Raw genomic sequence first — 113,696 nt, 5'->3', positions numbered from 1 at the left:
TAAGCGAATTCTCCTTCTCTGCTTCGGGCTGGCGTCAATCCTGTAATTGCTTGTACTTTTAAAAGAAATTATAATAGAAGAACTGTACTCGCGAAAGGAAGAACGAGAGATGCCGCCAAGATCGAAACGACATGCCAAGAAGAAGACAAGCAAGTCCAAAAAACCGCTTCTCTGGACGCTTCTGGTCCTCCTCCTGCTGGTTCTCGGCTTCGCCGCCTACTACTTCGGCTCTCTCTACAAGGGCCTGGACAATCTGCAGAAGAATAAGGACGAGTCCCCCTTCGCCGGCGTGGTTCAGCCGTCGGGAACACCGGTCCCTACCCCGCCCAAATGGGAAGGCAGCGAACCGGTCAACATTCTGCTTATGGGCGTGGATGCGCGCGGCATCAAGAAAGGCGAGGTTCCGCGTTCCGACACCATGCTGGTCGCTTCGCTCGATCCCGTGAAGAAGAAGATTCATCTCTTCTCGATCATGCGGGACACGTACACCTCGATCCCGGGCTACAAGAACAACAAGATCAACAGCGCGATTACCCACGGACCGGATACGGCGGTCCAGGCCGTCAGTGATCTGCTCGGCATTCCGATCCAATACTGGGTCTACACGGATTTCCAGGGCTTCATCAAGCTGGTCGATGCCGTCGGCGGCGTGGATTATTATGTCGAGAAGGACATGGTCTATAAGACCATTGCCGATGCCGAGTACAACATCGACTTGAAGGAAGGCTACCAGCACCTTGACGGAGCCAAGGCGCTGCAGTACGTCCGCTTCCGCCACGATGCCACTTCCGACTTCACGCGGACGGAACGCCAGCGCGCCTTCCTCGGCGCCGTCGCCGACAGACTCAAGAGCACGACGTCGCTGCTGAAGCTGCCGTCCATTCTGAATCAGCTGGTGCCTTACGTGGATACCAACCTTTCGGTATCGGATATGTGGAAGCTCGCCAGCGTCGGCTATGACAGCTCGATTGCCGGCAGTGCGCAGATCCCGCCGAACAACCTGCTTGTCGAAGAATCGATGGGCTCCCTGGGCGATGTGCTCAGCATCCGCAGCGACGACAAGCTGAGAGCATATGTTCAGGATGTGCTGAATGCGCCGGACCCTTCGCCGTCCCCGGCAGCCACGGCTTCTCCGGCGGCTTCCGCCGCCTCCGGGCAATAGTCCCGCAGCCTGCTGCGGCTGCTTCCCTTCCAGCGGCCAGGCCGTGTCCGAAACGTTATACGCATACGCGGCAACCACGCCAGCGGGCGGAAGGCGCATCAGCGCCCTCCGCCCGCTGCGCGCTTAAGCTCGTTCTTCCCTGATTACCGGCCGCCCCCATGCGGCTTCACCCCAGAAAGGATGACCCGAATGAATCGTTCCAACTCCGAGCAATTGTACGAGGAAGCTCTCCGGCATATCGTTGGAGGCGTCAACAGTCCGTCCCGTTCCTTCAAGGCCGTCGGCGGAGGCGCTCCCGTCTTCATGAAGCGCGCCTCCGGCGCGTATTTCTTCGACGAGGACGGCAACCGCTATATTGATTACCTGTGCGCCTTCGGCCCGATTATTACCGGACATGCGCATCCGCATATTACCCGGGCGATCACCGAGGCCGCCGAGAACGGCGTCCTGTACGGCGTGCCCACCGCGCTTGAGGTGAAGCTGGCCAAAATGCTCAAGGACGCCATTCCGTCCCTCGACAAGGTCCGCTTCGTCAATTCCGGCACCGAAGCCGTCATGACGACGATCCGCGTGGCCCGCGCCTATACGGGCCGCACCAAGATCATCAAGTTCGCCGGCTGCTACCACGGCCATTCCGACCTTGTGCTCGTCGCCGCCGGTTCGGGCCCTTCCACGCTCGGCATTCCGGACAGCGCCGGCATCCCGGGCAGCATTGCCCAGGAGATCATCACCGTTCCGTTCAACGATCCGGACGGCCTGAAGGCGGCCCTGGAACGCTGGGGCGACGACGTCGCAGCGGTCATGGTCGAACCGATCGTCGGCAACTTCGGTATGGTAATGCCGCAGCCGGGATTCCTGGAAGTCCTCTGCAAGATGGCGCACGACAACGGCTCGCTTGTCATCTACGACGAAGTCATTACGAACTTCCGCTTCCACTACGGCGGCGCGCAGAACTTCGCCGGTCTTGCGAACCACGACGCGATTATGCCGGACCTTACGGCCATGGGCAAAATCTTCGGCGGCGGCCTGCCTATCGGCGCCTACGGCGGCCGCAAGGCGATCATGGACCAGGTCGCGCCGCTCGGCCCCGCCTATCAGGCCGGCACGATGGCCGGCAACCCGGCGTCCATCTCCGCCGGCATCGCCTGCCTGGAAGTGCTCCAGGCCGAAGGCGTCTACGAGGAAATGGACCGGCTGGCCGCCAAGCTCGCGTCCGGCCTGAAGGAATCGGCCGACCGCTGCGGCATTCCGCTGACCATCAACCGGATTCGCGGCTCGTTCTCGACGCATTTCTGCGATCACCCGGTCACCAACTATGAGGAAGCCCAAGACACGGACGGCGAAGCGTTCGCCCGCTTCTTCCGGCTTATGCTCGACCGGGGCATCTACCTGGCCCCTTCCAAGTACGAAGCCTGGTTCCTGACCACGGCCCACACCGAGGCCGACATCGACGAGACGCTGGAAGCTGCGGAAGCCTCGCTGAAAGCGATGGCCTAAGCAGGGCAGGTTCCGGCAGTCCCGGCGCTGTAACCCGCAGGCGCGGGTCATAAGCGCTGACGCCGCGCTGCAAGAAACCAAAAGCCGCAGACCCGATGAACGGGACTGCGGCTTTCTTTTGGCGCATCCGTGAAGGCTTCACGTGCCGGGGGGCCGGCGCTTACTCTCCGTCCCGCTCCCACACGCTGCGAATCGGCACATCCTGCGGCAGCTTGAACGGGTTGCCCGCCGGAATGCGGTCGTAGAACATGATTCCATCGAGATGGTCCATTTCATGCTGGACAACGATGGCGGTATAGCCCTTGAAGCGCAGCTGCACTTCCCGGTTCGAGACCGCGTCGAAGCCCTTCAGCTTCACCGACTCGTAGCGGGGAACGAAACCGTCCACCGGCCGGTCCACCGACAGGCAGCCCTCGCCTTCGGGCAGGTAGACCATCGCCACCGAATGGCTGATGATCTTCGGGTTGGCCAGCGCCAGTTCAATCTGCTCTCCCCGCTCATTCGTCGTGTACATGGCGAACATGCGCTTGGCAAGGCCGATCTGATTCGCCGACAGCCCCACGCCGGAACGCAGCTTGTAGGCCGCAGCCATCTCCTCGTCCTGGCTGTTCTTCAGAAATTGCAGCATGCACAGCAGCTCGCCGCGCTCCTCTTCTCCAAGCGGAAGCGGCACCGGTCTGGCCTTCTCCCGCAGCACGGGATGGCCCTCGCGCACGATATCATCCATCGTCAATATATAATCCGGAGTAAATCGAATTTCAGACACTGCCTGTTCTCCACCTTTGTACGGAGTTGTTCCTGCCATTGTATTTACGGATTTATAAAAGCGGTACGCAAATGGGCGCTGTACTGCACGTCAAAGCCGAGGCCGGAGGCCAGCGCCGCCAGCGGCAGATACGTTTTGTCGGTCTTGCCGACTTTCTGGAGGAACGCCGGCGTCGCAAGCGCTACGGGCTGGCCGTTCACCTTCATCGTCTTGGAACCGATCGTGATCACAATGGTCCGCGAACCGTTGACAATCGTGGCGCTCGCAGTGCGGTTGTCCCATTTGCCCTGCACGCCCATCGCCTTCAGCACATCCGCCAGCGCCAGGAAGTTCTGGCCGCTCTTGAGGATCGGCTTGTTCGGCGTATTCAGCTCCGTGCTGTTGACCACAATCGTCATCGGCGGCTGCTGGCCTGCAGGCAGCGGAACCGTCAGCGCGGCGGGCACCCGGTACTGGCTCCAGATCGCTTCGGCGAAGGTCTGGGCGATCCGTTCATACCCGTCCTGGGTCGGATGAATATCGCCGTCCTTGAGAAAATGGGTCAGCGACCCCTCGGCGCCCCGGAACCGCTCCGATACCGGGATCAGCACGACTTTGCCTCCGTCCGTGCTTGCCGCTGCGGCGATCTCCTTCGCCGCGGCGGTGAACTGGTCGGCCGCCGCATTCAGCTTCTGGTAGACAGGGCCGGCAATGGACGGCACCGGCTGATACTGGTCGGCCAGAAGGATAACCGCCGACGGATTCACGCTGCGAATATTGGCGAGCGATGCCGTCAGATTCTCCTTATAGCCGGCCAGCCGCTGAGCGAAGCCGGTCTGGAATTCCGGGTCCGGCAGCTTCTGGACGTTCTTGAACAGGTCCATGACGTCATTCCCGCCGATCGTAATGACAATCAGGTCGGCGGCGGCAAGATCGGTTCTGGCCTGCGGCACGCCGGATGCGAAAGCGGCGATCCGGGGATCGGCAAGACCGGCCTGAATCTCCTCCGGCTTGACCGCCGTTCCGGCCCGGACCGCAGCGGTGTAATGCTTCAGTCCGGCCGACGTCAGCCCGAGAATGCCTTCATTGACCAGCGTCGCCCGCTCGCCCCGGTACCAGGCCTGCTCCAGCAGCCGGTCCGCATAGCCGTAGGCCTGACCGGCCTCGGTCATGCCGGGCTCATAGCCCGCTGTAATGGAATCGCCCAACGCGACGAGATGGAACTCGCGCGGCGCTACCGCTGCGGCAGCGGCGGCTGATCCGCTCCCCGCCAGCCATTGCGAGGCCAGCAGCAGACCGCCGGCCAGAGCCGCTCCGGTTATTCTCCAGAACTTGTTCAAATAGATTCCTCCCCTCGGTAGTGCCCTTATTCTATCATTAATCGCCAGGGGAGTTATAGAGTCCCGGGAAGCGTCAGACCCGCATTGCATGAAAAAAAGCGGGGGCTTGCCCCCGCTTCTTCCTTCTTGGCCTGCCGCCAAGCGCCGGCGTCAGCCCTCCGTCCGCTTCGGCCCGGAGTCCTGCGCCCCGTCAGCGTCCGGCTCCGATTCGGCTGTCTTCCGGACCGCCGCTTCGCCGGATGCCGGTCCGCCGGGAGGCTTGGCGCTCCCGGTATCCGCCCCGCTGCCGGCTTCGGCTGCCCGGGCCTGCGCCCGCTCCATGTACTTGTCGTACCGGTTATCCAGCTCGGTGCCGAACTGCCGGAAACGGACGGTCTCCTCCACAATGGGATCGAATGTCGTCTGGATGCGAACCTCGTAGCGCGGAGACAGCCGGCGAAGCTGTTCTTCGGTCTCGTCGCTCTGTTCCACCAGTTCTCCGGCTTCCAGAAGCTCCATCAGACGGCGTTCCAGTTCGGCGTCTTCTCCGCCGGTCTCTACCGCTTCTTCGCTTCGGCTGTTCTTCCGTTCTTCATTCTCTGCCATGCCGAATTCCCGCTCCCTTCGCGCTTCTTCCACCGGCCGGTCGCCGGGCTGCTTCTTCCCTCTGCTTACTCTCCGGCAGCCCCGGCTTCCCGCAGCGTGGTCAGCAGCTCGTCATGAATCAGGCCGTTCGTTGCCGCAATGTTCCGGCTGCCAATCGTATAGGGCGCGCCCGAAATTTCCGTCACGGTGCCGCCCGATTCCGTCACCATCAGCACCCCGGCGGCGCAGTCCCAGGGACTGAGGCCGAATTCGCAGTAGCCGCTGACGCGGCCCGCCGCAACATAGGCGAGATGCAGCGCCGCCGATCCGGCGGCCCGGACGCTGCGCACCTTCGGCAGCAGCGCCTGAAGACCGGCCAGATTGGCAGGCTGGGCATGCACGCGGTCCGGCGGGAACCCTACGGCAAGCAGGCTGTCGTCCAGCTTCCGCTCCGCCGAGACACGGGTCTTGATGCCGTGGCGGTAGGCGCCCTTGCCCTTCTCGGCGACGAACATTTCGTCGCGGATCGGGTCATAGATGATGCCGACCGACAATTCGCCTTTGATGTACAGCGCAATGGAGACACAGTAGAACGGGAAGCCGTGGACGAAGTTCACGGTGCCGTCCACCGGATCGACCACCCACAAATACTCGTTCTTCTCCGCCTCGCGCCGAGCAAAATCCGCGAGCGGCGTTCCCGGTTCCACACTCTCTTCTCCCAGGAAGGCATGATGGGGATAATGCGTCATCACGAGCCGGCGCACCATTTGCTCGACGCCCTTGTCCACTTCAGTGACCAGATCCTGGGCGGACGCCTTCGTTCCGACCTCCTTGATCTGCCCCTGTCTGCTCTTGATGAATTCTCCGGCCTTGGCGGCCGCGTTGATGGCGACTGCCGTGTAGCCCTTCCCCGTCACGATGTAAGGCTCGCGCTCCTGGCCGCCTGGATTGGTCGCATTCATGACTTCACTTCGCTTTCTGGATCGTGTTCAATCACCCGATAATATGGTATCCGCCGTCTACATAAATCGTCTCTCCCGTGATGCCCCGGGCCAGATGGCTCATCAGGAACATCGCGGTGTCGCCCACCTCGGCGACGTCCGTGCCCCGCCGCAGCGGCGCCTTCTCCTCCACAATGCGCAGAATCGAATTGAAATCGCTGATGCCCTTGGCCGCCAGCGTCCGGATCGGACCCGCCGAAATGGCATTGACGCGGATATTGTCCGGTCCCAGGTCGCTTGCCAGATAGCGGACAGAGGCTTCCAGCGCCGCCTTCGCCACGCCCATGACATTATAGTTGCGCATTACACGCTGCGCGCCCATGTAAGTCATGGTCAGAATCGAACCGCCTTCGGTCATGAGCGGATGCAGCCGCTGCGCGACCGCCACCAGGGAATAGGCGCTGATATCATGCGCCAGCGCAAAGCCGGAACGGGATGTGTCCGCAAAACGGCCCTCCAGATCCTCTCCCTTGGCAAAAGCAATGCTGTGCACAATGCCGTGCAGCACGCCGAATTCTTCCTTCAGCGCCGCCGCCAGCGTGTCGATGTCTTCGTCTGCCGTCACGTTGCACGGCAGGATGAGGGAACCCGGCAGCGTCTCGGCCAGCTTGCGCACACGCCCTTCCACCCGTTCGCTCTCGTATGTAAAAGCCAGACGCGCGCCCTGTTCGGACAGGCTCTTGGCAATCGCCCAGGCGATGCTTCGGTCGTTGGCCACGCCCATTACGACAATATTCTTCCCTGCGAGCAATTCTCCCATGATTCCAGATTCCCCTTATATTTAGAATTGGAGACCGCCGGCTCTAAGCGGATGCCCGGCCTCCCGCTGCCTTCACCGTACCTTATTTCGTCCGGCAGATCAAGTGAGGGACGGATTCCCTAGGACTCGATGACAACCGAGGCTCCATCCCGCACGGAGACGCCGCTGCCGGGAATTGCGGCAATCGCCTTCAGTTCCTCCATCAGCCCGAACAGGGCGCCGTCCTTGGCCTTCGCTTCGATCATGACATCGACGGCCGGCGTGTCCGCTGCGATCCGCTTGAGGAACGACAAGAGCGGCGCGGGCTCCACCCCGTCGGCATGGCTGCGCAGATCGGACGGTCCGCGCGGACTGGAGACGTGGATCTTCGGCGGCAGCGTCCCTCCTTCCGGCACATCGGCAAGCGCCAGCGGAGTCTGCCAGGTCCGCAGAATGGCGGGCCACAGCTCCCAGGGGCGCTCGCCGTCATTGTTGACCCACTGGTGATGAATATCCAGTACCATCGGAACGCCCAGATCCAGACAGACCGCCAGCGTCTCGGGAGCATTGAAGGTCTTGTCGTCGTTCTCCAGCGTGATCCGCTTCTGCAGCCGCTCCGGAAGCTCGCGGAAATGCCGTGCGAACCGGTCCGAAGCTGTGGGCTTGTCCCCATAGGCTCCGCCGATATGAATATTGTTCTTCGCGGTGGCGGGCAGATTCATCGCTTCCAGCATGTCCACATGATGCTCCAGGTCGCGCACCGATGCCGCCAGCACTTCCGGTCTGGGCGTGCTCAGAACCGTAAAATGATCGGGGTGAAACGATACCCGAATCCCTTTGTCCGTCGCGTACGCGCCGACCTCGGCAAAGTCGGCGGCCAGAGCCGTCATGGGGTCCCAGTCGGCGAGATCGGGATGCGTCGCCAGCGGCACCAGCTTGGACGTCATCCGGTAGACCCGGATGTCCGAGCCGGCGTTATGCTTCAGTAGCCGCAGCGTGTTGTGCAGATTGCCGCGGGCAATGCTCTCCAGCCGGCGGATGGCCGCTTCGCGGTCGTCCAGCTTGCGGAAGGAAGCCATCGTCATCGTCTTGGACGGCGAACAGTCGGGGATCACCGTGGACATTGCGACATAACCGAAGCGGACAATCATTTGCCTGCCCGTTCCCCGAAGAACATCTCGTAAGCGAGGGCGGTCTGCACCCGGGACTCTTCCTCATTCAACTTCCGGACGAGCTCCATCTCGACCGCTGTAATTTCATGGCCCTGGAAGTTGATTTCGGCGATGGACGCCGAAATCTTCACAATGGCGACAGCCGTGTTGTCCGGCGTGTAGGCGATGACCTTCTGACCGGTCGGATAGACGCGGAAGCCCTGCTTGACCATCTTGGTGCGCCCGTACTCCAGCAGCTCGTACAGCTCCTGCTCGTTCTTGAACTTGCATACCGAATTGAACTCCGTCTGAAATCCCATAGTCCCATCTCCCTCAAGGCCAGCGGCCTGATTGTATCCCTCTTCCGCCGGCGGGGAGGTTACCCCGCCCGGCCGGAACGCGGGCCCGTACGCCCAGTATAGGTTAACCGCCGCCGCGGCATACCCGCTGCCCGTCCCTGCGCTCCGCCTCCTTGGACGAAGCCTCCGGACAAGACGCGAATGCGCGCGCTAGACCGTGTCGTTGTCGTATTTGAGATTCTGCCGGTCCGAGAACCGCTCCAGCGCCAGCTCGATCATCCGGTCGAGCAGCGCCTGATACGATACGCCCGTCTCGCGCCACAGCAGCGGATACATGCTGAACGGCGTAAAGCCCGGCATCGTGTTGACTTCATTGATCAGAATCGCGCCGTCGCTTCGGCGGACGAAGAAGTCGGCCCGCGTAATGCCGCTTCCCTCAATCGCGCGGAAAGCCTTCACGGCCGCTTCGCGCAGCCGGTCCGCCGTCTCGGGATCGACGGGAGCCGGAATGAGCATCTGCGATTTGCCGTCGATGTATTTGGCCGCATAATCGTAGTAGTCGCCCGAAGAGACAATCTCGCCGGGAACGGACGCTTCCGGATCATCGTTGCCGAGCACACTGACTTCAAGCTCGCGGGCATCGACGAACTCCTCGATGATGACCTTGGTATCATAGCGCAGCGCCGTCTCCACCGCCTGAATCAGGCCTTCCTTGTCGGAAGCCTTGGAAATGCCGACGCTGGAGCCGAGATTGGCCGGCTTGACGAACATCGGATAGCCGAGCCGGTCCTCCAGATCGAAGATGAGATCATGGCTCTTGCGCTTCCAGACGCCTGCGGTGAAGTAGCAGTATTTGCACTGATCCAGACCCTCTTCGTCGAACAGCTTCTTCATAACCACCTTATCCATGCCTGCAGCCGAAGCCAGCACGCCGGCCCCCACGTAAGGGATATTCGCCATTTCAAAAAGTCCCTGTATCGTCCCGTCTTCGCCGAACGTTCCGTGAAGCATCGGGAACATAACGTCGATTTGCCGGTCTCCTGCGGCAAGTCCCGCGAATACGGCGTTGAGCGCCTTGCCCATATCCGGCTCCACGCTCTCCAGCTTCATCTGTTCGGGCGCACGAAGAGGCGAATCCAGACGCTCTCCGATCTTCCATACCCCCTGCTTGGAAATATAGAAGGGAATAATGGCATATTTCTCGTAGTCAAAGGCGTTCATGACGGCAAAAGCGGTCTGCAGCGAAACTTCATGCTCGCCCGAGCGCCCCCCGTACACCAGACCGACGGTAATTTTGGCGTTGTTCATTCCTGTACCTCTCTCTTATAAATAATCTGCAATATGAAAAAAACGGTACGTTGTTCGCTCGGTCCAGGCATACGAATCGCGATAGTCCCAGTAGCGGTGCCGGCTCGGCACCGTGTGCGCGTTGACAAGCGGCATGCCGCCCGCGTCGAACGCGGCGACGACGGTGCTGTGCTGATAGCGTCCATCCCCGTCCCAGTCGTACAGGATGCAGTCGCCGAGCTGCAGCTCTTCCGGCCGGGCCACTTCTTCAGCCCGAAGACCCTGGGTCCGCTCTCCTTCCAGATATTTGCGAAGGCTGTTGGACACCGCCCAGCTGTAGCTCCACCACTCCTGTCCGCCGATCCGTCCTTTATACCACCAGCCCGTTTCTCTTTTACCAGTATAGAGGAAAGGAGCACCCCCTGCAAAGAGGCACTGGGAGACGTAATTGGTGCAATCCACCTGGAAAAATTCGTACTCCGGGTTGCCCCCGTTCCACCACCGGTCGGCATAGGCGGCCGCCTCCTCCCGCCGGTACCGGACCGCCCGCACGGAGTCCGGACCGGTTACCTGCCGGCCCAGCAGCGGCCTCGGGAGCCGGGAGGCCCCCGCGTCGTCCGCCGCAAGCCCCCCGCCCGCCAAGACCGGCTCGGGAAGGCGAAACGGAAGGCGCTCCGGCACCGGGCGCTTCACGGTACGAAGACGCCAGCCGGCTCCGGCCGGCTCGAAGATCAGTGTTTCGCGCTCCAGCCGGTCTTCGCGGTGGGTCGCGCCTCCTTTTTCATAATAAAATGCGCTGTGCAGCTCTACCTCGGCCGTCACCGAGCCTGCCGCTTCGGCAGCGTGCAGCACCTTGACTCCCGTCTCGCCGCGCCGGGGCGTGATTCCCCGCTCCCGGTACCACTCCGCCAGCGCTGCCGCCCGCTCCGCTTCCAGCGCCGAGAGCTGCGGAGACAGAAGACCGGCGTCCGGACCGCGGCCTTCGCTCTCCCCGGCCTGATGCCCGCCGCCGTAGACGAGCGGCTCCACCCTTCTCCGGTTGCATCCGTCTACATATAAATAAAGCGCCTGTTTCCACCGGTTCTGTTCCATCGTTCCTGCACCCCTCCCAAGTCGCCGCATCTGGCGCATAAGCTTCCGCTTCTCATTTATATGAAGGGAAGATGCCGGCTATACGCTGGAAGCCATCCGGTTGAGCGGACAATTCGGCTGAAATGGACGGAAAAAGCCTTTACTCCCCCTGATGTAACCGTTATACTAAAAGTATAGAAATTTATGAAATGTTGTTTCACCAGATGAAACAAGGAGGCGCATTCATGCCAAGCAAGGATCAGTTTCAAATTGCCCGTTCGCTCGAAGCGGGCGGCAAGACGTATCGCTACTTCGACCTGAACGCTCTGGAAGAGCAGAACCCCGGCCGCATTTCCTCCCTCCCTTTCTCGATTAAAGTGCTGCTCGAAGCCGCCGTCCGTCAATTCGACGGCCATGCCATTACGGAAGAGCATGTGAAGCAGCTCGTCGGCTGGAGCGGAGATATCGACCGCAACAAGGAAATTCCGTTCATTCCCGCACGTATCGTGCTTCAGGACTTCACCGGCGTACCGGTCGTGGTCGATCTCGCAGCCATGCGGGATACCGTCAAGAAAGCCGGCGGCGATCCCAAGCAGATCAATCCGCTGGTGCCGGTTGACCTTGTTATCGACCATTCGGTTATGGTCGATGCTTTTGGCACGCCTGAAGCGCTGGAATATAACATGAACGTCGAGTTCGAACGCAACGAGGAGCGCTACCGCTTCCTGCGCTGGGCGCAGACGGCCTTCAACAACTTCCGGGCCGTTCCGCCCGCAACCGGGATTGTCCATCAGGTCAATCTGGAATACCTGGCCTCCGTCGCCGCAACCAAGACCGCAGACGGCGAGACGCTCGTCTTCCCCGACTCGCTGGTGGGTACGGACTCGCACACGACCATGATCAACGGTCTCGGCGTTGTCGGCTGGGGCGTCGGCGGCATCGAGGCGGAAGCCGGCATGCTGGGACAGCCGCTGTACTTCGTTACGCCGGACGTCGTCGGCTTCAAGCTGACCGGAAGTCTGGTGGAAGGCGCTACGGCGACCGACCTCGCGCTGACCGTTACCCAAATGCTGCGCAAGAAGGGCGTTGTCGGCAAATTCGTCGAATTCTTCGGCCCCGGACTCGCGAACATCAGCCTGGCCGACCGGGCGACGGTTGCCAACATGGCGCCGGAGTACGGCGCGACCATCGGCTTCTTCCCCGTCGACGACGAGACACTGTTCTATCTGCGCAGCACTGGCCGTCCGGAAGAGCTGGTTCAGCTGGTGGAAGCTTACTACAAAGCCCAGGGCATGTTCCGCACCGCAGACACGCCGGACCCGGTATTCAGCGACATCATTGAGCTTGACCTTGCTTCCGTCGTACCGAGCCTTGCGGGACCGAAGCGTCCGCAGGACCGGATCGAGCTGACCCATATGAAGGAGAACTGGGAAGGCATCATCCGCACGCCGGTGGACAAGGGCGGCTACGGTCTCAGCGACGAGAAGATTGCCCAGGGCGTTGAACTGTCCCATCCGGACGGCAGCAAGAGCGTGCTGAAGACCGGCTCGGTCGTCATTGCGGCGATCACGAGCTGTACGAACACTTCCAATCCGAGCGTGATGCTCGGAGCCGGCCTGCTCGCGAAGAAGGCCGTGGAACGCGGCCTGACGAAGCCGGGCTACGTCAAGAGCAGTCTGACGCCGGGCTCGCTGGTCGTCACCGAGTACCTGGAGAAGGCCGGCCTGCTCGATTCGCTGGAGAAGCTCGGCTTCCACGTTGCCGGCTACGGCTGCGCCACCTGCATCGGCAACTCCGGCCCGCTGCCGGACGAAGTCGCCCAGGCCATTGCCGACAACGATATGACAGTGGCCGCCGTCATCTCCGGCAACCGGAACTTTGAAGGCCGCGTGCACGCCCAGGTCAAGGCCAACTACCTCGGCTCTCCGCCGCTCGTCGTCGCCTATGCCCTGGCAGGAACGGTCGATATCGACCTGGAGACCGAACCGCTTGGCGTAGATCCGCAGGGCGAACCGGTATATCTGCGGGATATCTGGCCGACCTCGGCCGAGATCCGCGAAGCGATCTCCCTCTCGGTCAGCCCCGAGATGTTCCGCCGCAAGTACGAGAATGTCTTCACCGCCAACAAGCGCTGGAATTCCATTCCCGTTCCCGAAGGCGAGCTGTACGAGTGGGATGAGAACTCGACCTATATCCAGAACCCGCCGTTCTTCGAGAATCTGGCGGACGGCCTGAACGACATCGCCGATATTTCCGGCTCCCGGGCTCTGGCCATGCTCGGCGACTCCGTAACGACCGACCATATCTCGCCTGCGGGCAATATTTCGCTGTCGAGTCCGGCCGGACTGTACCTTCAGGAGCACGGCGTTGAACGCAAGGACTTCAACTCCTACGGCTCCCGCCGCGGCAACCATGAAGTGATGATGCGCGGTACCTTCGCCAATATCCGAATCCGCAACGCGGTGGCTCCGGGAACGGAAGGCGGCGTTACCACCTTCCTGCCGACGGATGAAGTGATGTCCATCTATGACGCCTCGATGCGCTACCAGGCTGCCGGCCAGAATCTGGTCGTCATTGCCGGCAAGGAATACGGCACCGGCAGCTCCCGCGACTGGGCGGCCAAGGGCACGCTGCTGCTCGGCGTGAAGGCCGTCATCGCCGAGAGCTTCGAGCGGATTCACCGCAGCAACCTGGTCGGCATGGGCGTCCTGCCGCTGCAATTCCAGGAAGGACACGGCTGGGGCAGCCTCGGCCTGACCGGCCGCGAGACGTTCGACATCAGCGGTCTGAGCAACGACGTGCAGCCGGGCCAGGAGCTGACCGTCACCGTAACCCGCGAAGACGGCACGCAGTTCGACTTCCCGGTCATTGCGCGGCTCGACAGCATGGTGGACATTGACTACTATCACAACGGCGGCATTCTCCAGACGGTGCTGCGCCAAATGCTGAGCGATGCTTCGCCTGCGGCTACGGCAGCGGAGTAATCCCGGATCTTCCTTTTATTTTGAATTCCATACATCCTCTATAAAAATAGAAGCAGCGCCGGAAGCTCGCTAGATGCGATCCTTCCGGCGCTGCTTCTTTGCATGCCGCTCACGGCACCATCAGACCCATCTCGTCCGCCGCTTCCTTCAGCACCGCCGCGTAATTCGCCAGCGTCTCCCGCGACAGACGGCTGACGGGGCCCGACAGCGACAGAGCCGCCGCGACCGCGCCCGAGCGGCCGACGATCGGCACTGCTACCGCTGCCGCCCCCGGTTCCCGCTCCTCGAAGCTAACGGCGAAGCCGAGCCGCCGGACCTCCTCCAGCTGGCGGATATAGCCGGGCTTGTCGACGAAGGCCGGCCAGTCGGCAGCTTCCAGAAGCTGCTGCTGCACCTCCGGCGGCGCATAGGCAGCCAGGACCTTGCTCGAAGCGCCGACCGACAGCGGCAGCCGGGCCCCGATCTGCGCGACCCGGCGGATCGCCTGGTGGCTCTGAACGGCCTGGATGCGCACCCGCTCCAGACCGTCTCGCAGGTACAGGCTGACCGTCTCGCCGAGCCGGTCGCGCAGGCTCTCCATCTGCGGCAGCAGCAGGGCCGCCGGCTCGCCGGTAACCGGCAATCGGGTCGACAGCTCCCAGATGCGGATGCCGAGCCGGTATTTGTCCGTGGCCGCATCGCGGGTCAGGAAGCCCTTCTCCTCCAGCGTCGCCAGCAGGCGGTGCACGGTGCTCTTGTGCAGGCTGATGGCGGCCGCAATTTCGGTCAGGCTCAGCTCCGTGCTTCGCGTGAAGCAGAGCAGAATATCAAGAGCGCGCTCCACGGCGCGCACGGTTGATTTGCGTTCATCATCCATTGTATAGCTCCCCTTCAAGTGTTTCATCATGTGAAACCCGGTTACATATCTATGTACTCCCCTTATCTTAACAAAAGACCGCCAAAAGTCCAGTTTACAGTTCCATTACAAAACCATCGGATTCATTGACTTATCGCCGCCGGCACTCTACGATTAATTTACAAAGTTAAATATTTAATCCATAAGTCATACACAGTCTTAAACGTATTCCATTCCAGGAGGGGACCCCACATGGATCTAGTCACTCGTCAGCCCGGCACGCCGGTCTCCCCCCGATCCAAGCGCACACCGTCCGAGACGCAGCCCAAGCTGTCGCTGCGGATGATCCGATTCCGCCATATCGTCTGGGCGCTGCTGCTCTCGATCTTCTTCTTCTTCGCCTTCTGTTTTATCTCGCTGCACGGCTACATCGCCTGGGTGCTGTCCAACCCGACCGTCGCGCCGCTGTTCTCCAATCCGATGTTGGCCAAGGGCCTGGAATACGAGGACGTCACGTTCCCGGCAATAGACGGCAGCCGCAATGTGCAGGGCTGGTATATTCCGGCTGAAGGATCGACCAAGACCATCGTGTTCAGCCACGGCTACGGGGCGAACCGCGAGGAATCGTGGGTGCCGATGTATGATCTGGCCCACTATGCGCACAAGCTGAATTTCAATGTCGTCATGTTCGATTACGGCTTTGCTTCCCAGACCAACAAGGACATCGCCACCGGTGGCAAGAAAGAATCGCAGCAGCTTCTGGGCGCCGTCCAGCTGGCCAAACAGCGCGGTGCGCAGGAGATCGTCGTCTGGGGCTTCTCGATGGGAGCGGGCACGGCGCTGCAGGCCGGACTGCGCACCGGCGATATCGATGCCATGATTCTCGACAGCACGTTCCTGCTGGAGCCGGACACCCTCTACCACAATATTAAGCAAAATATCGATCTCCCCCGGCATCCGTCCCTGGAGATAATGGAAATGCTCTTCCCCGTTCTTAACGGAACCGGGCTGGACCAGATTCCTTACCGGAAGGTGAAGTCGGAGGACTACCCTTTCCCGATTCTCTTCCTGCACGGAACCAGTGACGTCAAGGCTCCCTACGCCATCGCCGAGGAGCTGGCCGCTGGCCAGACCAACCCGTACTCCGGCTCCTGGATCGTCAAAGGCAGCCATCATGAGCTGCTGTTCCGCGAGCATCCGCGCGAATATTTGCGCCGGGTCTCGGCCTTCCTGGGCAATGTTCCGCTGGCGAAGGAATATGCGGCTGCCCAGTCTAAGGCGAAGGCTGCCGCGGACGACTCTGCCGGCCGATAAAGCGGAGGCAGCCTGCCCGGCATCATCGTTCAATCCCGGTCGTCGCGGTGGACTCTTCTTCCATTTAACAGCAAAGCGCCAGTCCCAGGATTAGCCTGGGGCTGGCGTTTTGCGGTTAAGGCCCGCCGCATCTTTCTTCGGAGAGCGGGCGAGCGGGACTCCGGTGAACAATCAAGCAGGTATGACTCCCCGATGCGACTCATAGGCTGTAGGAGAGATCAATGACGGGAGGTCGGACGGAATGTTGTATGTGTATGGATCTGTACCGCTGATGCGCACACTGGAGGAAATCATATTCTGGAAGAGACGGGAGAAGGAGCACGCAGAGCTTCTTATACGCCATATCCCGGCGCTCGAGCCCCCTTATGTCAATCTGTTGGGCGAATGGGCCCGCGTCTTCGAGGCGACCGAAGGAGCGGCCCGCAGCCTGCTGGAAGAAGTGTCGGCTTCGGGCCGCTCCGCCCGCGACGGAGCAGACCGGACGGGGACGCTGCTCTCGACAGCCCGGGCGCAGTCGCAGGCGTTCATCCGCCAGCTCGGAGCGCTGGCCGAACAGAGCGCGGCGGTCCAAGCGCTCCCGGCCGGCCAGGAACTGCTTCGGCAGCCGGTCGGCGAGTCGGAGAATTATCTCGCCGCCCTTCCCCAGGACGAACCGGTTCGCGAGAAGACGGAGAAGTCTGTATCGATCGGAGGCCACACGCTCCCTCCGCTGCCTTATGCCTACAATGCGCTGGAGCCTCATATCGACGAGAAGACGATGCGGATTCACCATGACATCCACCACCAAGCGTATGTCGACGGTCTGAACAAGGCCGAGAAGAAGCTCGCCAATGCGCGCCGGAGCGGCGATTTCGAGCTGGTGAAGCACTGGGAGCGGGAGCTTGCATTCAACGGAGCCGGTCATTATCTGCATACGATCTTCTGGGATGAAATGTCGCCGAAGGGCGGCGGGCAGCCGACCGGACCGCTTCTGCAGGCGATCGAGCGCGATTTCGGCAGCTACGACGCCTTCAAGAAGCAGTTCAGCCAGGCGGCCGAGAAAGTGGAAGGGAGCGGCTGGGCGATTCTCGTCTGGAGCCCGCGCAGCCGGCGGCTGGAGATCCTGACCGCAGAGAAGCACCAGAACCTCTCACAATGGGATGCAGTGCCGCTGCTGGCGCTGGATGTCTGGGAGCATGCCTATTATCTCAAGCACCAGAACAAGCGCGCCGATTACATCAAGGACTGGTGGAATGTGGTGAACTGGCCCTATGTATCGGAGCGGTTCGAGGCTGCCAGCCGGTTGAAATGGCAGCCGTTCTAGCCGTTCTGGCCCAGAAGAGTCTCACAGCCCGCTTCCGGCTAGGGAGCGGGCTGTAAGACCGGGCAAAGGGCCTGCAAGCTCCCCGCCCGGATAGAGAGTAATGACTAATGGGTCATTTTAGAGCCGCCGGAAGGTTCGGCCGAATGATCCGGTCAGGGCTGTCTTCCATCCAGCTCGACGGTCTCGTTCAGATGCGTGTCTTTGGAGGAGCCGGTGATTTTGCGGACCAGAGAGATTGCGCTCTTCACCATACTTCCGGTATCCCAGTACTCCGCAGCGGCTGCGTGGACCTTAATCAGCACCACGTTGGGATCGTCATAGGAAGTCTCCAGCATTTTCTCGTATACCGGGTTCCAGAATTCCTTCTTCTTCGCGGCATCCTCCACAATCTCGGCGGTTCCGCGAACGGAGACATAAGACTTGCCGGCATACACAACATTCACATTGCGGTTGCCGAGAATCTCCTGATATTTGCTGGTATCCTTCTTCGTCAGGAACCAGATGTCGCCGTCGAACTCGACCTCCTGGGTCTTCATGGGACGCGAGACCGGGCCTTTGTCGCTGATCGTGGTCAGCATGGCGGTGTCCATTCCTTTAATCAGTTCCTTCACTTTGTCGATGGCTTCTGCATTCCAATCATTCGGTTGATTCATCGTAGCGTCACCTCTTGTTTAGGATGGATTGCATACAATTAATCTTACCCTTTAATCTTACCCTTCCTCTGCTCTCCTTAACCCGAGAAGGGCCTCCAGGCGGCCGGATTGATACAAAAAATCTTTCAATAAAATAGAATTTATTCATTTTACTTATTATGGCACTGCGCTGTATCATCGTCTTAAAGCATTTATTCAACCGGAAAGAAGATGATGATTCGCCATGACGGCGCAGCCCGAATTTTACCGTGACCAGTTCCCTTATTCGACTCCTCCCCGCATTGTATGGGATGGCACGACCGTTCCCACCGCCCTGCCGGAAGATATCTTCATTACCGATACTACCTTCCGCGACGGCCAGCAGGCCCGGCCGCCCTATACCGTCAAGCAGATTGCCGATCTGTTCGATTTCCTGCACCGCTTATCCGGCCCCCGGGGGATTATCCGCCAGTCCGAGTTCTTCCTTTATAGTCAAAAAGACCGCGATGCGGTCCGCGCCTGCATGGAGAAAGGCTATGAATTCCCCGAGATTACGGCCTGGATCCGGGCCGTCAAGCAGGATTTCGCGCTCGTCAAGGAGATGGGCATCAAGGAGACCGGCATTCTGACCTCGATCTCCGACTACCACATCTTCCTGAAGCTCGGTCTGACGCGCGAGGAAGCGATGAACCAGTACCTGGGCATCGTGGAAGCCGCGCTGGAAGCCGGAATCCGTCCCCGCTGCCACTTGGAAGACGTCACCCGGGCCGATGTTCCCGGCATGGTTATTCCTTTTGTCCAGAAGCTGATGGAGCTCTCCCGCCAGAGCGGCATTCCGGTCAAGGTCCGGCTCTGCGATACGATGGGACTCGGCGTCTCCTATCCCGGCGCCGCGCTGCCCCGCAGCGTGCCGGCGCTGATTCACACGCTGCGCAGCGAGACCGGGATCGACTCGTCCATGCTGGAGTGGCACGGACACAATGACTTCTACAAAGTGCTGACGAATGCAGCCTCCGCCTGGCTCTACGGCGCCGGGGGCGTTAACGGTACGCTGCTCGGCTTCGGGGAGCGGACGGGAAATACGCCGATTGAAGCGATGCTGATCGAGTATATGGGCATGACCGGCGATACGGATGTGGACCTGACGGTGATTACGGAGATGGCCGAATACTTTGGCCGGGAGCTTCAATACGAGGTGCCTCCAATGACGCCGTTCGTCGGGAAGCAGTTCAACGTCACCGCAGCCGGGATTCACGCCGACGGGCTGGTGAAGAACGAGGAAATCTACAATATCTTTGATACCGGCAAGCTGCTGAACCGTCCGCTCGGCGTGCAGGTCACCGACAAAGCCGGCGCAGCCGGGGTCGCTTTCTGGGTCAATGCTCATCTGCCGATTCCCGGCGGAGAGACGATCGACAAACGGCATCCCGGCATCCAGAAGATGACCGCCTGGGTGGCGGAGCAGTACAGCGACGGGCGGACCACCAGTCTGTCGGATGCGGAACTGATGGAGGCGGCCCGGGAGTTTCTTCCCGAGTATACGAAGATGCTGACGGTCTAACAGCCGGCGCAAGCGCCGGATCGCCGCCGATATGGAGTGCTTTGGGGTCAGCCCTTCGCTCCCCGGCTCCCGATACGCCAAGAGGCGGCCAGATACGGGTCAATCCCGTACCTGGCCGCCTCTTCTGTTATAACCGTATCGGTGCTATTCCTTGATAAGTGCCAGAAATTCTGCTCTGGCCGCCGGATCGGCGCGGAACAATCCCCGTGCCGCCGTCGTAACCGTCTTGCTTCCCGGCTTCTTCACGCCGCGGGCGCACATGCACAGATGCTCGCCTTCCACGACTACCATAACGCCTTGGGCTTCCAGCACCTCTTCCATAATGTCGGCGATCTGGGAGGTAATGCGCTCCTGCACCTGCAGGCGGCGCGTGACCGCTTCGACCAGCCGGGCGAGCTTGCTGAGACCGGCGATCCGGCCGTTCGGAATATAGCCGATATGCACCTTGCCGAAGAACGGCGCCATATGGTGCTCGCACTGGCTGTAATATACAATATCCTTGACAATAACCAGTTCTTCATGGCTCTCGTCGAACGTTACGCCGAGCGTCTCCCTGGGGTGCGCCGCGTATCCGCCAAATATCTCTTCATACATCCGGGCCACCCGGGCCGGCGTATCCAGCAGCCCTTCACGGCCGGGGTCCTCGCCGATCAGCTCCAGAATCTCGCGGATATGGCCCTCGATCAATTCCCGGTTCTCCGCAACTTTAACGTTGCGGCAATCCTTGACGCCTCTCATGCGGCTGCTCCCTTCCGACGGCTCTTGCCGTTCAAACGGCTGCCTGCTTCCGCTCTCTTATTCTGGTTATTTCTTGCGCTTGGGCGCCCGGTTCGCCGGAGCCTGTCCGCGTGCGGGCGGATTCTGGTTCTTCAGCATCTGCTGAGCGCGCTGCATTTGTTTGCCGTTCAGATTGTAGCCCATCTGCTTCGCCACCTTCTGCAGCATGTCCGGATCGTTCTGCATCCGTGTCATCTGCTTGCGCAGATAGAACACGCCTATGAAAAAGCCGCCGAGCAGCCCAACGATCAAGGTGATAATAGGAAGCGCAATATTCATCGTGTACAAGCCCACCCCGTTCTGTATATTGGCGCGCCTCAAGCGCGCGATTCTATCATAGCATTTCACTCTGGGGACAGCAATTGGAAAATCAGCGGCTGTCCAGCCGCTCCAGACCGCGGCTGATATAGGCCAGCACCTCGGCCACGCTCTCGCGTCCGAGGGCTTTCTCCAAAGCTTCGCGGGCCTCTTCCCCGCCGATTCTCGACAGCGACCAGGCGGCCGCAGCCCGCAGCTCCGGCCGGGGATCGTCCGCCAGCACCCCGGCCAGCTTCGGCGCCGCGCCGGCTTCCTTGAAGTTGCCGAGCGCGATCACCGCATTCCGCTGAATCGGCTTCCTGCCTCTCCAGGCAGCTGCGCTGCTGCCGAACTTCTCCTTGAATTCCTTGTTGCTGAGATCCAGGATCGGCAGCAGCAGCGGCTTGGCCTGTTCGGGGTCCGGCTGAAGCTCCGGCCGGTGATCCCAATCCTTGCCCCGGTTGTAGGGGCATACAATCTGGCAGGTGTCGCAGCCGTACAGCCGATTGCCGATTTTGGCCATATATTCATCGCTTAAGTAGCCTTTGGTCTGGGTCAGGTAGGACACGCAGGCCTGGGCGTTGAGTTCTCCGGAGCCGACCAGGGCTCCCGTCGGACAGGCGTCGATGCATTTGGTGCAGTCGCCGCAGCCCATTTCAACCGGCTTGTCGGGAGGGAACGGGATATCCGTCACCAGCTCGCCGAGATAGATCCAGGAGCCCCACTCCGGCGAAATAATCGAACAATTCTTGCCGCTGAAGCCGATCCCGGCCCGCTCTGCCACCGCCCGGTCCACCAGCACGCCGGTATCGACCATGCTCTCCATGACGGCCTCCGGCACCCGCTCCCGGATGAACGCCTCCAGCTTCTCCAGTGCCTCTCTCAGCACCAGATGATAGTCCCGCCCCCAGGCGGAGCGGGCCAGAATGCCCCGGCGCGCGCCGGACTCCGACTTCGGCGGGTTCTTCATCTTGGACGGGTAGGCCACCGCGACCGCCAGAATCGAGCGCGGCGTTCCGGCCGCAAGCGCCGGAGTCGTCCGTTTGTCCAGATCCGGCTCCTCGAACCCGGATTCATGGCCCCGGTCCCGGTGCTGCTGCAGCCGTTCTTTGAGATATAGAAAAGGGTCCGCCGCGGCGAACCCGATACTGTCAATGCCAAGCGCCGGCGCGGCCGCTGTCAGCTCGGCTTTCAGTTGTTCCCAGCGACGGGAAGCGGATACTTCCGCTGCCGGGTTCATGGGGTTCATTGAGTAAGCCTCCTCTAGTTATTACCTTCTTCTTGCCCACGGGCGCTACAGCCCGCGGAACTTGGACAGCGGCCACCAGATCAGCGAGGCCCGTCCGACAATCCGCTCTTCGTCCACTTCGCCGAAGAACCGGCTGTCCCGGCTTGCCCCGGACCGGCGGTTGTCGCCCATCACGAAGTAATGATCCGGGCTGACCGTGACCGCCGCAAAATCGGCATCGCCGATCGGCACGTCGGTATAGGACTCCGGCACCGGTCTCCCGTTGACGTACAATTCGTGCTCCCGCACCTCCACCGTGTCGCCGGGAATGCCGATCACCCGCTTGACGAGATATTCCTTGGCCTGCGGTCCGTCTTCGGGATCATGAAGCACGACAATCTCGCCCCTTCCCGGGGGCGTGAAGAGCAGGCCGATCTTATTAATGAACAGCCGTTCGCCCTCGAGCAGCGTCGGCTGCATCGACTGGCCTTCCACGACGGATAGGTTGAAGACATACAGGTTCAGCAGGGTAACCGCCGCCACCGCGACTGCTGCGGCAATGATAATATCCCGGAGAGCGCCCTTCCAGCCGCTTCTTCGCCGCAGCCGGCGGCGCCGGGTGTGCATGTCGGTACGGTTGGGGAACTGGGGCGCAGCGCCTTCGCGTTCAGGTTCGTTCATGGCTGATCCTTCCGACGGTCCGTTAGCCGTCTTCCAATAGAAAAGCATATCCCTAACCGGCCTCAAGGCCCGGGGGATATGCCTAGTATAAAGGAACCGGCACATCCGGTTCAATTCCATTTGCTTCTATAAGTACGGTCACTTGTCCGGCTTGGAACCGGATACAACGCTGTCAACCCACAATGCTTAAATGGCGCACCGAGCGGAATGCCTTGTTCTCTCCGTAGCCCATCGCTTCGTAGAGCGGCAGTACAGGATCGTTATGCTCGTCCACCGCCACATAGATCCCGCCGACCTTGCGGGCCTGGAAGCGGCTCTCCATTGCCTGTACAAGACTGCGGCCGATTCCTCTGCGGCGATAGTCGGGATGTACGGCAATCCGGAAATAGCAGCCTTGGTTCTTCTCGATCGTGCCGATCAGCGCGCCGACAATGGCGCCGTCTTCTTCGGCTACGACAATCAAGTCGGAGTCCCACGACAGTTGCCGGGAAAAAGGCTCCATCGTGTTCTCGAAACATTCTTCAGACAGGGCTGTCTGCAGCAGCTCTATTACCGAGCTGCAATCGCTTAACTGAATGGATCGAACCTGCATTCTTCAAAATCTCCCTTTTCTTTGGCATGGATTGAAGGAGTTCCCTTGATAGGCGGGTGGAAACATCAAATTTCGAGGAATACCTGCTTCTAGTAGTATTAAAACATACTTTTCTCGCGATATCATTACATTTCTCCCGAAAGCGCTTTATATAAAGCGTTTTCATCGAGATTTATGTAAATTCATTGAATTTCAGTCCTGCGAATTTTTGAAATTTCCCGATCTGTGTAAAGCAGTGTCAGCCTTGTGTTCCCGGACCGAACAGCTGTCTCCTCCCCGGAGGCAAAGGCTCCTTACTAAACAAACGTTTGTGTTTGTTTAGTGTTGCATTCTTCCAGCGAATGCGGTTTAATGGTCATATCAATTCCAATACCACTCAGGAGGGATTTTTCCATGGCATTTGAATTACCGGCACTTCCTTACGCTAACGACGCACTCGAACCCCACATTGATGCTCAAACGATGGAAATCCACCACGACCGCCACCACAACACCTATGTTACGAACCTGAACGCTGCATTGGAAAAGGCTCCGGAACTCGCAGGCAAGGGCCTGGAAGAACTGCTCGCCGACATCAACTCCGTACCGGAAGCGATCCGCACGGCTGTCCGCAACAACGGCGGCGGCCATGCCAACCACTCGCTGTTCTGGGAGACAATCGGCCCTAACGGCGGCGGCGCTCCGACCGGCGCGCTGGCTGAAGCCATCGACAAGGAACTGGGCGGTTTCTATAAGTTCAAGGAAGATTTCGCGGCTGCGGCCACTACCCGCTTCGGCAGCGGCTGGGCCTGGCTGACCGTTAAGGACGGCAAGCTGGCCGTTACCAGCACCCCGAACCAGGACAGCCCGATCATGGACGGCGCGACTCCGCTCCTCGGCCTGGACGTATGGGAGCATGCTTACTACCTGAAATACCAGAACAAGCGCCCGGATTACATCAAGGCGTTCTGGAACGTTGTGAACTGGGAAGCCGTGGGCAAGCGCTACGACAGCGCAAAGTAATTCTGCCCCGCCTATAGCCTGAACAGCAAGAAGCCCCGGACCGGAAGGTTCGGGGCTTCTTGCTGTGCGCCGCCTGCCGGACAAGTGGCCGTCAGGTCTACTGATGGTTCTGCTGTTGGTTCTGCTGTTGGTTCTGCTGCTGGTTCTGCTGCTGGTTCTGCTGATGGTTCTGCTGTTGGTCCTGCTGCTGCCTATTCTTCCTGTTCCGGTTCCTGTCCTCGCGTCTCCCCCTGCTCGCGCTGATCGAAGTAGGCGTTCAGCAGCTTCAGGAACACGTTCGGAAAAGCGTAGCCGGCCATCTCTTCCCGGCCGATCCAGCGGTGCGGGCCGGAATCCCCGGACGAGCCGGGCCCGGCCTCGAACGGCAGCACCGGCTCCGGCGCTTCGCCTGCCGGAGCCTCCCCCGGGGCGGCTGCGCCCGCCGCCCCGTAAGGCACCCTGGCTTCCGCAGCCATCGGCAGCGGAAGCTCTTCCTCCCTGCAGAGGTATACCTGCAGGGTCCATTGCAGATGGCTGAACGTGTGCTCGGCAGCCGTCCAGTGCTTCCCGGGCCGGGCTGCGATCCCGGCCCCCGCCAGGGACCGGCGCAGCCGGTCCCGCACGGCTTCTTCCGGCGGCGCCGCCGGAAGGCCGCTCCTGCGCGTCCCCGCTCTGCCCCGGGGACGGTCGCCGGGGGCGCCGCTCTCCTCCGGCGCCGGCCAGTGCGGCAGCTCCCACATGCGGGCCAGCAGGCCCTGGGCCGGACGCTGCCGGATCAGTACCTTGCCCGCGTGCGCGCCGCGGCCTTCCACCAGCGCCGCAAGCCGCGTCTCGGGGCGCGGCGGCTTCGCCTTGCTCTTGACGGGCAGCTCGTTCTCCCGGCCCGCCAGCCGCCCCGCGCAGCGTTCCATCACGGGGCAGACGAGGCAGCGCGGCGATTTCGGCGTGCAGGTCATGGCCCCGTGCTCCATCAGCGCCTGGTTAAACTCCCGCGCTTCCCCTTCGGGGATCAGCTCCCGGGCCAGTCCTTCCATCAGAATGCGTGTCTTCGGCTTGGCGACGTCGTCGTCAATCAGGAAGAAGCGCGACAGCACCCGCATGACATTGCCGTCCACCGCCGGTTCCGGCCGCCCGAACGCGATGCTCAGAATTGCGCCCGCCGTATACGGTCCGACGCCCTTCAGGCCGGCCACTGCTTCCACATCGTTTGGAATCACGCCGCCGTAGCGCTCCTTCACATCCTTCGCAGCCTGCTGGAGATTGCGCGCCCGGGAGTAGTAGCCGAGGCCCTCCCAACATTTCAGCACGTCCTCCTCCGGCGCATCCGCCAGCACAGTCACATCGGGGAAGCGTTCGACGAACCGCAGGAAATACGGAATGACCGTATCCACCCGCGTCTGCTGCAGCATGATTTCCGATACCCAGATCCGGTACGGGTCGCGGGTCCGCCGCCAGGGCAGATCGCGTTTATGCGCCAAATACCAGTCCAGCAGTCCCGCACTGAAGAATTCCCGGTCTTCGCGGGGCCAGCGTTCTTCCAGTTTCGTATCAGTCACCGCGCTTCACCTCCACCACGCAAAAGGCCGAAGCCATCTGCCGCTCATGCGTAATCGTCAGATGAACGGCGCACCGGCCGGGCTCCAGGCCAAGCCGGGTCCACGCCGCCTCGCTCAGCTCTGCCGCCGGACGGCCGCCTTCGGCCGGCACAATCGCCATGTCGCCGAAGCCGAGCGTTGCGCCGATGCCGCAGCCGAATGCCTTGGCGATGGCTTCCTTCGCCGCGAACCGGCCGGCGGCGAATTCCTGCTCGCGCCCGGGCCGCGCCCGCATGGCTTCCCGTTCCCGGACGGTCAGAATCCGGTCCAGGAACCGCTCCGCGCTTTTGCCGGCCAGCAGCCGCCCTACCCGTTCGATCTCGACCAGATCATGTCCGATTCCGAATATCATGTCCTTCGCTCCTTAGTAGTTTTGCAGCTCCGTTTCTGCTATCTTAATAGAGGAAGAGTTCCTCTCAACAAATTTCTTTATTCTATATAATAATCCGGCAGGTGTCCAGACGCCGGTTATCCCATCAGACAAGGAGCGCACTGTTATGAAGAACGTTCAGCACTTTGAGATTCCGGCCGGAGACGACGCCGTTCTCCGCTGTTCGCGTTTTTCCCCGGCCGCAAGAGCCAAAGCGCTTATCGTCATCGCCCACGGCTACAAAGGCTTCAAAGACTGGGGCATGTTCCCCTATGCCGCCGAGACGCTCAGCCGGGACTATGAAGTTGTTACCTTCAATTTTTCCCACGGCGGAATCGGCGAGGATCTGATGAATTTCACCGAGCTGGAGAAGTTCGCCCGCAATACCTACGACCGGGAGAGCCGGGACTTGCAGGTGCTGCTGGCCTATCTCAGCCAGCATCCCAAGCTCGGCGGACTGCCGCTGTTCCTGATCGGCCACAGCCGGGGAGCGGGCGACTGCCTGCTCTATGCCCTGGATCATCCGGGCGAAGCCGCCGGGGTCATCTGCTGGAACGGCGTGACCGACCTCGATCTGTTCACCGAAGAGCAGAAGCAGGGGATGCGCGAGAACGGCCGGGCCTTCGTGCTGAACGGACGGACCGGCCAGCAGATGCCGCTGGATGCCGTGATTCTGGAAGATCTCGAGCGGCAGCGTGACCGCTACCAGCTGATCTTCCGCTTGGCCGGAGCCGACTTCCCCGTCGTGCTGATTCAAGGCACCGGGGACGGAGAACATCTGATCCGGGGATCGCAGCGGCTTGTCGATGTCCGGCCGGATATCGAATGGGTACGGATTCCGGGAGGCAACCATACTTTCGGCACCGTCCATCCTTTTGCCGGAACGACGCCGCAGCTCGAAGCCGCCCTTGCGGCCACCCGGGCCTTCGTGGAACGGGTGCTGGCGGGTTAATCCCCGTCCGCAGCTGTTCCTTGAATGAATCTTCGCAGCCCGGAACGCAGCGATCCCGCACGCCCACGAAAGGGGCGGCGGGATCGCTGCGTTCTAATCAGATTATTGGCAGTACCGGCTGAAAATCTCCTTCAGCTCATCCGCGATCTCGGCGGCGGAGCGGTCTTCCACGCCATGACGCTCGATGAAATGCACCAGCTCTCCGTCTTTCATCAGGGCGATGGACGGCGAGGACGGCGGGTACGGAGCGAAGTATTCGCGCGCCTTGGCCGTAGCTTCTCTCTCCTGTCCGGCGAACACCGTGAACAGATGGTCCGGCTTGACTCCGCTCTCTCTGAGGGCTTCGGCGACCCCGGGACGGCATTGTCCGGCAGCGCAGCCGCAGACGGAATTGACGACAACAAGAGCGGTTCCCTTGGCGTTAGGCAGCGCGGCCTCCACGTCCTCCGGCGTCAGCAGCTCCTGGAACCCGATGCTGGTCAGGTCATCGCGCATCGGCTGGATGGAGTCTCTCATATGTTGGTGAAAAAACATCGACATGTCGGTCACTCTCCTTAGTAATGAACTAACTTTATTATACATTCCAACTCTCTGAAAGCAAGAGAACAGCCGGCGGACCCCTCCAGGCTGGCTTCGGTCCTTGTCTAATGCTATGATGGGGCCAGCTACAACTTGGAAGAAGGAGCTACTCTCATGAACGCTTACGATGTCATCGTGATCGGCGGCGGGCCTTCGGGCCTGATGGCCTCCGTGGCGGCGGCGGAGCGCGGCGCTTCGGTGCTGCTGCTCGACAAGGGCAACAAACTGGGCCGCAAGCTGGGCATATCCGGCGGCGGCCGCTGCAATGTGACCAACGCCAAGGAACCGGACGAGCTGATCGCCCATATTCCGGGGAACGGGCGCTTTCTGTACAGCGCGTTCCAGCATTTTGACAACCGCGATATCATCGCTTTCTTCGAGGGTCTCGGCATCGCCTTGAAAGAAGAAGATAACGGCCGGATGTTCCCGGTCTCGGACAAAGCCGCAAGCGTCGTCTCGGCGCTGATCGGACGGGTGCGCGAACTGGGCGTCGAGATTCGCACCGGACAGGCCGTCCGGGAAATCCGCTACGGGAAGGAAGAAGTAAGCGGCGTTGCGCTGGCCTCGGGAGAGACCCTTGACGCGAAATCGGTCATCGTGGCCACCGGCGGCAAATCGGTTCCCCAGACGGGTTCTACCGGCGACGGGTATCCTTGGGCGATGGCTGCCGGGCATACCGTAACCGAGCTGTATCCCACCGAGGTGCCGATTGTCTCGCGCGAGGACTGGATTCAGTCCGGCGAGCTGCAGGGCCTGTCCCTCCGGGATGTCACCTTGTCCGTCTGGGGGCCCAAGGGCCGGAAGGCCGCGGCTGCAGGCGATCCCGAAGCCGACCCGTTCCTCTCCCTCAAAAAAATAATCGCCCACCGGGGCGATATGATCTTCACTCATTTCGGCCTGTCGGGGCCGATTGCGCTGCGGTGCAGCCAGTTCCTCCGCCAGGTCCAGCAGAAGACGGGCCAGAAGGCCGTTCTGCTCTCCATTGACCTGTTCCCGGATCTGAATATGTCCGGGACCGAGGACTTACTCACGGACAAGCTTGGCGCTGAGCCCAAACGCGCGCTGCGCAATGTGCTGAAAGGGCTGCTTCCCGAGCGGCTCGTTCCGCTCGTGCTGCGCAGCGCCGGGCTGGACGGCGACCTTCTCGCCGGCAGCCTGTCCCGGGCCGCCCAGTCCGCGCTGGCCGGGATGCTGAAGCGCCTGCCCGTAACGGCTCACGGCACGCGTTCGCTGTCCGAGGCTTTTGTCACCGGCGGCGGCGTCCACCTCAAAGAAATTGAGCCCGGCACCATGCAGTCGAAGCTCATGCCCGGCCTGTTCTTCTGCGGCGAGGTGCTCGACATCCACGGCTATACCGGAGGCTACAACATCACCGCCGCCTTCTCGACCGGCTACACGGCGGGTAAGCACGCCGCCGAGCGGGCAGGGCATTATTCGGCGCAGTAGGTTACTGATTTAGGTGATGAGACGCTATCCCAAAAAGGCGAGTGCCCGTTCACGGGCACCCGCCTTTCTTTTACCGCTCCAGCCTCATCCCCGCGAACATCCCGGCCAGCACCCAGCTCAGTCCGAATCCCGCCGGGAGAAAGAACACTATTCCCCACCAGCCGTACAGTTGAACAGCCGCCAGCAGCGAAGTGAGCGCGCTGTAAGGCAGCGACAGCAGGAGAACGGCTCTCGTCCCCGCCACCGCCCTCTGTTCCTTGGAGAAGGGAAGCAGCGCGGCGAACTCCTCGCCCATCAGGGACTTCCAGAACGACACCAGCCAGAAGGACAGCATGGCCAGCAGCACCCCGATCACCAGCCATTTGAAGCCGTACGGCACAATAAAGATGGCGGCAAGCGATACCCCGAGGAACTGAAGGTACAGCTTCAGATGGCCGGTATGCCGGACCAGCGCCTTGATTCCGGCCTCCGTCAGCCGTTTCTCGGCCGGGGCGGTGGCCAGCAGCGTCTGCGACTTGCGGAAGATCCAAGGCCGGTACCGCGTCGGCCGGGGCTTGTCGATGACGCCGCTCAGCAGAAAAGCCGCAATCCGCATCCGCTGCTTGAAATCCTCCCGGACATCGCCGGTGAAGCTGCCGCGCAGGGAGAGGCGGGTGCGGAGCGCCAGCGCCGCGCCGGCCAGATACACCGCCGCAGCCAGCCACAGCAGAGCCGGCGTCTGCATCCAGGCGGAGACTGCCCGGACGTACAGGCCTGCGGGCACGCCGGCAGCCGGAATGAGCCACAGCCAGCGGCGCCACCCCTGCCGCTGCACCAGCACCAGATGGCGAAGCAGCTTGACGCACCAGCCGCAGGCCACGGTCAGCGCTGCCAGCGCCAAGGCCGACGCCCAGGAGACGGCATAGCCGCGGATCAGAAAGGGCAGCATGACGCCCAAGACCGCCAGCAGCTTGAGCGCGGTGAGCAGCAGGCTGTAGGCCGTACCGCCCAGCATCAGCGTCCGTACCCAGCGCTGCTGCTGGCGGAGAAACAGCAGATCCCCTTCATGCAGCAGGAGCAGCAGGCCGCCCGAGACGATCCCGAGCGCCAGGATGCCCGGAAGCAGCGCCAAGGGCAGGTTCAGCGACCAGCCGGGCAGCGGCTCCTGCCAGTAGCCGTAGTAATAGCGGCCGCCCAGCAGCAGGCCGGGAATAATCAGATAGAGCATCACCGTCCAGTCGGCGACGGTGCGGATCATTCCGAGCTGCTCGCGGATATGCCCGGTCAGCCTTCTGCGAAGCAGCCGGCCGGGCGAACCGGTGCGATAGCCGTTCCGGCGGCGGGCCGGGACGGGTTCTTTTGGAACAGTCACAGCGGGACCCCTCATGTCAGCGCATCAAAACAATCGAACAGCGAAGCCTCCGGCAGCCCCGCCGCTGCCCGGATCTTCTCCAGCGTGCCGGAAGCCGCCACTTCGCCGGCAGAGACCAGCACGAAGCTATCGCAGATTTTCTCGGCCGTATCGAGCACATGGGTGGACATCAGGACGCCCGCTCCCCGCTCCCGCTCTGATTTCAGCAGATTCAGGAAGTCCTTCGTCGCTCTCGGGTCCAGCCCGATAAACGGCTCGTCCACCACATACACGTCCGGCCGGACCAGAAATCCGAGCATCAGCATCATCTTCTGCTTCATCCCCTTGGAGAACCCTGCCGGCAAGTCATGCCGGACATGCTCCATGCCGAACCGGACCAGCAGCTCTTCCGCTGTGGTGGCGAATGTCCCGTAGTCCAGTCCGTATGCCGCCGCTGCCAGATCCAGATGCTCCCACAGGGTAAGCTCTTCGTAGAATACGGGCTGTTCCGGCACATAGGCGTAGGTTGCCTTCCCGCCTTCGCCGCTTTCGCCGCTTCCTCCGAAAGACACTTCCGCCTTGGCATGCTTCAAAAGCCCGAGCAGCGTCTTGATGGTCGTGCTCTTGCCCGCTCCGTTCGGACCGATCAGCCCGAGCAGCTCGCCGCGCCGGACCTGAAAGCCAATGTCGCGGATGCGCACATCTCCGGCTTCGTAACCGGCTTCCTCAATATGAACGCGGAGCACCGTCTCCGGTTCTGTTCCCAGGGCCTCCGGCGTCTCTTCCGTCCGCTTCTCCTCCACACCGTCCACTCTCCGTTTCCTTTGTCTCTGACGAACTCTATCATAACACTTCCAGTCTATGGATACAGCCTTCCTTTAGAGACGCTGCAGGTCCTGATACAAAACCGAAACGGACGGACCATTATCCGTCTAGAGTACCGCCGTCTCCGGCAGAGCCGCCGCAGCTTCGCTCGACCGTATATCCCGGCGCTCAATGGCTGTGCGGAGCAGCAGCATGCCGCAGCCCAGAAGCACGAGCAGCGACCCTGACAGCAGGTAGGCCGAGAGCGGCCCCGCAGCGGTGACCAGCGCTCCCCCGGCGACCGGGCCGAGAATGACCGCAGCGCTGGTCAGCGATCCCACGGTCCCGAAGACGCGTCCGCTGTACGTCTCCGGCGTCCGCTGCTGAAGCAGGGTCTGGAACGGGATGAAGATCATCCCCGCTCCGGCCCCCGCCACCAGGAACGCCGAGAAGAGGACGGCGTACAAGCCGTACCCGTTCAGCCCCGAGCCGGTAATGACTCCGGCTGCGGCAAAGACGGCGCCCATCGTTACCGCTCCGGCGCTCATGAGCAACAGCGGCCGGCCAGCGCCCAGCTTGCCCGCCGCCAAGACGTAGAGCAGGGTACCGATTCCGCTTGCTCCGATGCACCACCCCAGCACGCCTTCGTTCATGTCCGGTATGGTCCGCAGCAGAGTGACGGCTTGGGAGTCAGCGACTTGAAGCACGAGCAGCGCGGTCACCAGCAGCAGCAGACCGCCCATCAGCATCGGCATGCCGGAGATGAACGCGATTCCAGCCGAGAGATCCTTGCGGAAGGAGGCAAGCCCCTGAGCCCCGGCCGCCTCCCGGCTGCGCCGGAACTCGGCGGGGAGGCGAAGCAGCAGCAGCGCGGACATCAGAAATGCGGCGGCGTCAATCCCGTAGCAGACCGAGATTCCGAACATGCCGACCAGCACGCCGCCGAGGGCCGGACCGGCGATCTTCGTAATCTGCTCGATGGAAGCGCTGACGGAGACCGCCTGCTCCATTTGCCCGGAAGGCACCAACTCCTTGAGCTTGCCGCTCTTGGCAGGGCTGAACAGTACATCCATCAATCCCTTGGCAATCAGCAGCGCATACACCTGCCAGAGCGTTCCGGCGAACAGGAACAGGGCGACCAGTCCGGCCCGGACGAGGTCGGAGCCGATCATCAGGCGCTTGCGGTTCATCCGATCCGCCAGCACGCCGGCAATCGGCCCTCCCAGAAGCGAGGGTACTGCCATGCACAGCGACATTACGGTAATCTCCCACGGGGTGGCCTGCCACTTCATGCCCACCATGGCGAGCAGCGCCAGCACGTACAGCCATTCGCCCACATTGGATACAAGCTGCGCCGCCATCAGCGTCAGAAAGGGACGGTTGCGGCGCAGGCCGCCTTGCCCGTCTTGAGGGGAATCGGTGAGGGTATTCATTATTCGGATTCATCTCCTGTCTCGGGTTAAATGAAGCGTTTGTCTTCATGCTAGCACGGCAGCAAGAGCCGCTCCTCCATCCCGGGCCGGAAATCCCCGCGGTCCCGCAGCCTGATTTTGCCCCCGGTTCACAGGCGGAACCCGTCCTTAAATAATTTTGATTTTTAATAATTAAAACTGCGCTCATTGTGACAAATCACATGTTTTTCTCTCTTTCTTTCACGTAAGGTAGGAGTAGATAAAGGTTCTGGTCGTCGTACCCGGACCCCACACGAACGCATGCAGATATTTCAATGGAAAAGGGTGAATGAAAGATGCTTCAATCCTACGAGCGCGACACGCAGCTTACGCTTCATTTGTACCGGGTATTCGCCAAATCGTTCAAGAGCATCAACGAACACGCCGTTACAGGCAGCAAGATTGAAGGGTTCAACCCGACGGCCTTCGCCGTAATGGAAGTTCTGTACTATAAAGGACCGCAGCCGATCCAGCAGATCGGCGCCAAGCTGCTGCTGCAGAGCGGCAACGTTACGTACGTCATCGACAAGCTGGAAGAACGGGGCTATCTGCAGCGCAAGGCCTGCGCCAGCGACCGCCGCGTGATCTTCGCCGAGCTTACCGCCGAGGGCGAGCGACTGATGAACGACATGTATCCGAAGTATACGGAGCGGCTCCACCTGGCGTTCAGCGGACTGAATGACGAGGAGAAGGTCCAGATGATCGGATTGCTCAAGAAGATGGGACTGCAAGCCGAGAAGCTGTCTCCCCTGCCGCGCAAGTAACCCAAGAAGCACATCCCCGATGGCTTGAATCCGCAACAAGGAGGACCCGGCAATTGCCGGGTCCTCCTTGTTGCATCTGCACCGTACCGAACCGTCCGTCTCAGCTTCTCCGCTCTGCGGATGCGCTCTCCCACTCCCGGCGCAGCAGGGCATACAGTTCTACATCCCGCAGGCCCCGGCGGGTCAGCCGGTATTCCCGCAGCAAGCCTTCCTTCCGGAAGCCCAGGCGGTTGAAGAGACGCTCGGAGCGTTCATTGCCGCGCAGACATTGCGCCTCGATCCGGTTCAGCCGCAGCTTCCGGAAGCCAAATTCAAGCACCAGGCGCAGCGCCTCGGTCATATAGCCATGTCCCCAAAAGCCGGGGTGCAGCTCGCAGCCGATCTCTCCCCGGCGCGCACCGGAGTCCTGCCAGGCATTGAAGCCGGCGCTGCCGATCACTCTTCCGCTGTCCCGAAGCGTCAGGCTCCAGCGCAGACCGTCTCCCTCCCGCTCCATGTCCAGCAGCAGCCAAATCAGCGCTTCGGCGGATCCGGCACCGCTCAGCTCGGGCATGCCCAGCCAATCGGAGGCTTCCTCCGCCGTCCAGACCGCCAACAGCGCTTCGGCATCCAGCGTGGACAGCGGCCGCAGCACGATTCGCGGGCCCTCAAGCCCCGGAGCCGTTCCTGTAAGGATGTCCATCCGTCCCCCTCCTTCTTCTGGTTGTAGTATAGCATGTTCCAGATGCCGGCAAGCACGCACAAAAAAACGCCCGCTCACGCGCGGACGCCTTCATTGCATGCCTGCCAGGGGTCAAGGAATGCGTAACGGTCTGGAATCAGGCGATTCAGCCGGTAGCGCCGGCCGTCTTGATCGGCTTCAGCACTTCCTGGCACAGAAGCTCCAGCTTCGGCTGAATGCTGCGGAACTCCTCAATGCCTCTTCCCGTCAAGCTGTACTCTTCTCCGTGGAAGGTCAGATAATTATCCTGGGTTAGCCGTTCCAATTCCTGCTTCACTTCGCGTTCTCCAATCCGATATCCGAACTGTTCCAGTTGAGTCTGCATATCCGATATCGTCAGCTTGCGTTCGTGGGCGATATACAGCATATGGATTCCTATGAACAAATTTTGCACATCGGCGCGCATAGCTCCTCCTCCCGGCCTAAGCCTTGTGTGATGGGTCAGCTATTATTTACCCGTCGCCGTCTTCGCGGAAACACAGGGCTTCCGGCCCGGGACCTGCGGTGCTGCCTCTGAAAGCCGCACGGCGCATGGGGTTCAGTGCTTGACGTACCGCTCTGCCCTGTACTATGTTGGTTAATAAGACTTACTTACAGAAAGGTGATGCTCCATGTTTCAGGCCATGCCCTATGACGGCACCCGCAGCGAGCGTTTCGAGGCCGTTCTTGCCCAGCTCGGCTCGCTGATTCAAGATGAACCGAATGCCGTCGCCAATCTGGCCAACGCATCCGCTCTGCTCAAAGCTTCCCTGCCCGATACGAACTGGGCCGGATTCTACTTATACGACGGGACGGAGCTCGTCCTGGGTCCGTTCCAGGGGCTTCCGGCCTGCATCCGGATTCCGCTCGGCCGCGGAGTCTGCGGCACCGCAGCGGCTGAGCGCCGGACGCTGGTCGTCGGCGACGTGCACGCTTTTCCCGGCCATATCGCCTGCGATGCCGCCTCCAACAGCGAGATCGTTGTGCCGCTCGTCCAGGAAGACCGCCTGCTCGGGGTACTCGACATCGACAGCCCGATCAAGCACCGGTTCGACGATGACGAGCGCCGGTTCCTGGAGCGTTTTGCCGCCATCGTAGCCGCCGTCCTGTAAGCCGCCGAAGCGTCCGAAGGATCGCCTCCCGGTCTGCGCAGAGAAACCGCGAACAGCCCCCTCACTTGCCGCAAGGCGGGAGAGGGGGCTGTTCGGCGTACTTGGCGTTCCGGCTGAAGTCCGGCTGAAGTCGGACATCTGTCATGTCAGGCTGCCTCGGCTCCTCCGCAGCGAACACCGTCTGCTCTATAGCTCTACCGGCCGGATATTCCAAATCTCCGAAGCGTAGCGGCTGATGGTACTGTCGCTTGAGAATTTGCCGGAGTGGGCAATGTTAATAATGGATTTCTTGAGCCATTCGGGACGGTTGCGATAAGCCCGGTCAATCTCCACATGGGTCTCGACATACGAGGCAAAATCCTTGAGGACAAAGAATTCGTCGTTGTTGTCCAGCAGCGAGTGGAAGATTTGACCGAAATCCTGCCCGTCACAGCAGAACGCGCCGGGGTTCATGAGCTGGTCCAGCACTTCCTTGACCCGCCCGTCGCCGTTGTAGATATCCCTGGCGTAATAGCCGCCGTGCTGATAATAATCCAGCACCTGCTCTGCGCTCAGGCCGAACAGGAACATGTTCTCATTGCCCAGCATTTCGTGCATCTCGACATTCGCGCCGTCCATCGTGCCGATGGTCAGCGCGCCGTTCATCATGAATTTCATGTTGCCCGTGCCCGACGCTTCCTTGCTCGCCGTCGAGATCTGCTCGCTGACATCGGCCGCCGGAATGATCTTCTCGGCCAGCGATACCGAATAGTTCTCCAGGAAGAAGATCTGAAGCTTGCCGTTGACGTCCTTGTCATTGTTGACCGTATGGGCAACCGTATTGATGAGCTTGATGATCCGTTTTGCCAGATGGTAGCTTGGCGCAGCCTTGGCCCCGAAGATGAACGTTCTTGGCACTATGTCCATCGACGGTGCAGCCTTGATCTGATTATAGAGATGCATGATATGCAGAATGTTCAGAAGCTGGCGCTTGTACGCGTGCAGCCGCTTCACCTGGACATCGAAGATGGAATCGGGATTGACCTTGACACCGTGCCGGCTCTCAATATACTGCGCAAGCCGGAGCTTGTTGGCGCGCTTGACCTCGCCGATCCGCTCCTGGAAGGAGGCATCCTCGCAGTACTTGATCAGCCCGATCAGCTCCTGCGGATGCGTCTTCCAGCGGGTTCCGATCGTATCGTCGATCAGATCCTTCAGCTGCGGATTGGCGTGCAGCAGCCAGCGCCGGTGCGTAATGCCGTTCGTCTTGTTATTGAACCGGTCGGGAAACATCTCGTCGAAGAGCCGCATTTCCCGTCTCCGCAGAATTTCGGTATGGAGCGCCGCAACGCCGTTGACGCTGTGGCTGCCGACGATGGCCAGGTTGGCCATGCGCACCTGATCGCCGTAGATGATCGCCATACCCGCAAGACGCCCCTCGTCGCCGGGATAGCGCCGCAGCAGTTCAGCGCAGTAGCGGGCATTGATCTCCTCGATGATCTGGAACACGCGCGGCAGCAGCTCGCGCACCATCGGCACCGGCCACTTCTCCAGCGCTTCGCTCAAGATTGTATGATTCGTGTAGGAGACCATCCGGGTCACGAGGTCCCAGGCTTGATCCCAGCCCATCTTCTTCTCGTCCATCAGAAGGCGCATCAGCTCGGGAATGACGAGCGTCGGGTGGGTGTCGTTGATATGAAGCGCCACCTTGTCCGGCAGCGCGGTATACGGCAGTCCGAGCTTGTCGAACGTGCGCAGAATGCTCTGCAAGCCTGCGCTGCACATGAAATACTGCTGCTTCAGCCGGAGCAGCTTGCCTTCATAGCGGGAATCGTCCGGATAGAGAAACTCGGAGATGGACTCGACGGAACGCTTGTACTCCAGAAATTTGTGATAATCGCTTCCCGCCCGCATCCCGAACGCCTTGGACGGCTGCATGACCGACTCCGCGCTCCAGTTGCGCAGCGTGTTGACGTGCCGCTCGTCGGCGCCGATGATCGGGATGTCGTACGGTACCGCCCGGACCGTCTCGTAATCCTTATGCTCGAATACAAGCTCGCCGCTGCTGTCGACATCGGTATCCACGCGGCCCCAGAACTTCACGTCCACGCTCTTGTCCTCGCGGCGCACTTCCCATACATTGCCCTTCTGCAGCCAGTAGTCCGGAAGCTCCACCTGGTAGCCGTCCACGATCTTCTGCTCGAAAAGTCCGTATTTGTAGCGGATGCCGCATCCGTGTCCGGCATAGCCCAGCGAGGCCAGCGAGTCCATGAAGCAGGCCGCCAGACGCCCGAGGCCGCCGTTCCCGAGCCCCGGATCTGGTTCTTCCTCCTCGATGTCGTCCAGGCGGAAGCCCAGCTCTTCCAGCCCGCCGGCGACGACTTCCAGATCGCCCATGTTGAGCAGATTGTTGCCGAGCAGCCGGCCGATCAGAAATTCCATGGAGAAATAATACACCTGCTTCTCCTGGCCCTGCCGATAGCGGCGGTTCGTCTCGGCCCAGTTCCGGCCGGCCTGCTCCCGGACCATATTGCCCAGAATGTTGAAGACATCGGCGCCGGAAGCCTCTTCGAGCGGCTTGCCCAGCTGATCGACAATTTTGTCGGTAAATGCGGCTTTGAAACGTTCTTTATCGGTAAATAGCAAAAGAGTTCCTCCTGACGTTCGCTAATTATGGCGCAGGACGGCGAGAAAGGGCTACATTTTGCTGCTCTTGGCAATGACGAACGGGCGGCGGCTGTCTCCGACCAGAACCCGTTCCCGGCTGAGCTGCACGTCCTTATCCATAATCACATTCTCGATGACGGCACCTTCTTCGATGACGCATTTCTGCATGATGACGGAGTTGGTCACCCGCGCCCCCTTGCGGATCTGCACGCCCCGGAAGATCACGCTGTTCTCCACCTTGCCCCCGATAATACAGCCGTTGGCGACCAGCGAATTGCTGACCTCGGCGTTCTCCAGGTAACGGGTGGGAGCCTCATATTTGATCTTGGTCTGCACGGGATTGTTCCCGAACAGCTCCATGAAATTCTCCTGACGCAGCAGTTCCATGCTGTTCTTGTAATAGCTCTCCAGCGAGTTGATTACGGCATGGTAGCCTTTGTATTCATAGGCGGCAATCTTCAGGCTGTTCTGATTCTTCTGGATGGCGTCCCGGAAGAAGAAGCTCTCGCCGTGGGCGATGCAGTGTTCCACCATTTCCAGGAACCGGTCCTTCTCCATGATGAACATATCGAGATATACGTTATGATGGCCTTTCTCCTGATGAATGCCGGTTACGAAGCTGTCTTCGTCCACCTCCAGCCGCTGGCACAGCTCATGCTCGGGCTGAAGCTCCTCGATCTTCTTGTAGACAAGCGTGACGTCCGCGCCCTGCTTGAGATGATAGTTGTACAGCTCGCGCAGGTCGATCGTGCTGATATGCTGGCTTCCGGAATGCACAAGGTACTTGGCGGAAGCGCGTTTGAAGAAGTCGAGATTGTTGTGAAAATGCTGGAGGTCGCCGCGCGAGGTATCGGTCGGGTCATTCCAGTCGGGCGGCAGGATGAACAGCCCGCCGTGCTTGCGGTTCATATCCCAGGATTTGCCGTCGCCTAAATGGTCCATCAGCGAGCGGTACTTCCGCCGGACGAACAGGCCCACGCTCTCCAGATCGGCGCGCATCATATTGGAGAGAACAAAATCAATCAGCCGGTACCGGCTGGCAAAGGGCACGGCCGCGCCGCAGCGGAAGTAGGTAAGTTCGTTCAGATTATCGAGTTCGTGATCCAGATTGATAACGCCCAGAAGCTGCTTCATGGCTTGCACCGTCCTTGTATTTTATTTAGAGCGTGTTGGTGATCTTGGCTGGAGAGGCCTTGCGCTTCTTGTTGCGGTTGTCGATCAGAAGAATCTCATTCTCATTCTCCCGTTCTACGCCGATTTCCATGCCGTCTTCGAGAATGGTATTCTCGCTGATAATCGCCTTGTGAATCTTCACGCCGCGGCCGATCTTCACCTTCGGCATAATGACGGAATCCTTGATCTCGCTGCCTTCTCCGACTTCTACTCCGTAGAAGAGCACAGAATGCTCGACATCGCCGCGGACGATGCAGCCCTCGTTGATGATCGAACCGCACACCTTCGCGCCGGGAGCCACATACTGGGCCGGCTGGTTCGGATTGCGCGTATAGATGCGCCAGGACGGATCGTTCAGATTGAGGGGCGGATTGTCGCTGAGCAGATCCATATTGGCCTCCCAGAGACTGTTGACTGTACCCACATCCCGCCAGTATCCTTCGAACGGATAGGCATACAGCGTCTTGCCCTTGGAGAGCAGCGCCGGGATGATGTCTTTCCCGAAGTCATGCGAGGATTCCGGATTCTCGCCGTCTTCCAGCAGCGCCCGCCGCAGCACCTCCCATTTGAATATATAGACGCCCATCGAGGCGAGCGTGCTCTTCGGCTTCGCCGGCTTCTCCTCGAATTCATAAATCTTCAGGTTCTCCTCGGTATTGAGGATGCCGAAGCGCGTCGCTTCTTCCATCGAGACATCAATCACCGAGATTGTGCAGTCGGAATTCCGTTCTTTATGATATTGAAGCATGGCATTGTAATCCATCTTGTAAATATGGTCCCCAGAGAGGATAAGGACATGCTCGGGATCATACTGGTCCACGAACTTCAGGTTCCGGTAGATGGCGTCCGCCGTTCCCCGGTACCAGCTGCTTCCGTCCTCGCGTTCATGCGGGGGAAGCACATAGACGCCTCCGTGGTTATGATTGAGATCCCAATCCGAGCCGACCCCGATATAGGAGTGCAGCACCAGCGGCTCGTACTGCGTCAGGACTCCGACGGTGTCGATACCCGAATTCGTGCAGTTGCTCAGCGGGAAGTCGATAATCCGGTAAGTCCCTCCGAAATACACGGCCGGCTTCGCGAGCGATTTGGTCAGACCCTTCAGCCTTTTTCCCTGGCCTCCGGCCAGCAGCATGGCAACCATTTCTTTTTTCTTCATGGAAGAGCCTCCTTGAGCTTGGGGTGGATAACGCTTCTTCGATTGCTGGGAGAACGAGTGCGACTCAAGTAATGGATATGTAGCAGGAACCGGTGGTGCGGGCAAAGCCGGAAAGCTGTAAAAGGAACCGGTAAAGAAACTAGGAAAAAGGGATTCAAAACGGGGAGCGGAAGCGGAACTCCGCTGAGCTATACGCCCTATTTTAAAGTGTGAGACGGCATACCGTCAAAACCCTTTTCTTCTATTTCATACAAAGGCTTTACCGGACCCGGTTCATTTAATCTGCAACCGTTTCCTCCTTGCCGATTCATTAATCATTAACCAATATCGGCCGGGCTGATTGAAGGATCGGCGTGGACAAGCCGCGTATTCTTCAGCAAATTTTCAATCTTCTGTGGCATAATGGCAGTAACCATGCTGGGAGGGATACCGATGAATACCGCACAGGGCGTGCGGCTGCTGCTGGTGGACGACGAGCCGCATATTCTCCAGTTTCTGGAGCTGGGCCTGTTAAATGAAGGCTTTGAAGTCCGGACGGCCCAGGACGGGACAGCTGCGCTGGAGATTGCCGCCGAGTTCAAGCCGCATGTCGCCATACTGGATGTGATGATGCCGGGAATGAACGGCTTCGAAGTCTGCCGCTATCTGCGGTCAGGGGAAGAGGAGATTGCCGTTATCATGCTGACGGCCAAGGATGAAGTGGACGACCGGGTGAAGGGCCTGTCTATCGGAGCGGATGACTATATGGTCAAGCCGTTCAGCTTCGACGAGCTGCTGGCCCGGATTCAGGCCAGGCTCCGCAACCAGTTCCCGGCGCTGCTCGGCGAAGTTCGCTGCGGCCCCTTCCGCATTGACAACCGCCGCCGGGAAATCCGGTACCGGGACGAAGCGCTGGAACTGTCGCCCACCGAGTACGAGCTGCTCCAGTACATGCTCCTTAACCACGGGCTGGTGCTGAGCAAGCCGATGATTCTCGACAAAGTCTGGGGCTATGACTTCGGCGGCGAAGAGAACATTGTGGAAGTCTATATCCGCTCTCTGCGGGAGAAGCTCGGCGACAAGGAGCACCGCCTGATCCGGACGCTGCGGGGAGCGGGCTACCGGGTGGACCTCCCATGAGCGCTCACGGCCGCTTCCGTCCGCTTCGCCTGCGCGGGCCGCGTTCGCTGCGCAGCCAGCTCCTGGCCGCCTCGCTGCTGATTCTATCGGGGCTGCTGCTGCTGATCGGCGTGCTTCAGTATGTCATTATGCGCAATTTCATCTACAGCAACCGGGCCGAGACCATGCAGACCCAGATTCGTTCCATTCCGCGCGAGGTAATCTTCAATCTCGCCCGGGACGACGCGGACGGGACCCTGCCCGGCGAATCCCCGGAAGGGCAGCCGTCCGCTCAACCGCCCCCTCCGTTTCAGAGCGAGGCCGGAGACAGCGGGAGAGTCTGGAACGGATCTCGCCGCCCTCTGCTGCTGGACGCCCAGACGACCATTGCGATCTACACGCCGGACGGAACCTTCACCGATCTTCAGCGCGCCACGCTGGCGGAGTCGGAAGCCCCGCGTCTGAGCGACGCCGAATACCGGAAGCTTCTGGACGATGCCGATTCGCGGCATCCAAACAGGTACCGGATCATAAGCTCCGGCGGCGGCAGCGAACAGCTCGCGGTATTCCAGCGCTTCGGACGCTCGGACGGGCCGGAGGCCCTGCTGCAGATGAGCGTCGATACCGGGCCGCTGCGCAAAGTAATTCTCACCCAGCTGCTGATCTTCGTTGGCCTGTCAGCGGCGGCGCTGCTGGCGGGCCTATTCCTCTATGTGCCCGCCCTCAGGCGGACGCTGGTGCCGCTCTCCACCATGCGGACCACCGCGCAGCGCATTGACGCCGGCAACCTGGATCTCCGCTTTCCTTCCCGCCAGGGCCAGGAGGAGATCGACCAGCTCTCCCACTCCTTCAATGGCATGCTGGAACGGCTGGAAGGCTCCTTCCGCAGCGAGCGCGAGGCCAAGGAGCGGATGCGCCGGTTCGCGGCCGACGCCTCCCACGAACTGCGGACGCCGCTGACCTCGATTCACGGGTTCCTGGAGGTGCTTCTGCGGGGAGCGGCGGACAACAAGGAACAGTTGGACAAAGCGCTGCGCAGCATGCACGGCGAGTCCAGGCGGATCAACAAGCTTGTCGAGGACCTGCTGCTGCTCGCCCGGATGGACGGGGAGCCGGGCCTGCGGACCCGGGAGCTGGAGCTGGGCGGGGTCCTCGCCGAGATGGAGCCCCAGCTTCGGATGCTGGCGGACGGCCGCCGGGTCGATTTTGCCCTGGAAGAAGATCTGTGGGGCCGCTATGATCCCGACAAGATCAAGCAGGTTGTGCTGAATCTGTTCCAGAACGCAGTTCAGCACACCGATCCGGCCGGGGGCTGCATCCGGGTAGCCCTGAAGCCCGAAGGCTCCTGGGCCGTGTTGACCGTTCAGGACAACGGCCCCGGCATCCTGCCGGAGCATCTTCCTTATGTGTTCGACCGCTTCTACCGCAGCGACGCCTCGCGCGCCCGCAAGTACGGCGGCTCCGGCCTCGGCCTCTCGATCACGAAGTCGATCACCGAGGCGCACGGCGGAGAGATCACGGCCGACAGCCCGCCGGGGCAAGGCGCCCGGTTCCGCGTGCTGCTGCCCCGGACGGAGGCTCCGAATTGAAATGAAGGAGCGGATTTCATAGAATAGAGGGAAGCTTGCGGCTGAAGAGCCGGATCAGAATCGTTCAACGGAAGCATAATCGATCAGAGGAGGAATCATCATGTACGAAATCGCGGTAATCGGGGCGGGACCGGCCGGGGCCAGCGCGGCGCTTTTTGCAGCCAAGGCAGGCAAGGCGACCCTGCTGATCGACAACGACAAAGGCATGACCCGGCGCGGCTGGTATGAGAACTACTACGGCATCCCGGCCGTCGGCGGACCGGAGCTCGTCGAGACCGGGCATCAGCAGGCCGTGAAGTTCGGCGCGAAGCTTGCAGCCGACAAGGCGACAGACATCGTCCGGGGCGAAGACGGCTTCCGGATTGCGACCGAGAGCGGTCAGACTTACGAAGCCCGGCACATCATTCTGGCAACCGGCGCGCTGACCGACCTGGCTGCCCAGGCGGGCGTCGAGACCCGGGACGGCACAGAGCCGCGCATTAAGACCGTGGTTGCCGTCCGGCCCGACGGACGGACGAATATCGACGGCATCTGGGCCGCCGGTACGGTGGCCGGCGTCAGCGTGCACGCCATCATCACCGCCGGGGACGGAGCCCGGGTGGCGGTCAACGTCATCAGCGAGCTGAACGGCGCGCGGTACGTCGATCATGACGCGATGAAATCCTAAGACCGGATATCGCATCCGGCCAGCCGGTCCCTGAACAACTCAAATCAGGCTTCCCCGTCAATAACGGCGGAAGCCTGATTTGAGTTATCCTGTCATCCTGCCTGCCTATGAGCGCGCTGTTCGCGGGTATCCCCTAACGGACCGCACCCAACGCTCCGGCAATCGACCACAGACTCGATACCATCAACAGCCACAGCGTCACTTTTTTGAAAGCCTTCTCGTCCAGACGCCGAACGGCTGCGGTGCCGATCCAGACGCTGATCAGCAGCGCAGGCGTCAATTGAAGGAGCAGTCTCAGCAGCCTGGCGTCCATAAGCCCCTCTCTGCCAAAAGCTGCAATGGTTATAATGTTCAACATACAGGCGTAGGCGGTAAGATTCGCCCGGAAGGCATCCTTATCCATCCCCTGTCCGCTCAGGAACAGCGCCACCGGCGGTCCGCTCATGGACAGGCTCCCGTTCAGCAGCCCGCTGACCAGACCGACCGGAACAAAGGCTAACCGTTCGTTGCGGACCTTAAAGCTCCTTCCATTCAACAGCAGAAGCGTGTACCCCAGTATGAGCAGACCGGCAGTTCCTTTCAGCGCGGACGCCGGCACCGCTGTCAGCAGATAGGCCCCCAGGGGAGCCGCCGCCAGACTTGCGGCCAGCAGCGCCCAAATGCGGCCCAGCCTCACTTTCTTGTACGCTTGCGCCAGTATAACAAGATTGGTCAGCAGGCTGAGGATAACTACAAGTGGCACCGCCTGCGTCACCGGCAGCCATAGGCTGAGGAGCGGCATGGATACCAGTGAGAAGCCAAAGCTGGTCAATCCCTGAATGAACCCGGCCGCTGCCACGACTGCCATCACCTCGAATACCATCCACAATTTCATGAGTCCGGCTTCCCTGCCCTTACTTCGTCAATCCGTACAGCGCCTGCGCCGCCTCGGCCCGGCTGAGCGGAGCCGTTGCGGCGAAGAGACCTCCGCTGCGACCCTGCACCAGTCCGAGCGCAGCCGCCGTCCGCACCGATTCCGCCGCCCAAGAGGCGACGCGGTCCATATCGGCAAAAACCGGAGGCGCCGTCTTCACCTCTGACGGTCCGCGGCTGTAGGCATAGGCCTTCGTCAGCATGACGGCCATCTCCTGGCGGGTCAGGGTGCCCGACGGGTCGAAGACCCGCTCGCTGCGGCCCGAGACGATGCCGGCCGCTGCGGCTGCGGCCACTTCGCCTTCATACCAGGCTCCCGCCGGAACGTCGGCGAAGGACGCATTCCCGGCGGCGGGCATCAGGCGAAGCAGCCGGGAGAGCATCGCGGCGAATTCGGCCCGCGTCACGCTGCGGGCCGGTTCGAACGCCGCGCCGGTTCCGCCGGCGATGCCCTTGGCGGCCAGCGACCGGACAGCGCCGTACGCCCAGTGCGAACGGGGCATATCCGGGAAGGTCCGCTCCACGCGCAGCACCGCATAGGTGCTGAAGTGGCGGATGGAAGCGGAGATTACCTCTCCGCTGCGGCTGCCTCCGGCATATTCCCGAGCGCCGTCTTCCGCGATGTAATAAATGCCGGTGATATCTTGGTCGGACGCGGAAGATGCGGCCGCCCGAAGCGTCAGGGTCAGCGGCTCGGCGAACTCGCGCACCGGCTCCGCCGTTCCGTTCTTCTCCACCGCCAGGGAGAAGGCATAGGCTTCACCGGCGGAGGATACGGCGAGGCCGCCGCCGTCCGCCGTTCGGCCGCTGCCGCTGCGGGCCAGGAGCGCCGCCGTACTTGCGGCGCTCACCGGCTCGGCCTTCAGGACGAGCGCGCCTTCCGCTGCTGCGGCCCGGGCGCCCAGCGACTTCATCAGGCCGGCGGGAATCTCCAGCGCGAACGCCCCGCCGCTCCCTCCGGTCAGGCGGAGCGTCTGACCGCCGATCGCCGCCAGCGTTCCTGCCGGAAGGCACAGCGTCTCTGCGCCGGGCGGCAGAGCCAGCGTTACCCGGCCGCCGGCCGATGCCGCAGCCGCCTGCGCCGGCGTAACCGTGACCGGCTGCGCCGCTTGCCCGCCCGCCGCCGCGCCGCTGCCCGCGCCTGCGGCAGGACCTGCGCTGCCGGTCCCTGTGCCGGCGCCTGTATCCGTTCCGCCGCCGGACGCCGCAACCGCCGCCTCGGCGCCGAGCAACGTCTTCGGCGCAGCGCTCTCAAGCCTGCTGTTCACCAGCTTGACGCCGGATAGCGACAGTTCGCTCTTCCCGGCGGAGACCGCCCGGAAGACTACCGTCAGCAGCTTCCGGCTTCCGGACATCCCCGGCGTCTCGGAGCCGATCTGCGTGTAGGCGAAGGCCGCCTTGCCGCCTGAGACGGAAGCCGGCACGCCCATTCCGCCTGCGAGTCCGTAAGCTGCGGAGACATACTCCAGCTTCGCCGGATCATAATTCAGCGTCATTTCAAACGCGTACAGATCCGCCAGACCGTCGCCTGTCACAGTCACGGTCACCTCGCCGCCGACTGCGGCCGGCGCCGCAGATAAGGAGACGGACGTCTCTGTCTCGGCGGCCGCCCGAACGGCTGCGGCGTCCCGCTCCAGGGCTTGCGCCCCCGGAGCGCCGCTCCCTGCCGATCCGCCCCCTGTCTCTCCGGCGGCAGCCGCCCTTCCGGTACCCGCCCCGCCCGGAACCAGCAGCAGGGCCGCCAGCAGCAGCAGGCCGCAGCGTCCGGATCTTCTTGCGTCTCTTCCCGTTCTGTTCATCTCGCCCGTCTCCTTCCCAACCGGCAGCGGAAAGCCCGCGCAGACGAGCTGCGGGGACTTTCGGCTTCTTACCGGTTTCGCTTCCATCTATCGCTTCCATCCGTCGCTTCCAGCCGTTACTTCCAGCCATTACTTTAATCCGTCGCTTCAACCCGCCGCTCCCCTCAGAACTTGCCGGGAATCTTCCGGGCCGTTGCGGCCAGATCCATAATGTCGATCTTGCCGTTCTTGTCGGCGTCATACGGTTTGAACCGGTACCAATCCGCTCCGCTCTCCGTCTTCCCGTAGGCGGCGGAGACATTCGCCAGATCGCGGATCGTAACCGCCGCTCCGAGCGTCTCCAGCGTGTACGCCGAGCTCAGGTACGTCTCTACGGCATGGTTCAGCTTCGCCTGTGCGGCGTCCGCCTTGGCCTGACCGGCCGTCACATCTGCGCGGACCGCCTTGGCCGCCGCAATGGCGTCCTTCAGCGCATTCCGCGACTCCGTGGCATATCCGCCCAGATAAGCGCCGGCCGAAGTGGCTGCATACTTGGCTTCGGCATCCGCAATCGCCGCGTCCAGCGCCGTCATGTCGGCCGCCGCCGAGATTGTCACCGAGGCCGAGGAACCGGTCACCGAAATCAGGGGGCCCCCGTCCGAGACCGCGATATTGGCCGCCTCTACAACAGCGGAGCCGCTTGCCGCTCCGGCCTTGGCCTTGAACGTCAGCTTCAGCAGCGACGCTTCATTCGAGACGGTTCCGCCTTCGGCTGCCAGCACCAGATAAGCCGCGTTCCCTTCGTCGCTGACCGTCTGACGGACCACCTTAAGGCCCTCTGCCAGGGAAGCCGCATCCACGAACTCCAGCTTCTGCGGGTCGTAGCGCAGCGTCATTTCTTCCGTACGGAACGGGTTCTCCAGACCGCCAATTCCAAAGGTCAGGTCAAAAGACGAACCCGGACTTACCGTCATGCCGCCTCCCGTCAGGGTTCCGGCCGGCTGGCTCATGCGCACCAGCTCGAAGTCGTCGATCCACCCCCAGGTGCCTCCCGGACCCGCCATGTCGATGCCGATGGTGGCCTGCCCGTTCGTCACGGCAATGTTCCCGACCGTGTAGGGCTTCCAGACATTCCAGCCTGTATTGACGGCATCCGTATAGAGCGGGTCTCCCCCGTATCCGTCGGCGAACAGGCGCAGCTTCGTTTCACCGCCGCCCCCCGAGATCCAGGCCTTCAGCGTATAAATGCCATTCTCCAGTCCGGTGACCGTCTGCGACAGCTTATAGGCATAATCCGACCCGTACCAGTAATTGAAGCCGTTCGCTCCCGCATGGACGTTGGCCGTGTCGTTCTTGACACTGCCCGCCTGGTCTCCGGTCAGCGTCCAGTTATCCATCCAGCTCTCGAAGCCGGGGTTGCGGACCATATTCGCATTGGCAAGCACCTTGACCGTTACCGATGCCTTCTCGGCCAACCCCTCGACGCTGCCTTCCAGCGTGAACTCCCCGGCTGCATCCAGCTTGCCGGACGGAACGGCATCCCAGACGACCGGCGCCGGCGTAATCGATCCGTCGTTGTAGAGCACGCTGGCCGTTGCCGGCAAGTCCGGCTCCTGGCCCTTGACCGTCGTCACGCCTTCGGACGCATAGACCTTGATCGGGGCCTTGGCCAGACTGCCCGGCTCGTACTTGAACGCATCCAGCGAAGACAACGCGTTCCCGTCAAAATCAAACATCGCCTGATTCTCCCAGCCGTTGACGTCGCCTTCCTTCCAGCCGACGCCCGACAGCCAGGCCGGTTCCCAGTAGAATACGCCCAGCCCCTTGCCTTCGTCCACATGGGCAACCGTGTTCAGCACCGTCTCGGTCACCAGCTTCTGATTCGCGGGCGAAGCCGGGAAGCCCGCCTTCTCGGTATCCGCGAGCTTGGCAATATTGCCGCCCTCAACCGGGTCCGCATCCTCCAGCGTGAACGGATAGGCCGTCTCGGCCACCACAATTTCCTTGCCGTACCGGGCCACCATATCGTTCATGTTCGTCTTCAATTCCTGGAAGGTGCCGTGCCAGTACGGATAGTAGGACATGCCGATGACGTCGTAATCCAAATTGCGGCTCTTGGCCTGGTCAAAGAAGCTGCGGAATTTGGCATTATTCCCGCCCTCGGCCAGATGCAGCATAATCTTCACCGAGCCGCCGGACGGCGTCGTATCGCGTACCGCACGGATGCCCTCGGAGAGCAGCGCCGCCAGATTATCGAAGCTGCTTACTGCGCCGTCCGGCAGCAGCATGCCGCTGTTGATTTCGTTGCCGACCTGAACCATATCGGGATAAGCGCCGGCATCTTTCAAGTCGGTCAGCACCTCTGCCGTATACTCATACACCGCCTGCTTCAGCTCATTGAAGCCGAGATCCTTCCAGGCCGCCGGCTTCTCCTGCTTGCCGGGATCGGCCCAGAAGTCCGAATAGTGGAAGTCCACCAGCAGCTTCATGCCCGCCGCCTTGACGCGGGGCGCGATTTCCAGCAGCTTGGCCGCATCGTTGAAGCCGCCCGATTCCGTAGGCTGATTCCACACCCGCAGCCGGACATAATTGACGCCGTGGTCCTTCAGAATGGCCAGCAGATCCTTCTCCTGTCCATCCTCATAGTAGTGCATTCCCTTGGCTTCGATCGCTTGCAGAGTGGAAATATCCACCCCTTTAATAAAGGTATCCGGGTCCGACAGCCCCGAGGCGGCCTCCGCCTGCCTCGCCGCTCCCGGCATCCACAGTGTAAGCGTTAACATAATAATCATAGCCGCAGTCCATCCGCGACGAACAGCTCTTCTCATCCTTCCAATCCCCCTCCCATGATTTCTCTCTCATTGTAGGCGACCGCCGACCCCTTCCAACAGCGAGAGAGGCAACGAATCCTAGTACGCGATCAACGATCTTTGCTTTTTTAAGAGCTTTTACTTTAAGAGCCGTCCTGTGTCCGCGCACCAAAAGAACCGCGGCGCCAACCGCCGCGGTTCCCTTCCTTCCTGCATCCGCCTCCTTGGAACGGGTTAATGCGCCGCCCGCTTCAGAATGCGGACGCCGTAAGCCGGCAGCTCCAGCGGTCCGGTTACCGCTTCGCCCGTCTCGGCGTCGGTATACGCGGCGCCGTCCAGCTCCACCGTCTCCGCCTGGCCGGAGAAGCCGAGCACGAAGACATAATCGTGCTCTTCGTCGCTGCGGAGCTGGGCGGTTACGCCCGCCGGCAGCGGGGCGTTCAGCGCCCGGCGCACGCCGGCCTCTTCCACGAGGCGGCCGTAGAACGCCTCATAGAAGGCATCGTCCTTGACGCGTCCGCCGAGATAATACGCCTTGCCGGCACCGCGGCCGTTCACGGTCAGCACCGGCCGCCCGGCGTAGAAGTCGTCGCCGTATACAGCCAGCGTCTCGGCGCCTTCCGTATGAATCAGCTCGCACAGCTCATGGATCGGATGCTCGCCGCCGAAGCCGAGCCGCTCTGCGTTCTCTACCACGAGCCGGTTGAGCTGGCCGTCATGCAGCCCGTCGATCTCCTCGGCCCAGATGCCGAGCGTCTCCCGCAGCGGTCCCGGGTATCCGCCCAGATAGCAGAGGTCGGTCTCGTTGACTACGCCGGTCCAATAGGTCGAGACCAGCGTGCCGCCGTTCCGGACGAACGCGTCGATCTTGGCTCCCGTCTCCTCGCGGAGCAGGTAGGCCATCGGCAGAAGCAGCAGCTTGTAGCCCGAGAAGTCATCGTCCGACCCGACGATGTCGGTCGGAACGCCAAGCTCCCACAGCGCCTTGTAGTGCTGCATGACCGTCTCTTCGTAATGCAGTCCGCCGTTGCGCGGACCCTGGGCGTCGTTCACCGCCCAGCGGTTGTCCCAGTCGGCGAGAATGGCGGCTTCCGCCGGCACATTCGTGCCGAGCAGCTCTGTCAGACCGGCCAGCGTCTTGCCCAGCTCGGCCACGTCCCGGAAGACGCGGGTGTTCTCATGGCCGGCGTGATCCACGACCGCGCCGTGGAACTTCTCGCTTGCCCCGCGGCTTTTGCGCCACTGGAAATACTGGACGGTGTCCGATCCGTGCGCCACGGCCTGGAGCGAGGACAGCTTGTGCATGCCCGGCTTCTTCAGCTTGCTCACCGGCTGCCAGTTCGTCAGGCTCGGCGTGCTCTCCATCAGCATGAACGGCTTGTGCTTCAGCGTGCGGAACAGGTCATGATTGAACGCGAACCAGGCCGCAATCTTGGCCTCGGAGTCCGCTTCATGCCAAGTCGGATACGCATCCCAGGAGATGACATCGACGACTTTGGCAAAATCCCGGTAGTCAATGCCGTAGAACCAGTCCATGAAGTTGGCCGTGCAGGGCAGATCGGCGTTGATCCGGCGCAGCGGCTGAATCTCATGCAGGTAGAAGTCAATGGTCTGGTCGGAGACGAACCGGCGCCAGTCGAGATTGTGGCCGTGCACCATATTCTCCCCGTGCGGAGCCGGAGACTCCACCTGGGACCAGGAGGTGTACGTGTGGGCCCAGAACGAGGTCCACCACGCCATGTTCAGGTTCTCCAGCGTGCCGTATTTGCGCTTCAGCCATTCGCGGAAAGCGTCCTGGCAGTAGTCGCAGTGGCATTCGCCGCCGTACTCATTGGACACATGCCAGCCGAGCACGGCCGGATGCTGTGAGTAGCGCTCCGCCAGCTTCGTGTTCATGATCGTGACTTTCTCCCGGTAGACCGGCGAGGTGTAGCAGTGGTTGTGGCGCATGCCGTGGAGATTGCGCACCCGGTTCTTCTCCACGCGCAGCACTTCCGGGTATTTCTCGGACATCCAGGCCGGACGAGCGCCGCTCGGGGTCGCCAGCCAGGCGTAGATGCCGTTCTCCGCGAAGGTATCCAGCACCCGGTCCAGCCATTCAAAGGTGAACGTGCCTTCCTCCGGTTCCAGCGCCGTCCAGGCAAAGATTCCGATCGCCATCGTATTGCAGCCGGCCAGCTTCATCAGCCGGATGTCTTCCTCCAGCACTTTCGGGTCATGCTGCCACTGGTCGGGGTTATAGTCGGCGCCGTGCATGAACACGGGCAGCTTGGGACTGATCGGCGGAAATTTGGTCGTCATCGAGGTTCTCTCCTTCTCATGGGTCCGTAATGGGGTTCGGCGTGCGGCTTGCCCGCTTATGATAAAAGGGAGACAGCCGTCTCCCCCTTATCCGGTAGATGGTACCGGTCTATTCCGGTTCTGTTCGTTAGCCTTGTCAGGCCTTGTCTTACTTGGACTGATTCGCGAGGAAGGCGTCGATCTGGCTCTGCAGTTCGGTCTGCACCTTCTCGATGCCCGCGGCTTTGAGCTGCTTCACCAGATCCGCCTGGCCGTCCTTGAGGTTGCCGATCAGGCCGTATTCCAGCGGAATCGCGTAGCGCAGCATCACATTGCCGATATTGGCGACTTCCGTCTTCACCTTGCTGTCGTCGAAGACAAAAGTCTCGAGCGGGAAGTGATAGACCTTCTCCTGCCATTTCGCCAGCATGTCGTTGGCTTCCTGCGGATAGGCTTCATCCTGCCGGTTCAGCGGGGAGTTCCAGCCCCAGCTGGAGAAGCCGCTGAAGTTGTAGTTGGCATTGCTCGGACCGGCCTTCAGCTTGTCGTCGCCGATGGCTTCATAGTGCTTGCCGTTGATGCCGTACATAGTCAGATCATGAATTTCCTTGTCGTTCTGAAGCAGGTCAATCAGCATCAGCGAACGTTCGGCGTTCTTGGAAGTCGCGTGAATCGCCATGCCGTTCTGCGTCGAGATGGCGCCGATCTTCTTGCTGTCCGGCGTCAAGTCGGCTATCGCCATTTCCACATCCGGCAGATCGCGGCGGGTCTCCTGAATATTGGAGGCCAGGGTACCCAGGTTCTGCGCATAGGAACCGACCTTGCCGGCTTTCATATCCTGCCAGACATCGTTCTTGTTGCTGACAATATTCTTCGACCAGGCGCCGCTGTCGGCCAGGTCTTTATAGTACGTCAGCAGACTGGCGAATTCCGGCGTATCGTACACATTGAATACCTTGGCGGAAGCGTCGTCCAGCTTGTACGCCAGCGGGAAGTTGTAGTCCACCAGGTTCCAGTCGTTCTTCTGCTCCAGCAGGATCTGATCCAGCTCATGCCATTTCCAGCCGTCGGCCGGCTTGGCGCCGAATGCGTTCATGCCCTTCTCGTTCTGGGCGATGGCTTTCAGATAAGCCGCATACGTCTCGGGGCTGGTCACCGGCTCCAGATTGTATTTCTTGCGCAGATCTTCGCGGATCAGCACCGCCTTGTCAGTCACTTCCTGGTTGTTGTTCGGCACCATGTACAGCTTGCCGCCCACCTTGGCCTGGTTCCAGGAGACCGAAGGCATCGCTTTCCAGGTCTGCGGCGCGTATTTCTGCAGCATATCGTCGGTCAGCTCCATGAAGCCGCCCTTCAGCGCCTGGTCGTTGTAGAACGCCCAGTTGGCGGTGTATACCACATCGAAATCTTCATTGGCCGCGAATTTCAGCGGATACTTCTGCTGCCAGTCGGCCCAGTCCAGGAATTCGGCGTCCACGGTCGCATTGATCTTGGTCTTGAGCAGCTCGTTGAGCTTGCCGAAGACTTCGTCGTAATCCGCCGGCTTGCCGCCGACCAGCACCATCTTCAGCTTGACTTCCTTGGAGGTATCGACCGCTCCGGCGGCCGCCGAAGCGCCGGCGGATGCCGCCGGCTGCGCCGTAGAGGACGCGGCATTGCCGTTGTTGTTATTGTTTCCGCCGCAAGCCGTCAGGGCGGCGGCCATCGTCATCGTCGCGGCCAGCGCCGCGATTGTTGTTTTTTTGCCAGATTTCATCGTTCTGTTACCCCCTTGAGAATGTTGTTGCATCTAATTCCTTGCTGCGGGATGCCTCAGCCTTTGACCGCGCCGATCGTCATGCCTTGCACGAAATACTTCTGAACGAACGGATATGCGAGCAGAATCGGTCCGGTTGCCACAATCGTCATGGCCATCTTCAAGCTCTCCGTCGGCAGGTTCGTATTCACCACGGCGCCCGCCTGCATCATCGCCTTGCGCATGCCGTCCATATTGCCCAGCATTTTGTAGAGATAGTACTGCAGCGGCATCAGCTCCGACTTGGAGACGAACAACAGCGCGTTGTACCAGTCGTTCCAGTAGCCGAGGGCGATGAACAGCCCGATGGTAGCCAGCACCGGCTTGGAGAGCGGAATGATGAGACTGCGGTAGATTCGGAAGTCGCCCGCCCCGTCAATCTTCGCCGACTCCGCAATCGCTTCCGGAATGCCGCTCATGAACGACTTCATGACGATGATATAGAACACGTTCAGCAGCATCGGAATAATCAGGGCCAGCATGGTATCCTTCAGATGCAGATAGTTGACAATCAGCAGGTACCAGGGCACCAGACCGCCGCTGAACAGCGTCGTGAAGAAGAAGTAGAAGGAGAAATGGTTGCGCCATTTGAAATCCTTCCGGGCCAGAACATAGGCGGTCATGGAGGTCAGGAACAGCCCCAGAACCGTGCCGATGGCCGTGACGCTGATGGTGACGCCGTAGGCGTGCAGCATGTCGGCCGGATACTTGAACAGCAGGTGGTAGGCTTCCGTCGAGAATGTCGGCGGAATCAGCCGGAAGCCGTTCAGCGTGATGGCCTTCTCATCGGTCAGCGAAGACGAGACCACGAGCCAGAAGGGCAGCAGGCAGAACAGGGCGAGCAGCGCCAGGGACGTGTATCCGACGATCGACAGAATCAGCCGGTCTTTCTGTATCTTCTTCTTGCCCGCGGGCGCAGCCCCCGTAAGGTTCCGGTCTATAGCAGTGGTGCTCATAGCGTTCTCTCCCCTCTTCTAGAATAGCGCATGGTCTTTGTCGTATTTGCGGACCGCGTAGTTGGCCAGCAGGATCGTTGCGAAGCCAAGCACGGATTGGAAGAATCCCGCCGCCGCCGACATGCCGATGTCGTTGGAAGTAATCAGCGAACGGAAGACATAGGTGTCAATGACATCTGTTGACGAGAACAGCAATCCGTTGTTGCCGACCATGTTGTAGAACATTCCGAAGTCGCCGCGGAAGATGTTGCCGATTGCCAGCAGCACCAGAATGATAATCGTCGGCATCAGGTTGGGAACCGTTATCTTTCGTATCCGCTGGAAAATGTTCGCGCCGTCGATCTCCGCCGCCTCGTACATCTCCGTGTCGATCCCCGTGATCGCCGCCAGATACATCACCGTGCCGTATCCGAGCGCCTTCCAGGCCGAGACGATAATCAGAATGAACGGCCAGTAGGCCGGGGTATTGTAGATGTCGATCCGCTCGAGACCAATCGAGGTCAGCAGCGAGTTGATCGTGCCGACATCGAAGTTGAACAGGTTGTACGCGATCGCTCCGACTACGACCCATGAGAGGAAGTAGGGCAGGAACAAGATCGTCTGCGTAATTTTGCGGAACCACTTGCCCGCTACCTCGAAGAGCAGGATGCCTGCGCAGATTTGCAGCAGATTGTTCACGATAATAAAGGCGATATTGTAGAGCGCCGTGTTGCGCGTGACTCTGAAGGCGTCGCCCGATTCAAAGAAGAACCGGAAGTTGTCCAGCCCGTTCCACGGACTGCCGAAGATTCCCCCGTTATAGTCGTATTTCTTGAAAGCCAGCACCACGCCGGCCATCGGCACATAGGCGAAGAGCAGAAAAAACAGCACACCCGGCAGCAGCATCAGCAGAAGCGTCCGGTATTTCTTCACATCGCTCCAAAAGCCTGTTCTCATTTCGTCACTCCCTCTTTCCCTCTCTGCTATATCTCAAGTATAGGGAAAGGCGCTTTCATGCGGGATTGGCGCCAGCAATTAAAACTAATACTTTTTCTACGATTTCAAATTCGGAGGCCTCGGCCCCACGGAAAAGGCGGACCCCGGAGGCCCGCCGCAGCGCTAGACTTTATGCTTCTTCCGGTACTCGCCCGGGGTCATATCCAGGTGCTGCTTGAACTGCCGGTTGAAATAAATGATGTTCTTGTAGCCCATCCGGTCGGCAATCTCGTAGATCTTCAGGGACGGATCGCCCAGCAGCTCACAGACGCGCTTCAGCCGCCGCTCATTCAGGAAGTCGCTGAAGTGCTCTCCCGTCTCCTCCTTGAACAGATAGCCCAGATAATTCGGCGTAAAATCGAAATGGCCCGCCACTTCCTTGAGGGTAATCTTCTTCTCGATGTTCTCCTCGACATAAGCGATAATGGCATCGATCAGCTTGCGCTTCTGGCGCTGCCGCTTGACGTACAGCAGCTCCGACAGCTCGAAGAAGCGCCGCCGCAGCCAGGACACCACGTCATGCACCGTCTCGAACCGGAACAGCAGGTCCGGCTGATGGCTCTCCCAGCGGAGCAGCTCGTACAGATTCTCGTTCATCTTCAGCAGCTCGGCATGCAGCTTGGACGTCAGGCGGATAATCAGCTCATACGTCTGATTCTTGCTCGACAGCGCCGCCCCTCCTCCGAAGAGGCCGAGCAGACAATCGTCGATCTTCACCAGATCGTATTCCCGGATGGCAGCCACCAGCTCTTCGGTCTGTTCGTCGAAGCGGCTGACCGCCGTCTCACCCGCCGATACCGGCGTCGCTTCCCGGAGAACCCGGTTCTTGCCGAGCAGCCATTTGGCGCTGAGCGCCGCCTGCGCATTGCGGTAGGATTCCCACAATCCCGGCGCGTCCTCTGCGAAGCAGCCCAGGGACAGGGTAATCGTGAAGGTGGTCTGCCCGCCGATATGGTGCCGCACCAGTTCGCCGGCCAGCTCCAGGAAGCGTTCCTCCGGCGGCGAAGCCAGCAGCAGATAGCGGTCCTGATGATCCGGGATCAGCGTTCCCATCTGATGGTCGGCCACGAACTGCCGGATCAGCCGCACCACCTCGCCGAGCTCCGAACGGCGTTCCGCCTCGCTTCTGCCCTTCAGCTTCCAGTCCACGTCGTCAATCTCGATCAGCGCAGCCGCCGTGCCGCCCGCCAGAATCGGGTCCAGGAACGATTGAATGCAGTCCCACTGCCGATCATCGCTGTTCAGCCATTTCAGCAGCAGCTCTTCATTGACCAGCGACAGCGCCTGCGTGAAGCTGCGGTTCTCCTCGCGCTCCGCCTCCACGCTCCGGCACAGCTCCGCCAGCGTCCGGTACAGCTCCGCATCCTCCACCGGCTTCAGCAGGTAGGCGGAAGCGCTGAGCTTTATCGCTTCCTTCGCGTAATTAAAGTCCTGATGCCCGCTGATGAAGACAATCTTCACCTTTGGATTGATCTCCTTGGCCCTGCGGGCAAATTCGGTACCCGTCATGATCGGCATCCGGATATCGGACAGAATCAGATCGATCCGCTCCGTCTCCATGATCTTCAGCGCGCCGAATCCGTTGTTCGCCGTTCCGGCCACGGATACATCGAGGCCGCTTGCCAGCACCCGGCGGCGCAGCCATTCCAGATCTACCGCTTCGTCATCCACCAGCAGCACATTGATGCTCACTGCCCGATCCCTCCTCTGCCTGTACTCTCTCAGAATAAAAGGCGTCCCGCCCCGGGAATACCCGAGCGGCGCAATCAAATGCCATACTTTTGCAACGAAATGCCGCAGGAAATCCGGCCGCTTCTATACTTCGGGCGTCTCCGGCATCTCCGGCTGCTCCAGCGGCAGCAGAATGCGGACGGTCGTACCTGCGCCGTAGACGCTGGCGATGGTGACCCCGTAAGACGGGCCGTACCGGAGCTTGATCCGTTCGTCCACATTGCGGACGCCGTACCCGGCCGAATCCGCCTTGCCCTCCATAATGGCCCGGACCGTCTCCCGCCGCATGCCGATTCCGTTGTCGATAACCTTCAGCTCCAGATCGCTGCCAATCCGCGCCCCGACCAGCACGATCGAGATCGACTCCCCGAACCACGCGTGCTTGAACACATTCTCTACGAACGGCTGCAGTATGACTTTGATGATCGGCACATGCAAAATCTCCTCGTCCACCCGGACATGCACCTGAAAGGCATCGGCATATTTAACCTTCTGAATCTCGAGATACGTCTCCACCTGGCGCAGCTCCTGCTCCACCTCAACATGGGCATGGCCCTGGTTCAGAGTCAGCCGGTAGAACCGCGACAGCCCCTGCACCATATCCGTCACCTTCTCCGCTTCGCCCAGATTGGCCAGGCTGCTGATCGTCGAGAGCGTATTGTACAGGAAATGGGGGTTGATCTGCGATTGGAGCGCTTCGAGTTCCGCCTGCTTGCGGCGGATATCCTGCACATAGACGCGGCTGATCAGCTCCTGGATGTTCTGGCCCATGACGTTGAACGCTTCCGCGATCTGCACGAATTCATCGTTGCCCGAGAATCGGATGCGCTTCTGGAAATTGCCCTCCTGGAACGAGTGGACCAGCCGGACAATCCGCGACATTTTGCGGCCCGACAGCCGGGCGACCAGAAGGCCGATCGCGGCCATCACGATGAAGCTCGCGCTGCAGACAATGATGATCCGCTGCTGCATCCGGCCTGCATCCTTATGCAGATAAGACGACGGAATCAGCGTCTCGATGACAAGGCCGTTGCCTGTAATCTCTTCCCGCAGCGTCAGGTAGGAACCGGCCTCAATCTCTTCCGCCGAGCGGGTGCGGCCCCGCTCAAACAGAAGATCGCCCGTCCCCGCGTCCAAGAGCCGCAGCGTAATTCCTTGATCGACAGGGAAAGTGTCGAAGTTGCCCAGCAGATCGCTGAGCGCGGCCGTAATACGGACATACCCGATCACCGTCTTGTAGTCGCTGTACGAGACGAGCCGCCGGATATGCGAGATATTGCCCAGCTCCCGGTCCGTATCGACCTGCAGCCAGATGTTGTCCCGCTCCGATTCCCGGACTTCCCGGTACCAAGCTTTGTTCTCGATCTCCTGATAAGGCAGAATATAATAATCGCTCCGTTTGATCGGTTCGTTCAGGTTATCCCCGGAGACGATATTCAGATTGTCGTTGAACGTGTACAGCATCAGCCGGATGTTGTTGCCGAACAGCTTCAGCGGCGACTGGATCTGCGGCACAATCTCATCGGTCATAATCAGGTAGATATCAAGCGGCGTTCCCCGCTTCTGCAAGGCACGCTGGAACGATATGCTGCCAAAAAGCGTGTCGCTCATCCGCTGAATTTCATCCATCTGATAGCGGATATTGCTTCTGGCCTGCTGCATCCCCGTCCGGATGTTCGTCTCGGCCATCTCCGTCCGCGAGCTCACCAGCATGGAGTAGGCGATATAGCCGATGACGGCATCGGTCAGCAGGACGAGCAGCAGATAAGGGATCATCGTTTTATAGGTAAAAGGCATGTACCGTTTCATGGTCATCATTCCTTGCCTGGAATTGAAACGCCGGACCGCAGTCCGTCCCGGCGGACTGCCCGCCGTTCGTTCTCATTATACGGACGGCTTCCGCCCGAAGACAATGGAGATAAAAGGCAGCGCCGCGCCGCCGCAGCGGCCGCCGGGCAGCGCGTCAGGGCTGCCGGAGTACCGGCAGCCCTGGGAACGGAACGTGTATTATTGGGCCGGATTGGCCGCCAGGAATTCATCGATCTGGCGCTGAACTTCGGCAATGATTTTATCAAGACCGGCAGCCTTGGCCTGCTTCTGCAGCTCGGCCAGTCCTTTATCGACGTCCTTCACCATGCCGTATTCCAGCGGAATGCCGTAGCGGAGCATCACGTTGCCGACATTGGCGACTTCGGTCTTCACACTGCTGTTGTCGAAGACGAAGGTCTCCAGCGGATAGTGGTACACGCCGCTCTCCCATTTCGCGGTCAGCGCATTGGCCTCTTCCGGGAAGGTCGCATTGTCGCGGTTCAGCGGGGAGTTGAAGCCCCAGTTGGAGAAGCCGGTGTAGTTGGCGTTCTTCTCGGCGTTCGTGTACTTGTTGTCACCTACAGCATTGTAGTGGACGCCAGAGATGCCATACATCACCAGGTCATGCAGTTCTTTGTCGTTCTGAAGCAGGTCGATCGCCATCAGCGCCCGCTCGGGATTCGAGGAAGTGGCATGGATCGAGAAGCCGTTCTGGGTCGAAATCGCGACGGACTTCTTCTTGTCCGGCGTTACGTCCGCCAGCGCCAACTCATACGGCGTCTTCTTCTCGCGCATGTCGGTAATCAGCGATCCCAGCGTGCCGAGGTTGTGCGTGATCGAAGCCGTCTTGCCTTCGCGGAATTCCTGCTGGTGGTCGAGCTTGCTGTTGAGCGCGCTCTTCGACCAGGCGTTGTGATCGGAGAGATCTTTGTAGTAGTTGACCAGGTCTTTGAATTCCGGCGTCTCGTATACGTTGAAGATCTTGCCTGCCGGATCGTCCATCTTGAAGGCAATCGGCAGGTCAAAAGAAAGCATATTCCATTCATTCTGCTGCAGCAGCAGCACCCGGTCCAGGTTGTGGAACTTCCAGTCGCCCGTCTCCGGCGTGAACGGCGTGACGCCCTTCTCCTTCTCCGCGATGGTCTTGAGGTAGTTCGCATAGGCTTCCGGGCTGTTGATCTCCGGCAGGTTATATTTCTTGCGCAGGTCTTCACGGTACAGAATCAGCTTCTCGACCGACTCGCCCCGGTTCTGCGGCACCATGTAGAGCTTGCCCTGCACCTTCGCCTGGCCCCAGCTCACTTCCGGCATGGAGGCCAGCGTCTGCGGCGTATACTTCTTCAGCATGTCTTCGGTCAGTTCCAGGAAGCCGCCCTTGAGCGCCTGGTCGTTGTAGCCGGCCCAGTTCGCGGAATAGATGAGGTCGAAATCTTCGTTGGCCGCCAGCTTCAGCGGATATTTCTGCGCCCAGTCCGACCAGTCCAGGAATTCGCTGTCCAGCGTGGCGTTGATCTTCTCCTTCAGCTTCTTGTTGATCTCGCCGAATACCGAATCATAATCCACCGGCTTCGGTCCCACAAAAATCATCTTCAGCGTGACCGGCTTCGATGTATCCACCGTTCCGGTATCGCCGGCCGTCTGCGTAGCCGCAGCCGAGGCTTTCGGTTCCGGAGCTGCGCTCCCCTTCGCTTGGTTCCCGTTGTTATTGTCGTTGCCGCAGGCGCCGAGCATCGACATCATCAGGATGCCGGACAGCAGCGTAAGTCCGCTTTTCTTTTTCATTGCAACTATTCCCCCCATCGGAATGCTGTAACCGTTTACAAACCCAGTATATCTAAACTTGGGCCCGCTTCGAATTCAGCCGGACAACGATAACGCATACTTTTGCAACGACTTCTGGCGGCAGGTGCTATAATGAGGCGGTAAGCGCAACCATTAATCAGGGAGAGGAAGATACGGTGTGAGCCATACATCGACCCTACTATTTATCGGAGACTCCATAACGGACGGCAACCGGGGCCGCAACAACGACCCCAATCATATTCTGGGCCACGGCTTCGTGTTCATGATCGCCGGCCGGCTCGGCCTGGAGCTCGGCGGCGAAGCGCCGCTCGTCGTCAACCGCGGCGTCAGCGGCGACCGGGCCTCCGACCTCTACGGCCGCTGGAATGAGGACTGTCTGGCCGTGAAGCCGGACATCGTCAGCATTCTGGTGGGCGTCAACGACGCCCTGGCCGTCGTTGCCGGCGACGAACGGGGCGCAAGCGACCGGTTCGAGCGGGCTTACGGCCACCTGCTCGAAGAGACGCGCCTCGCGCTGCCCCAAGCGCGGATTGTCCTGTGCGAGCCGTTCACGCTCCGCACGCCCGCCACGGAGGACCGCTGGGCGGCCTGGGAGCCGAAGATGGCGGAATACCGCCGCACGGTTCGCAGTCTGGCGGACCGCCACCGGGCGGTATTCGTGCCGCTCCAGGATCTCTTCGACGCGGCATGCAGCCGCGGCCCGGCCGAATTCTGGCTCTGGGACGGCGTCCACCCGACCGCCGCAGGCCATGAGCTGATTGCCCGCCGGTGGATGGACCGGGTCTGGAGCCCTTCGCAGGCCCGGTAAGGCGGCGTCCGGCCAGCCCTGCGGGAGAGCCCGGCCGCCCTGCGGGAGAGCCTTGGTATTGTCTTCCTGCCGGCGCTGGCGTAAGATAAACCTACCAGATTTGGACTTGAAAGGTGGGAATCCGCATGAGTGACTTCTTCAATGCCGGCCCCCCGGGCCATTCAACGAATCCCGAAGGCCACAAGGCCCATCATGAGGCCAATGCACACAAGCTGCATACCGAAGGAGCCCACGGGTTCGGCAGACAGGTGCTCGATCTGCTGATCGGCGTGGCCATCCTGGCCGCTGTCGTGACCGTATTCATCTGGATCTTCCGCTGATTCCGCCGGAATGAGAGAAAGGAACCGCCTGTTGTCATGCGGTTCCTTTCTTCTGTTGAAGACGTGATTCCCGGATCAGCCGGAACTCCGTGGTCGTGAAAGCGGTCTGTGCGCAGAGCACAAAAAGCTTGAACCAAAGAGGCACTTCCATAAAGACAGCGGCAGCAAGACCGCACACTCCCGTAAGCCCGACCCCGGTCTCCAACAGACGACGCCGTCTGCCGGAGTGCTGCTGCTGAATCTGCGCTTCCAGCAGATAAATGAAAGCTATCTGCAGAAATAACAGCAGCATGAACCCCGAGCTGTAAGTCAGCCAACCCTGCAAGCAGCCGGCTGCGATCCAGGCCAGCACAAGCCCGGCCAGAGTCAGAAGCCGGCTTATCCGTAGGTTCATCAGTCGCCCTCCTCAGCAGGTGCCCGAAAGGGCTTTTCCCCTTATCTTCGCACCGTCCGGATGAATTTCTCCAGCGCTTCCGTGCCGGTGATGCTCCGGTTGCATTCCTTGTTATCCAGACAAATGTAATGCCCGAAGATCGAGAAATGATCCGGCGAAGCATGAACGGCCCGGGTGTGCACCGAGAAGAAGGCCAATTCATGGTTCCGGTTGCAGAATACGCAGTATCCTTTCTTGTTGACCGGAGTCAACCTTCCTTCCATCCCGATATACTGCTCTTCCAGCGGATACACAATGAACAGCCGGTTCGTCGCGATATCCGTCCAGCTCAGGTAGGTAAGCTCCCGGAAGTCGACAGCTTCCAGATCGGGCAGTTTCAGCTTTTTATGTTTAGGGAACAGCTTCTGAAGCTGCTTGGTCGTAATCGGCGGCATCGGCTCCCGGTAAGGCTCCAGCCCGCTTAAATATTCCTGAAACTCCTCTGCGGTCTGCAGGGAGGTCAACCGGCCCAGCATCTCCCGCCGCTCTTCGGTCAAATCCGGGAACTGCTCGAAGATGCTTGCCGCGGCGCTGTGCCGTACCGTCTCAATAACGCCGCGGTCCGCGACGCTCCGCAGTGTCTTCAGAACAAAGTCCGCTTGCTTCTGAATAACGTTCATTTGGTGGTTTCTAATAAATGTCATGGACATTCCTGGTCAGCCCCTTATTATTGGATAGATAATGATAATGCCAATAAGGTGCAGGGCCCGTTAATTAGAAACGATAAACCGTCCGGGCGATCCGATTCTCTTCTCGCACCTCACGCAAAGTATCGCCCCTGTTTCAGGCTCTGCATGAGGACTTCCTAGTCCGTGAGCAATCTCGGCTTGCCATCCCAACAACCCCCTCATTCACTCGAATACGGATAGTATACCAAAAATTAACCGCCGCACGGAACCCGTCCGTTGCGGCGGTTAATAGATCCATAGATTAGGGGAAACTTGCGGTTCGGCAGCCTTAGCCTTGCCTGCCCGCTTCCTGCAGCGGCCGCCCGGGCTGCTTCTCGGTCGGCTTCCCGGCCGGCCTCTGCCCGCCGTAGACCTCCCGGACGATATACAGCGGACGCCCCTTCGTCTCCTCATAGATTCGGCCGATATACTCGCCGAGGATGCCCAGCATCAGCAGCACGAAGCCGTTGAACGTCAGGGTGATGCCGATCATCGAAGCCCAGCCTTTAACGGCGGCATCGGTGAAGAGCGCCAGATACAGGACGTACAGCAGATACAGAAATCCCGAAGCCGAGAGCAGCGCGCCGAGAATGCCCGCCAGCTTCAGCGGCTTGGTCGAGAAGGACGTGATTCCGTCCAGCGACAGCTTCACCATCCGTTTCAGCGGATATTTGGTCTCGCCCGCCAGCCGTTCGTCGCGTTCATATTCCAGCGCCTTGTGCCGGAATCCCACCCAGCTGACCAGCCCGCGCACGAACCGGTTCTTCTCCGGCAGACGCTTCATCTGTTCGACGACCTTGCGGTCCATCAGCCGGAAGTCTCCGGTGTCCACCGGGATGGAAATGTCAGTCGAGTAGCGCAGAATGCGGTAGAAGGCGCTGGCCGTCCATTTTTTGAACAGCGATTCGCCCTTGCGCTTCACGCGCTTCGCATAGACGACCTCGTAGCCCTTCTTCCATTCCGCAATCATCTCCGGAATCAGCTCCGGCGGGTCCTGGAGATCGGCGTCAATGATGACGACCGCGTCTCCACGGGCATAGTCCATTCCGGCCGAAATGGCGATCTGGTGGCCAAAATTGCGGGAGAAATCAATCAGCCGGACACTCGGGTCCCAATAGCTGTATTCCTCGATCATCTGGGCGCAGTGATCCGTGCTGCCGTCGTTGACGAAGACCAATTCATAAGGCTCTCCCGTCTCCTCCATGACCTTCGTGATCCGCCGGTATGTCTCCTGAATGACCTCTTCCTCATTGTACATCGGGATGATAATGGAATAGCGCATGTCCGAAACCATGAGCAGCTCCTCCTTGATTCTTCATTCTTGCCTTAACCGTTCCGGCTCCCGGGCTTCATCCTACTCCGCCGTCACTTCGTACAGCGTGCCGCTCGCCTGGCCCGAGCCGGCCCATTCCGAGGACGGCACTTCGGTGCCGTGCTCCGTAATCCAGCTGGTCAGGCTGGAGCTGCCTTCGCGCCCGCCGCCCATGCCGCCGCCGGAAATCAGGAAATACTTGACCGCTCCGCTCTTCACGAGCGTTTCCAGCGTTGCCTCGGTGTAGACGACGTCCGAACTTGAGAACCCGTTCAGAATGACGACCTTCTCGCCGGCTACAATATACGGTCCGCCGGTACTGTAATTCATCGTGGCCATCAGATACTTCCGGCCGTCGTTGTGAGCCTTAAGATAAGCAACCAGCGATTCGTTCACGCTCCCGGCTCCGTTGCGTCCGAAACCGCTCATATTGCCCGGGAGACCCGGAAGGCCGGACAGGTTCGCCGGCAGCTCCGCGCCGGAGCCTGGCATTTCGCCCGCCGCGGCACCGCCGCCCGGGAACCCCGACGGGAAGCCGCCGGATCTGCCGGGGCCGCCGCCCATTCCGCCGCCGTCCGGTCCCGCCGCCGGCGTCATGCTGTTGCCGCCGTAGGTAATCGGCGTCAGCGCCCAGTAAGCCGGACCGATGAAGAGGATCAGCAGGCCGAGCAGTGCCGCCGCTCTTGCCGCCGGCTTCGCAGCGCTGCGGACCAGCCTGAAGGCGGCCAGCAGCGCTGCGGCTGCAAGGCCTGCCGCAAGCACGCCGACCGACCATCCCTGTCCGATCGTGCCGTTGTACGCCTGAAGGATGTACCACTCGAATACCGCCGTTGCCAGCACCGCTGCGGGCAGCAGCCAGCCCAGCCAGCCGGCGCGCTCCCGGTAATGCGCGCGCATCGTTACAAATCCGGCCCCTGCCAGCGCCGCCACAGGCGGAGCCATCATAATGAGATAGTACTGATGGAAGAAGCCTGCGATGCTGAAGAAGCCCATAACCGGAACGAGCCACGCCAGCCAGAAGACGCCCTCTTTATGCCGGTCGGTGATGTTCCGCCGCCGCAGATCCGAGAAGAGGCCGATGCAGCCGAAGAGAAGGAACGGAATCAGCCAGCTCGCCTGACCGGACAGTTCCTGCTGGAACAGCCGCAGCGGACCGGCCGTGCCGGTATTGAACATGCCGCCTCCGCCGAATCCCCGGCCGCCGCTGGCTCCGCCGCCGAACGAACGCCCGTCCTCGCCGCCGCTCCGGCCCGGAGAGCCGCTCTGGCTTCCGTCCGTGCTCCGGCGTCCGCCGTCTTGACTCTGACGTCCGCCTCCGTCTTGGCTCTGGCCGCTGCCGGGAGCACCGCCGGCTCCGGGAGCGGCCTGTCCGTCTCCGCCGCCGTTCATCGGCGGCAACTGGCCGGCTTCCCCGCCGGGGAAGCTCCACTCGCCGTCTGCCCCGCCGGGCATCTGCGGCGCTCCTCCGCCGAAGCCGCCGCCGCCGGCATTCCGGTCGCCGGTCAGCCGGGCGACCCCGTTGTAGCCAAAGGCCAGGTTCAGCACCGAGTTGGTGCCGCTGCTGCCGATGTAGGGGCGCTTGTCGGCCGGGACCGAGTCTACAATAACGGCCCAGGAGAGCGAGACTGCCAGCAGCACCGCCGTGGAACCGGCGAGGATGCCGGCTTTTCTTTTCCAGCGGACCTTGGCTGCGATCAGGTAGAACAGATAGAAGGCCGGAAGCACCATGTAGGCCTGCAGCATCTTCTCGTTGAAGGCCACGCCGACAAGGCCGAAGGCCGCAAGTACGCTTCCGGTCCGGTTCAGCCGTGTCCCGCGGAACAGGAACCAGGCCGCCAGCAGCAGCGTGAATACGAGCATCGAATCAATGTTGTTCGTCCGCGATACCGCCGCCGCAACCGGCGTCAGCGCCATCGCCAGCGCGCCGATCCGGGCCGCCGCCAACCCGAACCGGGGCTTCACCAACAGGTAGACCAGCAGCACAGAACCGACTCCGGCCAACACCTGCGGCAGAATGACACTCCAGCCGTGCAGGCCGAAGATCCAGGCGAACAGCGTCTGAATCCAGAAGACGACCGGCGGCTTGTCAACGGTCACCGAACCCGCGGAATCGAGCGAGCCGTAGAAGAAATTATGCCAGCTCTGCAGCATGCTTCCGACCGCCGAGGTGTAGAACAAATTGCCGTATTCGTCGTCCCAGATGCCGTACCCGTACAAGCCCGCCGCCGCCAGCAGAATCACCAGCAGGACCGGATCGGCCTCCCATCGTCTGATTCGGTTCATCTCATCCTCCACTCCATTTCCCTCTACCTTTAGGGCGGGCACAGGCCGCGCCGCATTTATGTAAGGGTAGTATCGCACCGCCACCTTAACGGTCTATGAGTGCAGGCTGAATGTTTGCTGAAGGCTGCTGGAGGGGACGGATACGGAGTATTCGAGGGGTTGCCGCTAAAAATATATCGGAAAAAACAGAAAAGAGGGGCTTTCCGCCCCTCTTGTTCATCTTATCGCTACACTGTCGTTGCCTCATATGCTACTGTAATCTCACATAGGTTCTTCGTGCAGAAGGTCAGTTCAGAAGGAGATAAACTGAAAGGAGATTAACTGAATGGTGAGAACGATTTATATCGTGCGGCATTGCCAAGCCGAAGGGCAAGCGCGCGAAGCGAAGCTTACGGAATCCGGCCGCAGGCAGGCGGAGCGCCTTGCCCATTTCTTCCTGGATAAGAACATCGATTATATCGTTTCCAGTCCTTTTGAAAGGGCTTACCAGACGATTGCTCCCTTGGCGGAACGCACAGGCATCGAAGTAGTTCTGGATGAGAGACTGGCCGAGAGGGTTCTGTCGGATGTGAACCAGCCGGATTGGCGGGAGCAGCTGCGCAAGACCTTTGAAGACCTGGATCTGTGTTACGCGGGGGGCGAGTCCAGCAGCACCGCCATGGACCGGGGGATTCGTGCAGTAACGGAGGCGCTGAACCGCGAATACCGGAACATCGTGTTCGTGTCACACGGCAATTTGATTTCTCTTCTGCTTAAGTATTTTGAGCCCCGGATCGGATTTAAGGAATGGGAAGCCTTATCGAACCCGGATGTATTTCGGTTAACCTTCGCGGGAGAGCCTGCGCCAACCCTTCACCGGGTGTGGGAGGAATAAGCTGCCCTGTCCGTAACCGCTTGTTCCAGTTCCCGGGTAACCCTTGCATTCTCGCGGATCATAGGGTCTTCCTGCGCTTGGGCGGAGGAGGGTTTCAGGGAGAAGGTCGTAATCTGATAGATGATCCCGTCTCCGCCCAGCGTATTTACATATATTCGCGGAAGCTCATCGCCTAGCCCGGGCAGCCTCTCCGAAGTGAAGCCGTCGATCCGGTTCATGCTCAGGAAGGTCTGCCCCTTCTGGCGGGGGCTGTAATACAATCCTACTTTCGTGGCCAGGCTAGCATCCCTGCTCTTGATATAGAACTCTTTCTTCATGGGAGCGGCCGCATTGTCCGACACAGCATCGAACCGGGTAGAGGCCCACCTCTTGTCGGGGTCCTCCGGATAGGCAATGACCGCCGGCTGCTCGTCGATAAGGAGTGCTGATCCGTATTTATCCCGAAAAACATCCACGATGGACCCGGCCGCAGCGGTATAACGCTCATAAGACATCCCGGGTTCATGACCCGGCTTCAGACTGGAATACGTTACGCCTGCGACTGCGGTCAGCGCAGCGGCGCATACTACGAAGAATAGGGCCTTTTTCTTCAAATTGCCAGAAACTCCCTTCTGCAGGATAATTGAACATATTCTTTTATTTCCTATAAAGAACCGGCCATTCACTCTTCGCACATCTCCGCCAGCTTCATCACCGTGTTCCAGTTGCGCGCCGTCGCCGACAAGCCGAGCAGCTTGTCCAGGGACAGCTTGAACAGCGGCGAATCGCTCATCTTCGTGCCAAACAGCACATACATTTCCCGGCCGTTAACATGAATACGGTCCTCTGCTTCGCCGTACGGCTTCAGGCGGGCCAGCGCCGCTTCGTCCAATTCCCGGGCCAGCAGGAACAGGTGCAGACGCTTCCCGTCCTCCGGAGCGGCGAGCGGAAAGGGGTTTCGCTCTATAATCCTCCTCCACTCCGCTGCGCTGCGGACCATCACGTCCGCGCTGTAACCGAACGTCTCGCGGATGATCTGCTCCAGCGTCCGGGCCGTCTCGCCGTCCGGCGCCTCCCGGCCGTCAAATACCACGTTGCCGCTCTGGATATAGGTTCTCACATTGGTGAACCCGCGGGCGGTCAGCTCCTGACGGAGCGTCTCCATCTTCAGCGTTTTGCCGCCGACATTGATGCCACGAATAAGCGCGATCTTCTTCCCCGCCTTCTCGTCCGTCATCGTCTCTCCTCCCTCTCTCCATCCGCAGGATGCTCTCCTCTGCCTTCCTCTTCATATGCCATCCGGCCGGCTTCGGCTTCCAGCTTCACGGCTGTAAAATATTCACCATATAAACCATTAACCACCATAAGAATAGCCAGACACTCCCCGGTTCCGCCCGCCTCCAGCGAGTGATTGGCATCGTCCATCCGGTACAGCGCCACATGCGGGTGCCCGCTAAGATCCTCCGCCAGACGCGGAGGGAACATAGGGTCGGCACTGCCATAGATGACCATTCCTCCGGTCTCGGTGATGAACGGCACCGTCTCGGGCAGAGGAGTCAAGTAAAGGCAGTCGACCGGCCGGTTCTCGCGAATTGCGAGCTGACCCGCCACAACGGTTCCGATGCTTTTGCCGATATACACAAGCCGGGCGGCTTCCGGGAACAGACCGATCGCCTCGCCGCACTCCCGGGCCAGCACATCCAGCTCTTCCTTCTTCAATTCCTTGCGGGCGCTGCGGTATCCGTATTCCAGCTCCAGCACATTGAAGCCCTGCCCCAGCGCCGAACGAACGGCGTAGTAGAGCAGCGGCTGCTCGGCCGGATAATTCTTGCCCGGAAAAATTACCGCGAGCGTGTCCGAGCCCTGATCGTAATATTTATGCCGGGCGTCCCGCCCCCAGTGCGAGGGCAGGCTGATCCATTTGATGTCCATCCGCTGGACCTCCTTTATCTAAGGCAGTCTGGCATGGCTTGAAAAAAAGCCCCGTCCGGGGCAAGATGATAGGAAAGCCCGGCCGGACTCCGGCCGCTATCATCATGAACAAGGAGGCCTCCATTTCCATGAAGCCTTTTACCGAACGGGCCATCGCCGTCATCTCTTCCATTCCGGAAGGAAAGGTCATGACCTACGGCGGAGTTGCCGCCGCAGCCGGCAGTCCGCGGGCTGCCCGTCAGGTGGTTCGCATCCTGCATGCGATGAGCCGCAAATACCGGCTGCCCTGGCACCGGGTCGTCAATGCCCAGGGCCGCATCGCGCTCCAGGACGCCGAGGACGCCGACCGGCAGAGACTGTATCTGCTCTCGGAGGGCATTGAATTCGACGAGCGGGACCTTATCCCGCTCGACCGTTACCGGTTCGTTCCAGGCGAGGCGGACGAGCTCCGCGCGCCGGAAGCGTCCGGCGGGGGAGCGTCCGCCGAAGGAGCGCCCGGGCCGGCCGACGGCTGACGGAGAGGGGCCGAAGCCGACAGCGAGAACGACGAGCCCCGGGCGTTCAACAGGCTGAACAGCGTCGTGTATACGATCAGCAGCACGAAAGCCATGAAGGCCGTGAAGAACAGCGACTGCCGGTTCACGCTGTCCACCATCAGCCGGTAGAGCTGGTGGCGGTCGGTCAGCACATCCCAGCTGTTCAGCCGGTATACCCGCCCGAGCAGCACCCCGTACCCGCCCAGCAGGCAGGCAGCCAGTACGAAGATCCAGGAACGGACCCGGCCGCTGCGCTTGCAGATAACGGACTGGAACTGGTACAGCGAGAAGAAGCCGGTCAGCCATGCGCTCCAGGTGAACAGCAGCAGCATCGCCAGGTCGTACCAGTAGCGGCTCTGGACCGCTCCTTCCACGATATAGCGGCGGCTGCGGACGGTGAGATGCAGCAGGTCTGTCATAATATACGGCGCGTTCGGAAAAAACAGCAGCCAGGCCGCGCCCAGCGGGATCAGCAGAATCGTTCCCCGCTGCGACCGGTCCAGCGCATAGGCCGCCGTGGAGAACAGAAACGGCACCCAAGCGAGGAACAGATTCCACAGCATGAACCGGTAATAGGTATCCGTCCGGTCGGCCACCACCAGGTAGACGCCTATGGATACGGCCGAGAGAGCGGCCAGAAGGACAAGCAGCTTGACGGGATTCAGCGATTTCACCGGACAGGTCTTCTCCTTTCCGATCTGTAAGTCTTTGTTATGATTGTACCTGCCCGGGAAGGGGCTGTGCAACTTGCGGCCGCTCCCTGCGCCCGGCCGTCCTACATCTCATTGGACTGGATGCCCGCGCTCCAGTCCCAGGCCGCCGTGCGGCCGCGGCTGTAGCCGGTCAGCCCCTGGCGGAGCCGACCCTCGCTGCCCGAGAGGACGCCGCACTCGCGGAAGGCGGCGTGCCGGCAGCCGGAGCATTGGCCGCGGTCGATGCCGCTCTGCGCCGACAGAATCGCTTCCTCGGTATGCGCGCAGAAATTCGCCGCTCCGATCCGGTCATAGAGTCCCGACTTCTTCAGCAGCTCCAGCGGCTGCGGCTGGATGCCGGAGATCAGAAGCCGTCCTCCGGCCGACCGGACGCGGCCGGCCCATTCGGCCAGATGGCTCTCGCCCGTCAGATCAATCAGCGGCACTCTGCCCATTCGGAGAATTATCGCCTTCGGTCCGTCCGGGACCAAGGGCGGCAGCGCATCCCCGAAGCGGTTCGCCGTCCCGAAGAACAGAGGGCCTTCAACGTTGTAAATTCCGATCTGCGGACAATCCTGCCCCGCCGATACCTTTTGCGGAAGCACCTTGACCGATTCGGGATCGGGCAGCGCCTTCGCCACGCCGTGCGCTTCTCCCATCCGCTTCACGAACAGCAGGACCGCCAGGGCAAGACCGGCCTCCACCGCTGTCGGCAGGTCGGTAAAGACGGTCAGCAGGAACGTCACTGCAAGCACCAGGGAGTCGCCGGTCCGCGTCTTGAGCAGCCGCACGCAGTCCTTCCGTTCGCTCATGTTCCAGGCGACCATCATCAGAATCGGCGCCATCGCCGCGAGCGGAATCCGCGAGGCATACGGCGCCATCGCCAGCAGAATCAGCAGCACTGCGGCGCCGTGCACGACGCCCGATACGGGCGAGGCCGCGCCGCTGCGGATATTCGTGGCCGTCCGGGCAATCGCGCCCGTGGCCGGAATGCCGCCGAACAGCGGGGCGCAGATGTTGGCGATGCCCTGCCCGATCAGCTCCCGGTTGCTGTCATGCCGGGAGCCGGTCATTCCGTCGGCGACGACGGCCGACAGCAGCGATTCGATCGCGCCCAACAGGGCGATCAAGAGGGCGGGCCGGATCAGCAATACGATCCGGTCCCAGGTGACGGCCGGAACGTGGAAGGCCGGCAGTGTGCTCGGAATGTCGCCGTAGGCCGTTCCGATGGTGGCCACCTGGCCGGGGAAGCAGAGAGAAGCGGCCAGCGTGGCGGCGACCAGCCCGAGCAGCGAGCCCGGCAGCTTCGGCGCGAAGCGGGCGGCGGCCAGCAGAACGGCCAGACAAATGCAAGCCGTGGCGACGCTGTAGCCGTTCACGGTTCCCAGACGAATGGCGACCTCATGCATGTTGCCGAGGAAGGCCTCATGCCTCCGGACGCCGCGCAGTCCGAGGAAGCTCGCGATCTGGCCCGTGAAGATAATGACGGCGATACCGGCCGTGAAGCCGACCGTAACCGGCTTCGGAATGAACCGGATCAGACCGCCGAGCCGCAGGAGTCCCATCAGCACCAGAATGACGCCGGCCATCAGGCCCGCAATCAGCAGATTCTCATAGCCGTAGCGGGCGCCGATTGCGAACAAAATCGGAATGAAGGCCCCTGTCGGCCCTCCGATCTGGAACTTCGATCCGCCCAGCAGCGAGATCAGCGTACCCGCCACAATTGTCGTGTAAATCCCGTATTCCGGCTTCACCCCCGAAGCAATCGCGAACGCCATGCCAAGCGGTATGGCAATGACGCCAACCAGAATTCCGGCAATCAGATCCTTGCGCAGGCTCGCCAGATTGTAGCCCTCGAACCGGCTTTCTCTTTTCATTTCCTAACCTTCTTTTCTTTAAATATCTGATAATTTGAATATAAAGCCAAGACTACTCCTGCCCCGCCGCGCTGTCAATGCGTTCTGCTTCACCCCGGTGCTGTCTGCCGTTCTGCCTCGCAAGCGGGCGGTCTTCCGGCTGTCGCTGAGGCTGTCGCTGTCCCTGTCGCTCACGACCGCCGCCTGCTGCCACGGCCGCCGTCACTATCGCTGTCACTGCCGCCGTCGCCACCGAAGCCGCGCAGCGAAGAACGGGCTTAGTCCCCGCTGCGCATATTCTCCAGCATGGTGATGGCGCTGACCAGATGATTGTCAAAAATCCGCTTCGCCACTCCGAGCAGCTCCTTGATGAGCGGATCGCGAAGCGAGTAGATGACCGTCGTTCCTTCCTTGACGCTGTTCACTACATTCTTGGCCCGCAGCACCGCAAGCTGCTGCGAGACGGCGGAGCCCTCCGATCCCAGAATAGCCTGGAGCTCGTTCACATTCTTCTCGCCTTCGCTGAGCAGCTCCAGAATGCGGATGCGCATCGGGTGGGCCAGCGCCTTGAAGAATTCACTCTTGAACTGCTGCACTTCATAATTCATTGCTCCGACCCCTCTGCTTCCGTTGTACTCACAGCTTAGCATACCCTTGACGCTTCGGCGATTCAAGACTTCCGGGACGGGCGTCCCGGCAGGCAGGCTTCCTATACCTTCGGATAGAGCTGAAGCCGGTCTGCCCGAAGCGTGATGAATCCGCCGATGCCCATCGGCTCGCCGAGGCATTCAAAGGTCAGCTCCAGGTCGCCGAGCCGGAGCCAGGCGGTTCCGTCCTCCTCCAGCTCTTCCAGCACACCGGTCACCGCCGTCGTTCCATCCCCTTCAATGGAGATGGAAGGAGACGTCGCCCCCGGTGCCGGAACCGCATTTACCCAGCGGATGAACAGGCCCGGCACCTCCATCTCCACATCGAACCGCTCACCGGGGAGCGGCAGCGGCGGGCCCATCCACTGTCCTCTTCCTTCTCCCCAAGCCGCCGAGAAGGTCAGCAGCCCGCCCGGACCCGCCGGGGACACAATCGTAATCTCCACTGCAAGTTCCTCCAATCGTTCTTTCCCCCATTTGTACCGCCCGGGCGGGACGTTGTCAAGGATGGAGCAGGACATCGCCGCCTATGGCGTGGAGGGCTCCCGCGCCCGATGACGGCGCAAGGCCCGGGTTCCGCGTACCCGGGCCTTGCGCCGCTTCGGAGGATCAGGCGGCAGCAGCCGCCTGATGTGCCGGAACTATTCGGTTTTGATCGCTTCCAGCGCGCTCAGCCGCATCGCCCGCCGGGCGGGATAGAAGCCGGATACGAGACCGACTACGGTCGCGAACAGCACGGCCGACCCCATCAGCCAGAGCGGAACGACCGAAATCTGGCCGGCGGCGGCAGCCGACGGATCGCCCATGCCCATGCCGCCTCCGCCTCCGAGCGAGCCCAGCGAGCCCGCGCCGAACTTATTCAGCACATAGGAGGCGGTCAGGCTGAACCCGACGCCCAGCAGACCGCCGAGGAAGCCGAGAAAGCCGGCTTCCAGCAGGAACAGCCTGCGGATATCGCCCAGCTCGCAGCCGAGCACCTTCATAATCCCGATCTCCCGGGTCCGCTCGTAGATGGACATGACCATCGTATTGGTAATGCCGATGGCGGCGACGAGCAGCGAGATGGCGCCAATGCCGCCGAGGATCATTTGCAGCGTCTTCGACGTCTCCTGCATTCCCTTGAGCACATCGGTGAGCGCGCTCGTCCCGAAGCCCATTTTCTTGATGGCGTCGCGGACACGCTCCACATCCTTGAGGTTCGCTACCTGCACAATCGCTGTCTGGTAGCCCTGCTGCTGCGAGAAGCCGGCCAGCGAGCTGTTCTCGGTCTTCGCATTCTCGCGGATCAGCTTCTGGAGATGCTCCAGATTGATGTAGACCGACCAGTCCTTCTCATTCTGCGTCTGGGCCAGCACACCGGCGGCTTTGATCTTGTACAGCCCGGCCGACTTGGCACCGCCGTTTCCGCCGTTTCCGCCGCTTCCGCCGCCGTTTCCGCCGTTGCCGTCGCCATTGCCGCTGTCCGCAGCGCTCATGTCTCCGCCGGTATTCGCCTGCTTCTCGCCGTACATCATGTCGAAGGTCATCTCCAGCTTGGCCGTCATCGGATCAATCTGGGGAGGCTGGGTGTAGACGACAGCCTTCGGGTTGTAGAAATTCATCGACGTCTGGGAACCGAAGACCAGATCCATCGCGTCGCCTTCGTTCAGCAGCCGGCCCTCTGCCAGCGGGAAGTCCAGCTTCGCCATAGCCTCCGGACGAATGCCCACCAGCGAGACGTAGCTGATCAGCTTGCCGGAGATCAGCTTGGCGGAGGTCTGAACGAGCGGCGTCGCCACCGTCACGCCCTTCAGCTCGGACATGGCGCGGATGGAGCGGTCGTCGAGCTTGGCCGTCCCCGCTCCTCCCGCCCCGCCGACCGGAGCGACGCTTCCATCCAGATAGACATTGATCAGGGTCAGGCTGCCCATCTGGCTGACCTGCCGCTTGAAGCTCTCATTCATGCCGATGCCAAGCGACAGCATGACGACGATCGCCGCCGTGCCGATGACGACGCCGAGAATCGTCAGGAACGAGCGCACCTTGCTCCGCCAGAAATTAATCAGCGCCAGCCGGACGGAATCAGAAATCGTCATCCAGTTCCATTTCCTTTCGTCTCCGGCGTCTTCTCCGCAGCACCAGGGCCGTTACGGCCCCGGCCAGAACCGCCAGAGCGGCCAGCCCGTACGGCAGATATTTGCGCAGGGCGCTCTTCCCTCCCGCCTCCAGCGGCTGCTCCGGCTGCGCGCCGGACATATCCGGGGCCGGAGGCGCCTCCATCACCGTTACCTTGAACGGCTTGCGGATCTCGCTGCGCGTTCCGGCGGCATCTTCGAAGGCGAACACCACTTCGCCCTTCAGTTCGCCCGGCGCGTTCGCGGTGATCGTCGGCTGGAAGGTGTCGCTGCGGCCCGAGGCGAAGTTGCCGACATAATAGCTGCCGTTGGCGCTCTGGAAGCCTTCGCCCTCAACGGTCACCATCAGATTGTAGAGCACCGCTTTGCCCATGTTATAGAACTCCATAGAGAGCGGAACCGGCTGGCCCGGATAAGCCTCTCCGCCAACGGCCACTTCCCCCGCATTCAGCCGGTTCTCCTGCACGACCGGCAGGCTCACGGTCTCCTTGGACGTATACGGATTGCCCTTGGCGTCTTCGTAGTCGAGGTTCAGCGTCAGCGAATAGACCTTCGGTTCGGCGTCCGGCTTGGCCCGGACTTTCAAGGCCCGCTGCACCGTCCCCCGGGAGGGCAGCGATTCAATGAACAGCGTGTTGCTGCCGTCAATGGTGAACGTGCCGTCGTCCGAGGTGACCGTCAGCTTGATGTTGCTGACGCCCATCAGGCTGCTGGTGTTAAGCAGCGCCAGCTCCACCGCCGCTTCCTTCCCGGCCGCCACCTGAGCGGGCTGAACCGCATAGCGGCTGACAATAATGCGCGGAACCGTCTTGAGCGCTTCAGGAGAAGCGGTCACGGCTCCCTTGCCCTGCACATAGACGCCGACATACTGCTGAAGCGTGTTCTTCACCGTCTGGCCGGCTTGGACGACATCGTATTCCACCGCAATCGACACCGGATAATTGCGGGTCGCCGCGTCGGGAGCGACGGCCAGCTTGAAGCTGAGCGCCTTCGACGCGCCCGGAGCAAGCGAAGGCACAATGACGTTGCTCAGCGTCACCGGAATCAGTTCCTTGTCGGATGTCACGGAGACCTTCACGTTCTGCGCCTTCACGCCCCCGCTGTTGACAAGCCGGAAGCCGACGTTGAACCTGTCGCCCGGCAGCATCACGGATTCCGGGGAGATCAGCTTGTCGATCACGACCGCAGCCGGCGCGGCCCCTTCCGTCTGCCGGACCGGAATGAAGATCGGGCTCTCGTCGCTGACGGCCGCTCCGCTCTCATCCTTGTAATCCAGCCGCACGCCGAGCGGCTGGCTGCCGCCGGCAAGCCCTGCGGCTGCCGTCAGGCTGAAGACCGCTTCCTGCGTCCCGCCTCCGGCGATGGAAGCGATGCGGCGCGAGCCGGTATCGCCGCTCAGGGCGAAGCCGTCGGCCTTGAGGCCGGTCAAGGTAACCCGGACATTGCCGGAAGGAACCGTGCCGTCGTTGGCGATGCGTACCGCCAGCTTCACCTTCTGGCCGGGTACGGCCTCAGCCGGCGTCTGGCTGACGGAGACGAGCGAGATCCGGGCCGGCACGCTGCTGTTGGTGACCTTGATATAGAGCCCTTCACTGGAGGTGAACGGGTCGCCCGCCGCATTGGTGAAGGCATAATTCAGCTTCAGCGCATAGACGCCGGCGGCCGCGTCACTGCGCAGCTTCAGATTGAAGGCGGCCGCGCGCGTCTCGCCGGGATTGATCTGGTCGATTGTCTGGGAGAGATTGACCACTCCCGCCTCAAAAGGAATCTTCGCCGCATCGCCCGGCTCCAGCGTGACCGTCACCGACCGGGCCGCATTGCTGGACCCGTTCTTGATCGGCAGCGCCAGCGTGAGCATGCCGCCCGCTTCCCCGGAGGGGACGTCTCCGCCTCCGGCCACCGCCAGCTTGGGCACGAACTTTGTCGTGTCCACCGGGGTCGGCGTCGGCGTCGCCGCCGGCTTGACCGGAACCGCCTGCGTAATCGTCAGGCTCTGGGTCTCGGGGCTGCCCCCGTCAGGCAGGAAGCTGACGGTAAGCTTTTGCCCGCTGCCGCTGTAGACTACCGGAAGATCCACTGTGAAAGACGCTCCCGAGTAATCGACGCCCGCTTTATTCAAATCCAGCACATTGCCCTCCTTGCCGTAGAACGAGCTGGAATCGTCGATTTGCAGAGACAGCTCCTTCGGCGCGCCGCCCTTCTGATTCACGCTCAGCCGGAGCGTCACTTCATCCGCCGGATTGATCTGGGCGGTGTTTCCCTTGTAAATTTTGTACCCGGTAAGGTCATATACCGGCCCCGGACTTGCCGTCTCGGCTTGTGCCGTCTGCCGCCCCGCCGGGAACAGCGCCGCCAGCATCACCAGAATAAGTGCCGCAGCCGTCAGCTTGAATTTCATAATTCTCTAACCCCCGAATGCTTCGTTTTGGACAATAATCTCCCGGATGCCGCCGTCGATGATGCGGACGACGCGGTCTGCGTACCGGGCAATCTCGTTGTCGTGCGTGACCATGACAATCGTCTGCCGGTTTCGGCGAGCCAGCGATTTCATCAGCTCCAGCACCTCCAGCGTTGTCTTGGAATCCAGATTGCCGGTCGGCTCATCGGCAAAAATAATTTCCGGCTTCGCCGCGAATGCCCGCGCGATTCCGACCCGTTGCTGCTGCCCGCCGCTCATCTGCGACGGCTTGTGCTTCTCGTGCGAGGCGAGGCCGACGGCCGCCAGCAGCTTCCGCGCCCGCTTCTCCCGGGCCGAACGCGAGATCCCCTTGAAGGTCAGCGGCAGCGCCACATTCTCCAGCGCGCTGAGCGCCGGAAGCAGGTTGTACGACTGAAAAATAAATCCCAGATGCTCCTGCCGGAACCGGGCGAGCCGCTTCTCCGACATGCCGCTGACGGCCTGTCCGCGGATCCGGACCGTACCCCGCGTCGGCTTCTCCAGCCCCGCCATGAGATTCAGCAGAGTGGACTTGCCGGACCCCGAGGTGCCGAGCAGACAGCAGAACTCGCCCCGGCCGATGGTCAGATTGATGCCGCCCAGGGCGACCACGCGCTCCCCGCCGATCCGATAGACCTTGCGCAGATCGGTAATTTCGATAATCGGCCTGTTCCCGTTCTCGTTCACCTTCACCGATCCCTTCCACAGAATTTACTCTTTTTGTTCTTTTTTGCTTATATGTATGCACTCTTCCTTATTGTACAGAGAAAGATGAAGAGGAGGGTCTCAATTTGTTAGCAGATACGTTTCATTTTCTTAACCGAATGTCAAAAAAGCCCCGCACGGAGAACTCCGCGGGGGCTTGCCATGAACAGCTTACATCTGCGCCTGCTCGGCCTGGTAGACCTTCACATCCAGCGGGGCCGTCAGATACGAGGACGCCTGGCCGGCAAAAGCCTGGAAATGCGGGCTGGCGTTATGAGCCTGAACGGCGGCTCCGTCCTTCCATACTTCCACCATCACGAAGTCTCCCGGACGTTCCGCATTCTCATAGAGATCGTAGGAAAGGTTGCCTTCTTCCGCGCGGGTCGCCGTCAGCAGGGTGCGTACCGCCTCCAGAAATTCAGCCTGGGCTTCCGGCTTAACCGTCATGCGTGCATGAATAATGAACATGGGCTGTTATCCTCCTTTTCTTCGGGAACGATGGGTTATTTCCAATCCGCAATGCGCTCGATCGGCAGACGAACCGACGCATAGCCTTCTTCGGCGGCCTTGCCCATCGACAGCAGCATAACCGGAACATAGCGGTCTTTGTCCATGCCGAAGGCTTCGGCGATCTGATCCTTCTCGTAGCCGCCGATCGGGTTGGTGTCATAGCCGTGGGCGCGAGCGGCGAGCATGAGCTGCATGGAGACAAGGCCCGCGTCGATCAGAACGGTCTCCCGGTTCACCTGCTCCGAGGTGTTCGAGTAGTAGGCCGAGATCGAGGTTACCTGGCGGTCCTTGACTTCCTGCGGCATCAAGCCTTTGGCAACCGCCGTTCCGTAGATCTCTTCAATATACTCGATGCTGTTCATATCGCCGAAGATCGCGATGACAGCCGCCGAGGTCTCTACCTGCAGCTGGTTGAACTTGGCCAGAGGCGCCAGCTTGCGCTTGCCTTCTTCGCTCTCAATAACCAGGAAGCGCCATGGCTGCAGATTGACCGACGACGGAGCCAGTGTGGCTTCGGTCAGAATTTCCGTCATTTCTTCCTTGCTGATCTTCACGCTCGGATCATATTTGCGGATCGACCGGCGACCCGCCACAATAGCCTGATAATCGTTGCTGCGCTGTGCTTGATTCATGTTAATAATCTCCTTCGTATATAAATTGGCGTTGCTTCTTCACTTCGTATAGGCGGCGTCCTGGATGGTTCTCAGGTTCGACTCCAGACGTTCCAGCATTTCCAGCAAAAGCTTCTGCTCCTCCGGGCCGAACCCGGCCAGCAGTTCATCGACAAAGCGTTCCCGCTCCTTGCGGTAAGCGGCCATCCGTGACCGCCCCTGCTCCGTCAGCGCCGCCAGCGCCGCCCGCTGGTCGGTCTTGCTGGACCAGCGGACAACAAGGCCCGCTTCCTCCAGCGCCTGAAGGTGGCGGGTAACCGCCGCTCCGTCGATGCCAAGCTCCTTCTGAATCAGCGACTGTCCGGCTTCCTCCGTCCGGGAGAGCAGACAGAGCAGCTTCAGGCGGGCCGGCGTAATGCCGGCGCAGCGTTCAAATACCGGGCTGATCCGCTTATTCAGCGCCTGCATGGACTCCAGGATGCGTTCCCGTCCGGTCTCTGTCTCCGTCATGGCAGCTCCTCCTCTTCCGGGCCTGCCAGAGATACAGCCGCCCTATAATTAATTGTGCAAAATCCGGTTTGACGTAACCTAGTATAGGCCTATTTCATTGACCCGTCAAGTACCTCTTTGGCGATCGGTTTTTCGGCTTCGGGCCGGCCGCCGGCTCCACCCGCTGCGCGCTTCAGCTCTCCCGCCGTCCGTAACGCTCGCGCAGGATTTCGGCCGCGGCCCGGACCCGTTGGTCGGCATAGCCCGCGTCTCTTCCGGGGAGCAGCTCCACGCCCTGCGCCGTCAGCGCCCGGCGCAGCCCCTCGGCCAGCAGCCCGGGGCTTCCCGGGCCGCCGAGCTCGGCGAGCGAGGCCATCGTCTCCGGCCGAACCGCCGGATAGCTCAGCCCCTCGGCTCCGCCGGCCGCGCGCTCATAGAAGCGGCGCACCTGTTCGCCGCGCTCCCGGCCGGAGCCGGAGACAATGATGAAGGCGTGGACGAAATAGGCGTCGTTCTGACGCCGCTGGGCAATGCCGCAGAACTTCCGGCCTGCGACGGCCAGATCGTATTCGCCGGGACAGTAGGACCCGGCGATCTCCCCCGCCTCGATTCGGGCGGCCGTCTCCGGGTGGGAGACGGCGACGGCGCTGACGATGATCGACGCGAGCAGCCGGAAGTCGCGGTGGAAGTCGAGCGCGGCCCGGCTCTTGGGCAGAAGCAGCGCCACGTTCAACACGCCCCGGTCCAGCGGGACGGCCGCTCCGCCCGAATGCCGGACGGCTGTCCGGACGCCCGCCGCTTCAAGCTCCTCCATCGCCTCCCGGGCGAAAGGCAGCTTGCTGTCGCGCAGCCCGAGAGCCAGCCCGCCGGGATGGCTCCAGATATGGACGGCGGGCGGCGATGCGCCGGACCCGACATCCCGGCAGAGCGTCTCCTCGAAGGCGAACGGCAGCAGCAGATCGCCGTCTTCCAGGCAGCCGCTCTCTCCCCGGTCTTCACCCCGCCCTTCCCCGCGCCAATGCTCATGCAGCGCCATGCTCTCCCATTCCCGTTCCATCTTCCGCATCTCTCCCTGTGTTCCAGTTCACGCCTATTGTAGCCGATTTCCGCCGGAAGGCAAAATCAGGATGGCCCCGGCCGTCCGGTTATTTGTAATCCCGTCCTCCGGGCGCTATCCTTGTAGGTAAGAGGCGGCGTCCAAGGCCGCCGGACCGAACCTTTGCGAAGCAGGAGGGATTCTCCATGTCCACGAACGCAAGCCCTCAGCCGGCCCAGACCCGAACGGCCCGGAGCCGGCAGTGGGAGCAGGAACTGAACCAGCTCTACGACGGCTTCCTTAAGCACAGCCGGCAGGCGCTGGCCGCTTACGACCGCGAGGCGGTGCACCAGGCGCGCACACACTGCCGCCGGCTCATGACGCTGCTGTCCGTACTGGACCCGGAGGACCGCTCCGGCCTTCACGCCGAATTCCGGAAGGCCCAGAAGGCGCTCGGCAAAGTCCGGGACGCCGATGTCTTCATTAAAGAGCTGAAGGCCCGGCGGCAGCGCGCCAAGCGAACGGACGGCAAGAAGGCGGTCAAAGCGCTGAAGGCCGTAGCCGAGCATGAGAAGCAGCACCGCGCCAAGCTTCGCCGGAAGCTGGGCAGGAAGCTGCCGGCTGCGGCGGCCGGCCTGGATAAGCGGTGGAGCGCCTTCATCGGGCAGGACCTGCCCGGACTTGCAGAGCAGCGGAATGTCAATGTGCTGCTCCGCGAGCTGGAGGTTGCCTACGAGCAGCAGAAGAAGATCTGCAAGGATCTCTTCCGGCAGGAGAACGCGACCTCCCGGGAAGCGCTGGACGCTCTGCATCAGCTAAGGATTGCCGCCAAGAAGATCCGCTATACCGCAGGGGCCGCTTCCTTCGCGCTGGACCGCAAGTTCCAGTCCTATGAAGCCCTCTACCGGGACATCTCCGACAAGCTGGGCGCCATCAACGACAAGCGGGTCTGGCTGGAGCGGCTGGATGAGCCGCTGCGTCAGGAGCTGGATATCCCGCGCAAAGCCTGGGACCGGCTGACCGCCGGGCTGCGCAGCGAGCTGGGCGAAGCGCTGGCCGGCAACGGCATCGTTCCGATTCCGGCCGCCAAGGCCCCGGCGGAGATCTGAGCCTGCATCCGCCAGGCGCAGGAATCCATCCGCTCGCGGACTTTCGGGCCGCAGCAGAATGGAAGAAGGGAAGAGCGATATTGCCGCTCTTCCCTTCTTTTTGCCCCAGGATTCTCCGCTTACCACGGCCAGGCTTCGCCCTCAAGGTCCAGATACAGCGGCTGTTCCGGCCGCTCCCCGCCCCGGCGTTCCACCAGCGCCGCAATCTTGCAGGCCGCCTCCTCCGGCAGAACGGGAGCATTCGGGTCGGGCTCTCCGTTCATGAAGGTGCGCATCCAGCCAGGATGAAACACCATAACCGCTCCCCCCTGCGGCTTCAGCTCCTGATGGACCAGGGAGGACTGCATATTGAGCGCCGCCTTGGACATGCAGTAGCCGTACATGGAAGTGCGGCTGTTGCGGGCAATGCTGCCCGCCTCCGACGAAATATTCACAACCAGCCGCCCCTCCCCCTGCAGCAGCAGCGGCAGCATCGCCCGGGTGACGCGCAGCGTCCCCAGCGTGTTGACGTTGAAGATCCCGGCCATAGCCTCCATATCCATCTCTTCCCGGAGGGTGGCGTAATCCTGCGGCTTGATGATGCCCGCATTGTTGTACAGAATATCGACATGCCCGGTCTTCGCGGCAATCTGCCGCCCGGCGGCAGCGACGCTCTCATCGTCGCCGATATCCAGCGGAACCCGGTGCAGGAGCCCGGCATACTGCTCTTCCAGCTCGTCCAGGCCGGACTTCTCCCGGCAATGCTCCCCGGCAAATACGGCATACCCTCTCTCCAGCATTTCACGGGTCAGATGCAGGCCCAGGCCGCGGCCGGCCCCGGTTACGCAGGCAATGGATGTCATGGGTGTTCCCTCCTCTGTGTCTTCAGTGTGGGCCGTTTCCATTATAACGCTTTCATTCCGGCTCCGCACCCGTCATCAAATTGACAAATTTTCAATTCTCCCATATAGTTGCTAATACAACTAATTTAGAGAGAAGCGATTACACCATGAGTCATTCTGACCTGAACGGGGACAAGCTGTGGAGCCGCAGCTTTCTGTCCATCTGTTTGTGCAGTTTTTTTGTGTTCATTACTTTCTATATTCTGGCGGTTACCCTGCCCGCCTACGCCCTGGACGAACTGGGCGGCGACAAGAACAGCGTCGGGCTGGTGACCACCGTCTTCGTCGTCGCTGCCGTCATCTTCCGGCCTCTCGCCGGCAGATGGCTCGATGAGATCAGCCGCCGGAAGCTGGTCCTGGCTTCGCTGGCGCTGTTCGGCGCCTGTTCCCTGCTCTATCTGCTTGTTCCCGGCTATACGGCGCTGCTTGCGCTTCGTTTTGTGCACGGCATCGCGTTCGGCGTAGCCGCCACCTCGACGTCGGCCATCGTCCTTGATCTCATTCCTAACCGGCGCAAGGGCGAGGGCATCGGCTACTTCACGCTGTTCATGAGCCTTGCCATGGTTATCGGCCCGTTCCTTGGCCTCAGTATCAGCGAGCATGCGGGCTACCGCCCGCTGTTCGTCTTCATCGGAGCGGCCGGAATGCTGTCGCTGCTCTGCGGGCTGCTCATTCCGATTCCGCCCCGCGCCCCCCGGCCGCAGGGAGAGAACCTTGGCCGCGGTCTGCTCCGCTACTTCGAGCCTAAGGCGCTGCCCATCTCGCTTGCCGGCTTCTTCCTGGCCTTCGCTTACGGCGCGCTGTCCACCTTCATCTCGGTGTACGCCGCTTCCATCGGCCTGACCAGCGCCGCCAGCTATTTCTTCATCGTCTTCGCGGCGATGGTCCTGCTGTCGCGGCCGTTCACCGGACGGCTGTACGACCGGCGCGGCGCGCATCTGCTCGTCTATCCCGGCGCGGTTCTCTTCGCCGCCGGGATGCTGGCGCTGAGCGCCGCTCATTCGGCGTTCGGCTTCCTGCTGACGGCGGCGCTAATCGGTCTCGGCTACGGCGCGATTCTGCCGAGCTTCCAGACGTTGGCCGTCCAGTCGGCGGCGCCCCACCGGGGCGCTCTGGCCACCAGCACGTACTTCGTGCTGTTCGACCTCGGCTTCGGCCTCGGCTCCTTTCTGCTCGGACTTCAGGCCGCCCATACCGGCTACCGGACCATGTACGTGACCGGCGGCCTGATTGCCATGCTGTCGGTCTCCAGCTACTTCCTGCTGCACCACCGGCGGCAGAGCAGCGCCGCCTTGAAGGCCGCGGACCCGGTCCGGCAAGACTAGAAGCGGCCGGACTATGCCCGAATGAACAGCCCGGGCCTTTTTTAGCTTCCGGCTATCTCTTCGCGGATTCCTAAATATGGTATGCTGTTCAGGTAATCTTCAAATCCGGGCACAGGAGGCCTGATATTGATGAACCTGAAGCACCGCCGTAAGCTTATCCGGATTACAGCCGCTCTGGTCCTGATCGCACTGGCTTGGATTAATTGCAGAAGCTATCTCCCGACCACCTTTGACCAAGCTGCGACCCGTCATCATGCCCTCGATCTCCGCGAGGTAAGGAGCGTTGAGATCATCCGGCAGGACTCCGGCGGCGAGCAGACGGTCACCCTGACCGGCTCTGCCCAAGTTCAGCGTCTGCTTGCGGTGTTCAACGGGGTCAAGCTGCGGAAATCCGGCTCTTCTCACGGTGAATACCAAACGGTCTACTGGATTACGCTGCGGGGCGACAACTACAGACGAACCGGAATTATCCTCTATGACCATCGCTACATGATTATAAATGCGGTCGATTCGGATATCCCCAAAGACCGGGTCCGTTCCTTCAAGATCCTCTCCGGGCTGGACAACCGCCGAATCGACGACCTGTTCCCACGCTAAAAAAGCTCCCCGCACCGCGGCAGGCAATTCCTCGCCTGCCCGCATTGCGGGGAGCTTATTCTTAGCGGAATCTTATGCTGCGATTCCCGCCCTTGCATAACCTTAGCTTCGCTTCTTGCCGCCGGTTATAAACCGCCATACCGCCAGCAGACATCCGACCAGCCCGATTCCCAGCAGCAGCTGCTGGAGGATGCCGAGCCCCGGACTGGTTGGCGGGATCTGGCTGCTGATGACAATCAGCAGAATAGCTCCGACCAGCGTGAGCGTATGGGTGCGCCTCACTGTTTTCCCTCCCGTCAGACATAGCTTTCGCCTTATACTGTCCACCCATTATAAAGGATTCGGACGGGAATATCGAAGAGCTCCGGTTAATGCTTGCTGTGGGCTTCTCCGTCCCGGGCGTTCAGCTTCGCAATCAGCTTGTCGCCCTCAACGTCCAGATTCGGAAGCAGCCGGTCCAGACCCTTCGGCAGCCACCAGGCTTTATCCTTGAAGATCGCCATGACGGCGGGTACGAGCGTCATGCGAATCACGAACGCGTCGATCAGAATGCCGAACGCCAGCGCGAAGCCGATCTGCTTAATCATGGCGTCCGGCGCGAAGATGAAGCCCGCGAAGACGGAGACCATGATGACGGCGGCGGCCAGCACGACGCGGCTGGCCAGCTCATAGCCGTGGATGACGCTCTCCGTGCCGCGGTGGCCGTGAACGTACGATTCCCGCATCGAACTGACGAGGAAGACCTGGTAGTCCATAGCAAGGCCGTACAGAATGCCCGTCACCAGAATCGGCATGAAGCTCAGCAGCGGTCCGCCGGTATCGAAGCCGAACAGGCTGTGGAGCCAGCCCCACTGGTAGACGGCCGTTGTAATGCCGAAGGTTGCCAGAATGCTGAGAACGAATCCGACGGTTGCCTTGATCGGCACAATGACGGAACGGAAGACGAGCAACAGGATGATTACCGAGAGAACGACAATGATGCCGACATACAGCGGGAAGGCATCCGCCAGCTTGGAGGACATGTCGATATTGACGGCGGTGAAGCCGGTCACTCCGATCTTTACTCCGCTCGCCTTGGCAAGGTCTGAATCGGCGGCCCGCAGATCCTGGACCAGATCTTTTGTCTCCGTGTCCGTCGGGCCCGTCTTCGGAATCAGGCTGATAATCGCCAGCTTGCCGCCTGCGCCTACGCCCATCGGCGTAACCATCGCCACATTCTCATGCTTCTGGAGGCCCTGGACGAGAATGCCCAGCGTCTCGGCGGTAACGGCGCCCGAAGGATCAGCCGGCTCGGCCACCAGCACGAGCGGACCGTTGAAGCCCTCCCCGAATCCGCGCGAAATGGCATCGTAGCTCTGTCTCGCCGTCGTATCCAGGTTGGCCGAAGCGCCCGAAGGAATGCCGAGTTCCATTTTGGCTACCGGAATGGCGGCCGTGCCAAGCACGGCAATGACGGCGACCACGATGACCCAGCGGTATTTCACCGTTCCGCTTGCCCAGCGCTGGGCGAACCCGCGGCGGACACCGTGTCCGACCGGCTTCGCCTTCTCCCGGGCTTTGGCGGAGCAGATGCGTTCTCCGACCAGTCCGAGCACGGCGGGAAGCAGAGTCAGGGCCAGCAGCACGTTGACGAACACGCTGGCTGCGGCGACAAGAGCCATAGTCGACAGGAACTCGATGCCGATAATCAGCATGCCGCACAGGGCGATAATAACCGTCAGACCGGCGAAGAAGACCGCGCTGCCCGCTGTCCCGATGGCCCGTCCGGCCGCTTCGCGGGCGGTCAGCTTCTGGTCAAGAATGAGCCGGCGCTGCCGGTTGACGATGAACAGCGCATAGTCGATGCCGACGGCAAGCCCGATCATGACCGCCAGAATCGGCGTGATGTCATTGAGATGAATGAACTTGGATACGGCAAAAGCTGCGCCTACGCTGATCGCGACGCCCAGAATCCCGGTCAGAAGCGGGAGACCCGCAGCGACGACCGAGCCGAGCGTCAGGAACAGCACGACCGCGGCGACCACGATCCCCACGGCTTCCGTCGAGCCGATGGCGATCTGGTTGGACAGCGATTCGCTCGGAATCGCCTGAATGCCGCTTCCGCCCTGCTCGGCGGATTCCGCCGCGTCAATGACCGCGTTCAGCTGCGATTCGGACAGCGCCGTCAGCGCCTCCGTGAACTGGAACTGGAACAGGGCTACGCTTCCGTCGGCCGAGAGCATGACGCCCGGCACCGGAGCGCCGTCCGCCATCAGCGGGCCGTACGGAGCCGAAGCCGCTCCCTGAGCGGCGCTCTGCTGCGCAGCAGCAGTGTCCTGCCCGGAGGCGTCTGCCTGACCGGCCGCGGCCTGTTGTCCTGCGGCGTCCATCTGACCGGTTGCGGCTTGTTGTCCTGCGGCATCCGTCTGATCGGCTGCGGCGGCCGCCTGCTTCGCAAGCTCCGCCGGGTTAATGACATAGTTCAGCTTGTAGACTTCGCCTACGGCCTGCTGAATCTGCTTCAGCCGTTCGGGCGTATCCAGCCGCTCTCCCTTGGGAGCCGTGAAGACAACGCTGCCCTGCCCGCCGGCCGCCTGCGGCAGCTCCTCCGCAAGCTGATCCAGCACCTTCTGCGCTTCCGTGCCCTCAATCTTCATCTCCGAGCTGGAGTGAATTCCGTTGACTCCGATGAGCGCTCCCACGACTGCCAGGACAATAATCCAAGCGCCGAGGAAATACCACGGCTTGTTGAAGGCTTTTTTGCCCAAGTTATATAAGAATGTCGACATTCGGTATGATCTCCCTCTCTTTGTTCTGAATCATGGCCTCCGGCCCGCCTTTAGAACCCGGTCCGCAAATAGGCGAACGTTGTCTCCAGAAATTGATCGAACGGCAGCGCTCCCGGACTGTCGTTCTCGCTCTCTCCCGGCATCCGCACGTTCAGATTGCCTTCCAGAATGGGCACACAGGCCCCGTATACCGCTCCGACGAGAAGCTGGACGTACCAGGCCGGATACCGGCCGCGCACAAATTGTTCGAGCACCTCCTGAGCCGCCAGCTGCACGCGCCGGAACACGCTCAGCGTATACGGCTCCAGAGCCGGGTAGCGCTTCGAGAGCGCAACGAACCGGCGCAGGCGCTGCAGGAACCCGGCGGTCAGTTGCATTCTCAGCAGGCGGTGCAGAATATCCAGCGGCACCGCATCCGGCGGCAGGCTTGCCATCAGTTCTTCATACTCCTCTTGGCCGCCGCTGACCGTTACCGCAGCCGTAGCGACGGCTTCCTCCTTGCAGGAGAAATAGTTGGCAAACGTTCTGCGGGATACGCCCGCCCGCTCCGCCACATCATCGACTAGAAATCCGTCCAGCCCGCGCTCCAGCGCAAGCTCATACGCCGCCTCGGCCAAAGCGGTCGAGGTCGCTTCCTTCTTCTTGTCCCGCAAAGTCTGTCTGGGATGCAGCAATCCTCATCCTCCCTCCTTCCCGGAATGAATAGCATAACGTTCATTACCCGTTCCGCAAGCCTATTATTGCACAAAATGCAAACTTGCGCAAAAGGCAAGTTTGCATTTCATTCTGCTTATGAACGGAAACCAGAAAACCAATCATCCGGACCCTACAGCTGAATTATTGCAAGGTAACGTTATCCACATATACAGCAGTTTGTCCTACACTGTTAGACGAAGCAACGAACTGAACTCCAATCTCACGAACCTCCCCCAAATTGGCTACCGGGGACAAATTAATCGACAGCGTCGTCCCGCCTGCGGCGTTCAATTTAACAGTCTCTCCTTCATACCAGTTCCAGCTGCTGCCTGTCTTCACATAAAGCTTGGCATACAGCCCGCTGCCGACAGTCCCCCAGGAGGCATGCTTCACCGTCGCGCTCAGGTTTGTTTTGCCGGTAAGACTCCGGTTCTGTGTCAGCATCAGATAATGCTGCGAATAAGGCGACATCACAATATCCGCTTTCAGGGCATTTCGGCCTTTGGAAGACCATTCATCCACACTCCAGGGACCGGCCGAGACGTTCGCTCCGCTCCAACCTTGGGTGCTTCCTTCAAAATCATACAGCGTCAGGGCAGAGCCGCTTCCTCCTCCGTTGCTTCCCGACTGCCTCCACTCGCTATAAGGGGCGTGGCCGGCAAGAATACTCTTGAGATAATTGCCCGATGCAGTAAGACTCCCGTCAGTATTAAAAATGCTGGCGCTTTCGGCCTTGTCATTGATGGCCCAATTGGTCCAAGAAAGTTGGTTCTGATTCATCCAATCCAACCATTGGTTCGTTGAACTGTAGTTGATCGCACCGTCTCCGTCCGCATTGATGAAGCCCATCTCGGTAACAAACAAGGCAATGCCTTTGCTCATCGCATAGTTGGCTTTGTCCCGAAGCCCCTGAAAGTGCGTGCCTGCATAGAAATGCAGCGTATAGGCGATATTGGCAGATGAAGTGATGGGACTGTCGGCTGCCTGGTCTACGTCCTGGGACCAATTCGGCGTACCCACCACAATTAAATTGTCGGAATGCTGGCGAATGACCGGAATGACCTGTTCCGCATAGCTTTTGACCTGGGCCCAAGACGTCTGGACAGGCTCATTATAGATTTCAAAAATCACGTTATCGTAGCTGCCATACTGCTTCGCCATACGGCTAAAAAAGTCTTTGGCAGCGCCAACATTATTTTGTGCGCGGCTGGAGTGCCAATCAATGATTACATAGATTCCCTTCGCAATCGCGGCGTCTGCCACTGCCCGAATTTTGGATTCGTCGGACGTATTATAGGGAGTTCCCGACTCATCTACGCCATAAGCCGCTCTTACGATTTCGGCCTGGAACTCATTGACCATTCGATCAACAGTAGATACGTTATAGAAAGAGCCGGACCAGTTGCTCCAAAAGAAGCTGCCGCCCTTCACCATCATCGGCCTGTTGGTTTTGGACCCGTATAGTTTGTTGCCTTTGACCTTCATTTCCCCGTAATAGCTGACCGGATTGGAGGCCGATACCGCCGCTGCGGGCTTAACAGGCAGAGCGGCTTGAACAAGAAGCAGGACAAAGCTCAACAGAAGAAGCACGATGACAGACTTGGACCAAAAATGATTTATCATATATTTCACATCCTCCTTTTGGCGAAAACGTTTTAGATTTTTCTAGAAAAAGACGCAGATATCTTCTCGTCTCTTTCCTGGAAGCCTTCAAATTTACGCCTGTTACCGATAAAACCCCCTACACTGTAAGACTATTACCTAAATTAATAACCAAAATACCGAAAACGTTTTCGTTAATGAACAAATTTCACCTCCTCTTCTAATTACTGCAAGCGATAAGATGATATAAGCGCTTACATTCACGTTTAAAATACAGTTTTTCCCTTGCTTTGTCAATTCCTTAATTCGTTGTCCGCCTCGACAAATGTGTGTCGAGCGGGCCCTGTCGATTGCCGCACCACCAAATCAACTGCAACAATCTCGGCAGGCGGTGAATACTCGGGCTGCTCAATCATTCGGATCAAATGCTCGCCTGCTTTCATTCCCATGGAAGCGATGTTCTGATTGACCGTGGTCAATCTTGGTACAGACAGATCTGCATAGAAGGTATTGTCAAACCCGATGACAGAAAGATCCTGAGGGACCTGAAGCCCCGACTCCTGAATCGCACGTATAGCACCCGCAGCCATATAATCGGAAGAACAAATGACCCCCGTTGGCGGCTTGGGATGCTGCAGCAAACGTTTCATTGCTGTATAGCCGCCCTCAATACTGTAATCCGCAACCTCTACATACCGCGCAGAATAAGGAATATCGCAGTGTTTCAGGCCATTCTGATATCCGGCAAAGCGGGTCTGTCCGACCAGGCAGCCAAGCTCCCCGGAGATAAAAGCGATCCGCGTATGTCCCCACTCCTTCAAATGCCGGATCGCCAGCTCAACTCCGCGGCTGTTGTCAGCCGTCACATATCCGGTGCGCGGTCCCAGCAGATCAGTGTCAATCATTATCGTCGGCATCTCCGCTTGAAGTAAATCCAGGAAATTCGGATTCGTCCGTTCAACCCCGAACATAATGACGCCGTCTACATTTCGGCTGATGCAATGCTTCGTGAACGTATAGTCGGGGTTGCTCAGATTCGGCGACAGAAAGAGAAGATCGTAGCCGCTGTCCTCCAGCGATTTTCTCAAACCATCGGTCAGTTCCGATATAAAAGGATTCGTGAAATAATCCAGCAAGAACATTCCTACTGTCCAGGAACGTTTCTTGACAAGACTTCGTGCCACCACATTGGGCTGATAATTAAGCCTTTCGATTGCTTCATACACTTTATTTTTGGTTTTGCTGCTTATATCCGAATAATTGTTCATAACTTTGGATACGGTGGCCACAGATACCCCTGCCTGCTTCGCTACCTCATGAATAGAAACCACCCTGATCACCCCGAACTCCGATTCTCGAATACTTGAATTATACGTGAGACTGATTTAAGAAACCACCTTTATGCCGCCCTCTCCTCGGTCTTGTTCAAGGTTCTGCGGTACACGGCGGCGTAGCCTGCTGCGGAGACCATACTCAGCCCGATATTGAACGCGATCAGCAGCTGATAATTGTGGAACCAATCGTAATTAAGGCCCCCGGCCACACCCGACAGAGCCCCGCCTGCCTGGTGAATCAGAATGAGGAACCCTGTGATGAGGCCGGTGGAGATTCCTTGCTGCTCCAGCGCCTCGTTGGCCAGCAGAATGCCTCCCGGCAGGGCGCCCAAATAGCTGGCGCCGAAGATCAGCGAGAAGAGGAGCGGACTTGCCGGGAAATGAAGAAACAGGATCAGAAAGGCAACCACCCGAACGGCATAGAGACTGGCCAGGGCCAGTTCCCTTCTCATCCGGTCCAGCAGGAAGGAGAATACGATTCCCCCGGAAAGCTCAAGGACACCCAGGAGCGTCAGCGAGGAAGAGAAGACCATCCGGTCTGCGCCGGCCACCTGATAAATTGCCATCAGATGCATTTCCACCGTTCCCATGCTGAACCCGCAGGTAAAAAGGGCTGCCATTACGGCGATTATGCGGCCGTCCCGCAGCTTCCGCGCCAAGTCCGCGGCCGAACGGAGACTCGGCCGCGGCCGGGGTGCCGAAGGCACAGCGGAAGGCTCCGGCAGGCGGTTGGGATTGGGTCGGACGACCAGAAAGGTCAGCGCGCAGAAGATTACGCCCGCCGCAACGCTGAACCCGTACAACGGCCTCCAGCCCAACCGGTCCTCATTCATAATGAAGACCGGACTTAGAATGGCAAGCCCCAGCGAGCCTGAACTGTTCAGCAGCACCAGCACCTTGGCGCGGTGGGAGGCGAACCAGTCGGCCACAAACACATAGTTGGCGGACGCCGCAATGCCTACAAGTCCCGCCAACAGGCCGAATCCGATGAAATAGCCGGTGGTGGACGGAAAGAGCAGCAGCGTACCGACCGAAGCCGAGGTCAGAAGCGAGCTGGCCATCATGACTCTGCGGTACCCGTACTGGTCTGCCAGATACCCTCCCACGGGAGAACAGAGCGCCCCGATTATAATATTGACGGACCAGGTGGTCCCGAGAAAGCTTCTTCCCGTGGACAGATAATGCGAAATATCGTTCTGATAATAAGATTGCACGAAGCGGTTCACGGAGCAGATGAACCCGTAGATCCAGAAATAGACGAACAGGAACCACGCATAGCGCGTTCCCGGGGATAACGCCAAGAATCGGTTCCTCATTGCGAGCACTCCCGTTTAATATTCCGTCTCAAATATCTTTTCATTTTGGTCGCTTAAAAAGATAATTTTTAATTGCGCCGTCGGGTTCCATATTCGATGGTCTTTAATAATGAGATACTTCTCTCCGTGGTACTCATACTCGCGAGTTTTACCATCAATTATTATGGAATACGTCTTAGCCTCTCTCAAAACTCGCAAATTATTAATGATGAGTCCTATAGAGCCCTTCTGTAAACCTCCGATGACAATCTTTTCTTTAACAAGCCCACTGGATTTCACATAGCCAGAGGAGCCTCGATAAATATAAACATAAGGTGAACTAAAAATATAGTATTCATCGTCACTTAGTTTTTGAATTGAAACTTGTTCTAAGTTCTTAGAGTTAATAAACTGATCGATTTCATTTTGGGTAACCGTTTTTTTGCAACCTGTTAGAACCAACCATACACAGGAAAAGCAAATAAACGTTAGCGTTATTCGCTTCATCTCCGTTCTCCCTTCTTATGACGAAAAACTTAATTTATTCCAAAATTATAAATAACCTGAACACTTCCTGACAAGGCAATACTTCTAGTTCTCCAATTAATCACAAAAAACCAGTGAGGCCCGGTGGGACCTCACTGGTTGCATGAAATTTACTTTGAGGACATTCAAATCTAGATCTTGTACGCCTTCATCGCCTTGCGCAGCTCCTTGAAGCTCGGACGCTTGCCGTACATGAGCACGCCGGTGCGGTAAATCTTCGCAGCCAGCCAGCCCATCACGAGGCTGCTGACCAGGAGAATCAGCAGCGAGACGATAATCTCCCAGGTCGCCACTTCGCCGACGCCGATCCGCAGCAGCATGCTGAGCGGAGAAGTGAACGGCACGAAGCTGGCAATTTTGACGAGCAGCGTGTTCGGAGCGGAGATGCTGAACATCGGCACGTACAGGTTGACGAAGCCGAGCAGCATGACCGGCAGCATCGCCTGGCCCAGGTCCTCGGTCCGGCTGACGATCGAGCCGAGCGCCGCATAGATCATCGCATACAGGAAGTAGCCCAGAATATAGAAGATCAGGCCGTAGACCAGCAGGCTGATGCTCATCTGCCCCAGATCAATATCGAAATCGTCGAGGATGCCGGCATTATTCGGCAGCATCAGGTTGACCGCCACCGTACCCGCTATAATCCCGATCTGCAGAAGCCCGATAAAGAAGATGCCGAGCACCTTGCCGAACATTTGGGCCAGGGGCGATGTGCTGGTAATCAGAATCTCCATAATGCGCGAGCTCTTCTCCGAGGTAACCTCGGAGGACACCATGTTCCCGGTCGTGGTCAGCGTGATGAAGAAGAGCATCATCAAGGCGTACACGATTACATAGTCGACGACTGCCGGCGAGTCTTCTTCGCCGCCTGCTGCGCCGTCTCCGCCGCCGTCTGCAATCTTGGCCTCGCCAAGCTGCACCGGCGTATTCATGGCGGTGATCTCCTGCTGGGTCAGCCGGTCTCCGGCAATGAGCTGCGCTTGGACCTGCTGCAGCGCCGCCTGGAGCTTCAGCTGAAAATCCTGGCCCATGCTTCCGTCCTTGCTGTGGAAGGTGACCGGCGGCAGTCCCTTGCCGGTTCCCTGCTCCAGCGTCAGGTAGCCGTCCAGATCGCCGTTATCCATCGCCTTGCGGAGCGCCGCATCGTTCTCCGACGGGTAGGAATCCACGACGAAGCCGTTCTCGGTTCCGGAACGCTGGGCATAGTCGCGCAGCAGATCGGCCGAGCGGGTTGCCTGCTCCGTGCCGGTCACGACGGCAATATGAATGCCGGCCGTATCGTCGTCGCCGCTGAACACCTTGACCATATAGGGGATATTCATCCCGATGCTGATCAGGATCACCATAATAAGCGTCGTCACCAGGAAAGCCTTCGTCCGGATCTTGTTCAGAAAGGTAAAGCCGATCACCGTGGACATATTATTCATGGGATTCACCTACCGCTTCAATGAAGATTTGGTTCAACGTCGGTTCCTTGATTTCAAAATGCTCCACTTCCGTCCCGGCCGCCGCCAGCTGCAAAATGCGCTGGGCTGCCGCCGGTTCGGCAATCTTGATGAAGTAGCCCTGCTCCGACTTGGCAACTCCCGTTACGCCGGCGATGCCTTCCAGACCCGCAAGCTCTGTCCGCGTCCGAAGCTGCACTTCGTTCCGGGGATAGCTCTTCTTGATATCCCGCAGATCCCCCTGCACCACCGTCTTCGAGCGGTCGAGAATCGTAATGTGGCGGCACAGTTCCTCGACATGCTCCATGCGGTGCGTCGAGAACAGAATGCTCGTTCCCTGATCCCGCAGCTCCTTGACCGTTGCCTTCAGCAGTTCAACATTGACCGGGTCCAGCCCGCTGAACGCTTCGTCGAGAATCAGGATCTGCGGCTTATGTACCACTGCGGCGATGAATCCCATCTTCTGCTGGTTGCCCTTGGACAGCTCCTCGATCTTCTTGCCGTAATATTCCGGCACCTCGAACCGCTCCAGCCAATACTTCAGACTCTTGTCGGCCTCGGAAGCCGACATCCCGCGCAGCCGGGCCAGATAAATGATCTGGTCGCTGATCTTCACCTTGGGATAGAGCCCCCGCTCTTCCGGCAGATAGCCCATCAGCTGGCGAAGCTCGTTGCCGTACGGCTTGCCGTTGTACAGAATCCGGCCGTTGTCCGGATAGATCAGCCCGAGCACCATGCGCATCGTTGTCGTTTTGCCGGCCCCGTTCGCCCCCAGCAGGCCGTAAATCTCGCCGCGTTCCACCTTCAAGTCAATATGGTCTACTGCGGTCTTGTCTCCATACTGCTTCACCACTTGTTCCAGCCTCAACGCTTCCATTACGATAACCCCTCCCCTGAGTTCAAGCCAGCCGGTTCATGTCCCTTGATCCACAAGCCCAAAATTTCTTCCAGTTCCAGACTTCGGCTCCCCTTTACCTTTACGCCAAGTTCGTCCAGACGTTTCCGAATTTCGGAAGAATTTGCTGCGACAAAAGAGGCCATCCCCTCGCCTTCCATCTGCGGCTCCATCAGCCCGGGCAGCTCCGCCTCAAGCTCCGCCTGTTCCTCCGGGCCGTCCGCCTGCACCCATATCCGGGCCCAGGCTGCAAAGAGCGCATCCTTCTCAGCCATGCCGAGCAGGCGGCCGCCGTCCATCGGCACGATATAATCGGCAAGCCGTCTGACCTCCTCCACCAGATGGGTGGAGATCAGGATGGTTGCTCTCCGGCGCTCGATATAGGCCTGAAGCGCTTCAATCATCGTCTTCCAGGCGAAAGGGTCCAGTCCCGAAGACGGCTCATCGAGCAGCAGCAGGCGGGGCGACGACGCCAGCGCTGCGGCCAGTTCGTATTTGCGCCGCTCGCCCTTCGACATCTTTCCGAGCCGGGTAGCGGCCGGAACCTCGAACTTCTCCATCAGCTCCGTGAACAGCGCGCTGTCCCAGTCCGGGTACCAATGGCTTCGGAACCGGGCCGCCTCGGCCGGCAGCAGGTCCCCTTCCTCCTCTCCGGGAAGCTCGGGAACGTAGGCGATCCGGCGCCGCAGCTCCAGCGGCAGCTCGCCGGACGACGGCGAGCCGTACCACAGAATCTCCCCTTCATCCGGTTGAATCAGCTTCAACAGCAGCCGCAGCAGCGTGGATTTGCCGGATCCGTTCTTGCCGACAAGCGCGGCGATATAGCCTTCCGGCAGGGCCAGGTTCACCGGACCGATCGTTTTGCCCCGCCGCCGCTTGATCACCCCGCGCATCTCTACCGCATTCGTTGTCATGAATGGTCTCCCCCGTCCATTCCGTATTGCCGTTCCAGCGTCTGCCGGAACAGATTCTCTACTTCTTCAGCGCCCATCTGCACCGAACGCGCGGCCTCGACCGCAGTCTCCAGCGCCTTGCGGACCGTCTCGGTGCGGTATTCTTCACGGGCTTCAGTGCCGACATGGGTGACAAAGGTTCCGGTTCCCTGCCGGGTTCGAAGCAGCCCTTCGTTCTCCAGGTCCTGATACACCCGTCTGACCGTAATCACGCTGCATTTGAGATTTCCGGCCATTTCGCGGATGGAGGGAAGCAGCGTGCCTTCCGTGATCGAGCCCCCGATAATCAGTGACCTCAGCTGACTCTCGATCTGGTGGTACAGCGGCTCCGCGCTGTTCTCGTCAATCTGTATCGGTATCACATCGTTCCACCCTCCTTGTCGGCCTCAAGCGAGGTCCCGGCGCTTCAGCCGCTGCAGCGTCCACCGGCCCATCAGCAGCAGGGAGGCCGCTCCGGCTGAGAGCATGCCCCACGGAAGCGGCGAAGCCAGTCCCCGGTCCCGGCATAAGCGGGCCGAGAACAGCAGGAGATTCCCGCCGGACAAGCCGACCGCTCCGGCAACCCCGGCAATCAGAGCCACCAGCACCACCATGGCCACAAAGTACATTCTGCCGCTGTGAGCCATCTCGAAGTGAATGAATACCGAGGTGATCACCAGACCGTAGCCGATCCAGGCCAGCACAAAGGCCAGATAGGCTGCCGGCGGCAGCGAATGCCGGGCATCGGGACTGAGCGCATACAGCAGGCCGAAGAAGATCAGGCCGTTCAGGCAGAAGGCGAGCAGAGACTGGAGCTGTCTTTTGCACAGAACCGCCTTCGACGGCACCGGCAGCGTACGCAGATAGGAGAGCGTCTTCGTGTACACATCGCTGCCCCAGTAACGCAGGGACCGGCGGCAGTAGACAAAGCCCAACATCGGCACCGTCAGCAACAGCAGATAGTCCGCAATAATCATCGGGTCCTGGTCCTTCAATCTCTCCTGAAGCATGACTCCGGTGAATAATCCGAAGTAGCCCATCATCACCAGGGAGAACGCCACGACCTTGATGATCCGCATTCGGGTACCCATCATCTCGCTCTTAAGCAAAAACCAGGCTTCTCTCATCGTACTCATTGATTTCTTCAACCTCGCTCATGTGTGCTTACTGTATATATCTATATGCACAGTATAATCACAAGGCAGATAGGCGTCAATATTTTCCTGCAAAAAAAGAGAACCCGGCCAGCCTGTCCGAAGATTTCTCTTCTTGGCTGGCCGGGTTCTCCGGCGTTCCCTCATTTATGGCTCCTCCGGAACCGGCGCGTTCTTGGCGCAGACCCGCTCCCGGGACCGGACCCGAATCATCGGGAGATCAATTAGGACCGTCCGCCTTTGCGGCCCGCTTCTTCGCGGCTCATCTTGCCGTTGCCTTCATTGCCGTTGCCGCGGGCTTCGCCGCCCTTGCGGCCGATTTCCTGATAGAACTCTTTATCGTGGCTGTCGGAGGTTGCTTCTCCGCCTTTTTTGCCGATTTCCTGATAGAAATCTTTGTCATGGTTCTCGGAGGTTGCTTCTCCGCCCTTCTTACCGATCTCTTGATAAAATTCTTTGTCGTGATTCTTGGATGTAGCTTCTCCGCCCAGACGACCTGCTTCTTCGCGACTCATCTTGTTGTTCTCATCGTTTCTTGCCATTTCCAACTCACTCCTCTGAATTTGTGGTAGTAGGGTGTGCCATGCGGCAACACTCTGTATTTAAACGTCTGCCCGTTATTCAAACGGATTTCACATCAAATGGGAAGTTCGTCCCGCCCTCACTCCCGCCTCTCCTCGTGATACCCATCCGGCGGAACGGCAATCTGGGAAGAAGGTCTCTTTTTGCCGGACGCCGCCTTTGGCAGAGAGCCTTGGAACGAGCGGAACCGCCGGCCTGACGGCCGGCGGTTCCTGTACTTGCGAGCTTAGGCTCCTATTATAATTTCCCATACCGGCTTGGTGTGGCCGCCCGGATACATCAGGTACAGCAGCACATAGACCGTACTTCCCGTGATGGCCGTAATGAACCAAATGACTGCCGTTACTCGTCCCCATTTGCGATGCTTCGCATACTTCTCCCGGAAGCCGAGCACCAGCGTCGTAATCCCGAAGACAGCGGCGACCGAAGCCAACACAATATGAAAGATCAGGAAGACGTAGTACAGACCCGACAGATGCGGGGGGCCGTTCCAGTCGGTGTTGCCCACAAACAGCGTCCGCGACGCATACACCAGAAAGAACAGAATCGCGAACACAGCGGCCCAGATCATAGTCTTCTTGTGCGCTTCGCGCTTGCCTTGAATAATGAGTCGCCAGCCGACCGCCACCAGTATCGCGCTGATTACGATAAAGGATGTGCTGATCGTCGGAAACACGGTGAATATGTCCATTCCGATCCTCCTCGAAGCTTCCCTGTACCGGGCAGCTCCTGTTTACACAGTCTGCCCGTTCTCTTGTTTATACCATTGATACGGGACAAAGCCAAGTCCGGTTCTCCAACAACAAAAAACCGCACCCGCGGTCCTGCCGCTTCGGTACGGTTGAATTCCAGTTCATCATGTAAGTTCGCGCTTGCTGCGCCGCGAGATGCGCTTCGGTCAGGAGACGGAAGAATTCATTCTGCCGAGCTCATGCTCGACCACCATCGTCAGTTCTTCCTCATAGCCGCCCGTAATCCGGTATTTCCGGACATATTCCTTGACGAATTTCTTGGGGTCCTTTGGCCGAAAAATCCGTGTCATCTCCCGCAGACTTTCCTTGACTTCATTGTGACCTTTGCTTGCCATGATCAGTTCCCTCCCAAAACATTGAAATGAATGCTCCGTCGTAGAGAATGCATGATGAAAAGTCCGCCGTTGCTTCTCGAAAATGCGGGCTGCCGTCAGGCTTGCGCGGCCCTGGGGCCGCATGCCGCATCTTCGGCTCGGCGCGGCTTCCGAAGAAGTCCCTCGTGAGCCTCCGGCCAGCATGCCGGTGAAGCAGGTTCGTCTATTTTGGGTCTGAGAAATGCAGGGGCGAATTACGCACCTGACCGTATAATAACCCGAAACCCAGGGGTCTGAATCATTGTACGGGTCTTATCCCCTTATTGTAACATATTCCGGACCAAGTTCCACCTTACCTGTCAACCATCCGCCAAAAAAATTTATTTCTCCCTGTCCGGAAACGGGAATACCTGTTCTATTATATACCGGAACCCGAACATTCGTACAGGGACCAGACGATTATATGCGAGAATGGGTAAGAATAAGGATAGACAGGCATTGCGCCTTATCCCTTCATTAGCGAGGAGCTGCTCCATGAAACAACCTGTACCCATTCTGCAGTCTCCGCAGCGGGCCGTCCCGTTCCTGCCCGCTGCCCGTCCCGAGGATACCGGCACCGCGCCGGACCCGCTTGAGGAAGCGCACCGCACCGTACTGCGCGAGTACGGCAAAATGCACAGCATGCTCGTTGCACGCGGAGGCCGCCTCATCTTCGAGCGCTATTACGGCGAAGGCGCGCCGGCCCGGCTGAACGATCTCCGCTCGGCCACCAAGAGCGTCACTTCGCTGCTTGTGGGAATCGCCGCCGGCCGGGGAGACCTGCCCGGCATTGAAACGCCCGCTGCCGGAATTCTCCGCCGCCATGTGCCTTACCTTCACTCGGAAGAGCTGCCGGAGATTACGCTCCGGCATCTGCTCACCATGACAGCGGGCTTCAGCTGGCAGACCGGCAAGCGGCTCGGCGAGCCGCTCATCGCGAAGTTCCACCGCGCCCGGCGGTGGGCCTCTTTTGCCATGAGCCTGCCCATTATCCGCGAGCAGATCGGAACGTTCCAGTACCGCAGCACCGACTCGCATCTTCTCTCCATGGCGCTGACCGAATGCACGGGGCTGGACGCCTTCAGCTATGCCAGGGAGCATCTGTTCGGTCCGCTCGGCATTGAACACGCGGCCTGGAACGCCAGCCCCGAGGGGCACAGCATGGGCCATATCGGGCTGCACCTGACCTCGCGCGATCTCATCAAGCTCGGCATCTGCCTGCTGGCGGACGGCCGGTACGGGCAGAAGCAGATTGTGCCCGCCGAATGGCTGAAGGATGCGCTGTCCGCCCAGACCTCCGGTTATCCCGCCTACGGCGACTACGGCTACCAGTTCTGGACAGGCGTCATGTCCGGTCAGCCGTTCACTCTGGCGCACGGACACGGCGGACAGCAGATTCTGCTGCTTCCCCGCCTGGATGCGGTCATCGTGTTCACTGCGGAGAGCCGCACCGGCCACTGGAAGCATCCGCGCAAGCTTGTGGAGCAGCATTTGATCCCGGCGATGACCGGCGCCGCCAGCCGTTCCTAGAACCCGTCCCTGCCCGCCGGCATAAGTTGTCCCGCTCCCGCATAGTCTGAGCATATGCAGACAGACCAACCAAGGAGCGTGAACGCCTTGTCCCCCTTCCGATCCTCCACCGGCCTCCCGGATTTCGCCGCGGCGGCCCTGTGCTATGCGATTCCGTTTGCCGGTTCCGTCGTCTTCCTTGCCCTTGAGAAACGCAGCCGCTTCGTTCTGTTCCACGCCCTGCAATCGCTGCTTGCCTTCGGCGCGCTCATGGCCGGACATATCGTCGCTGGCTTCATCCCGATCCTCGGCCCGCCGATTGCCGCCCTGCTCTCGCTGCTGGGCCTGGGGCTGTGGCTCTTCATGATCTTCCACAGCCTGCGCGGCCACTGGTACCAGCTCCCCTGGGCGGGGCCGCTGGCGGACCGGCTGATGCGGGGGTTGTGAGAACGGAAGAGGGATTCCTGTGCCGTTACAGGAACCCCTCTTTTTGTGCTGCCTAAGAACCTATTCTTCCTTTCCCGCAGCTTGATGACCGATACGATAATCAATCCATCGATCCAGCTCTTTCGTACTGAAAGAGTCCGTTCCGCTCAGGGTTAAGAAATGGATCCTGTTTTTGTCGCTCCAATTTTTGTTCTGTGATTCTAGGATTTCAAGATCCGGCCATAACTTTGATTTCATTACCCTGCTGAGCAAACGCGCTCCCTCCGATTGAAGTTAATCAAACTCAGATCGTCCCTGTTCATCCGATTTTGTTCCAAAAAGAACTACACCAAATCCCTCAAATACAATTATTGCACTTAATTCCATCATACACTCTGCACTACTATATGTAAATTACTGGATAATAGGGGGACTTCCCTAATATTTAAACTCGCTATCTTTAGGTGCCTTTATGTCCGAGACTACTTTATAATAATTAACGCAAGCGAATCCGATTAAAAGACAAGTACCAAGTATACGATTAAGTTCTGAAACTATATTCGGCCTAACTCCTTAAAGTTAAAGGAACACCGGGCCATTCTAATCGGAGGAAGGCTTCCATGTATTTGTTCATCATAAATCCCCGCGCGGGCGGCGGGGCGGCCGCCAAGGTATGGCAGGCCGCGCAGGAGACGCTGCGGGAGCGCGGCGTCTCCTACGAAGCGCTGCTTACGGGCAGCGCGGAGACCGCCGGCGCCGAGATCGCCCGGGCGCTGGGCCGCCGCGACGGCGCCTGGACCGCCGCCGTCGTCATCGGCGGCGACGGCACGCTGCACAGCGCGCTCGGCGCTGTCGCGGCGCACGGCGTGCCGCTGGGGATCGTTCCCGCCGGCTCCGGGAACGACACGGCCCGCGGCTTCGGCGTGCCGCTGGACGCGCCGAAGGCGCTGGAAGCCGCGCTGGCCGGATGCGCGGCTCCGGCCGACATGCTTCGCGCCGGCAGCCGGAACACCGTGACGGCGGTCGCCAGCGGCTTCGACGCGCAGGTCGCAGTGAACGTCAACCGCAGCCGCTACAAGGCCGTCTGCAACGCCCTGCGCGCCGGACGGCTGGCCTATCTCATCGGCGTGCTGCATACGCTCGCGACCTTCAAGCCGTGCCGGGCCCGCGTCGTCTGCGGCGGCGAAGAACGGTTCTTCGAGGACGTCTGGCTCGCCTCGGTCTGCAACCTGCCGTCCTACGGCGGGGGCCTGCGGATTGCGCCGCAGGCCGACAGCGCCGACGGCCTGCTCGACGTCTGCGTCGTGCACGGGATCGGCCGCTGGAAGCTGCTCCGGCTGTTCCCGACGCTGCTCCGCGGCAACCATGTGAAGCTGCCGTATGTAACCATGCTCCGCGGCGCCGAGGCGGAGATCGCCTTCGAGCGGCCGATGCCCGCCATCGGCGACGGGGAGCCGCTGCCCGCAGGGCCCCTCGCCGTACGCTGCGAGCCCGGGGCGCTGCGGGTGCTGTCGCCGCCCGCGGCGCGGGCCGCGTCCGCAACGGACAGCCCCCGCACGCCGGGCTCGGAGAAGCTTCTGCGCCAGCCTGCCGGCTAGAGGGAGTCCCGGCTTAGGAGAATGTCGGCACAGGAGGAAGCGCCTTGCGCGCGTTTCCCGTCCCGGCCCCCATCGCCGGTTCTGCGCACATCAAAATAACCCGCCGGCTTCCGCCGGCGGGTCTCTTCGCTTGTTCATGATTCATAATTAATCTGCAATCAGGACAACGCTCTTCGGTTCAGCTTCTCCATCATCTTCTCGATCGAAGCCGAAGTCTCCTCGTAAGCGAGCTCTTTCTTGCGCTGGTAATCTCCCGAAGGGCGTTCGATCGGCGAGAAGACCAGGGCATTCTTCGGATACCTCGCGCCTTTGACCGCTTCCTTCACATCTCCGTCAATGGACACAAACACCTTGGCTGCCACCCTAGATCACCCCTTCCAGGACCGAGATCGCGAGTTCAAACAACTCGCTGTTTGTATTCATCATACCATCTTCCACGTTTTTGCGGTAGTCCACATAGAATTCGGTATTCCAGCCTTCTCCGCAGGGGAAATGGAACGTCAGGACAAAGCCGCCGCCTTTGAGGCAGACATAGAGACAGTTGTTGTCCTCCCGGAAAAAGATGCTGTCATACCCGTGCTTCTGGGTCAGCACGACATAGGAAGACTCATCGGTCAGCTCGTAATCCTTGGAGGTCGCTTCCCCGGCCGATTCTACGAAGGCCATCCGGCCGTCTGCGTACCGGTACACCGTGACGGCGGTACAGTCGCGGAAGCGTCCGATCTCGCGCTTGACATAGCCGAAATCATTCACAATCAGGTTGCCCCGGGCGGACCGCTTCAATTCGCCCAGCAGCGCCTTCAGGTTCCCGGACCGGTCGAGCTTCAGATAAGGAAGGATGCGGGAGGTGAAGCCTTTGTAATGCCTCAGCTCTCGGGTCTGGGCCAGACTCGTTTCAATATCCTTCTTGTTTCTTAACATCTCTACGCCGTTGCGAAACATATCGCTCAGCAGCGAATCCCACGGAATCTGCACGCCGGGCGTCAGATTCTCGACGAAGATCTTCTCTTCGTTCATGATTTCATGCAGGAAGACCCAGACGTAGGGTTCCACATGGCTGAGCGATGGGCCGATCCGGTCCTGATGAAGCTTCAGATTCGCGATCATGTCCTGCGGAGACGGCCGGCCCGCTCCCCGGTCCCGGCATTCCCGGATATATCCGGACAGGATCGATTTGACGGTCCGCAGATACTCCGACTTGACGTCCACTTCGACGAATACCAGGATCGGCTTGCCGTCCTCCAGCGCCTGCTCGAACTCCAGATGGGTCACCGAGCGCCCGTGTTCCGTCACCGAGCCGGCATAGTAGCCGACGAACAGAACAAAGACGTCGCATTCCGTTACCATCCGGAGACATTTGGTTATGGAATCCTCTCCGTTCTGCCAGGCGCCGAAGTTCTTCTCGTACATCAGGGCTTCATGGCCCAGCGCGTTGATTCGCTCGAAGCTGTCGGCTCTGAGTCCCGCGAAGGACGCCTGAGAAGCCGAGCTCAGAAAAATCCGTGTTTTTGGCAACCGACATTCCCCTCTTTAACCGGAATCCCCAACTCTTGCTCCATAAATTGTATAATATTCCGGCCTTCTTTAGAAGGACCGGATGCCGGAATTCCGGAAATCCGGGCAGCGCAAACAGCCGCGCATGCTGTGCGGACGAGGGCCGTGAAGCCCTCTGTCCCCTGCGCGGCTGTCCCGCCGGTTCCGCCAGCGGTTGGCGGGCGGTTGTTGTCTTAAGACTCGTCCGCAAAGACGATCTGGCCGTCCGCAAGCGAAGCAATCCGTACCAGCGAATCCACGCGGTACCCGGCTTCCTGCAGCCGGCTCCCGCCGGGCTGAAACGCTTTTTCGATCACGATGCCGATGCCTGCGACGCTTGCGCCTGCCTGCTCGACGATCCGGGCCAGGCCGAAGGCGGCCTCGCCGTTCGCAAGGAAGTCATCCACAATCAGCACCCGTTCGCCCGGTGCAATGAACTTGCGGGATACCGTAATATCGCTGGTCACCCGTTTCGTGAAGGAATAGACCTGCTCGACGTAGATATCTTCGGTCAGCGTCAGCGATTTCTGCTTGCGGGCAAAAATCAGCGGCACCCCGAGCTCCAGCGCCGTCATAATGCCGGGGGCGATGCCCGACGACTCGATCGTCAGCACCTTCGTTATCCCTTCCCCCTCGAAGCGGCGGCTGAATTCCCGCCCGACCTCGCGCATCAGCACCGGGTCCATTTGGTGGTTCAGAAAGGAATCCACCTTCAGCACGCCCGAAGGCAGCACAATACCTTCCTGGATCACCTTGTCCCGCAGCAGCCGCATGTGCAGCGCCTCCTTCTTGTTGCGCCCGGCTGCCGCGCTAGAGTCCGGTCGGACGCTTCGGCAGCAGCTGGCCGATAATCTGTTTCAGTTCCTGGTCTTCCCCGGAATCCGGCTTGCCGGTATCCAGATCCGTTATCCGGATCTGCGAATACCCGGCGTTCGGGCTGACCGGCTCGAAGATCAGACGCTCGCGATCCGCCAGCCTCACGTCGAACTTCATGTCCTTGAACATGTCGATCAGCTGCTGCTCCTGAGGCGCCTCGCCCTCGCCCAGATAGATCAGACCGCGAAGCGGTTTCGGGCCTTCCGGATGCATGACTTCAAAATGAACGATACATTCCATCTCTGTCTCACCTCCCGCCCTCGTGATGGCGGCCTTGGACGCGCCGCTATTGATCTCCGCCGATATAAGGCTCGGCGATGCTCCGGTACCTGGGGCCGTAACGCTCTTCAAGCTCCGCCCCCATATCCTGCTGCAATCCGAACAGGACCAATTCCTGCATGAAGTGGCTCAGCAGCAGCTCCACGAGCACGCGGTGCTCGGTGACCACCGCCTGGGCCGAACCGTCTTCCTGGCGCATGCCGAGCATGCACCAGCTCCGGTCGATGACGAACGAGAAGCGCCGTCCGGGGCCGGCTCCCTCCGCTCCATACCCGCCGCCAAGAGGCGGCCAGACGGGAAGGGCGGCGGGCGCTGCGGCTTCGCCGCCGATCGCCCACAGCAGCCGGACGCCGCGCTCTTCCGCGCGTTCCAGCTCGCCCCGCAGCAGCGCAGCTTCCTCGCGCCATACATCGACCACGATTTCCTGCACAGCGCCGTCCAGACGGCGGACCAGCGTATCCAGCACATTCCGCTCGCCTTCTACGTTGTAGAACGTGCGGGCGTCGGGACCGCCGCGCGGCATCTCGCTCTCCACGTAACGCAGCGACGCTTCCACCCGTCCGGAGATCATGCGCGACAGCTCGCCGGGCTCCAGCACGCTGTAGCGGGACGGCTCCCCGTCTCCGCAGCGGAGATATCCCTGCTGGGTCAGACGCTGCAGGGCCGCATAGACGTTCGAGCGCGACAGGCCGAGCCGCTTGGCGACTTCATAGCCCGAAGAAGGGCCGATGGCCGCCAGCTCGACCATGATTTTCGATTCCATCTCCGTGAAGCCGAGACTGCGCAAGTGCTGCAACAATTGATCCATCTAGATCTGCTCCGAGCCGCAGCGCGGGCACCACATGGAGCCTTTGGGAAGGTCGGCGCGGCAGATCTGGCATTTCACCATATCCCGGCCCGCCGGCTCTCCGTCATCGTCCGCTTCCGTGTAGCCGCCGCCGCTCTTCCATTCGCGGATACGGCGGTCCAGTTCCAGTTGGCGCTCCCGCTCGCGCTCCAGTTCCTCGGCCAGCCGGCGCTCCCGCTCGTCGCCGCCCTCATGCAGGGCGTAATCCTCGAAGTCCGGCTGTTCGCCGTAAGCCTCATCGCCGTATGCCTCGTCCCCGTAGTCGTCCGTCCCCCGTTCCTGCGGGGCCGGCGCCTCCTTGCGGATAACGGGCAGATCGTCGGCATGCAGCACGCGTCCCTCTTCGGGAATTACAGCCGCATCCCGCCCGGCCGCAGCGGAGCCCCCTCCCGCCGGATACTCCGGCGCTTCGGGAGCCGGCGCAGGGGCCGCGCTCTCCAGCTTGCGTCCGCACTGCGGACAGAAACGGGCGTCCATGGAAGCCACATATCCGCAGGCGCAAAGCCGTTCATTCTTCAATTCCGCAATCCGCACGCGCAGATCGTCGATCTTCTCCTGATGCTTGGAGCACGTCCGGGCCAGTTCGGTCATCCGGCCCTCCGCCAGCGTCAGATCGCGGCCGCGGTACCCTTCATAGAATATCCGCCCCATCCGCAAAAATTCCATATCCATCTCTCGTTCGATCTCGGCGATCCGGCTGTTCAGCTTGCCGATCTCGACGGAGTTCGTTGCTTTCTCGCTTACCCGGTTGGCTCCGTCCTTTAAGCGCTGCAATAGATTCATTGTCCGTTCCTCCTTCTCCCCAATGAGCCAAACTTGACTCTATCATACCAAAACTGACGGGCAGATTCATTATCGGAGCGAATCAGGCTATTTTTTGCAGAGCGGTCTGCCGATAAGGTACAATGAAGAAGCCAAATACAAGGATCAGGAGAACCAACGTGGACGAACAGGAGAGCAGACATCTGGCCTTAAGCCAGCTTCAGCATCATGTCCAGGATTTCCGGCATTGGGAATGGGACGAAGCCGTTACCCGGGAGATGGAGGAGTTCAAGCGTCTTCCCGCCCTGTACCGCCTGGCGCTGAACGAGCTGCAGAACAAGATTGAGGCCATCAAGACCGAATGGCAGATGCGCGACGGCTACAGCCCGATTGAACATGTGAAATCCCGGATCAAGGAGCCCAAGAGCATTCTGCGCAAAATGGAGCGGAAGGGCTGCGAATTCAGCCTGAGCCGCATGGAGGACGTCATTCACGATATCGCAGGCATGCGGATCGTGTGCGCATTCGTTAAGGATATCTACCGGATCGCCGACCATCTCGGCTCCCGGGAAGACCTGCGCGTGCTGGAGATCAAGGATTATATCGCCCGCCCCAAGCCCAACGGCTACCAGAGTCTTCATCTGATTGTCGCCGTTCCGCTGATTCTGCTGGAAGGCACGCGGTGGGTGAAGGCCGAGATTCAGCTTCGAACGCTGGCCATGGATTTCTGGGCCAGCATGGAGCATATTCTGTACTACAAATACGACAAGCAGCTTCCCGCCCATGTCGCCGACGAGCTGCGGGAAGCCGCCCGGGCCGCCGACGAGCTGGATCAGAAGATGCTCCGGCTCCGCCGCGAAATTCTGGAGCTGGCTGCGGCGGAGAGCGAATCCGGCCCTTCCGCTTCTTCCGGGGACCCGGCCGATTGACCGGAGCGGTGCTTGCGTCCGTCGCGCGTGCGCCGTGCGTCTGACGCATCCGCACTCACGGGCGGTATACCTTATGTAATAACCGAAAGAGCCTCTCCATGAAGCCCGAAGGGCGGATGGAGAGGCTCTTGTTCTGCTGCCCCGGCCGACGACGGAACGGCGGACCGGCGCTTTCTTGGCTATTTCGGCAGCCGTTTGGCCCGCTCGGCGGCGGCCTCGGCCACCGCCTTCACAATCCGCGACAGCCCTTCTTCCACGCCCGGCGCGCCGGGCAGCAGCGCCGCCCAGGCCCCGGATGGCGGCGCCACCTCGGGATCGGCCGGGAAAGGCCGGCTGCGAACCTCCCGGAACTGCGGTCCCGGCTGGTGCAGCATCCCTTCCGCCGCCGCTTCCGACAGCCACTCGCCGGCCTGATCGCCCGGCCCGCGCCGCTCCAGGCGCGCAAGCTCGGCGGCCAGCCCTCCGGCCGCCGCGCCCTTGCTCCCCGCGCCGGCTTCGGCCGCAGCTGGCGCGGCGGCGGCCCAGGCGCCGAAGACGCCGCCCAGCAGCTCCCGCTTCGGCAGTCCGCGGAGCGCCAGCGCCAGATGCGGGCGGCTCTCCAGCAGCCGGACGAGCTGCCCGGCGGTCGGCGCGCCCTCGGACGCTGCGGCTTCAAGCCGCCCTTCCCAGGCGGCCAGCTCCCCTTCGTCCGGCAGCAGGCCCTCTTCGCGCAGCCAATCGGGAATTCGGCCGCGCATCAGGCCGTACAGCTCGCCGGGGCGGCTGCCCAGCCGTTCGGCCGCTGCGCGCAGGCGCGCCGGACTCCAGACGGCCGCCTCCAGCGACAGCTCGCCGGACGTGCCCGTTCCGGCCCCTGCGCCCAGCCGAAGCCGGCCGGGGACGGCGTCGACCGTCATTGTTCCCCTTGCATTCACAGGCTTCAGCCCCTCCGTCCGGACGGAATGCTTCACATCCAGTCCTGATTTTGCAGTTCGATCAATTCTTTGAGTTCCCGGTTCGACATTTCGGTCAGCCAGGCTTCGCCGGAGCCGACGACCTGCTCGGAGAGGCTCTTCTTGCGCTCGATCAGCTCGTCGATCCGCTCTTCCAGCGTCCCCTGGCAGATCAGCTTGTGCACCTGCACGTTCCGAATCTGTCCGATGCGGAAGGCTCGGTCTGTCGCCTGGTTCTCCACCGCCGGATTCCACCACCGGTCGTAGTGGATGACGTGGTTCGCCCGCGTCAGGTTAAGCCCGACGCCGCCCGCCTTCAGGGAGAGCACGAAGAACGCCGAGCCTTCGCCGTCCTGGAAGGAGCGCACCATTTCATCCCGCTCCCGCTTCGGCACGCCGCCGTGCAGGAAGAGCGGCGCGCGGCCGTACCGGCGCGCCAGCCGGCTGACCAGCAGCTGGCCCATCTCCACATACTGAGTGAAGATGAGCGCCGACTCGCCCAGCTCGGCAATGCTGTCGAGCACGCCGTACATCGCCTCCAGCTTGCCGGACTGCTCCTGCCGGGCAAGCCGCGTCTCCTCCTTGCGGTAGAGAAGCGGATGGTCGCAGATCTGCTTCAGCTTCGTCAGCGAAGAGAGGACCAGACCGCGGCGGGCCATGCCCGTGCTGTCCTCCAGCGAACCCATCATCTCGTCCACGACGCCCTGGTACATCAGCGCCTGCGTCTCGGTCAGCGGACAATACGATTTGATCTCCAGCTTCTCCGGCAGATCCTTCGAGATGTCCGGGTCGCTCTTGAGCCGGCGCAGCAGGAAGGGGGATACGAGCTTGCTCAGTTCTTTCAGCCTGCCGTTCTCCCCGCTCCCGTACCGCTGGCGAAAAGCATGGAACGTGCCCAGATAGCCGGGATTCAGGAAGTGGAAGATCGACCACAGCTCGCCGAGCCGGTTCTCGACCGGCGTGCCGGTCATCGCGATCCGGTGGGGCGCCGACAGCTTCATCACGCTCTGCGCCTGCTTCGTCCGGTAGTTCTTGATATACTGCGCCTCGTCCAGCACCACCGTTGACCAGATAATCCCCGCCAGATCGCCGCTGTCCCGGCCCGCCAGATGGTAGGTTGTCAGCACGATATCCCTGGCTGCGGCTTCCCGGCGGAACTCCTCGCCGCGCAGCCGGCGCACGCCGTGGTGGATATGAATGCTGAGCGACGGGGCGAATCGTTGCAGCTCGCGCTGCCAGTTGCCCAGAAGCGAAGTCGGGCACAGAATCAGCACCGGGCCCTTGTCTTCGGCCGCAGGTCCCCGGGAGGCCCGGTCGAGCAGGCAGGCGATGACCTGAATCGTTTTGCCGAGGCCCATATCGTCTGCCAGACAGACCCCGAAGCCCATATCGGTCATCGCCGACAACCACTGGAAGCCGCGCTCCTGATAAGGGCGCAGCGTGCCGTGCAGGCTGCCCGGCGCGAGCAGGGCCGGCATTTCCCGGCGAAGCTCGCCCCGCATCAGCGAGGCGAGCAGGCCCGTCGTCTCCATGCCGGCGACGGCAACGCCCTTCCACAGCCGGTCTTCGCTGTCCTCGGCCGACAAGCGCATCCATTCCGCCGCCGTCATTTCGCCGTTCTCGTGGCGCTTCATGTAGCGCAGCACCTGGCGGATCTCGCGCGGGTCCACCTCGACCCACTCTCCCCGGAAGCGGACGAACGGAACGCCCGCTTCCAGCAGCTCGTTCAGCTCCTCCGCGCTGATCGCCGTGTCGCCGAGCGAAGCCTCGATCCGGAAGCGAACGAGCTCTTCCAGCCCGAGCGAGAGCGCCCGGGCCTCCTCGCCGGCCGGCTCCGGCGGCTGCATGTTCAGCTTCAGGCCGATCCGCCGCCGCCCTTCCCGGCTCCAGCGGGACGGAAGCTGCACGGTAATCCGGCGTTCGGACAGCCGCGGCACCGCCTCTTTCAGAAAGACGTACAGCCGTTCAGGCGTCAGTTCGGCGCCCGTCGGAGCCGGATCCTCGAGCGCGCGGGCGATGTCGGCCGACAGCTCCGCCGCTTCGCCCAGCCCGTTCAGAAGCTGCTCCTGAATGTTGCGGTACTTGCGGCCCCACAGAGTGAAGTCCCGTTCGGCGCTGTTCCAGATGGCCGCCGCCGGCAGCCAGAAGCCCTGTTCCTCGCGGCTCTCGGCCCAGAATGACAGCCGCCAGCTGCCCTCTTCGCTGCCGGGCGGTTCAAGCCGCAGTCCCGCGGAGAGCGTTCCGCCGGAAGGCTCTCCGGCCCCTTCCACCCGGGGAATGCCGTCTTCCGCCGCCAGTCCCACCGTCTCCAGCAGGTCGGCGACCTCGGCCGCCGTCCCCTGCACGGGAATGTCGCGGCTGCCGGTCAGCAGACTGTTCCACCACAGCTCCGCGAGCGGCGAACGGCCCCGCCGGTAATCCGCCCGGTAAGGGGCCAGCTGGCCTTCCATGCCGGCGACAACCCGCTTTACCTCGGACTGGATGACCGCTTGCAGGAAGGAATAGAGCACCGAAGCCGCCGCCTCTTCGCGGACGAACGTCCCTTCTCCCGGTGCGGCATCCGTGCCGAGCCCGATCGCCGGCATGGACGCGGCCAGCTGCAGAAAGGCTTCCCGCTGCTCGCCGGTGCGCAGCACGGGAATCCAGCTGGCCCCGGCGGCCTGCTCGCCGCCTCTCCGGCGCGTCGAAGCCGCGCCGGGAGGCTGCGCTCCCGGGCCGAAGCCGCCCGTTCCGAGCAGCTCCAGCGCGAAGCGGGCCGCCGCCGCCCAGTAGGCGAGCTCGCCGCCCGGCTCGATACCCGCGCGCAGCGGAACGGATTCGTCCCAGGACAGGAGAAGCTCGAACGCCTCGCGCGGCTGCAGCGCCAAGCCCTCCAGTGTGCGGCCCGGCAGTGAGCGTCTGCCGCTTCTGCCCTCGGCGCGCGCGCCCGGCACCTTTACTTCGGCCAGACGCAGAGCGGCCCCTGCAAAGGGGCGCTGCCCCGCGCCGAACTCCAGCCTTTTGACCGCGCCGGTCCAGGCATCCACTTTCGGTTCCGAGGTCTCTCCGGAGAAGCAGAACCACACATCTCCCAACCACACTGCATACAGGTGCTTCGTCATCGTAATCTCCCGTCTTCTCTAGCCGTGCCCAGCCGAATATCCTTCAATCGCATTCATCCACCATCTTATACGAAAATCGTCTTTTTTAAAAACCCCTCATGAACTTTCGGACCCCGCGAAGGACCGAAAGCCTGTATAAAAAAGGATGACCATCCGGTCATTTTTGCCGCCAGCGGGTATAGAATGATAGAAACTTTTTGAAAGGAGGCCGCAGACCATGAATACCGCTCCGCAGCACATGTCCCGCAATTCGTCCTACAAATGGTGGAATCTGCTGTTCTATCTGGGCGTATTGACCGTCAATATTCTGTCCGTCGCCCTTCCGCTCGGAGGCCGCACCACCGGCGAAATCTCCGACCGGTACTACACGCTGGTCACTCCGGCCGGATATGCTTTCTCCATCTGGAGCGTGATCTACCTCCTGCTTGGAGGCTTCGTTCTGTACGCCTTCCGTCCCGCGGAGGGAAGGCCCTCTCCCGCCGAGCGGATCGGCGGCTGGTTCATCGCAAGCTGCGCCTTCAACATGACCTGGCTGCTGCTCTGGCATGCGCTCAAGATCGAACTTGCCTGGATCGCTATTGTCCTGCTGCTCGTCTCCCTGATTGTGATCTATAACAAGACCCGGGTTATTGAATACCCGACCGCCGGAGAGCGCTGGCTGGTCAAGCTGCCGTTCAGCATCTATCTGGGCTGGCTGTGCGTCGCGACGATTGTCAACACAGCGGTTGTTCTGGAGAAGAACGGGTGGAGCGGCTGGGGGCAGCCGGACAGCTTCTGGGCCGCTGCCGTACTGACCGCAGGCGCCCTGCTGGCGGCCTATATCGCCTGGACCCGGAGCGATGCGGTGCTGCCCCTTGTCTTTGTCTGGGCCTACATCGCCATTGGATTGGAGCATGATGACGTCCGGGCGGTCTATCTGACCGCTTGGATTGCCGCCGGAGTCCTGCTCGCCCTATCTGCCTGGGTGTTCTTCCGGCGGGGCCGGGATGGCCGTTACCGGATTTAGCTGCGGCTCTTCAGAAGCGAAAGCCCGGGGCGCAATTCATGCGCCTCGGGCTCTCATGTTCAATCTCCGGTTGTCCGCTTTCGGTTGCCCGCCTTCTTCAAAATCCGATTGCCGGCAGGGCGGCTGCCGCAAACGTATCCCTATGCCTCCGATTTACTTCGCCCGGGCCACGGCCTCGATCTCCAGCAGTCCGTCCTTTGGCAGCCGGGCGACCTCCACGGCGCTGCGCGCCGGGTACGGCTCGCTGAAGAAGCTGCTGTACACCGCGTTCACTGCCGCAAAGTCGTTCATATCCTTGAGGAAGACCGTCGTCTTCACGACCTGGTCGAGCGATGCGCCGGCTTCCTCCAGAATGGCCTTCAGATTATTCAGCGACTGGCGGGCCTGCGCTTCGACACCCTCGGCGAGTTCCCCGGTAGCCGGATCAAGACCTAACTGGCCCGAGGTGTAGACCCAATGCCCTGCAATTACCGCCTGGCTGTAAGGCCCGATTGCTCCCGGGGCCTGCTTCGTTGCTACCTGTTTCTTGCTCACTGTCCATCTCTCCTTCTCATCAGCGCCTGGCTGGAATGGTCCCATTGTACGACGGCTCTCCAATGCGGCGCAATCCGGCCCTTCATCTTCCTGCCGGTTCCTGCCGGCTTCCCAGCACCTGAATGACATCATTGGTGTAAATATGGGAGCCGTGCGCCCCGGACTCTGCGACAGCCGCCATCGCCCGGGCCACCGTATCTCCGGTTACGGCCCGGTAGACGGCCGCGCGGCCCACCATCAGACCGCCGAACGCTCGCATGGCGGCTCCTGCCAGCCGTTCGCCGAACCGGAACTCCTCGCGGGTTCCAAGCAGCAGCGACGGCCGGAACAGGTGAATGCCGGGAATTCCCGAGCCCAGCACGCCTTCTTCCATCCGGCCTTTGGTCCGGAGGTAGAAGTTCTTGGAATGCGCATGCGCTCCCAGCGACGATATGGCCAGGTATTGGCCAACTCCGGCCTGCCGGGCCAGTCTCGCGGCCGCAAGCGGATAATGAAGGTCCACTTTCTCAAAAGCCGGCTGCGATCCCGCCT

General features: G+C 60.7%; 108 protein-coding genes (2 of these 108 running past the window's edge). 26 read left to right on the top strand and 82 right to left on the bottom strand.

The window, feature by feature from the left end:
- Position 1, bottom strand: a 1-nt sliver of a protein-coding gene (bcp, locus tag RBI05_RS07795) for a thioredoxin-dependent thiol peroxidase (RefSeq protein ID WP_310550665.1). 491 nt of this gene lie to the left of the window's left edge; only 1 of the gene's 492 nt is visible here; the start codon is cut by the window's left edge — 1 of its three bases falls inside, at position 1; its stop codon lies beyond the left edge, outside the window.
- Positions 2-109: 108 nt separating this feature from the next.
- Between bcp and RBI05_RS07790 the strand changes: the two genes are divergently transcribed.
- Positions 110-1,162: an LCP family protein gene (locus RBI05_RS07790; RefSeq protein ID WP_310550664.1), complete on the top strand. Its 1,053-nt coding sequence runs from the start codon at positions 110-112 to the stop codon at positions 1,160-1,162.
- A gap of 189 nt (positions 1,163-1,351) precedes the next feature.
- Positions 1,352-2,659: a glutamate-1-semialdehyde 2,1-aminomutase gene (locus tag RBI05_RS07785; RefSeq protein ID WP_310550663.1), complete on the top strand. Its 1,308-nt coding sequence runs from the start codon at positions 1,352-1,354 to the stop codon at positions 2,657-2,659.
- Between the two features lie 160 nt (positions 2,660-2,819).
- Here the strand turns inward: RBI05_RS07785 and def are convergent, their stop codons facing one another.
- From def to RBI05_RS07740, 9 genes are all read right to left on the bottom strand, one after another.
- Positions 2,820-3,464, bottom strand: a complete 645-nt coding sequence (def, locus tag RBI05_RS07780; protein WP_310550662.1) for a peptide deformylase — start codon at positions 3,462-3,464, stop codon at positions 2,820-2,822.
- A 5-nt stretch (positions 3,465-3,469) separates the two neighbouring features.
- Positions 3,470-4,744 (bottom strand): GDSL-type esterase/lipase family protein, encoded by a 1,275-nt coding sequence (locus RBI05_RS07775; protein WP_310550661.1) that lies wholly within the window; start codon positions 4,742-4,744, stop codon positions 3,470-3,472.
- Positions 4,745-4,894: 150 nt separating this feature from the next.
- On the bottom strand, positions 4,895-5,329 hold the full coding sequence (locus RBI05_RS07770) for a hypothetical protein (RefSeq protein WP_310550660.1): 435 nt from the start codon (positions 5,327-5,329) through the stop codon (positions 4,895-4,897).
- A 65-nt stretch (positions 5,330-5,394) separates the two neighbouring features.
- Positions 5,395-6,270, bottom strand: coding sequence for an inositol monophosphatase family protein (locus RBI05_RS07765; RefSeq protein ID WP_310550659.1), 876 nt, complete (start codon positions 6,268-6,270; stop codon positions 5,395-5,397).
- A 31-nt stretch (positions 6,271-6,301) separates the two neighbouring features.
- The gene (gene fabI, locus RBI05_RS07760; RefSeq protein ID WP_310550658.1) at positions 6,302-7,069 is read right to left on the bottom strand and encodes an enoyl-ACP reductase FabI; all 768 of its coding nucleotides are present in this window, start codon (positions 7,067-7,069) and stop codon (positions 6,302-6,304) included.
- 119 nt (positions 7,070-7,188) lie between these two features.
- Positions 7,189-8,199, bottom strand: coding sequence for a UV DNA damage repair endonuclease UvsE (uvsE, locus tag RBI05_RS07755; protein ID WP_310550657.1), 1,011 nt, complete (start codon positions 8,197-8,199; stop codon positions 7,189-7,191).
- A complete protein-coding gene (locus RBI05_RS07750; protein WP_150459613.1) occupies positions 8,196-8,519 on the bottom strand; it encodes a hypothetical protein in 324 nt (107 codons plus the stop codon). Before RBI05_RS07750 ends, uvsE begins: the two co-directional genes overlap by 4 nt.
- 189 nt (positions 8,520-8,708) lie before the next feature.
- The gene (locus tag RBI05_RS07745; protein ID WP_310550656.1) at positions 8,709-9,806 is read right to left on the bottom strand and encodes a D-alanine--D-alanine ligase; all 1,098 of its coding nucleotides are present in this window, start codon (positions 9,804-9,806) and stop codon (positions 8,709-8,711) included.
- Positions 9,807-9,821: 15 nt separating this feature from the next.
- Positions 9,822-10,877 (bottom strand): amidase domain-containing protein, encoded by a 1,056-nt coding sequence (locus tag RBI05_RS07740; RefSeq protein WP_310550655.1) that lies wholly within the window; start codon positions 10,875-10,877, stop codon positions 9,822-9,824.
- 224 nt (positions 10,878-11,101) lie between these two features.
- Here RBI05_RS07740 and acnA point away from each other — a divergent pair, with 224 nt between their 5' ends.
- Positions 11,102-13,840: an aconitate hydratase AcnA gene (gene acnA, locus RBI05_RS07735; protein ID WP_310550654.1), complete on the top strand. Its 2,739-nt coding sequence runs from the start codon at positions 11,102-11,104 to the stop codon at positions 13,838-13,840.
- A 109-nt stretch (positions 13,841-13,949) separates the two neighbouring features.
- On the opposite strand, the gene RBI05_RS07730 is transcribed toward acnA, so the two are convergent.
- Positions 13,950-14,696: an IclR family transcriptional regulator gene (locus tag RBI05_RS07730; RefSeq protein ID WP_310550653.1), complete on the bottom strand. Its 747-nt coding sequence runs from the start codon at positions 14,694-14,696 to the stop codon at positions 13,950-13,952.
- A gap of 231 nt (positions 14,697-14,927) precedes the next feature.
- Here RBI05_RS07730 and RBI05_RS07725 point away from each other — a divergent pair, with 231 nt between their 5' ends.
- Both RBI05_RS07725 and RBI05_RS07720 read left to right on the top strand, forming a co-directional pair.
- Positions 14,928-15,989 carry an alpha/beta hydrolase gene (locus RBI05_RS07725; RefSeq protein ID WP_310550652.1) on the top strand — a complete coding sequence of 354 codons (1,062 nt, stop codon included), beginning with the start codon at positions 14,928-14,930 and terminating at the stop codon, positions 15,987-15,989.
- 241 nt (positions 15,990-16,230) lie between these two features.
- Positions 16,231-17,292 carry a Fe-Mn family superoxide dismutase gene (locus tag RBI05_RS07720; RefSeq protein ID WP_310550651.1) on the top strand — a complete coding sequence of 354 codons (1,062 nt, stop codon included), beginning with the start codon at positions 16,231-16,233 and terminating at the stop codon, positions 17,290-17,292.
- A 152-nt stretch (positions 17,293-17,444) separates the two neighbouring features.
- Here RBI05_RS07720 and RBI05_RS07715 read toward each other — a convergent pair whose 3' ends face one another.
- Positions 17,445-17,945, bottom strand: a complete 501-nt coding sequence (locus tag RBI05_RS07715) for a pyridoxamine 5'-phosphate oxidase family protein (RefSeq protein WP_150459620.1) — start codon at positions 17,943-17,945, stop codon at positions 17,445-17,447.
- 223 nt (positions 17,946-18,168) lie between these two features.
- On the opposite strand from RBI05_RS07715, the gene RBI05_RS07710 reads away from it, so the two are divergent.
- Positions 18,169-19,485: a beta/alpha barrel domain-containing protein gene (locus tag RBI05_RS07710; protein ID WP_310550650.1), complete on the top strand. Its 1,317-nt coding sequence runs from the start codon at positions 18,169-18,171 to the stop codon at positions 19,483-19,485.
- A gap of 144 nt (positions 19,486-19,629) precedes the next feature.
- Here RBI05_RS07710 and folE read toward each other — a convergent pair whose 3' ends face one another.
- The 5 genes from folE to RBI05_RS07685 form a co-directional block, all read right to left on the bottom strand.
- Positions 19,630-20,223, bottom strand: a complete 594-nt coding sequence (gene folE / locus RBI05_RS07705; RefSeq protein WP_310550649.1) for a GTP cyclohydrolase I FolE — start codon at positions 20,221-20,223, stop codon at positions 19,630-19,632.
- A gap of 66 nt (positions 20,224-20,289) precedes the next feature.
- The gene (locus tag RBI05_RS07700) at positions 20,290-20,541 is read right to left on the bottom strand and encodes a YneF family protein (protein ID WP_150459623.1); all 252 of its coding nucleotides are present in this window, start codon (positions 20,539-20,541) and stop codon (positions 20,290-20,292) included.
- A 91-nt stretch (positions 20,542-20,632) separates the two neighbouring features.
- Positions 20,633-21,808: a tRNA epoxyqueuosine(34) reductase QueG gene (queG, locus tag RBI05_RS07695; protein ID WP_310550648.1), complete on the bottom strand. Its 1,176-nt coding sequence runs from the start codon at positions 21,806-21,808 to the stop codon at positions 20,633-20,635.
- A 45-nt stretch (positions 21,809-21,853) separates the two neighbouring features.
- On the bottom strand, positions 21,854-22,468 hold the full coding sequence (gene lepB / locus RBI05_RS07690; protein ID WP_310550647.1) for a signal peptidase I: 615 nt from the start codon (positions 22,466-22,468) through the stop codon (positions 21,854-21,856).
- Between the two features lie 172 nt (positions 22,469-22,640).
- Entirely contained in the window at positions 22,641-23,060 is a 420-nt protein-coding gene (locus tag RBI05_RS07685; protein WP_150459625.1) for a GNAT family N-acetyltransferase, read from the bottom strand.
- Positions 23,061-23,453: 393 nt separating this feature from the next.
- On the opposite strand from RBI05_RS07685, the gene RBI05_RS07680 reads away from it, so the two are divergent.
- The gene (locus RBI05_RS07680) at positions 23,454-24,062 is read left to right on the top strand and encodes a superoxide dismutase (protein WP_310550646.1); all 609 of its coding nucleotides are present in this window, start codon (positions 23,454-23,456) and stop codon (positions 24,060-24,062) included.
- Positions 24,063-24,253: 191 nt separating this feature from the next.
- On the opposite strand, the gene mutY is transcribed toward RBI05_RS07680, so the two are convergent.
- The gene (mutY, locus tag RBI05_RS07675; protein ID WP_310550645.1) at positions 24,254-25,597 is read right to left on the bottom strand and encodes an A/G-specific adenine glycosylase; all 1,344 of its coding nucleotides are present in this window, start codon (positions 25,595-25,597) and stop codon (positions 24,254-24,256) included.
- Entirely contained in the window at positions 25,590-25,988 is a 399-nt protein-coding gene (gene acpS, locus RBI05_RS07670) for a holo-ACP synthase (RefSeq protein WP_150459628.1), read from the bottom strand. Before acpS ends, mutY begins: the two co-directional genes overlap by 8 nt.
- Before the next feature lie 145 nt (positions 25,989-26,133).
- On the opposite strand from acpS, the gene RBI05_RS07665 reads away from it, so the two are divergent.
- Positions 26,134-26,958, top strand: coding sequence for an alpha/beta hydrolase family protein (locus RBI05_RS07665; RefSeq protein ID WP_150459629.1), 825 nt, complete (start codon positions 26,134-26,136; stop codon positions 26,956-26,958).
- Positions 26,959-27,060: 102 nt separating this feature from the next.
- On the opposite strand, the gene RBI05_RS07660 is transcribed toward RBI05_RS07665, so the two are convergent.
- On the bottom strand, positions 27,061-27,498 hold the full coding sequence (locus RBI05_RS07660) for a BrxA/BrxB family bacilliredoxin (protein WP_150459630.1): 438 nt from the start codon (positions 27,496-27,498) through the stop codon (positions 27,061-27,063).
- Between the two features lie 153 nt (positions 27,499-27,651).
- On the opposite strand from RBI05_RS07660, the gene RBI05_RS07655 reads away from it, so the two are divergent.
- Positions 27,652-28,983 (top strand): BaiN/RdsA family NAD(P)/FAD-dependent oxidoreductase, encoded by a 1,332-nt coding sequence (locus RBI05_RS07655; RefSeq protein ID WP_310550644.1) that lies wholly within the window; start codon positions 27,652-27,654, stop codon positions 28,981-28,983.
- Between the two features lie 70 nt (positions 28,984-29,053).
- On the opposite strand, the gene RBI05_RS07650 is transcribed toward RBI05_RS07655, so the two are convergent.
- From RBI05_RS07650 to RBI05_RS07640, 3 genes are all read right to left on the bottom strand, one after another.
- Positions 29,054-30,334: an ABC transporter permease gene (locus tag RBI05_RS07650; protein ID WP_310550643.1), complete on the bottom strand. Its 1,281-nt coding sequence runs from the start codon at positions 30,332-30,334 to the stop codon at positions 29,054-29,056.
- Positions 30,335-30,345: 11 nt separating this feature from the next.
- On the bottom strand, positions 30,346-31,116 hold the full coding sequence (locus RBI05_RS07645; RefSeq protein ID WP_310550682.1) for an ABC transporter ATP-binding protein: 771 nt from the start codon (positions 31,114-31,116) through the stop codon (positions 30,346-30,348).
- Between the two features lie 129 nt (positions 31,117-31,245).
- A complete protein-coding gene (locus RBI05_RS07640; protein WP_310550642.1) occupies positions 31,246-32,550 on the bottom strand; it encodes an MFS transporter in 1,305 nt (434 codons plus the stop codon).
- 314 nt (positions 32,551-32,864) lie between these two features.
- On the opposite strand from RBI05_RS07640, the gene RBI05_RS07635 reads away from it, so the two are divergent.
- Positions 32,865-33,332 (top strand): MarR family winged helix-turn-helix transcriptional regulator, encoded by a 468-nt coding sequence (locus RBI05_RS07635; protein ID WP_150459634.1) that lies wholly within the window; start codon positions 32,865-32,867, stop codon positions 33,330-33,332.
- A gap of 100 nt (positions 33,333-33,432) precedes the next feature.
- Here the strand turns inward: RBI05_RS07635 and RBI05_RS07630 are convergent, their stop codons facing one another.
- Both RBI05_RS07630 and RBI05_RS07625 read right to left on the bottom strand, forming a co-directional pair.
- Positions 33,433-34,014 (bottom strand): GNAT family N-acetyltransferase, encoded by a 582-nt coding sequence (locus RBI05_RS07630; protein ID WP_310550641.1) that lies wholly within the window; start codon positions 34,012-34,014, stop codon positions 33,433-33,435.
- 145 nt (positions 34,015-34,159) lie between these two features.
- The gene (locus tag RBI05_RS07625) at positions 34,160-34,459 is read right to left on the bottom strand and encodes a hypothetical protein (RefSeq protein WP_150459636.1); all 300 of its coding nucleotides are present in this window, start codon (positions 34,457-34,459) and stop codon (positions 34,160-34,162) included.
- 205 nt (positions 34,460-34,664) lie between these two features.
- Here RBI05_RS07625 and RBI05_RS07620 point away from each other — a divergent pair, with 205 nt between their 5' ends.
- On the top strand, positions 34,665-35,144 hold the full coding sequence (locus tag RBI05_RS07620; protein WP_150459637.1) for a GAF domain-containing protein: 480 nt from the start codon (positions 34,665-34,667) through the stop codon (positions 35,142-35,144).
- A 186-nt stretch (positions 35,145-35,330) separates the two neighbouring features.
- On the opposite strand, the gene RBI05_RS07615 is transcribed toward RBI05_RS07620, so the two are convergent.
- From RBI05_RS07615 to RBI05_RS07605, 3 genes are read right to left on the bottom strand one after another with little or no spacing between them, the layout of a single operon-like run.
- Positions 35,331-37,769 carry a glycogen/starch/alpha-glucan phosphorylase gene (locus tag RBI05_RS07615; protein ID WP_310550640.1) on the bottom strand — a complete coding sequence of 813 codons (2,439 nt, stop codon included), beginning with the start codon at positions 37,767-37,769 and terminating at the stop codon, positions 35,331-35,333.
- 51 nt (positions 37,770-37,820) lie between these two features.
- The gene (gene glgD / locus RBI05_RS07610) at positions 37,821-38,924 is read right to left on the bottom strand and encodes a glucose-1-phosphate adenylyltransferase subunit GlgD (protein ID WP_150459639.1); all 1,104 of its coding nucleotides are present in this window, start codon (positions 38,922-38,924) and stop codon (positions 37,821-37,823) included.
- 25 nt (positions 38,925-38,949) lie between these two features.
- Positions 38,950-40,122 carry a glucose-1-phosphate adenylyltransferase gene (locus tag RBI05_RS07605; protein WP_310550639.1) on the bottom strand — a complete coding sequence of 391 codons (1,173 nt, stop codon included), beginning with the start codon at positions 40,120-40,122 and terminating at the stop codon, positions 38,950-38,952.
- Between the two features lie 432 nt (positions 40,123-40,554).
- On the opposite strand from RBI05_RS07605, the gene RBI05_RS07600 reads away from it, so the two are divergent.
- From RBI05_RS07600 to RBI05_RS07590, 3 genes are all read left to right on the top strand, one after another.
- Entirely contained in the window at positions 40,555-41,241 is a 687-nt protein-coding gene (locus RBI05_RS07600; RefSeq protein ID WP_150459641.1) for a response regulator transcription factor, read from the top strand.
- Positions 41,238-42,809 carry a sensor histidine kinase gene (locus RBI05_RS07595; protein ID WP_310550638.1) on the top strand — a complete coding sequence of 524 codons (1,572 nt, stop codon included), beginning with the start codon at positions 41,238-41,240 and terminating at the stop codon, positions 42,807-42,809. The genes RBI05_RS07600 and RBI05_RS07595 overlap by 4 nt, the downstream gene beginning before the upstream one ends.
- Positions 42,810-42,909: 100 nt before the next feature.
- Positions 42,910-43,476, top strand: a complete 567-nt coding sequence (locus tag RBI05_RS07590) for an FAD-dependent oxidoreductase (RefSeq protein WP_310550637.1) — start codon at positions 42,910-42,912, stop codon at positions 43,474-43,476.
- Positions 43,477-43,609: 133 nt separating this feature from the next.
- On the opposite strand, the gene RBI05_RS07585 is transcribed toward RBI05_RS07590, so the two are convergent.
- The 10 genes from RBI05_RS07585 to RBI05_RS07540 all read right to left on the bottom strand — a co-directional run bounded on the left by RBI05_RS07585 (position 43,610) and on the right by RBI05_RS07540 (position 60,304).
- Positions 43,610-44,350 (bottom strand): sulfite exporter TauE/SafE family protein, encoded by a 741-nt coding sequence (locus tag RBI05_RS07585; RefSeq protein WP_310550636.1) that lies wholly within the window; start codon positions 44,348-44,350, stop codon positions 43,610-43,612.
- Between the two features lie 19 nt (positions 44,351-44,369).
- Positions 44,370-46,187 (bottom strand): S-layer homology domain-containing protein, encoded by a 1,818-nt coding sequence (locus RBI05_RS07580; protein ID WP_310550635.1) that lies wholly within the window; start codon positions 46,185-46,187, stop codon positions 44,370-44,372.
- A gap of 164 nt (positions 46,188-46,351) precedes the next feature.
- Complete coding sequence (locus RBI05_RS07575) at positions 46,352-48,958, bottom strand: glycosyl hydrolase 53 family protein (protein ID WP_310550634.1); 2,607 nt, start codon at positions 48,956-48,958, stop codon at positions 46,352-46,354.
- A gap of 252 nt (positions 48,959-49,210) precedes the next feature.
- On the bottom strand, positions 49,211-51,277 hold the full coding sequence (locus tag RBI05_RS07570; RefSeq protein ID WP_150459647.1) for a beta-galactosidase: 2,067 nt from the start codon (positions 51,275-51,277) through the stop codon (positions 49,211-49,213).
- Between the two features lie 148 nt (positions 51,278-51,425).
- Complete coding sequence (locus RBI05_RS07565; protein ID WP_150459648.1) at positions 51,426-53,012, bottom strand: DUF3502 domain-containing protein; 1,587 nt, start codon at positions 53,010-53,012, stop codon at positions 51,426-51,428.
- A gap of 56 nt (positions 53,013-53,068) precedes the next feature.
- Complete coding sequence (locus RBI05_RS07560; RefSeq protein ID WP_150459649.1) at positions 53,069-54,007, bottom strand: carbohydrate ABC transporter permease; 939 nt, start codon at positions 54,005-54,007, stop codon at positions 53,069-53,071.
- An 18-nt stretch (positions 54,008-54,025) separates the two neighbouring features.
- Positions 54,026-54,943 carry an ABC transporter permease gene (locus RBI05_RS07555; RefSeq protein ID WP_150459650.1) on the bottom strand — a complete coding sequence of 306 codons (918 nt, stop codon included), beginning with the start codon at positions 54,941-54,943 and terminating at the stop codon, positions 54,026-54,028.
- A 162-nt stretch (positions 54,944-55,105) separates the two neighbouring features.
- Positions 55,106-56,674, bottom strand: a complete 1,569-nt coding sequence (locus RBI05_RS07550) for a response regulator (protein ID WP_310550633.1) — start codon at positions 56,672-56,674, stop codon at positions 55,106-55,108.
- Positions 56,675-56,797: 123 nt separating this feature from the next.
- Complete coding sequence (locus RBI05_RS07545) at positions 56,798-58,522, bottom strand: sensor histidine kinase (protein WP_310550632.1); 1,725 nt, start codon at positions 58,520-58,522, stop codon at positions 56,798-56,800.
- A gap of 198 nt (positions 58,523-58,720) precedes the next feature.
- Complete coding sequence (locus RBI05_RS07540) at positions 58,721-60,304, bottom strand: ABC transporter substrate-binding protein (RefSeq protein ID WP_310550631.1); 1,584 nt, start codon at positions 60,302-60,304, stop codon at positions 58,721-58,723.
- Between the two features lie 178 nt (positions 60,305-60,482).
- Between RBI05_RS07540 and RBI05_RS07535 the strand changes: the two genes are divergently transcribed.
- Together RBI05_RS07535 and RBI05_RS07530 are read left to right on the top strand one after the other, a co-directional pair.
- Positions 60,483-61,133, top strand: a complete 651-nt coding sequence (locus RBI05_RS07535; protein WP_310550630.1) for an SGNH/GDSL hydrolase family protein — start codon at positions 60,483-60,485, stop codon at positions 61,131-61,133.
- 125 nt (positions 61,134-61,258) lie between these two features.
- Complete coding sequence (locus RBI05_RS07530) at positions 61,259-61,453, top strand: hypothetical protein (protein WP_310550629.1); 195 nt, start codon at positions 61,259-61,261, stop codon at positions 61,451-61,453.
- A gap of 34 nt (positions 61,454-61,487) precedes the next feature.
- Here RBI05_RS07530 and RBI05_RS07525 read toward each other — a convergent pair whose 3' ends face one another.
- The 4 genes from RBI05_RS07525 to RBI05_RS07510 all read right to left on the bottom strand — a co-directional run bounded on the left by RBI05_RS07525 (position 61,488) and on the right by RBI05_RS07510 (position 66,149).
- Positions 61,488-61,847, bottom strand: coding sequence for a hypothetical protein (locus tag RBI05_RS07525; protein ID WP_310550628.1), 360 nt, complete (start codon positions 61,845-61,847; stop codon positions 61,488-61,490).
- Positions 61,848-61,888: 41 nt separating this feature from the next.
- A complete protein-coding gene (locus tag RBI05_RS07520; protein ID WP_310550627.1) occupies positions 61,889-62,536 on the bottom strand; it encodes a FusB/FusC family EF-G-binding protein in 648 nt (215 codons plus the stop codon).
- Positions 62,537-62,843: 307 nt separating this feature from the next.
- Positions 62,844-63,848 carry a glycosyltransferase family 2 protein gene (locus RBI05_RS07515; protein WP_310550626.1) on the bottom strand — a complete coding sequence of 335 codons (1,005 nt, stop codon included), beginning with the start codon at positions 63,846-63,848 and terminating at the stop codon, positions 62,844-62,846.
- 60 nt (positions 63,849-63,908) lie between these two features.
- Positions 63,909-66,149, bottom strand: a complete 2,241-nt coding sequence (locus tag RBI05_RS07510) for a glycosyltransferase family 39 protein (protein ID WP_310550625.1) — start codon at positions 66,147-66,149, stop codon at positions 63,909-63,911.
- A gap of 328 nt (positions 66,150-66,477) precedes the next feature.
- On the opposite strand from RBI05_RS07510, the gene RBI05_RS07505 reads away from it, so the two are divergent.
- Entirely contained in the window at positions 66,478-67,023 is a 546-nt protein-coding gene (locus RBI05_RS07505; protein WP_310550681.1) for a histidine phosphatase family protein, read from the top strand.
- Here RBI05_RS07505 and RBI05_RS07500 read toward each other — a convergent pair.
- From RBI05_RS07500 to RBI05_RS07490, 3 genes are all read right to left on the bottom strand, one after another.
- Entirely contained in the window at positions 67,002-67,616 is a 615-nt protein-coding gene (locus RBI05_RS07500) for a hypothetical protein (RefSeq protein WP_310550624.1), read from the bottom strand. The genes RBI05_RS07505 and RBI05_RS07500 overlap by 22 nt on opposite strands.
- A 68-nt stretch (positions 67,617-67,684) precedes the next feature.
- Positions 67,685-68,239 (bottom strand): DUF1697 domain-containing protein, encoded by a 555-nt coding sequence (locus RBI05_RS07495; protein WP_310550623.1) that lies wholly within the window; start codon positions 68,237-68,239, stop codon positions 67,685-67,687.
- Positions 68,236-68,934: a hypothetical protein gene (locus tag RBI05_RS07490; protein WP_310550622.1), complete on the bottom strand. Its 699-nt coding sequence runs from the start codon at positions 68,932-68,934 to the stop codon at positions 68,236-68,238. The genes RBI05_RS07495 and RBI05_RS07490 overlap by 4 nt, the downstream gene beginning before the upstream one ends.
- Before the next feature lie 128 nt (positions 68,935-69,062).
- Between RBI05_RS07490 and RBI05_RS07485 the strand changes: the two genes are divergently transcribed.
- The gene (locus RBI05_RS07485; protein WP_310550621.1) at positions 69,063-69,449 is read left to right on the top strand and encodes an MGMT family protein; all 387 of its coding nucleotides are present in this window, start codon (positions 69,063-69,065) and stop codon (positions 69,447-69,449) included.
- Here RBI05_RS07485 and RBI05_RS07480 read toward each other — a convergent pair.
- The 11 genes from RBI05_RS07480 to RBI05_RS07430 form a co-directional block, all read right to left on the bottom strand.
- Positions 69,350-70,144, bottom strand: coding sequence for a DUF1361 domain-containing protein (locus RBI05_RS07480; protein WP_310550620.1), 795 nt, complete (start codon positions 70,142-70,144; stop codon positions 69,350-69,352). The two genes, RBI05_RS07485 and RBI05_RS07480, sit on opposite strands and share 100 nt — an antisense overlap.
- A 101-nt stretch (positions 70,145-70,245) precedes the next feature.
- The gene (locus RBI05_RS07475; RefSeq protein WP_310550619.1) at positions 70,246-72,039 is read right to left on the bottom strand and encodes a SulP family inorganic anion transporter; all 1,794 of its coding nucleotides are present in this window, start codon (positions 72,037-72,039) and stop codon (positions 70,246-70,248) included.
- Between the two features lie 257 nt (positions 72,040-72,296).
- Positions 72,297-72,626 carry an ArsR/SmtB family transcription factor gene (locus RBI05_RS07470; RefSeq protein ID WP_150459665.1) on the bottom strand — a complete coding sequence of 110 codons (330 nt, stop codon included), beginning with the start codon at positions 72,624-72,626 and terminating at the stop codon, positions 72,297-72,299.
- 101 nt (positions 72,627-72,727) lie between these two features.
- Positions 72,728-73,111: a hypothetical protein gene (locus tag RBI05_RS07465; RefSeq protein ID WP_310550618.1), complete on the bottom strand. Its 384-nt coding sequence runs from the start codon at positions 73,109-73,111 to the stop codon at positions 72,728-72,730.
- 195 nt (positions 73,112-73,306) lie between these two features.
- Complete coding sequence (locus RBI05_RS07460; protein WP_310550617.1) at positions 73,307-74,740, bottom strand: ABC transporter permease; 1,434 nt, start codon at positions 74,738-74,740, stop codon at positions 73,307-73,309.
- A complete protein-coding gene (locus RBI05_RS07455; RefSeq protein WP_310550616.1) occupies positions 74,727-77,177 on the bottom strand; it encodes a COG1361 S-layer family protein in 2,451 nt (816 codons plus the stop codon). The genes RBI05_RS07460 and RBI05_RS07455 overlap by 14 nt, the downstream gene beginning before the upstream one ends.
- A gap of 6 nt (positions 77,178-77,183) precedes the next feature.
- Complete coding sequence (locus tag RBI05_RS07450) at positions 77,184-77,903, bottom strand: ABC transporter ATP-binding protein (RefSeq protein ID WP_310550615.1); 720 nt, start codon at positions 77,901-77,903, stop codon at positions 77,184-77,186.
- Positions 77,904-78,092: 189 nt separating this feature from the next.
- Positions 78,093-78,389, bottom strand: a complete 297-nt coding sequence (locus RBI05_RS07445) for a putative quinol monooxygenase (RefSeq protein ID WP_310550614.1) — start codon at positions 78,387-78,389, stop codon at positions 78,093-78,095.
- A gap of 35 nt (positions 78,390-78,424) precedes the next feature.
- Entirely contained in the window at positions 78,425-79,063 is a 639-nt protein-coding gene (locus RBI05_RS07440; RefSeq protein WP_150459671.1) for a nitroreductase family protein, read from the bottom strand.
- Positions 79,064-79,102: 39 nt separating this feature from the next.
- Positions 79,103-79,552, bottom strand: a complete 450-nt coding sequence (locus RBI05_RS07435) for a MarR family winged helix-turn-helix transcriptional regulator (RefSeq protein ID WP_310550613.1) — start codon at positions 79,550-79,552, stop codon at positions 79,103-79,105.
- Between the two features lie 172 nt (positions 79,553-79,724).
- Positions 79,725-80,588 carry a lipoate--protein ligase family protein gene (locus tag RBI05_RS07430; protein ID WP_310550612.1) on the bottom strand — a complete coding sequence of 288 codons (864 nt, stop codon included), beginning with the start codon at positions 80,586-80,588 and terminating at the stop codon, positions 79,725-79,727.
- Between the two features lie 185 nt (positions 80,589-80,773).
- Between RBI05_RS07430 and RBI05_RS07425 the strand changes: the two genes are divergently transcribed.
- Positions 80,774-81,676 carry a CHAD domain-containing protein gene (locus tag RBI05_RS07425; RefSeq protein WP_310550611.1) on the top strand — a complete coding sequence of 301 codons (903 nt, stop codon included), beginning with the start codon at positions 80,774-80,776 and terminating at the stop codon, positions 81,674-81,676.
- Positions 81,677-81,795: 119 nt separating this feature from the next.
- Here the strand turns inward: RBI05_RS07425 and RBI05_RS07420 are convergent, their stop codons facing one another.
- The gene (locus RBI05_RS07420) at positions 81,796-82,518 is read right to left on the bottom strand and encodes an SDR family oxidoreductase (protein ID WP_310550610.1); all 723 of its coding nucleotides are present in this window, start codon (positions 82,516-82,518) and stop codon (positions 81,796-81,798) included.
- A gap of 146 nt (positions 82,519-82,664) precedes the next feature.
- Here RBI05_RS07420 and RBI05_RS07415 point away from each other — a divergent pair, with 146 nt between their 5' ends.
- Positions 82,665-83,882 carry an MFS transporter gene (locus tag RBI05_RS07415; RefSeq protein ID WP_310550609.1) on the top strand — a complete coding sequence of 406 codons (1,218 nt, stop codon included), beginning with the start codon at positions 82,665-82,667 and terminating at the stop codon, positions 83,880-83,882.
- Between the two features lie 129 nt (positions 83,883-84,011).
- On the top strand, positions 84,012-84,479 hold the full coding sequence (locus RBI05_RS07410) for a hypothetical protein (protein ID WP_310550608.1): 468 nt from the start codon (positions 84,012-84,014) through the stop codon (positions 84,477-84,479).
- Positions 84,480-84,581: 102 nt separating this feature from the next.
- Here RBI05_RS07410 and RBI05_RS07405 read toward each other — a convergent pair whose 3' ends face one another.
- The 15 genes from RBI05_RS07405 to RBI05_RS07335 all read right to left on the bottom strand — a co-directional run bounded on the left by RBI05_RS07405 (position 84,582) and on the right by RBI05_RS07335 (position 98,815).
- Complete coding sequence (locus tag RBI05_RS07405; protein WP_150459678.1) at positions 84,582-84,761, bottom strand: hypothetical protein; 180 nt, start codon at positions 84,759-84,761, stop codon at positions 84,582-84,584.
- An 86-nt stretch (positions 84,762-84,847) separates the two neighbouring features.
- Positions 84,848-87,247: an MMPL family transporter gene (locus RBI05_RS07400; RefSeq protein WP_310550607.1), complete on the bottom strand. Its 2,400-nt coding sequence runs from the start codon at positions 87,245-87,247 to the stop codon at positions 84,848-84,850.
- A 50-nt stretch (positions 87,248-87,297) separates the two neighbouring features.
- Entirely contained in the window at positions 87,298-87,921 is a 624-nt protein-coding gene (locus RBI05_RS07395; protein WP_310550606.1) for a TetR/AcrR family transcriptional regulator, read from the bottom strand.
- A gap of 163 nt (positions 87,922-88,084) precedes the next feature.
- Positions 88,085-89,566, bottom strand: coding sequence for a glycoside hydrolase family 5 protein (locus tag RBI05_RS07390; protein WP_310550605.1), 1,482 nt, complete (start codon positions 89,564-89,566; stop codon positions 88,085-88,087).
- Between the two features lie 272 nt (positions 89,567-89,838).
- A complete protein-coding gene (locus RBI05_RS07385; protein WP_310550680.1) occupies positions 89,839-90,876 on the bottom strand; it encodes a LacI family DNA-binding transcriptional regulator in 1,038 nt (345 codons plus the stop codon).
- Positions 90,877-90,944: 68 nt separating this feature from the next.
- Complete coding sequence (locus tag RBI05_RS07380) at positions 90,945-92,195, bottom strand: MFS transporter (RefSeq protein ID WP_310550604.1); 1,251 nt, start codon at positions 92,193-92,195, stop codon at positions 90,945-90,947.
- Positions 92,196-92,210: 15 nt separating this feature from the next.
- Entirely contained in the window at positions 92,211-92,681 is a 471-nt protein-coding gene (locus RBI05_RS07375; protein ID WP_310550603.1) for a hypothetical protein, read from the bottom strand.
- A 170-nt stretch (positions 92,682-92,851) separates the two neighbouring features.
- On the bottom strand, positions 92,852-94,147 hold the full coding sequence (locus tag RBI05_RS07370; protein WP_310550602.1) for an ABC transporter permease: 1,296 nt from the start codon (positions 94,145-94,147) through the stop codon (positions 92,852-92,854).
- Complete coding sequence (locus tag RBI05_RS07365; protein WP_310550601.1) at positions 94,140-95,042, bottom strand: ABC transporter ATP-binding protein; 903 nt, start codon at positions 95,040-95,042, stop codon at positions 94,140-94,142. Before RBI05_RS07365 ends, RBI05_RS07370 begins: the two co-directional genes overlap by 8 nt.
- Entirely contained in the window at positions 95,042-95,974 is a 933-nt protein-coding gene (locus tag RBI05_RS07360; protein ID WP_310550600.1) for an ABC transporter ATP-binding protein, read from the bottom strand. Before RBI05_RS07360 ends, RBI05_RS07365 begins: the two co-directional genes overlap by 1 nt.
- Entirely contained in the window at positions 95,971-96,375 is a 405-nt protein-coding gene (locus RBI05_RS07355) for a GntR family transcriptional regulator (RefSeq protein ID WP_310550599.1), read from the bottom strand. The genes RBI05_RS07360 and RBI05_RS07355 overlap by 4 nt, the downstream gene beginning before the upstream one ends.
- Before the next feature lie 24 nt (positions 96,376-96,399).
- A complete protein-coding gene (locus RBI05_RS07350; protein WP_150459684.1) occupies positions 96,400-97,128 on the bottom strand; it encodes a hypothetical protein in 729 nt (242 codons plus the stop codon).
- A gap of 242 nt (positions 97,129-97,370) precedes the next feature.
- On the bottom strand, positions 97,371-97,688 hold the full coding sequence (locus RBI05_RS07345) for a KGG domain-containing protein (protein WP_150459685.1): 318 nt from the start codon (positions 97,686-97,688) through the stop codon (positions 97,371-97,373).
- Positions 97,689-97,954: 266 nt separating this feature from the next.
- The gene (locus tag RBI05_RS07340; protein WP_150459686.1) at positions 97,955-98,419 is read right to left on the bottom strand and encodes a DUF420 domain-containing protein; all 465 of its coding nucleotides are present in this window, start codon (positions 98,417-98,419) and stop codon (positions 97,955-97,957) included.
- A 207-nt stretch (positions 98,420-98,626) separates the two neighbouring features.
- Positions 98,627-98,815: a hypothetical protein gene (locus RBI05_RS07335; RefSeq protein ID WP_150459687.1), complete on the bottom strand. Its 189-nt coding sequence runs from the start codon at positions 98,813-98,815 to the stop codon at positions 98,627-98,629.
- A gap of 513 nt (positions 98,816-99,328) precedes the next feature.
- Here RBI05_RS07335 and RBI05_RS07330 point away from each other — a divergent pair.
- The 3 genes from RBI05_RS07330 (at position 99,329) to RBI05_RS07320 (ending at position 102,366) form a co-directional block, all read left to right on the top strand.
- Positions 99,329-100,363, top strand: coding sequence for a serine hydrolase domain-containing protein (locus tag RBI05_RS07330; RefSeq protein ID WP_310550598.1), 1,035 nt, complete (start codon positions 99,329-99,331; stop codon positions 100,361-100,363).
- Positions 100,364-100,450: 87 nt separating this feature from the next.
- Complete coding sequence (locus RBI05_RS07325) at positions 100,451-100,789, top strand: DUF4870 domain-containing protein (RefSeq protein ID WP_150459689.1); 339 nt, start codon at positions 100,451-100,453, stop codon at positions 100,787-100,789.
- Positions 100,790-101,388: 599 nt separating this feature from the next.
- Positions 101,389-102,366, top strand: coding sequence for a diacylglycerol/lipid kinase family protein (locus RBI05_RS07320; RefSeq protein ID WP_310550597.1), 978 nt, complete (start codon positions 101,389-101,391; stop codon positions 102,364-102,366).
- 158 nt (positions 102,367-102,524) lie between these two features.
- Here the strand turns inward: RBI05_RS07320 and RBI05_RS07315 are convergent, their stop codons facing one another.
- From RBI05_RS07315 to RBI05_RS07290, 6 genes are all read right to left on the bottom strand, one after another.
- On the bottom strand, positions 102,525-102,728 hold the full coding sequence (locus RBI05_RS07315) for a hypothetical protein (protein WP_150459691.1): 204 nt from the start codon (positions 102,726-102,728) through the stop codon (positions 102,525-102,527).
- A 1-nt stretch (position 102,729) separates the two neighbouring features.
- Positions 102,730-103,881: a DUF4062 domain-containing protein gene (locus tag RBI05_RS07310; protein ID WP_150459692.1), complete on the bottom strand. Its 1,152-nt coding sequence runs from the start codon at positions 103,879-103,881 to the stop codon at positions 102,730-102,732.
- A gap of 212 nt (positions 103,882-104,093) precedes the next feature.
- Positions 104,094-104,672 carry a xanthine phosphoribosyltransferase gene (locus RBI05_RS07305; protein WP_150459693.1) on the bottom strand — a complete coding sequence of 193 codons (579 nt, stop codon included), beginning with the start codon at positions 104,670-104,672 and terminating at the stop codon, positions 104,094-104,096.
- A 37-nt stretch (positions 104,673-104,709) separates the two neighbouring features.
- Entirely contained in the window at positions 104,710-105,015 is a 306-nt protein-coding gene (locus RBI05_RS07300; RefSeq protein ID WP_150459694.1) for a hypothetical protein, read from the bottom strand.
- Positions 105,016-105,061: 46 nt separating this feature from the next.
- Positions 105,062-105,862, bottom strand: coding sequence for a TrmB family transcriptional regulator (locus RBI05_RS07295; protein ID WP_150459695.1), 801 nt, complete (start codon positions 105,860-105,862; stop codon positions 105,062-105,064).
- Entirely contained in the window at positions 105,863-106,684 is an 822-nt protein-coding gene (locus RBI05_RS07290) for a zinc ribbon domain-containing protein (RefSeq protein ID WP_150459696.1), read from the bottom strand. It lies immediately after the preceding gene.
- 257 nt (positions 106,685-106,941) lie between these two features.
- On the opposite strand from RBI05_RS07290, the gene RBI05_RS07285 reads away from it, so the two are divergent.
- A complete protein-coding gene (locus RBI05_RS07285) occupies positions 106,942-107,592 on the top strand; it encodes a GTP pyrophosphokinase (RefSeq protein WP_223879961.1) in 651 nt (216 codons plus the stop codon).
- A 179-nt stretch (positions 107,593-107,771) separates the two neighbouring features.
- Here RBI05_RS07285 and RBI05_RS07280 read toward each other — a convergent pair whose 3' ends face one another.
- Both RBI05_RS07280 and RBI05_RS07275 read right to left on the bottom strand, forming a co-directional pair.
- Complete coding sequence (locus tag RBI05_RS07280; RefSeq protein WP_310550596.1) at positions 107,772-108,506, bottom strand: hypothetical protein; 735 nt, start codon at positions 108,504-108,506, stop codon at positions 107,772-107,774.
- A gap of 32 nt (positions 108,507-108,538) precedes the next feature.
- Positions 108,539-111,625: a DEAD/DEAH box helicase gene (locus RBI05_RS07275; RefSeq protein ID WP_310550595.1), complete on the bottom strand. Its 3,087-nt coding sequence runs from the start codon at positions 111,623-111,625 to the stop codon at positions 108,539-108,541.
- Positions 111,626-111,842: 217 nt separating this feature from the next.
- On the opposite strand from RBI05_RS07275, the gene RBI05_RS07270 reads away from it, so the two are divergent.
- The gene (locus RBI05_RS07270) at positions 111,843-112,631 is read left to right on the top strand and encodes a TspO/MBR family protein (protein ID WP_310550594.1); all 789 of its coding nucleotides are present in this window, start codon (positions 111,843-111,845) and stop codon (positions 112,629-112,631) included.
- A gap of 153 nt (positions 112,632-112,784) precedes the next feature.
- Here RBI05_RS07270 and RBI05_RS07265 read toward each other — a convergent pair whose 3' ends face one another.
- Together RBI05_RS07265 and RBI05_RS07260 are read right to left on the bottom strand one after the other, a co-directional pair.
- Positions 112,785-113,210, bottom strand: coding sequence for a RidA family protein (locus tag RBI05_RS07265; protein ID WP_408638312.1), 426 nt, complete (start codon positions 113,208-113,210; stop codon positions 112,785-112,787).
- Between the two features lie 37 nt (positions 113,211-113,247).
- Positions 113,248-113,696: the 3' portion of an NAD(P)H-binding protein gene (locus RBI05_RS07260; RefSeq protein ID WP_310550592.1), read on the bottom strand. 235 nt of this gene lie beyond the right edge of the window; the window shows 449 of its 684 coding nt (coding positions 236-684); its start codon lies off the right edge, out of view — the gene reads right to left on this strand; it ends in the stop codon at positions 113,248-113,250.

The sequence above is a fragment of the Paenibacillus glufosinatiresistens genome, assembly GCF_031470375.1.
GTDB classification, from domain to species: domain Bacteria; phylum Bacillota; class Bacilli; order Paenibacillales; family Paenibacillaceae; genus Paenibacillus_AQ; species Paenibacillus_AQ glufosinatiresistens.
The sequence above is the reverse complement of the archived record's forward strand: the minus strand, read 5'-3'. Positions and strand labels throughout refer to the sequence as shown.

What these genes read in the sequence shown, in the direction of transcription:
- RBI05_RS07625 (WP_150459636.1), bottom strand. Translation starts at nt 34,459, where the DNA reads ATGCGCGCCGATGTGCAAAATTTGTTCATAGGAATCCATATGCTGTAT.
- RBI05_RS07340 (WP_150459686.1), bottom strand. Translation starts at nt 98,419, where the DNA reads ATGGACATATTCACCGTGTTTCCGACGATCAGCACATCCTTTATCGTA.
- RBI05_RS07710 (WP_310550650.1), top strand. Translation starts at nt 18,169, where the DNA reads ATGACGGCGCAGCCCGAATTTTACCGTGACCAGTTCCCTTATTCGACT.
- RBI05_RS07750 (WP_150459613.1), bottom strand. Translation starts at nt 8,519, where the DNA reads ATGGGATTTCAGACGGAGTTCAATTCGGTATGCAAGTTCAAGAACGAG.
- RBI05_RS07585 (WP_310550636.1), bottom strand. Translation starts at nt 44,350, where the DNA reads ATGAAATTGTGGATGGTATTCGAGGTGATGGCAGTCGTGGCAGCGGCC.
- RBI05_RS07435 (WP_310550613.1), bottom strand. Translation starts at nt 79,552, where the DNA reads ATGACGGAGACAGAGACCGGACGGGAACGCATCCTGGAGTCCATGCAG.
- RBI05_RS07635 (WP_150459634.1), top strand. Translation starts at nt 32,865, where the DNA reads ATGCTTCAATCCTACGAGCGCGACACGCAGCTTACGCTTCATTTGTAC.
- RBI05_RS07565 (WP_150459648.1), bottom strand. Translation starts at nt 53,012, where the DNA reads ATGAAATCTGGCAAAAAAACAACAATCGCGGCGCTGGCCGCGACGATG.
- RBI05_RS07375 (WP_310550603.1), bottom strand. Translation starts at nt 92,681, where the DNA reads ATGAAGCGAATAACGCTAACGTTTATTTGCTTTTCCTGTGTATGGTTG.
- RBI05_RS07265 (WP_408638312.1), bottom strand. Translation starts at nt 113,210, where the DNA reads ATGGGACCATTCCAGCCAGGCGCTGATGAGAAGGAGAGATGGACAGTG.
- RBI05_RS07515 (WP_310550626.1), bottom strand. Translation starts at nt 63,848, where the DNA reads ATGGTTTCGGACATGCGCTATTCCATTATCATCCCGATGTACAATGAG.
- RBI05_RS07270 (WP_310550594.1), top strand. Translation starts at nt 111,843, where the DNA reads ATGAATACCGCTCCGCAGCACATGTCCCGCAATTCGTCCTACAAATGG.
- RBI05_RS07590 (WP_310550637.1), top strand. Translation starts at nt 42,910, where the DNA reads ATGTACGAAATCGCGGTAATCGGGGCGGGACCGGCCGGGGCCAGCGCG.
- RBI05_RS07305 (WP_150459693.1), bottom strand. Translation starts at nt 104,672, where the DNA reads ATGCGGCTGCTGCGGGACAAGGTGATCCAGGAAGGTATTGTGCTGCCT.
- RBI05_RS07345 (WP_150459685.1), bottom strand. Translation starts at nt 97,688, where the DNA reads ATGGCAAGAAACGATGAGAACAACAAGATGAGTCGCGAAGAAGCAGGT.
- RBI05_RS07445 (WP_310550614.1), bottom strand. Translation starts at nt 78,389, where the DNA reads ATGTTCATTATTCATGCACGCATGACGGTTAAGCCGGAAGCCCAGGCT.
- RBI05_RS07640 (WP_310550642.1), bottom strand. Translation starts at nt 32,550, where the DNA reads ATGAATACCCTCACCGATTCCCCTCAAGACGGGCAAGGCGGCCTGCGC.
- RBI05_RS07530 (WP_310550629.1), top strand. Translation starts at nt 61,259, where the DNA reads ATGAGTGACTTCTTCAATGCCGGCCCCCCGGGCCATTCAACGAATCCC.
- RBI05_RS07575 (WP_310550634.1), bottom strand. Translation starts at nt 48,958, where the DNA reads ATGATTATTATGTTAACGCTTACACTGTGGATGCCGGGAGCGGCGAGG.
- uvsE (WP_310550657.1), bottom strand. Translation starts at nt 8,199, where the DNA reads ATGATTGTCCGCTTCGGTTATGTCGCAATGTCCACGGTGATCCCCGAC.
- RBI05_RS07485 (WP_310550621.1), top strand. Translation starts at nt 69,063, where the DNA reads ATGAAGCCTTTTACCGAACGGGCCATCGCCGTCATCTCTTCCATTCCG.
- RBI05_RS07630 (WP_310550641.1), bottom strand. Translation starts at nt 34,014, where the DNA reads ATGGACATCCTTACAGGAACGGCTCCGGGGCTTGAGGGCCCGCGAATC.
- RBI05_RS07460 (WP_310550617.1), bottom strand. Translation starts at nt 74,740, where the DNA reads ATGACGATTTCTGATTCCGTCCGGCTGGCGCTGATTAATTTCTGGCGG.
- RBI05_RS07290 (WP_150459696.1), bottom strand. Translation starts at nt 106,684, where the DNA reads ATGAATCTATTGCAGCGCTTAAAGGACGGAGCCAACCGGGTAAGCGAG.
- RBI05_RS07730 (WP_310550653.1), bottom strand. Translation starts at nt 14,696, where the DNA reads ATGGATGATGAACGCAAATCAACCGTGCGCGCCGTGGAGCGCGCTCTT.
- def (WP_310550662.1), bottom strand. Translation starts at nt 3,464, where the DNA reads ATGGCAGGAACAACTCCGTACAAAGGTGGAGAACAGGCAGTGTCTGAA.
- RBI05_RS07685 (WP_150459625.1), bottom strand. Translation starts at nt 23,060, where the DNA reads ATGCAGGTTCGATCCATTCAGTTAAGCGATTGCAGCTCGGTAATAGAG.
- RBI05_RS07660 (WP_150459630.1), bottom strand. Translation starts at nt 27,498, where the DNA reads ATGTCGATGTTTTTTCACCAACATATGAGAGACTCCATCCAGCCGATG.
- RBI05_RS07740 (WP_310550655.1), bottom strand. Translation starts at nt 10,877, where the DNA reads ATGGAACAGAACCGGTGGAAACAGGCGCTTTATTTATATGTAGACGGA.
- RBI05_RS07570 (WP_150459647.1), bottom strand. Translation starts at nt 51,277, where the DNA reads ATGACGACCAAATTTCCGCCGATCAGTCCCAAGCTGCCCGTGTTCATG.
- RBI05_RS07725 (WP_310550652.1), top strand. Translation starts at nt 14,928, where the DNA reads ATGGATCTAGTCACTCGTCAGCCCGGCACGCCGGTCTCCCCCCGATCC.
- glgD (WP_150459639.1), bottom strand. Translation starts at nt 38,924, where the DNA reads ATGAAGCAGCTTCTGGGCGTTATCAATCTGGATCACGAACTCGATAAT.
- RBI05_RS07365 (WP_310550601.1), bottom strand. Translation starts at nt 95,042, where the DNA reads ATGGAAGCGTTGAGGCTGGAACAAGTGGTGAAGCAGTATGGAGACAAG.
- RBI05_RS07400 (WP_310550607.1), bottom strand. Translation starts at nt 87,247, where the DNA reads ATGTCGACATTCTTATATAACTTGGGCAAAAAAGCCTTCAACAAGCCG.
- RBI05_RS07785 (WP_310550663.1), top strand. Translation starts at nt 1,352, where the DNA reads ATGAATCGTTCCAACTCCGAGCAATTGTACGAGGAAGCTCTCCGGCAT.
- RBI05_RS07295 (WP_150459695.1), bottom strand. Translation starts at nt 105,862, where the DNA reads ATGGATCAATTGTTGCAGCACTTGCGCAGTCTCGGCTTCACGGAGATG.
- RBI05_RS07560 (WP_150459649.1), bottom strand. Translation starts at nt 54,007, where the DNA reads ATGAGCACCACTGCTATAGACCGGAACCTTACGGGGGCTGCGCCCGCG.
- RBI05_RS07370 (WP_310550602.1), bottom strand. Translation starts at nt 94,147, where the DNA reads ATGAATAATATGTCCACGGTGATCGGCTTTACCTTTCTGAACAAGATC.
- RBI05_RS07745 (WP_310550656.1), bottom strand. Translation starts at nt 9,806, where the DNA reads ATGAACAACGCCAAAATTACCGTCGGTCTGGTGTACGGGGGGCGCTCG.
- RBI05_RS07720 (WP_310550651.1), top strand. Translation starts at nt 16,231, where the DNA reads ATGTTGTATGTGTATGGATCTGTACCGCTGATGCGCACACTGGAGGAA.
- RBI05_RS07320 (WP_310550597.1), top strand. Translation starts at nt 101,389, where the DNA reads ATGTATTTGTTCATCATAAATCCCCGCGCGGGCGGCGGGGCGGCCGCC.
- RBI05_RS07440 (WP_150459671.1), bottom strand. Translation starts at nt 79,063, where the DNA reads ATGAATCAAGCACAGCGCAGCAACGATTATCAGGCTATTGTGGCGGGT.
- RBI05_RS07425 (WP_310550611.1), top strand. Translation starts at nt 80,774, where the DNA reads ATGTCCACGAACGCAAGCCCTCAGCCGGCCCAGACCCGAACGGCCCGG.
- RBI05_RS07790 (WP_310550664.1), top strand. Translation starts at nt 110, where the DNA reads ATGCCGCCAAGATCGAAACGACATGCCAAGAAGAAGACAAGCAAGTCC.
- RBI05_RS07520 (WP_310550627.1), bottom strand. Translation starts at nt 62,536, where the DNA reads ATGTCCATGACATTTATTAGAAACCACCAAATGAACGTTATTCAGAAG.
- RBI05_RS07770 (WP_310550660.1), bottom strand. Translation starts at nt 5,329, where the DNA reads ATGGCAGAGAATGAAGAACGGAAGAACAGCCGAAGCGAAGAAGCGGTA.
- RBI05_RS07510 (WP_310550625.1), bottom strand. Translation starts at nt 66,149, where the DNA reads ATGAACCGAATCAGACGATGGGAGGCCGATCCGGTCCTGCTGGTGATT.
- RBI05_RS07545 (WP_310550632.1), bottom strand. Translation starts at nt 58,522, where the DNA reads ATGAAACGGTACATGCCTTTTACCTATAAAACGATGATCCCTTATCTG.
- RBI05_RS07430 (WP_310550612.1), bottom strand. Translation starts at nt 80,588, where the DNA reads ATGGAACGGGAATGGGAGAGCATGGCGCTGCATGAGCATTGGCGCGGG.
- RBI05_RS07620 (WP_150459637.1), top strand. Translation starts at nt 34,665, where the DNA reads ATGTTTCAGGCCATGCCCTATGACGGCACCCGCAGCGAGCGTTTCGAG.
- RBI05_RS07605 (WP_310550639.1), bottom strand. Translation starts at nt 40,122, where the DNA reads ATGAAGAAAAAAGAAATGGTTGCCATGCTGCTGGCCGGAGGCCAGGGA.
- RBI05_RS07490 (WP_310550622.1), bottom strand. Translation starts at nt 68,934, where the DNA reads ATGGACATCAAATGGATCAGCCTGCCCTCGCACTGGGGGCGGGACGCC.
- RBI05_RS07540 (WP_310550631.1), bottom strand. Translation starts at nt 60,304, where the DNA reads ATGAAAAAGAAAAGCGGACTTACGCTGCTGTCCGGCATCCTGATGATG.
- RBI05_RS07275 (WP_310550595.1), bottom strand. Translation starts at nt 111,625, where the DNA reads ATGACGAAGCACCTGTATGCAGTGTGGTTGGGAGATGTGTGGTTCTGC.
- RBI05_RS07715 (WP_150459620.1), bottom strand. Translation starts at nt 17,945, where the DNA reads ATGAATCAACCGAATGATTGGAATGCAGAAGCCATCGACAAAGTGAAG.
- lepB (WP_310550647.1), bottom strand. Translation starts at nt 22,468, where the DNA reads ATGAACGAACCTGAACGCGAAGGCGCTGCGCCCCAGTTCCCCAACCGT.
- acnA (WP_310550654.1), top strand. Translation starts at nt 11,102, where the DNA reads ATGCCAAGCAAGGATCAGTTTCAAATTGCCCGTTCGCTCGAAGCGGGC.
- RBI05_RS07410 (WP_310550608.1), top strand. Translation starts at nt 84,012, where the DNA reads ATGAACCTGAAGCACCGCCGTAAGCTTATCCGGATTACAGCCGCTCTG.
- folE (WP_310550649.1), bottom strand. Translation starts at nt 20,223, where the DNA reads ATGAGAGGCGTCAAGGATTGCCGCAACGTTAAAGTTGCGGAGAACCGG.
- RBI05_RS07350 (WP_150459684.1), bottom strand. Translation starts at nt 97,128, where the DNA reads ATGAGTACGATGAGAGAAGCCTGGTTTTTGCTTAAGAGCGAGATGATG.
- RBI05_RS07415 (WP_310550609.1), top strand. Translation starts at nt 82,665, where the DNA reads ATGAGTCATTCTGACCTGAACGGGGACAAGCTGTGGAGCCGCAGCTTT.
- RBI05_RS07360 (WP_310550600.1), bottom strand. Translation starts at nt 95,974, where the DNA reads ATGACAACGAATGCGGTAGAGATGCGCGGGGTGATCAAGCGGCGGCGG.
- RBI05_RS07680 (WP_310550646.1), top strand. Translation starts at nt 23,454, where the DNA reads ATGGCATTTGAATTACCGGCACTTCCTTACGCTAACGACGCACTCGAA.
- RBI05_RS07330 (WP_310550598.1), top strand. Translation starts at nt 99,329, where the DNA reads ATGAAACAACCTGTACCCATTCTGCAGTCTCCGCAGCGGGCCGTCCCG.
- RBI05_RS07765 (WP_310550659.1), bottom strand. Translation starts at nt 6,270, where the DNA reads ATGAATGCGACCAATCCAGGCGGCCAGGAGCGCGAGCCTTACATCGTG.
- RBI05_RS07420 (WP_310550610.1), bottom strand. Translation starts at nt 82,518, where the DNA reads ATGACATCCATTGCCTGCGTAACCGGGGCCGGCCGCGGCCTGGGCCTG.
- RBI05_RS07455 (WP_310550616.1), bottom strand. Translation starts at nt 77,177, where the DNA reads ATGAAATTCAAGCTGACGGCTGCGGCACTTATTCTGGTGATGCTGGCG.
- RBI05_RS07600 (WP_150459641.1), top strand. Translation starts at nt 40,555, where the DNA reads ATGAATACCGCACAGGGCGTGCGGCTGCTGCTGGTGGACGACGAGCCG.
- RBI05_RS07580 (WP_310550635.1), bottom strand. Translation starts at nt 46,187, where the DNA reads ATGAACAGAACGGGAAGAGACGCAAGAAGATCCGGACGCTGCGGCCTG.
- RBI05_RS07700 (WP_150459623.1), bottom strand. Translation starts at nt 20,541, where the DNA reads ATGAATATTGCGCTTCCTATTATCACCTTGATCGTTGGGCTGCTCGGC.
- RBI05_RS07655 (WP_310550644.1), top strand. Translation starts at nt 27,652, where the DNA reads ATGAACGCTTACGATGTCATCGTGATCGGCGGCGGGCCTTCGGGCCTG.
- queG (WP_310550648.1), bottom strand. Translation starts at nt 21,808, where the DNA reads ATGAACCCCATGAACCCGGCAGCGGAAGTATCCGCTTCCCGTCGCTGG.
- RBI05_RS07470 (WP_150459665.1), bottom strand. Translation starts at nt 72,626, where the DNA reads ATGAATTATGAAGTGCAGCAGTTCAAGAGTGAATTCTTCAAGGCGCTG.
- acpS (WP_150459628.1), bottom strand. Translation starts at nt 25,988, where the DNA reads ATGATATTCGGAATCGGACATGATCTGGTCGAGATCGAACGGGTAGGG.
- RBI05_RS07555 (WP_150459650.1), bottom strand. Translation starts at nt 54,943, where the DNA reads ATGAGAACAGGCTTTTGGAGCGATGTGAAGAAATACCGGACGCTTCTG.
- RBI05_RS07380 (WP_310550604.1), bottom strand. Translation starts at nt 92,195, where the DNA reads ATGAGGAACCGATTCTTGGCGTTATCCCCGGGAACGCGCTATGCGTGG.
- RBI05_RS07595 (WP_310550638.1), top strand. Translation starts at nt 41,238, where the DNA reads ATGAGCGCTCACGGCCGCTTCCGTCCGCTTCGCCTGCGCGGGCCGCGT.
- RBI05_RS07300 (WP_150459694.1), bottom strand. Translation starts at nt 105,015, where the DNA reads ATGGAATGTATCGTTCATTTTGAAGTCATGCATCCGGAAGGCCCGAAA.
- fabI (WP_310550658.1), bottom strand. Translation starts at nt 7,069, where the DNA reads ATGGGAGAATTGCTCGCAGGGAAGAATATTGTCGTAATGGGCGTGGCC.
- RBI05_RS07475 (WP_310550619.1), bottom strand. Translation starts at nt 72,039, where the DNA reads ATGAAAAGAGAAAGCCGGTTCGAGGGCTACAATCTGGCGAGCCTGCGC.
- RBI05_RS07285 (WP_223879961.1), top strand. Translation starts at nt 106,942, where the DNA reads ATGGAGGAGTTCAAGCGTCTTCCCGCCCTGTACCGCCTGGCGCTGAAC.
- RBI05_RS07390 (WP_310550605.1), bottom strand. Translation starts at nt 89,566, where the DNA reads ATGATAAATCATTTTTGGTCCAAGTCTGTCATCGTGCTTCTTCTGTTG.
- RBI05_RS07525 (WP_310550628.1), bottom strand. Translation starts at nt 61,847, where the DNA reads ATGAACCTACGGATAAGCCGGCTTCTGACTCTGGCCGGGCTTGTGCTG.
- RBI05_RS07665 (WP_150459629.1), top strand. Translation starts at nt 26,134, where the DNA reads ATGAAGAACGTTCAGCACTTTGAGATTCCGGCCGGAGACGACGCCGTT.
- RBI05_RS07495 (WP_310550623.1), bottom strand. Translation starts at nt 68,239, where the DNA reads ATGACGGACGAGAAGGCGGGGAAGAAGATCGCGCTTATTCGTGGCATC.
- RBI05_RS07335 (WP_150459687.1), bottom strand. Translation starts at nt 98,815, where the DNA reads ATGGCAAGCAAAGGTCACAATGAAGTCAAGGAAAGTCTGCGGGAGATG.